General features: G+C 62.5%; 101 protein-coding genes and 1 pseudogene (2 of these 102 running past the window's edge). 43 read left to right on the forward strand and 59 right to left on the reverse strand.

Features of this window, described 5'->3' with window-relative positions; translation table 11 throughout:
- The 8 genes from BHMPCIPO_RS20225 to ocd form a co-directional block, all read right to left on the reverse strand.
- Positions 1-765, reverse strand: the 5' portion of a protein-coding gene (locus tag BHMPCIPO_RS20225; RefSeq protein WP_173518628.1) for a M20 aminoacylase family protein. Its footprint begins 387 nt before the window's first position; the window shows 765 of its 1152 coding nt (coding positions 1-765); the start codon lies at positions 763-765; its stop codon lies off the left edge, out of view.
- 10 nt (positions 766-775) lie between these two features.
- Entirely contained in the window at positions 776-1540 is a 765-nt protein-coding gene (locus tag BHMPCIPO_RS20230; RefSeq protein WP_173518629.1) for an ABC transporter ATP-binding protein, read from the reverse strand.
- Between the two features lie 39 nt (positions 1541-1579).
- A complete protein-coding gene (locus BHMPCIPO_RS20235) occupies positions 1580-2281 on the reverse strand; it encodes an ABC transporter permease (protein ID WP_173518630.1) in 702 nt (233 codons plus the stop codon).
- Positions 2281-2994 (reverse strand): ABC transporter permease, encoded by a 714-nt coding sequence (locus BHMPCIPO_RS20240; RefSeq protein ID WP_173518631.1) that lies wholly within the window; start codon positions 2992-2994, stop codon positions 2281-2283. Before BHMPCIPO_RS20240 ends, BHMPCIPO_RS20235 begins: the two co-directional genes overlap by 1 nt.
- A 274-nt stretch (positions 2995-3268) precedes the next feature.
- Entirely contained in the window at positions 3269-4069 is an 801-nt protein-coding gene (locus BHMPCIPO_RS20245; RefSeq protein WP_173518632.1) for a transporter substrate-binding domain-containing protein, read from the reverse strand.
- A 28-nt stretch (positions 4070-4097) separates the two neighbouring features.
- Positions 4098-4901: a dimethylarginine dimethylaminohydrolase family protein gene (locus BHMPCIPO_RS20250; RefSeq protein WP_173518633.1), complete on the reverse strand. Its 804-nt coding sequence runs from the start codon at positions 4899-4901 to the stop codon at positions 4098-4100.
- 31 nt (positions 4902-4932) lie between these two features.
- Positions 4933-5904, reverse strand: a complete 972-nt coding sequence (gene ctlX / locus BHMPCIPO_RS20255) for a citrulline utilization hydrolase CtlX (protein WP_173518634.1) — start codon at positions 5902-5904, stop codon at positions 4933-4935.
- Positions 5905-6978: an ornithine cyclodeaminase gene (gene ocd / locus BHMPCIPO_RS20260; RefSeq protein WP_247959732.1), complete on the reverse strand. Its 1074-nt coding sequence runs from the start codon at positions 6976-6978 to the stop codon at positions 5905-5907.
- A gap of 100 nt (positions 6979-7078) precedes the next feature.
- Between ocd and BHMPCIPO_RS20265 the strand changes: the two genes are divergently transcribed.
- From BHMPCIPO_RS20265 to BHMPCIPO_RS20280, 4 genes are all read left to right on the forward strand, one after another.
- Complete coding sequence (locus tag BHMPCIPO_RS20265; RefSeq protein ID WP_043613515.1) at positions 7079-7504, forward strand: Lrp/AsnC family transcriptional regulator; 426 nt, start codon at positions 7079-7081, stop codon at positions 7502-7504.
- Between the two features lie 54 nt (positions 7505-7558).
- Entirely contained in the window at positions 7559-8080 is a 522-nt protein-coding gene (locus BHMPCIPO_RS20270; RefSeq protein WP_173518636.1) for a carboxymuconolactone decarboxylase family protein, read from the forward strand.
- A gap of 111 nt (positions 8081-8191) precedes the next feature.
- Positions 8192-8587 (forward strand): MarR family winged helix-turn-helix transcriptional regulator, encoded by a 396-nt coding sequence (locus BHMPCIPO_RS20275; protein WP_173518637.1) that lies wholly within the window; start codon positions 8192-8194, stop codon positions 8585-8587.
- A gap of 103 nt (positions 8588-8690) precedes the next feature.
- Complete coding sequence (locus BHMPCIPO_RS20280; protein WP_173518638.1) at positions 8691-9986, forward strand: MFS transporter; 1296 nt, start codon at positions 8691-8693, stop codon at positions 9984-9986.
- A 69-nt stretch (positions 9987-10055) separates the two neighbouring features.
- Here the strand turns inward: BHMPCIPO_RS20280 and BHMPCIPO_RS20285 are convergent, their stop codons facing one another.
- From BHMPCIPO_RS20285 to BHMPCIPO_RS20295, 3 genes are all read right to left on the reverse strand, one after another.
- Positions 10056-10484, reverse strand: a complete 429-nt coding sequence (locus tag BHMPCIPO_RS20285) for an OsmC family protein (RefSeq protein ID WP_173518639.1) — start codon at positions 10482-10484, stop codon at positions 10056-10058.
- Between the two features lie 133 nt (positions 10485-10617).
- Positions 10618-12207 (reverse strand): ABC transporter substrate-binding protein, encoded by a 1590-nt coding sequence (locus tag BHMPCIPO_RS20290; protein WP_173518640.1) that lies wholly within the window; start codon positions 12205-12207, stop codon positions 10618-10620.
- 10 nt (positions 12208-12217) lie between these two features.
- Positions 12218-12898, reverse strand: coding sequence for a helix-turn-helix domain-containing protein (locus BHMPCIPO_RS20295; protein WP_247959599.1), 681 nt, complete (start codon positions 12896-12898; stop codon positions 12218-12220).
- 304 nt (positions 12899-13202) lie between these two features.
- Here BHMPCIPO_RS20295 and BHMPCIPO_RS20300 point away from each other — a divergent pair, with 304 nt between their 5' ends.
- The 5 genes from BHMPCIPO_RS20300 to BHMPCIPO_RS20320 all read left to right on the forward strand — a co-directional run bounded on the left by BHMPCIPO_RS20300 (position 13203) and on the right by BHMPCIPO_RS20320 (position 17263).
- Entirely contained in the window at positions 13203-14192 is a 990-nt protein-coding gene (locus BHMPCIPO_RS20300; RefSeq protein ID WP_173520112.1) for an ABC transporter permease, read from the forward strand.
- A 12-nt stretch (positions 14193-14204) separates the two neighbouring features.
- Complete coding sequence (locus BHMPCIPO_RS20305) at positions 14205-15110, forward strand: ABC transporter permease (RefSeq protein WP_173518641.1); 906 nt, start codon at positions 14205-14207, stop codon at positions 15108-15110.
- Positions 15110-15943, forward strand: a complete 834-nt coding sequence (locus BHMPCIPO_RS20310) for an ABC transporter ATP-binding protein (RefSeq protein ID WP_173518642.1) — start codon at positions 15110-15112, stop codon at positions 15941-15943. Before BHMPCIPO_RS20305 ends, BHMPCIPO_RS20310 begins: the two co-directional genes overlap by 1 nt.
- Entirely contained in the window at positions 15940-16680 is a 741-nt protein-coding gene (locus tag BHMPCIPO_RS20315; protein ID WP_173518643.1) for an ABC transporter ATP-binding protein, read from the forward strand. The genes BHMPCIPO_RS20310 and BHMPCIPO_RS20315 overlap by 4 nt, the downstream gene beginning before the upstream one ends.
- Positions 16681-16756: 76 nt before the next feature.
- A complete protein-coding gene (locus BHMPCIPO_RS20320) occupies positions 16757-17263 on the forward strand; it encodes a GAF domain-containing protein (RefSeq protein ID WP_173518644.1) in 507 nt (168 codons plus the stop codon).
- Positions 17264-17307: 44 nt separating this feature from the next.
- On the opposite strand, the gene BHMPCIPO_RS20325 is transcribed toward BHMPCIPO_RS20320, so the two are convergent.
- The 15 genes from BHMPCIPO_RS20325 to BHMPCIPO_RS20395 all read right to left on the reverse strand — a co-directional run bounded on the left by BHMPCIPO_RS20325 (position 17308) and on the right by BHMPCIPO_RS20395 (position 35316).
- The gene (locus BHMPCIPO_RS20325) at positions 17308-18399 is read right to left on the reverse strand and encodes an ABC transporter ATP-binding protein (RefSeq protein ID WP_173518645.1); all 1092 of its coding nucleotides are present in this window, start codon (positions 18397-18399) and stop codon (positions 17308-17310) included.
- Positions 18400-18483: 84 nt separating this feature from the next.
- Entirely contained in the window at positions 18484-19938 is a 1455-nt protein-coding gene (locus BHMPCIPO_RS20330) for an ABC transporter substrate-binding protein (RefSeq protein ID WP_173518646.1), read from the reverse strand.
- Positions 19939-19978: 40 nt separating this feature from the next.
- Positions 19979-21007, reverse strand: coding sequence for a carbohydrate ABC transporter permease (locus BHMPCIPO_RS20335; protein ID WP_173518647.1), 1029 nt, complete (start codon positions 21005-21007; stop codon positions 19979-19981).
- Positions 21004-21879: a carbohydrate ABC transporter permease gene (locus tag BHMPCIPO_RS20340; RefSeq protein ID WP_173518648.1), complete on the reverse strand. Its 876-nt coding sequence runs from the start codon at positions 21877-21879 to the stop codon at positions 21004-21006. Before BHMPCIPO_RS20340 ends, BHMPCIPO_RS20335 begins: the two co-directional genes overlap by 4 nt.
- A complete protein-coding gene (rbsK, locus tag BHMPCIPO_RS20345; RefSeq protein WP_173518649.1) occupies positions 21876-22808 on the reverse strand; it encodes a ribokinase in 933 nt (310 codons plus the stop codon). The genes BHMPCIPO_RS20340 and rbsK overlap by 4 nt, the downstream gene beginning before the upstream one ends.
- Positions 22809-22913: 105 nt before the next feature.
- Positions 22914-23369, reverse strand: coding sequence for an RbsD/FucU family protein (locus BHMPCIPO_RS20350; protein WP_173518650.1), 456 nt, complete (start codon positions 23367-23369; stop codon positions 22914-22916).
- A 133-nt stretch (positions 23370-23502) separates the two neighbouring features.
- Positions 23503-25887 (reverse strand): aldehyde dehydrogenase family protein, encoded by a 2385-nt coding sequence (locus BHMPCIPO_RS20355; RefSeq protein WP_173518651.1) that lies wholly within the window; start codon positions 25885-25887, stop codon positions 23503-23505.
- Positions 25888-25892: 5 nt separating this feature from the next.
- Positions 25893-26906 (reverse strand): deoxyribose-phosphate aldolase, encoded by a 1014-nt coding sequence (gene deoC, locus BHMPCIPO_RS20360; protein WP_173518652.1) that lies wholly within the window; start codon positions 26904-26906, stop codon positions 25893-25895.
- A gap of 169 nt (positions 26907-27075) precedes the next feature.
- Entirely contained in the window at positions 27076-27807 is a 732-nt protein-coding gene (locus BHMPCIPO_RS20365; protein WP_173518653.1) for a DeoR family transcriptional regulator, read from the reverse strand.
- Positions 27808-28008: 201 nt separating this feature from the next.
- On the reverse strand, positions 28009-29811 hold the full coding sequence (locus BHMPCIPO_RS20370; RefSeq protein ID WP_173518654.1) for an aminopeptidase P family protein: 1803 nt from the start codon (positions 29809-29811) through the stop codon (positions 28009-28011).
- Between the two features lie 25 nt (positions 29812-29836).
- Positions 29837-30856, reverse strand: a complete 1020-nt coding sequence (locus BHMPCIPO_RS20375; RefSeq protein ID WP_246304491.1) for an ABC transporter ATP-binding protein — start codon at positions 30854-30856, stop codon at positions 29837-29839.
- Positions 30853-31866, reverse strand: a complete 1014-nt coding sequence (locus tag BHMPCIPO_RS20380; RefSeq protein WP_173518655.1) for an ABC transporter ATP-binding protein — start codon at positions 31864-31866, stop codon at positions 30853-30855. The genes BHMPCIPO_RS20375 and BHMPCIPO_RS20380 overlap by 4 nt, the downstream gene beginning before the upstream one ends.
- 1 nt (position 31867) lies before the next feature.
- Positions 31868-32737: an ABC transporter permease gene (locus BHMPCIPO_RS20385; RefSeq protein ID WP_173518656.1), complete on the reverse strand. Its 870-nt coding sequence runs from the start codon at positions 32735-32737 to the stop codon at positions 31868-31870.
- Positions 32734-33675, reverse strand: coding sequence for an ABC transporter permease (locus BHMPCIPO_RS20390; RefSeq protein WP_173518657.1), 942 nt, complete (start codon positions 33673-33675; stop codon positions 32734-32736). The genes BHMPCIPO_RS20385 and BHMPCIPO_RS20390 overlap by 4 nt, the downstream gene beginning before the upstream one ends.
- A 63-nt stretch (positions 33676-33738) precedes the next feature.
- Positions 33739-35316 carry an ABC transporter substrate-binding protein gene (locus tag BHMPCIPO_RS20395; RefSeq protein WP_173518658.1) on the reverse strand — a complete coding sequence of 526 codons (1578 nt, stop codon included), beginning with the start codon at positions 35314-35316 and terminating at the stop codon, positions 33739-33741.
- 227 nt (positions 35317-35543) lie between these two features.
- Here BHMPCIPO_RS20395 and BHMPCIPO_RS20400 point away from each other — a divergent pair, with 227 nt between their 5' ends.
- The gene (locus tag BHMPCIPO_RS20400) at positions 35544-36164 is read left to right on the forward strand and encodes a helix-turn-helix domain-containing protein (protein ID WP_173518659.1); all 621 of its coding nucleotides are present in this window, start codon (positions 35544-35546) and stop codon (positions 36162-36164) included.
- 56 nt (positions 36165-36220) lie between these two features.
- Here BHMPCIPO_RS20400 and BHMPCIPO_RS20405 read toward each other — a convergent pair whose 3' ends face one another.
- From BHMPCIPO_RS20405 to BHMPCIPO_RS20430, 6 genes and pseudogenes are all read right to left on the reverse strand, one after another.
- The gene (locus BHMPCIPO_RS20405) at positions 36221-37252 is read right to left on the reverse strand and encodes a trans-3-hydroxy-L-proline dehydratase (RefSeq protein WP_173518660.1); all 1032 of its coding nucleotides are present in this window, start codon (positions 37250-37252) and stop codon (positions 36221-36223) included.
- A gap of 253 nt (positions 37253-37505) precedes the next feature.
- On the reverse strand, positions 37506-38132 hold the full coding sequence (locus BHMPCIPO_RS20410) for a hypothetical protein (protein ID WP_210266616.1): 627 nt from the start codon (positions 38130-38132) through the stop codon (positions 37506-37508).
- 152 nt (positions 38133-38284) lie between these two features.
- Positions 38285-38434 (reverse strand): annotated as a pseudogene (locus tag BHMPCIPO_RS33855) (Imm8 family immunity protein); the annotation flags it as partial.
- Between the two features lie 361 nt (positions 38435-38795).
- On the reverse strand, positions 38796-41012 hold the full coding sequence (locus BHMPCIPO_RS20420; protein ID WP_246304492.1) for a xanthine dehydrogenase family protein molybdopterin-binding subunit: 2217 nt from the start codon (positions 41010-41012) through the stop codon (positions 38796-38798).
- A 4-nt stretch (positions 41013-41016) separates the two neighbouring features.
- Entirely contained in the window at positions 41017-41475 is a 459-nt protein-coding gene (locus BHMPCIPO_RS20425) for a (2Fe-2S)-binding protein (RefSeq protein ID WP_173518664.1), read from the reverse strand.
- Between the two features lie 235 nt (positions 41476-41710).
- Complete coding sequence (locus tag BHMPCIPO_RS20430) at positions 41711-42673, reverse strand: AraC family transcriptional regulator (RefSeq protein WP_173518665.1); 963 nt, start codon at positions 42671-42673, stop codon at positions 41711-41713.
- A gap of 593 nt (positions 42674-43266) precedes the next feature.
- On the opposite strand from BHMPCIPO_RS20430, the gene BHMPCIPO_RS20435 reads away from it, so the two are divergent.
- From BHMPCIPO_RS20435 to hpaH, 4 genes are all read left to right on the forward strand, one after another.
- Complete coding sequence (locus tag BHMPCIPO_RS20435) at positions 43267-43932, forward strand: GntR family transcriptional regulator (protein WP_173518666.1); 666 nt, start codon at positions 43267-43269, stop codon at positions 43930-43932.
- A 202-nt stretch (positions 43933-44134) separates the two neighbouring features.
- On the forward strand, positions 44135-49591 hold the full coding sequence (locus BHMPCIPO_RS20440) for an alpha-2-macroglobulin family protein (RefSeq protein ID WP_210266617.1): 5457 nt from the start codon (positions 44135-44137) through the stop codon (positions 49589-49591).
- A gap of 8 nt (positions 49592-49599) precedes the next feature.
- Positions 49600-51681: a penicillin-binding protein 1C gene (gene pbpC, locus BHMPCIPO_RS20445; protein WP_173518667.1), complete on the forward strand. Its 2082-nt coding sequence runs from the start codon at positions 49600-49602 to the stop codon at positions 51679-51681.
- Positions 51682-51872: 191 nt separating this feature from the next.
- Positions 51873-52676, forward strand: a complete 804-nt coding sequence (gene hpaH, locus BHMPCIPO_RS20450; RefSeq protein ID WP_173518668.1) for a 2-oxo-hept-4-ene-1,7-dioate hydratase — start codon at positions 51873-51875, stop codon at positions 52674-52676.
- A 41-nt stretch (positions 52677-52717) separates the two neighbouring features.
- Here the strand turns inward: hpaH and BHMPCIPO_RS20455 are convergent, their stop codons facing one another.
- The 4 genes from BHMPCIPO_RS20455 to gcl form a co-directional block, all read right to left on the reverse strand.
- Positions 52718-53986, reverse strand: a complete 1269-nt coding sequence (locus BHMPCIPO_RS20455; RefSeq protein ID WP_173518669.1) for a glycerate kinase type-2 family protein — start codon at positions 53984-53986, stop codon at positions 52718-52720.
- Between the two features lie 308 nt (positions 53987-54294).
- Positions 54295-55179 (reverse strand): 2-hydroxy-3-oxopropionate reductase, encoded by an 885-nt coding sequence (locus BHMPCIPO_RS20460; RefSeq protein WP_173518670.1) that lies wholly within the window; start codon positions 55177-55179, stop codon positions 54295-54297.
- Positions 55180-55184: 5 nt separating this feature from the next.
- On the reverse strand, positions 55185-56000 hold the full coding sequence (hyi, locus tag BHMPCIPO_RS20465; protein ID WP_173518671.1) for a hydroxypyruvate isomerase: 816 nt from the start codon (positions 55998-56000) through the stop codon (positions 55185-55187).
- A gap of 65 nt (positions 56001-56065) precedes the next feature.
- The gene (gene gcl, locus BHMPCIPO_RS20470) at positions 56066-57850 is read right to left on the reverse strand and encodes a glyoxylate carboligase (RefSeq protein WP_173518672.1); all 1785 of its coding nucleotides are present in this window, start codon (positions 57848-57850) and stop codon (positions 56066-56068) included.
- Between the two features lie 171 nt (positions 57851-58021).
- On the opposite strand from gcl, the gene BHMPCIPO_RS20475 reads away from it, so the two are divergent.
- Complete coding sequence (locus BHMPCIPO_RS20475) at positions 58022-58843, forward strand: IclR family transcriptional regulator (RefSeq protein WP_173518673.1); 822 nt, start codon at positions 58022-58024, stop codon at positions 58841-58843.
- Between the two features lie 75 nt (positions 58844-58918).
- Here BHMPCIPO_RS20475 and guaD read toward each other — a convergent pair whose 3' ends face one another.
- Both guaD and BHMPCIPO_RS20485 read right to left on the reverse strand, forming a co-directional pair.
- The gene (gene guaD, locus BHMPCIPO_RS20480) at positions 58919-60271 is read right to left on the reverse strand and encodes a guanine deaminase (protein WP_173518674.1); all 1353 of its coding nucleotides are present in this window, start codon (positions 60269-60271) and stop codon (positions 58919-58921) included.
- Positions 60268-61506: a urate hydroxylase PuuD gene (locus BHMPCIPO_RS20485; RefSeq protein ID WP_173518675.1), complete on the reverse strand. Its 1239-nt coding sequence runs from the start codon at positions 61504-61506 to the stop codon at positions 60268-60270. The genes guaD and BHMPCIPO_RS20485 overlap by 4 nt, the downstream gene beginning before the upstream one ends.
- Positions 61507-61653: 147 nt before the next feature.
- Here BHMPCIPO_RS20485 and BHMPCIPO_RS20490 point away from each other — a divergent pair, with 147 nt between their 5' ends.
- Complete coding sequence (locus tag BHMPCIPO_RS20490; protein ID WP_173518676.1) at positions 61654-62568, forward strand: LysR family transcriptional regulator; 915 nt, start codon at positions 61654-61656, stop codon at positions 62566-62568.
- 18 nt (positions 62569-62586) lie between these two features.
- On the opposite strand, the gene BHMPCIPO_RS20495 is transcribed toward BHMPCIPO_RS20490, so the two are convergent.
- Positions 62587-63513, reverse strand: a complete 927-nt coding sequence (locus BHMPCIPO_RS20495; protein WP_173518677.1) for a LysR family transcriptional regulator — start codon at positions 63511-63513, stop codon at positions 62587-62589.
- A gap of 94 nt (positions 63514-63607) precedes the next feature.
- Here BHMPCIPO_RS20495 and BHMPCIPO_RS20500 point away from each other — a divergent pair, with 94 nt between their 5' ends.
- Entirely contained in the window at positions 63608-64399 is a 792-nt protein-coding gene (locus BHMPCIPO_RS20500) for an NAD(P)H-dependent oxidoreductase (RefSeq protein WP_173518678.1), read from the forward strand.
- A gap of 32 nt (positions 64400-64431) precedes the next feature.
- Here BHMPCIPO_RS20500 and xdhC read toward each other — a convergent pair whose 3' ends face one another.
- From xdhC to uraH, 4 genes are read right to left on the reverse strand one after another with little or no spacing between them, the layout of a single operon-like run.
- Positions 64432-65301 (reverse strand): xanthine dehydrogenase accessory protein XdhC, encoded by an 870-nt coding sequence (gene xdhC / locus BHMPCIPO_RS20505; RefSeq protein WP_173518679.1) that lies wholly within the window; start codon positions 65299-65301, stop codon positions 64432-64434.
- Between the two features lie 17 nt (positions 65302-65318).
- Positions 65319-67658, reverse strand: a complete 2340-nt coding sequence (xdhB, locus tag BHMPCIPO_RS20510) for a xanthine dehydrogenase molybdopterin binding subunit (protein ID WP_173518680.1) — start codon at positions 67656-67658, stop codon at positions 65319-65321.
- An 11-nt stretch (positions 67659-67669) separates the two neighbouring features.
- Positions 67670-69148, reverse strand: coding sequence for a xanthine dehydrogenase small subunit (gene xdhA, locus BHMPCIPO_RS20515; protein WP_173518681.1), 1479 nt, complete (start codon positions 69146-69148; stop codon positions 67670-67672).
- 3 nt (positions 69149-69151) lie between these two features.
- Positions 69152-69523, reverse strand: coding sequence for a hydroxyisourate hydrolase (gene uraH, locus BHMPCIPO_RS20520; protein WP_173518682.1), 372 nt, complete (start codon positions 69521-69523; stop codon positions 69152-69154).
- A 173-nt stretch (positions 69524-69696) separates the two neighbouring features.
- Here uraH and puuE point away from each other — a divergent pair, with 173 nt between their 5' ends.
- From puuE to BHMPCIPO_RS20535, 3 genes are all read left to right on the forward strand, one after another.
- Positions 69697-71112: an allantoinase PuuE gene (gene puuE / locus BHMPCIPO_RS20525; protein WP_210266618.1), complete on the forward strand. Its 1416-nt coding sequence runs from the start codon at positions 69697-69699 to the stop codon at positions 71110-71112.
- A gap of 10 nt (positions 71113-71122) precedes the next feature.
- Complete coding sequence (gene alc, locus BHMPCIPO_RS20530) at positions 71123-72145, forward strand: allantoicase (protein ID WP_173518215.1); 1023 nt, start codon at positions 71123-71125, stop codon at positions 72143-72145.
- Positions 72146-72250: 105 nt separating this feature from the next.
- Positions 72251-72736 (forward strand): ureidoglycolate lyase, encoded by a 486-nt coding sequence (locus BHMPCIPO_RS20535; protein ID WP_173518684.1) that lies wholly within the window; start codon positions 72251-72253, stop codon positions 72734-72736.
- Positions 72737-72828: 92 nt separating this feature from the next.
- Here BHMPCIPO_RS20535 and BHMPCIPO_RS20540 read toward each other — a convergent pair whose 3' ends face one another.
- A complete protein-coding gene (locus tag BHMPCIPO_RS20540) occupies positions 72829-73677 on the reverse strand; it encodes a helix-turn-helix transcriptional regulator (RefSeq protein ID WP_173518685.1) in 849 nt (282 codons plus the stop codon).
- Between the two features lie 112 nt (positions 73678-73789).
- On the opposite strand from BHMPCIPO_RS20540, the gene BHMPCIPO_RS20545 reads away from it, so the two are divergent.
- The gene (locus BHMPCIPO_RS20545; protein ID WP_173518686.1) at positions 73790-75043 is read left to right on the forward strand and encodes a cytochrome P450; all 1254 of its coding nucleotides are present in this window, start codon (positions 73790-73792) and stop codon (positions 75041-75043) included.
- Positions 75044-75083: 40 nt separating this feature from the next.
- The gene (locus BHMPCIPO_RS20550; RefSeq protein ID WP_173518687.1) at positions 75084-75404 is read left to right on the forward strand and encodes a 2Fe-2S iron-sulfur cluster-binding protein; all 321 of its coding nucleotides are present in this window, start codon (positions 75084-75086) and stop codon (positions 75402-75404) included.
- Positions 75405-75559: 155 nt separating this feature from the next.
- Here the strand turns inward: BHMPCIPO_RS20550 and BHMPCIPO_RS20555 are convergent, their stop codons facing one another.
- A complete protein-coding gene (locus tag BHMPCIPO_RS20555) occupies positions 75560-76852 on the reverse strand; it encodes an NCS2 family permease (protein ID WP_173518688.1) in 1293 nt (430 codons plus the stop codon).
- Between the two features lie 430 nt (positions 76853-77282).
- Between BHMPCIPO_RS20555 and BHMPCIPO_RS20560 the strand changes: the two genes are divergently transcribed.
- The 10 genes from BHMPCIPO_RS20560 to BHMPCIPO_RS20605 all read left to right on the forward strand — a co-directional run bounded on the left by BHMPCIPO_RS20560 (position 77283) and on the right by BHMPCIPO_RS20605 (position 86003).
- Positions 77283-77480, forward strand: coding sequence for a heavy-metal-associated domain-containing protein (locus BHMPCIPO_RS20560; RefSeq protein WP_173518689.1), 198 nt, complete (start codon positions 77283-77285; stop codon positions 77478-77480).
- Positions 77481-77855: 375 nt separating this feature from the next.
- On the forward strand, positions 77856-80288 hold the full coding sequence (locus BHMPCIPO_RS20565; RefSeq protein ID WP_246304613.1) for a heavy metal translocating P-type ATPase: 2433 nt from the start codon (positions 77856-77858) through the stop codon (positions 80286-80288).
- Between the two features lie 116 nt (positions 80289-80404).
- On the forward strand, positions 80405-80875 hold the full coding sequence (gene cueR, locus BHMPCIPO_RS20570; protein WP_173518691.1) for a Cu(I)-responsive transcriptional regulator: 471 nt from the start codon (positions 80405-80407) through the stop codon (positions 80873-80875).
- Positions 80876-80967: 92 nt separating this feature from the next.
- Positions 80968-81357 carry a hypothetical protein gene (locus BHMPCIPO_RS20575; protein WP_173518692.1) on the forward strand — a complete coding sequence of 130 codons (390 nt, stop codon included), beginning with the start codon at positions 80968-80970 and terminating at the stop codon, positions 81355-81357.
- 202 nt (positions 81358-81559) lie between these two features.
- Positions 81560-81790, forward strand: a complete 231-nt coding sequence (locus tag BHMPCIPO_RS20580; protein ID WP_173518693.1) for a hypothetical protein — start codon at positions 81560-81562, stop codon at positions 81788-81790.
- Positions 81787-83250 carry a TolC family protein gene (locus tag BHMPCIPO_RS20585; protein ID WP_173518694.1) on the forward strand — a complete coding sequence of 488 codons (1464 nt, stop codon included), beginning with the start codon at positions 81787-81789 and terminating at the stop codon, positions 83248-83250. Before BHMPCIPO_RS20580 ends, BHMPCIPO_RS20585 begins: the two co-directional genes overlap by 4 nt.
- Before the next feature lie 13 nt (positions 83251-83263).
- Positions 83264-84601: a multicopper oxidase family protein gene (locus BHMPCIPO_RS20590; protein ID WP_173520115.1), complete on the forward strand. Its 1338-nt coding sequence runs from the start codon at positions 83264-83266 to the stop codon at positions 84599-84601.
- Between the two features lie 50 nt (positions 84602-84651).
- Positions 84652-85137, forward strand: a complete 486-nt coding sequence (locus BHMPCIPO_RS20595) for a cupredoxin domain-containing protein (protein WP_173518695.1) — start codon at positions 84652-84654, stop codon at positions 85135-85137.
- Between the two features lie 27 nt (positions 85138-85164).
- Positions 85165-85455 (forward strand): copper-binding protein, encoded by a 291-nt coding sequence (locus BHMPCIPO_RS20600; protein ID WP_173518696.1) that lies wholly within the window; start codon positions 85165-85167, stop codon positions 85453-85455.
- A gap of 83 nt (positions 85456-85538) precedes the next feature.
- Complete coding sequence (locus tag BHMPCIPO_RS20605; protein WP_173518697.1) at positions 85539-86003, forward strand: DUF411 domain-containing protein; 465 nt, start codon at positions 85539-85541, stop codon at positions 86001-86003.
- A gap of 305 nt (positions 86004-86308) precedes the next feature.
- On the opposite strand, the gene BHMPCIPO_RS20610 is transcribed toward BHMPCIPO_RS20605, so the two are convergent.
- The gene (locus BHMPCIPO_RS20610; RefSeq protein ID WP_173518698.1) at positions 86309-87337 is read right to left on the reverse strand and encodes a LacI family DNA-binding transcriptional regulator; all 1029 of its coding nucleotides are present in this window, start codon (positions 87335-87337) and stop codon (positions 86309-86311) included.
- 170 nt (positions 87338-87507) lie between these two features.
- Here BHMPCIPO_RS20610 and BHMPCIPO_RS20615 point away from each other — a divergent pair, with 170 nt between their 5' ends.
- From BHMPCIPO_RS20615 to BHMPCIPO_RS20655, 9 genes are all read left to right on the forward strand, one after another.
- Entirely contained in the window at positions 87508-88767 is a 1260-nt protein-coding gene (locus BHMPCIPO_RS20615; protein ID WP_173518699.1) for an ABC transporter substrate-binding protein, read from the forward strand.
- Between the two features lie 68 nt (positions 88768-88835).
- A complete protein-coding gene (locus tag BHMPCIPO_RS20620) occupies positions 88836-89717 on the forward strand; it encodes a carbohydrate ABC transporter permease (RefSeq protein ID WP_173518700.1) in 882 nt (293 codons plus the stop codon).
- Positions 89710-90546, forward strand: coding sequence for a carbohydrate ABC transporter permease (locus tag BHMPCIPO_RS20625; protein WP_173518701.1), 837 nt, complete (start codon positions 89710-89712; stop codon positions 90544-90546). Before BHMPCIPO_RS20620 ends, BHMPCIPO_RS20625 begins: the two co-directional genes overlap by 8 nt.
- A gap of 13 nt (positions 90547-90559) precedes the next feature.
- Complete coding sequence (locus BHMPCIPO_RS20630; RefSeq protein ID WP_173518702.1) at positions 90560-91702, forward strand: ABC transporter ATP-binding protein; 1143 nt, start codon at positions 90560-90562, stop codon at positions 91700-91702.
- Between the two features lie 120 nt (positions 91703-91822).
- Positions 91823-93178, forward strand: a complete 1356-nt coding sequence (locus BHMPCIPO_RS20635; RefSeq protein WP_173520116.1) for a NosD domain-containing protein — start codon at positions 91823-91825, stop codon at positions 93176-93178.
- A 112-nt stretch (positions 93179-93290) separates the two neighbouring features.
- Positions 93291-94958, forward strand: coding sequence for a GH32 C-terminal domain-containing protein (locus tag BHMPCIPO_RS20640; RefSeq protein WP_173518703.1), 1668 nt, complete (start codon positions 93291-93293; stop codon positions 94956-94958).
- A 341-nt stretch (positions 94959-95299) separates the two neighbouring features.
- Complete coding sequence (locus BHMPCIPO_RS20645) at positions 95300-95833, forward strand: Spy/CpxP family protein refolding chaperone (protein WP_173520117.1); 534 nt, start codon at positions 95300-95302, stop codon at positions 95831-95833.
- Positions 95834-95965: 132 nt separating this feature from the next.
- On the forward strand, positions 95966-96664 hold the full coding sequence (locus tag BHMPCIPO_RS20650; RefSeq protein WP_173518704.1) for a response regulator: 699 nt from the start codon (positions 95966-95968) through the stop codon (positions 96662-96664).
- A gap of 3 nt (positions 96665-96667) precedes the next feature.
- On the forward strand, positions 96668-97912 hold the full coding sequence (locus BHMPCIPO_RS20655; RefSeq protein WP_173518705.1) for a sensor histidine kinase: 1245 nt from the start codon (positions 96668-96670) through the stop codon (positions 97910-97912).
- Between the two features lies 1 nt (position 97913).
- On the opposite strand, the gene BHMPCIPO_RS20660 is transcribed toward BHMPCIPO_RS20655, so the two are convergent.
- Complete coding sequence (locus tag BHMPCIPO_RS20660) at positions 97914-98615, reverse strand: phosphoribosyltransferase (RefSeq protein ID WP_282439088.1); 702 nt, start codon at positions 98613-98615, stop codon at positions 97914-97916.
- Positions 98616-98787: 172 nt separating this feature from the next.
- Here BHMPCIPO_RS20660 and BHMPCIPO_RS20665 point away from each other — a divergent pair, with 172 nt between their 5' ends.
- The gene (locus BHMPCIPO_RS20665; protein WP_173518707.1) at positions 98788-99963 is read left to right on the forward strand and encodes a M20 aminoacylase family protein; all 1176 of its coding nucleotides are present in this window, start codon (positions 98788-98790) and stop codon (positions 99961-99963) included.
- A gap of 144 nt (positions 99964-100107) precedes the next feature.
- Here BHMPCIPO_RS20665 and BHMPCIPO_RS20670 read toward each other — a convergent pair whose 3' ends face one another.
- The 7 genes from BHMPCIPO_RS20670 to BHMPCIPO_RS20700 form a co-directional block, all read right to left on the reverse strand.
- On the reverse strand, positions 100108-101895 hold the full coding sequence (locus BHMPCIPO_RS20670; RefSeq protein WP_173518708.1) for an adenine deaminase: 1788 nt from the start codon (positions 101893-101895) through the stop codon (positions 100108-100110).
- Positions 101892-102812 carry a nucleoside hydrolase gene (locus tag BHMPCIPO_RS20675; RefSeq protein ID WP_173520118.1) on the reverse strand — a complete coding sequence of 307 codons (921 nt, stop codon included), beginning with the start codon at positions 102810-102812 and terminating at the stop codon, positions 101892-101894. Before BHMPCIPO_RS20675 ends, BHMPCIPO_RS20670 begins: the two co-directional genes overlap by 4 nt.
- A gap of 5 nt (positions 102813-102817) precedes the next feature.
- A complete protein-coding gene (locus tag BHMPCIPO_RS20680) occupies positions 102818-103846 on the reverse strand; it encodes an ABC transporter ATP-binding protein (RefSeq protein WP_173518709.1) in 1029 nt (342 codons plus the stop codon).
- Positions 103839-104618: an ABC transporter permease gene (locus tag BHMPCIPO_RS20685; protein WP_173518710.1), complete on the reverse strand. Its 780-nt coding sequence runs from the start codon at positions 104616-104618 to the stop codon at positions 103839-103841. The genes BHMPCIPO_RS20680 and BHMPCIPO_RS20685 overlap by 8 nt, the downstream gene beginning before the upstream one ends.
- Positions 104615-105442 (reverse strand): ABC transporter permease, encoded by an 828-nt coding sequence (locus BHMPCIPO_RS20690; RefSeq protein ID WP_173518711.1) that lies wholly within the window; start codon positions 105440-105442, stop codon positions 104615-104617. The genes BHMPCIPO_RS20685 and BHMPCIPO_RS20690 overlap by 4 nt, the downstream gene beginning before the upstream one ends.
- Positions 105443-105547: 105 nt before the next feature.
- Positions 105548-106570 (reverse strand): ABC transporter substrate-binding protein, encoded by a 1023-nt coding sequence (locus tag BHMPCIPO_RS20695; RefSeq protein ID WP_173518712.1) that lies wholly within the window; start codon positions 106568-106570, stop codon positions 105548-105550.
- A complete protein-coding gene (locus BHMPCIPO_RS20700; protein WP_173518713.1) occupies positions 106567-107640 on the reverse strand; it encodes a LacI family DNA-binding transcriptional regulator in 1074 nt (357 codons plus the stop codon). Before BHMPCIPO_RS20700 ends, BHMPCIPO_RS20695 begins: the two co-directional genes overlap by 4 nt.
- A 342-nt stretch (positions 107641-107982) precedes the next feature.
- On the opposite strand from BHMPCIPO_RS20700, the gene BHMPCIPO_RS20705 reads away from it, so the two are divergent.
- Complete coding sequence (locus BHMPCIPO_RS20705) at positions 107983-108690, forward strand: OmpW/AlkL family protein (RefSeq protein WP_173518714.1); 708 nt, start codon at positions 107983-107985, stop codon at positions 108688-108690.
- Between the two features lie 69 nt (positions 108691-108759).
- Here the strand turns inward: BHMPCIPO_RS20705 and BHMPCIPO_RS20710 are convergent, their stop codons facing one another.
- The 5 genes from BHMPCIPO_RS20710 to BHMPCIPO_RS20730 form a co-directional block, all read right to left on the reverse strand.
- Positions 108760-109179, reverse strand: coding sequence for a CBS domain-containing protein (locus BHMPCIPO_RS20710; RefSeq protein ID WP_173518715.1), 420 nt, complete (start codon positions 109177-109179; stop codon positions 108760-108762).
- Between the two features lie 79 nt (positions 109180-109258).
- On the reverse strand, positions 109259-111394 hold the full coding sequence (locus tag BHMPCIPO_RS20715; protein ID WP_173520119.1) for a glycoside hydrolase: 2136 nt from the start codon (positions 111392-111394) through the stop codon (positions 109259-109261).
- A 29-nt stretch (positions 111395-111423) separates the two neighbouring features.
- Entirely contained in the window at positions 111424-112422 is a 999-nt protein-coding gene (locus BHMPCIPO_RS20720) for a glycosyltransferase family 2 protein (RefSeq protein ID WP_173518716.1), read from the reverse strand.
- A 54-nt stretch (positions 112423-112476) separates the two neighbouring features.
- On the reverse strand, positions 112477-112866 hold the full coding sequence (locus BHMPCIPO_RS20725; protein ID WP_173518717.1) for a VanZ family protein: 390 nt from the start codon (positions 112864-112866) through the stop codon (positions 112477-112479).
- A gap of 135 nt (positions 112867-113001) precedes the next feature.
- Positions 113002-113834, reverse strand: the 3' portion of a protein-coding gene (locus BHMPCIPO_RS20730; protein WP_246304615.1) for a glycosyltransferase family 4 protein. It continues 331 nt past the right edge of the window; the window shows 833 of its 1164 coding nt (coding positions 332-1164); its start codon lies beyond the right edge, outside the window; its stop codon occupies positions 113002-113004.

Here is a 113834-nt window from a genome sequence, read left to right on the forward strand (position 1 = left end):
GCTGATCTCCAGCACCGCCGTATCGGGAATGATGTTCGAAGCGGAGCCCGACTGGAACGAACCGACCGTCACCACGGTCGGCTGATGCGGCGAGACGTTGCGCGAGACCAGCGTCTGCAGCGCCATCACCACGCTCGAGCCGACGACGACGGGATCGACCGTCAGTTCCGGCTGGGCGCCGTGGCCGCCCTTGCCCCGGATCGTCAGCGTCAACACGTCGATCGACGCCGCCATCGCACCTGGACGGCTTGAGAACTGGCCGACCGGCAGGCCCGGCCAGTTGTGCAGCGCATAGACCCGTTCGCAGGGGAAGCACTCGAACAGGCCGTCCTCGATCATCAGCTTGCCGCCGCCAAAGTTTTCCTCGGCCGGCTGGAAGATCAGATGGACCGTGCCGTTGAAACTCTCATCCCTCGACAGTGCCCAGGCGGCACCGAGCAACATGCTGGTGTGGCCATCGTGGCCGCAGGCGTGCATCGCGCCCGGGTGCTTGCTCTGATAGGCAAGGCCGGTTTCTTCCAGCATCGGCAGCGCATCCATGTCGGCGCGGAAGCCGATGGCGCGATTGCTGTTGCCGCGCTTCAGCGTGGCGACGATGCCTGTCGTCGCCAGGCCGCGCGTCACCTCGAAGCCCCAGGACTGCAGCAATCCTGCGACAAACTCGGAGGTCTTCACCTCGGAAAGTCCTATCTCGGGCATCTCATGCAGCCTGTGACGGATCTCGACGAGCTCGGGCAGGAACTCGGAAAACGTGGCGTCGCGCATTTCAGCCTCCTCAAGCCATCTGCAGGAACTGGCGCAGCCGCGACGATTGCGGATCGCGCATCACCTTTGATGGCGCGCCGCGTTCTTCGACCAGTCCCTTGTGCAGGAAGATCACCTCGCTTGAGATATCGCGGGCAAGGGACATCTCATGCGTGACCATCACCATGGTGCGCCCCTCTTCGGCGAGCTTCTTTATGACGAGCAACACCTCGTTGACAAGTTCCGGGTCGAGCGCAGAGGTCGGCTCGTCGAAGAGCATAACCTCCGGCTTCATCGCCAACGCCCGGGCGATCGCCGCGCGCTGCTGCTGGCCGCCCGAGAGCTGATTCGGGTAATGATCGCGCTTCGGGGTGATGCCGACTTTTTCCATCAGCAGTTCGGCCTCGCCGATCGCATCCTTGCGCGCCATGCCGAGCACGTGGATCGGCCCTTCGATGATGTTTTCGAGGATGGTCTTGTGGGACCAGAGATTGAAGCCTTGGAACACCATGCCGAGGCGCGTGCGGATATGTTCGAGCTGTCGCTTGTCGGCGGCGACGAACTTCCCATCCTTGCCCTTGACGGTGCGGACCACCTCGCCAGACACCGAAATCTCGCCCTCGTCGGGCGTTTCCAGATAGTTGATGCAGCGCAGCAACGTGCTCTTGCCGGAGCCGCTGCTGCCGATCAGCGAGATGACATCGCCGGAATTCGCCTCGAAGGAGACGCCCTTGAGCACCTCGACGGAGCCGAAGCTCTTGTGAATGTTCTTCACGGAAAGCGCTGTTGCAGCCATGTTCGTTCCTCTCGTCGCGTCTTTGCGCGCGCCTCCTCGTTATGCCCACGCCGTGCGGTAGCGGGTAAGCCTCTTCTCGATGACGTGCATGACGCGCGTCAGGATGAAGACGACGGTGAAATAGATGATGCCGGCGGCGATCAGCGGTTCGAAGATCAACAGCGACTGGCGCTGCAGCATGCGGGCAGTGCCCATCACCTCGAGGATCGTGATCGTCGAGGCGAGCGACGTCGTCTTCAACAGGATGATCAGATCGCCCGTCAGCACCGGCAGGCAGGAGCGGAACGCCTGCGGCAGGGTGATGCGGCGGAGGATCATCGACGAGCGCATGCCGATCGATTTTGCCGCTTCGATCTGTCCGCGCGGGACCGCCTTGATAGCGCCGCCGATGACCTCGGCATTGTAGGAAGCCTGGTTGAGGCTCAGCGCGAAGATCGCATACCACAGGCCGTCACGCAGATAGGGCCAGAGGAAGCTGTGGCGCACCCAGGTGCCGGGCAGCACCTGCCCCAGGCCGTAATAGATCAGATAGATTTGCACCAAGAGCGGCGTGCCGCGGAAGGCGAAGGTGAACACATAGGCCGGAACCGAAAGCACGCGGCGGCCGGAAAGCCGGGCAAGTGCCGCGAGCGTACCGATGACCAGTCCGAAGACGCCGGCGACCGCAGTCAAAAGCAGTGTCAGCGGGGTTGCCTTGATCAACGCCGGCAGGAAACCGATGACGTTGGAGATCGTTTCCATCAGTGGTGCCCCCGGTTGAGGCGGCGCTCGATCTCAGCGATCGCCAGGACGGAAACGAGCGTGATCGCAAGGAACAGGATGGCCGTCAGCCCGTAGAAGAAGATGTACTGCTTGGTGCCGGCCGCGGCTCGGTACCCGGTGTAAAGCAGTTCGCTGAACGAGCCGAGCACGCTGATGATGGCGCTTTCCTTGGTGATCGACAGCCAGAGATTGCCCATGCCGGGCACGGCGTAGCGCATCATTTGCGGAAAGATGATGCGGGTGAAAACCTTGCGTCTCGGCATGCCGATCGAGACCGCTGCCTCGATCTGGCCAGGCGGCACGGAAAGAAAGGCGGAGCGCAGCACCTCGGTCATGAAGGCACCGGAGACGAAGGCGAGCGCAATGATGGCCGCCCAGAAGGAACTGAACTGGAAGGTCTCGGCGACGAGGCCGAAGTGTTTCAACAGCCGCTCGGCGCCGCTGGCGACCGAGAAATAGAGAAGCAGGATGACCAGCAGTTCCGGAAGCGAGCGGACGACGGTCGTGTAGATTTCGGCAAGGACGCGCGGGACGCGGTGCTTCGACAATTTGCCGGCAGCCCCCAGGAAGCCGAAGAGAACCGCAACCGCATAGGCGACCACGGAAACCTGCAAGGTCATCAGCAGGCCCCAGGCGAAATCGTCGCCCCAGCCCTCCCCGCCCCAGGCAAGCAATTGCCAGTAATAGTCCATCCGTCGTTACCTGTTCCCGATTTTCGTCAGCCCTACTGCATGTCTCCTTAAATCGACCTCGATTTAAGGACAAAGACATGCAGCAAATCAAAGTGCTACAGCGACCTTTGCGCGTCTCATAAGACGCGCGGCGCTGTAGAACGCCGCCCGTCCAGTCACGGCGGGCAAAGGTCGTCGTCGCGGTGGCTGCACGGGTGCCCCGGCGCTGCGGCCGGTTTGGCGAGCAAGGGCGGCGGCGGCCCGAGGCCGGAGCGCCGCCCTCAAGAACGTGCGTTTACTTCTTGCCGAAGATCCACTTGTCGACGAGCTTCTGCGTCGTGCCGTCCTTTTCGAGAACGGCAAGCGCGGCATTGACCTTGTCGAGGGTCGCAGCGTCACCCTTGCGCACGGCATAGGCGACGCCTTCGCCGAGCGTGACGTTCTTCGGCACCTCGACCTTGACCTCGTAGTCGGTGCCTTCCGGCGTCTTCAGGAAGGTCTGGATGTAGAGGTCGGGGATCAGCACGTAGTCGACGCGGCCGGCGATCAGGTCGGCAACCGAGTTGTCTGCCGTGTCGTAGCTCTTGGCTTCGGCACCGGTCAGGTACTTGGCAACGTAAGCCGCCTGCACGCTCGACGTCTGCACGCCGATGATCTTGCCCTCGACATTAGCCGGATCGATGATCTTGCCGGAACCGTCCGCTGCATCGACCGTCTTGATCTCGCTCGTGTCAGCCTTGGCGCCGACGAAGGACGTGCCTTCAGTGTAATAGGGCGTCGAGAAGTCGACGACCTGGCGGCGCTCGTCGGTGATCGAGAAGGCGCCGATGATGAAGTCGACCTTGTTTTCCTTCAGCGACGGGATCAGTCCGTCCCAGGCCATCTGGTTGATGTCGCACTTCACCGCCATCTTCTCGCACAGCGCGCGGGAAAGGTCGGCTTCCAGGCCCTCCCATTCGCCGCCGGCGTTCACCTGGGTGAAGGGCATGTAGGGCTCCGGCGTCATGCCGAGCCGCAGCGTATCCTCGGCAAATGCGCTGCCGGCAGCCATGGAAAGGGCGATCCCTGCGAACAGGGCGGTCTTCAACGTCTTCATAATGTTCCTCCTCGGGGATTGCGTCGGATCAGAGCGTGTTGCTGAACCAGCGCAGCGACATGCAGGAGAGACCTGCATCGATCTTGCCGATCTCCGTCGTCTTCATGGGCACGACCTTGTAGCCGAGCTTGTCGAGCATCTCGATCGTGCGCGGGAAATCGGAGCCGACCATGACGACGTCGTTAACGCGCAGCGCGTTGGCAGCAGGCTCTTCGCCTTCCGGAATGATCACCTGCTTGAAGCGCTCGAAGACGCCGGACTTGGCGAGACGCGCAGTCGAAAGCACGGTCTCGTCGTCGAGCAGCGAGCAATCGGTCTTGAAGTGCAGTACGCCTTCCGGCGTCGCGACGATCTCGCTCTTGCGGCCGAGCTTGGCAAGGCAAGCCTGGAGGGCCTCGGCGCCAACCTTGTTGGTGCGGGCCGACAGGCCGATCATCACGCTTTCCCGGGTCGTCAGCACGTCGCCGCCATCAGCAAAGCCGTCACCCGGCAGGTCGAGCACCGTCTCGAACATTGCACGCAGCGTCGGTTCGATCTCCGGCGTTTCCTTGACGCGCGTTACGGCACCCGGGCGCAGGAGGATTGCGCCTTCGGTGAAGACCAGCGCCGGATCTTCGACGAAGATCGAATCCGGGAAGGCTTCGAGCGCCGGCAGAACCGTCACCTTCACGCCCGCGTCCTTCATCGCCGCGATGTAGGCATCGTGCTCGGCCTTCACACCTTCGAAGGTGGGGTTGCCGCGATCATCGGCGCGCAGGCCGTTGACGACCGACTTCGACGGGGTGCGGACGATGATGTTGTTGAACTGGTAGACGGGGCGGGATTGCGACATTTGTAGTACCTTTGGCTTGGATGAGGTGCTTCTAGCGATCGGACATGGCGACGTAAAGCGGTTGCTTGTTCACGTTTTCCCGACGGGACAAGTGAACCCCTGCAAGCATGCAGCGGACGGATCCGCCGGCTAGCTCGATGGTCGGCACGTCGAAGGCGAGAACACGGGCGGATGCTTCTAGCGCCTTGATCTGATCGGTGCGGAGAGAGGCGAGCGCGCGCGCCGACATGACGACGACGCGGCCGTCCGCGCCGTCGAGCTCGATGGCATTGCCGGCGAAATTCTCGATCTGGTCGATCGTGAGATCGATTACCTGGCGCCCGGTTTCCTCGAGGCGGGCACAGATTTCCTGGCGACGGGCGACATCCGGGATCATCCCCGTGCCGATCAGGGCAAATTCCGTGCCGATGCACATCAAAACATTGGTGTGGTAGATCGAATTGCCGTGGCGATCGACCGCGCCGAAGATCATCGGCTCGAAATTGAAGTGGGTGCAGAAGCGTTCCAGCGCCACTTCATTGGTGCGGTTGGAGCGGGCGGCGTAGGCAACGCGACCGATATGGTCGAGAACCATGGCGCCGGTGCCTTCGAGATAGACGCCGTCCTTTTCGAGACCGGAATAGTCGATCACGTCCTGAACGCGATACTCGTTCTTCAGCATCTCGATGATGTCGGAGCGGCGTTCGCTCTGACGGCTTTCCGAATACATCGGATAGATCGCGACGTGACCGCCGGAGTGGGTCGAGAACCAGTTGTTCGGAAAGACGGAATCGGGCCGCGTCGTCGTCTCATCTTCGAAGAGATGAACGGCAACGCCGGCACCGGCGAGCCCATCAGCCATGCGGCTGACTTCATCGTAAGCTGACTTGGCAATCGCCGAGGGCTGACGCTTCGCATCGGTTGCCTGGAAGGCGTTATCTTCCGCGGTCATCGGGTTCGGGCCGAAATGATGCGGACGGATCATCACGACGCCCTTCGGCGCCTGTACGGACGGTCTCTTCATTCAGGCAACGCTCCGCTCGGCAAAAGCGGCCGGCTGCTGCTTGAACAGGCCGTAGAGATCGCGCGGATGCTCCGGCTGCGTCGTTAGGTCGAGCTCGGTGTAGAAGGCAGTGCCCTGGATCTTGTCGCGCAGGAAGCGCAGCGCCGAAAAGTCTTCCGTCGCGAAACCGACGGAATCGAAGATGGTGATCTGGCCGTTGCTGCGGCGACCTTCGGCCTCGCCGGCGATGACCTGCCAGAGTTCGGTGACCGGGAAATCCGGCGCCATCTGCTGGATCTCGCCCTCGATGCGCGTCTGCTCCGGATATTCGACGAAGACGTCGGCACGGCGCAGGATATCGCCCTGCAGTTCGGTCTTGCCGGGGCAGTCGCCGCCAACCGCGTTGATATGCACGCCGGCGCCGACCATGTTGTCGGAAAGGATCGTGGCGTTGCGCTTGTCGGCCGTGACCGTCGTGATGATGTCGGCACCGGCAACCGCCTCCTCCGCGGTCGCCGCAACGACGATGTCGAAATCCATATCAGCGAGGTTGTTGCAGAACTTGTCAGCCGCTTCGGCATCGATGTCGAAGACCTGGAGACGCTTGACGCCAAGCAAAGCGCGGAAGGCCAACGCCTGGAACTCGGACTGGGCGCCGAGACCGATGATCGCCATCGAGCGGGCGTCGGGACGAGCAAGATACTTTGCAGCAAGTGCTGAGGTCGCGGCGGTCCTCAGGCCCGTCATGATGGTCATCTCGGAGACCAGGCAGGGATAACCGGTGCTGACGTCGGAAAGGACGCCGAAGGCGGTGACCGTCTGCAGACCGACATTCGGGTTCTTCGGGTGGCCGTTGACGTATTTGAAGCCGTAGTGCTCGCCATCCGAAGTCGGCATCAATTCGATGACGCCGGTCTTGGAATGGCTTGCGAGCCTCGGGGTTTTCTCGAATGCGTTCCATCGGCGGAAATCATTTTCGATATATTCCGCAAGCCCCAAAAGGAACGTCTCGATGCCGATCGATTTGACCAGCTCGATTACGTTGCCGACACCGACATACTGAACCACGTTACCACTCCATCGGAGAAATTCGATGAGGTCAGCCTAGGCAGGCAAGAAGTGAGTTGAAATTTTAAACTTGCCCAAAATTGAGGAGCATATTGAGCAATTTGCACAATCGTAATATGCAACATTCATGCATATCTTCGACGACCTCGATCACCAGCTCATCTCCCTGTTGCGCGAAGATGGCCGTGCGCCCTACTCCAAGATCGCGGCGGTGCTCGGCATCTCCAGGGCGACGGTGCAGACGCGGATCGACCGTCTGCTCGAAAGCGGCGCCGTGCTCGGCTTCACGCTGCGCGTGCGGCAGGATTATGACGATCGCGCCATCCGTGCGATCATGATGATCGAGGTCAGCGGCCGCAACACCACCAAGGTCATCAAATACCTGCGCGGCCTGCCCGAGCTTTACGCACTCCATACGACCAATGGCGGCTGGGATCTGGTCGCCGAAATCCGCGCCAACAGCCTCAGCGACTTCGACCGCATCCTGCGCGAAGTACGCGACGTCGACGGCGTGTCGAACAGCGAAACGAGCATTCTGCTCAGCACCGTCTGATTCCTCACCATCACAAGCGCACCAAGAATGCGTCCTTCATAGACAGGCAAGCCCGTGAGCCACATCCCCCAGATCGACTACGAAACCGCTTCCGACGAGATCCGCGCCGCCCATGACGAAGAGGTACGCGTGCGCGGACGCATGACCAACATGAAGCGCACGCTGCTGCATTCGCCGGTTGCGCACCGGATCTATGCAGAATGGTTCACTTTACGCGAGGAACTGCGTCCAGCGCTTGACGATCGGGCGATCTGGTTTCTCTCGCACGCGATTTCCGAGGCCATGCGCTCGCCGATCGCCATGGGCTTCTTCCGCCGCGCCTTCGCCGATGCCGGTATCGATTTCCATACCGTTGTACCCACGCAAGACGAGCAGCGGTTGATCGCCTTCGGACGCGCGATCGTTGCCGATTCCAATGCGGTCCCGGAGGAGATCTGGGCCGGGCTCAAGGCGCGCTACGATGCCAAGGCGCTGGTCGATCTCGTCGCCTTCTCCGGCATCATGGTGGCAACTGCGCTCTTCAACAATGTTGTCGAGGTGGAGTTCGACAAGGAGCTCGAACCCTTCGTCGATTGAGCGCCGCGGCCTGAACGGGCTCCGGGATCATCTCATTGCCTGCCACGCAATCGCGCCCGCCTCGGCTCCGGGGCGCTTGACTCCATTGAGTTGCGTGTATATACACACATTATGTCTCGTTGCTACTGTGCCCTGTTACGCAAAGCCACTCGGAGAGTGACGTCGCTCTATGACGATGCACTTCAGCCGATCGGCATCAACCTCGCCCAATTCAGTTTGCTTCGGCACATTGAGCGCGATGAACCGATCTCGATGACCGAACTTGGCCGCAAGATCGAACTCGAGCGCTCGACGGTCAGCCGCAACGTCAAGGTGCTGGAGGGAATGGGGCTGGTCGAAACCGGGAGCGGCAAGGATCAGAGGGAGGCCGTCGTCGAGCTCACCGAAAACGGCCGACGGATCCTCGAAGACGGTGCGCCGCTTTGGCAGGGCGCACAGGACCGGATCGAGGCGCGACTGGGGACGGACGCCGCCGCGCAACTGAAGGAACTGCTGCAAACGCTTTAGGCCCCCTCCGTCAGCTGACAACCATTCAATTTGCGAAACGCGCTCGGTAAGCCCGCGCGGCGCTCTCGCACATCTCAAAATCACGGACATAAGGAAATCGACGATGCTCGGTCCAGCGCTTGCGCGTTACCTTGTCAAACGCAATATCCACTACGGCTGGGCCATGGCCGCCGTCACCTTCCTGGTCATGCTGTCGACCGCAGGCGCCATGGGCTCGGCCGGCGTGCTGATCAAACCGCTTGAGACCGAATTCGGCTGGTCCAACGCGCAGATTTCGATGGCGCTGGCGATCCGCCTCTGCCTCTTCGGCCTGCTTGGCCCCTTCGCCGCTTCGTTCATGAATCACTTCGGCGTCCGCCAGGTCGTCTCCGCGGCACTGGTCCTGATCCTCTCGGGCATCGCCGCCTCCTTCTACATGACCGAACTCTGGCACCTCGTCGCGCTCTGGGGCGTGGTTCTGGGTATCGGCACCGGTATGACCGCCCTGGTTCTCGGCGCCACAGTCGCGACACGCTGGTTCGACAAGCGACGCGGCCTCGTCGTCGGACTGATGACCGCGAGCAATGCCACCGGCCAACTCGTGTTCCTGCCCCTGCTCGCATCGCTGACCGAAGCGATCGGCTGGCGGTCGGCCTTGACGCTCGTCATCATCGTTCTCGCCGTTGCCTTCATTCTCGTGCTTTTGCTCATGCAAGACCGGCCAAGCGATCTTGGTCTTGCGCCCTTTGGCGCCAAGCAGGTCGTCCCGGCCCCGCCCAAGGCAAAAAGCTTCGGCGCCTTGCTGACGGCGCCGATCAGGGCGCTCGCCGATGCCGCGAAGACCAACACCTTCTGGGTGCTGTTCGCCACCTTCTTCGTCTGTGGTTTCAGTACCAATGGGCTCATCCAGACCCATTGGGTTTCGATCTGCGGCGATGTGGGCATTGCCGCCGTCGCCGCTGCCGGCTTGCTTGCGCTGATCGGCGTGTTCGATCTCATCGGCACTGTCGGCTCCGGCTGGCTTTCCGACCGCTACGACAATCGCTGGCTGCTGTTCTGGTTCTATGGCCTGCGTGGCCTGTCGCTGATGTTCCTGCCGTTCAGCGGCTTCAACATTTACACGTTGTCGATCTTCGCGGTCTTCTACGGCCTGGACTGGGTCGCCACGGTCCCACCGACCGTGAAACTCGCGGCTGAACGCTTCGGCCCGGAACGGGCGGCGCTGGTCTTCGGCTGGATCTTCGCCGGTCACCAACTCGGCGCCGCCAGTGCGACCTTCGTCGCCGGAGCAAGCCGGACGTCGCTCGAAACCTATACCCCGGCCTTGCTCGCCGCCGGGATGCTCTGCGTGGTTGCGGCCCTGCTGGTGCTGACCATCGGCCGGCGCCAGACGGAAGCACTGGCGCCGCAGCCTGCTTAGGCCGCACTTAGGCCACTTATCTGCGGCCGGCTTTCGATGGCAGCCGGCCATAGGCGCGAATAGCTCGCCTCAAGAACTGAAGCGCGTCACGAATTCCGGATTGCCGCGGATCGTGTTGCTGACGGTGCAGATCTCGTTTTCGGCCGCCTCCGCGATCGCATGGCGGACCGCATCATCGAAATCGCCCTTGATGTCGAAGACGATGTTGAATGTTGCGACGCGCGAAGGCTCGTCATGCGCTTTTTCGCCGGTCACCTTGGCGCTCACTTCCGTCAACCGGTCGAGCACGCCGTAGCGGCTGGCGGCGATGCGGGCGCTGAGCACCAGGCAGCTCGCAAGCGACGCGTAGAGCAGATCGAGCGGACCGTAGCCGGGCTGCGACGGGCCGGTGACGATATCGAGCTCACCCCCGGTCACCGAGGTCACATGCGGAAAGCCGGTCCTGCCGACGACGGCCGTCGCACCGGTTTCACGCGTTCTCACCTTCACATCCGCCATCGCTACTGACCTTCCCTCTGCTTCCTATTCGACCGGCGCTTACCGGTGCCGAAAAACATGTCGCCCCGGGCCGTTTCCGGTCCAGGGCGTTGATATGTGCGCCTTTGAAGATCGGCGCAAGAGCGGCGTCGGCTCAGTTCTTCTTCACCAGGCGGTAGAAGACGAAGTCCGAGATGGCGCCGTTGACGTAGCCTTCGACCTTGTCCTTCATCGCGATCTGGGTCGCGGCCTGGAACATGATCACGATCGGCGACTTTTCCTGCACCTTGTGCTGCAGGTCGACATAGAGCGCATCACGCTTGGCCGGATCGGCTTCCTTGAGCGCTGCCTTGGTCGCTTCGTTGAGTTCCGCCGGCACGGCCCAGCCGTTACGCCAGGTGGTCGTCGACTGATACTTGTCGTCGGCGTTGTCCTCGTTATAGGCGAAGGCCTTGGCGTTCGAATGCGGGTCCATGAAGTCCGGGCCCCAGTAAAGCAGCATGGCTTCGTGGGTGCGTGCACGGTACTTGGTGATCACCTGGCTGCCGGTGCCCGGGATGATTTCGAAGTTGATGCCGGCTTCGGCGAAGGACGCCTGCAACGACTGCGCCATGTCAGTGAACGGCGTCGAGTTGATGACGTCGAGCGTCACCTTGATCGGGGTCTTGATGCCGGCGTCGGCGAGGATCTTCTTCGCCTTTTCAACGTCGTAGCTGTAGGGCGTCTCATCGAGCGAGCCGGGGAAGCCCTTCGGCCAGAAGGCCTGGTGCACTTCCATCTGGCCCTTGAGGAAGCTGTCGGTCATGCCCTTGTAGTCGACGAGGTAGCGCGCGGCTTCCCAGACGGCTTCCGGCTGCAGTGCCGCGTTCTTCTGGTTGAACGACAGGAAGTGAACGGCCGCCTGCGGATAGGATTCGACCTTCGTGCCGCCCTTGCCCTGAAGGCCCGATACCTGGTCCGGCGTCAGGTTCTTCGCCATGTCGACGTCGCCGGTCTCAAGCAGAAGCTGCTGGGTGGCGGCTTCGGCCACGTGGCGGATGATGACGCCCTTGATTGCCGGAGCGCCGCCGAAATAGCTCGGGTTGGCCTGGAGGTTCAGAAGTTCGCCGGCGCGGAACGCCTTCAGCACAAACGGACCGGTACCGGCCGAATTGGCCTTCAGCCAGGCATTGCCGAAGTCGCCATTGGCTTCGTTGGCCTTGACGGTTTCCGCGTCGACGACCGAGGCCGGGCGGGCGGCGAGCACGTTGAGAACGAAGGCCGAGGAGAAGTCGCCTTCGTACTTGATCGTGACCTTGTTGCCGTCGGCGGTCACCATCTTGTCGATATTGTCAGGCGTCCAGCCGAGCTGCGTGAGGATGAAGGCCGGGGCCTTGTTGAGAACGACGACGCGCTTGAAGGAATAGACGACGTCTTCGCCGCGCAGCGGATTGCCGGAGGAGAAGGTAACGCCATCGCGCAGCGTGAAGGTGATCGTCTTGGCGGCATCGTCGGCGGTCCATTCCGAAGCAAGGCCCGGCGCCAGCTTCTTCACGTCGGGCGCATCGTACTGCACCAGGCGGTCATAGGTCTGGGTGACGTATTCGCCTGAGGAAAACTCATAGGCCTCGGCCGGGTCGATGCTGACGATGTCGTCGATATTCTGGGCAACGACCAGCACTTCCGCCGGCGTTTCGGCGAGCGCCGCCGGCGCCACGCTCAGCATCAGGGACGCCGCGAAGACCGCGGCCTTGAACATTCTCATCATCATTCTCCTATTTTCGATGAGGCTTGGTTTTTGTCATTGCCGGCTTCAGCGCCGATTTCGGCGCGCCGGTCTCGTTGGATTGGGATGCGCGCGCGCGGAAGAGCGGCAAGGTGCCGGTCCAGATCAGCCGCACGGGCGTGTTGGTCCTGTTCCACCAGTAGTGAGGCTGGATGCCGCGGAAATGCAGGCCGTCGCCGACCGAAAGCGTCGTCTCGTCGCCATCGAGTCCGAACAGGATTTCCCCTTCGAGCATGTAGACGAGCTCCTCGCCCTCATGGCTGAAGACCTCGGAGCGATGCCCGGGCGGTATCGTGATAACGAAGCTCGAAAGCTGGTTTCCGGCAAAGTCCGCGCCGATCCGCTCATAGGAGACCGGCGAACCGCCGACGGAAAACACCATGCGCCCCTCGGCGCGCGAGAGGCCGGTATCGATCGCGGGCGCCAGGATGAAGTGGTTGAGTTCGGCGCCGAGCCCTTGCGCGATCTGGGCGAGCGTGCCGAGCGAGGGCATGGCGAGATCGCGTTCGATCTGGCTGAGATAGCCGACGGAAACGCCCGCCGCATCGCTCAGTTCCTGCAGCGTCATATGCATCTGTCGCCGACGCGCGCGCACCAGCGCGCCGATCTTCGGTTGTCCTGCCCCGGCACTTTTCCCGGACGTGGCTTCGTCATCCGACGGACCGCTCACGTTTCCCTCCCTGTTGCGATGACTGGGTCGGATCGACCCAGCCGTAAACGCGCTCGCCTCTTATGCGCTGGAGCGACGCGGGCGGAGACCAACACACACTTTTCCCCATAGTCGCCCCAGTAAAATTTTTTTGATTTAAGCAAACTTATTTATATACTCCAAGCGATTTTTTGCGCTATCGGCAAGTGAGACCGCAAGCGAAGAGGGATGGAATCGCCACGTGGCAAACGACAGCACGACACCAGCAGCGCCTGTACGCCGCGCCGCCCGGCCAAGCCGAGCACGGCAGCGCCTATTCTCGTTGATGGGCTTCCTGATCACGCTCGCGATAACCTTTCTCGGCCTGCTCGCGATCACCTTCTTCATCGGCCGGATCGTGCCGATCGACCCGGTTCTCGCCGTCGTTGGCGACCGCGCGCCGGTCGCCGTCTATGAACGTGTCCGCCAGGAAATGGGGCTCGATCAGCCGTTGACCGTCCAGTTCGTCAGCTATGTCGGCGACGTCCTGTCAGGCAATTTCGGCACCTCGGTTTCGACCGGCAAGCTGGTCATCGAGGATCTCGCCCGCGTCTTCCCGGCGACGCTCGAAATGGCGACACTCGGCATCATTCTCGGCGTTCTGATCGGCGTGCCGCTCGGGGTTTTTGCCGCCGCCCACCGCGGCTCGTGGCTCGACCAGGGCATTCGCGTCGTCGGCCTGCTCGGCTATTCCGTCCCCGCCTTCTGGCTCGGCCTTGTCGGTCTTGCCGTGTTCTATGCGCGGCTGAAATGGGTCGGCGGTCCGGGCCGCGTCGATATCTTCTATGACGGCATGGTTACGCCGGTGACCGGTCTGATCCTCGTCGACAGCATCATCGCCGGCGAATGGGAGATCTTCCGCAATGCCGTCTGGCACCTGATCCTTCCGGCGTCCTGCCTCGGCTTCTTCTCCCTCGCCTATATCGCCCGCATGACGCGCTCCTTCATGCTCGACCAGTTGAGCCAGGAATATGTCACCACCGCACGGGTCAAGGGCGTGCCGGAGCGCCTCGTCATCTGGCGTCACGCCTTCCGGCCGATCCGTGTGCCGCTGATCACCGTCATCGGCCTGTCCTATGCCGGCCTGCTCGAGGGCTCGGTCATGATCGAGACGATCTTCTCCTGGCCGGGCATCGGCAACTACCTGACCGTCGCCCTGCTCAATGCCGATATGTCGGCCGTGCTCGGCTCGACCCTCGTCATCGGCGCGGTCTTCATCGGCATCAACAAGATTTCGGACGTGCTCTACCGCGTGCTCGATCCGCGTGCACGCTAAGAGGAGGCGGACATGACCACACTTCGCGACTGGCTGATCGACGACAGCCCCGCCTCGCCGATGCAGGCACGCCTCGGCCGCTTCTACCGCATCTTCGGCGCGCTCATGCGCAATCCGCTGGCCGTCGTCGGCGCAATCATCATCGCGGCACTGGTGCTGACGGCCCTCTTCGCCCCCTGGTTGGCGACACATGACCCGCTGCGCCAGTCGCTCGGCGAGCGCCTGCTGCCGCCGAGCGCTGCCCACTGGATGGGAACCGACGAACTCGGCCGCGACATCTGGTCCCGCGTCGTCTACGGCGCGCGCATCACGCTCGCCATCGTTACGCTGGTTGCCGTGCTCGCAGCACCAGCCGGTCTCGTGATCGGCGTTGTCGCCGGTTACTTCGGCGGCTGGGTCGATCGTATCCTGATGGGTATTACCGATATTTTCCTGTCGCTGCCGAAGCTCATCCTGGCGCTCGCCTTCGTCGCCGCATTGGGTCCAGGGATCGAAAACGCGATCATCGCCATCGCCATCACCTCCTGGCCGGGCTATGCCCGCGTCGCCCGCGCCGAAACGCTCACCTTCAAGAACTCCGAGTTCATCTCGGCGGTCCGCCTGCTCGGCGCGTCAAGCCTGCGTGTCAATCTCGGCCACGTGCTGCCGCTCTGCACCTCGTCGATGATCATCCGCGTCACGCTCGACATGGCCGGCATCATCCTGACGGCCGCCGGCCTCGGCTTCATCGGCCTCGGCGCCCAGCCGCCGCTTCCCGAATGGGGCGCGATGATCTCGCGTGGCCGCTCGTTCATTCTTGATCAGTGGTGGGTTGCGACCATGCCCGGCTTTGCCATCATTCTCGTCAGCCTCGGCTTCTGCTTCCTGGGTGACGGACTGCGCGACGTGCTGGATCCGAAGAGCGGGGAGCAGCGCTGATGAAGAAACTTCTCGAAATCGAAAACCTGCGTGTCACCTTCCCGACGCCGCGTGGCGACCTCGAAGTCGTGCGCGGCATCTCCTTCACGCTTGGCCGCGAGCGCCTCGGCATCGTCGGCGAGAGTGGTTCCGGCAAGTCGATGACCGGCCGCTCGATCCTGCAGCTCATCCGGGCTCCCGGCCGGGTCACCGCCGACAAGCTCGTTTTCGACGGCATCGACCTGCTGAAACAGTCCGAGCGACAGATGCGCGCCATCCGCGGCGCCCGCATCTCGATGGTGATGCAGGACCCGAAGTTCTCGCTGAACCCGGTCATGACCATCGGCGAACAAATCGCCGAGGCGCTGCTGACGCACCAGAAGCTGCCGCGCCGCGAGGTCAACAGCCGCATGCTCGCCATGCTGGAATCGGTGCGTATCGCCGATCCGGAGCGTGTCGCCCGCCTCTACCCGCACGAAGTCTCCGGCGGCATGGGCCAGCGCGTGATGATCGCGATGATGCTGATCCCCGAGCCGGACCTTTTGATTGCCGACGAGCCGACTTCGGCGCTCGACGTCTCGGTCCAGGCCCAGGTGCTCGACATCATCGACGAACTGGTGAAGCGCAAGGGCATGGGGCTGATCTTCATCAGCCACGACCTGAACCTCGTCTCCAGCTATTGCGATCGCATCCTGGTCATGAACACCGGCGAGGTGGTCGAGGAATGCAGGGCCGGCGAGCTGATGGCGGCAAAGCATCCCTATACGCGCGGGCTGATCGCCTCGATCCCGCGCCTCGATGAAACACGGGACGAGCTGCCGGTGCTCGACCGCAGTGCATGGGCCAAGGCATGACCGCGCTCTCTCTCAAGAACCTCGACATCTCCTATGGTGACGTGCAGATCACCCACGACGTCAATCTCGACATCGCCGACGGCGAGAGCTTTGCGCTCGTCGGCGAAAGCGGCTCGGGAAAATCGACGGTGCTGAAGGCGATCGCTGGTCTCGCACCGGAATGGACGGGCGAGATCACCGTGCTTGGCTCGCCGCGCGGCCACGGCATCGACCGCGCCTTCTCGCGCCAGTGCCAGATGGTGTTCCAGGATCCCTACGGCTCGCTGCATCCGCGCAAGACGGTGGACGCGACACTCGGTGAAGCGCTGACGATCCATGGCATCGGCGACCGCAGCGCGCGGATCGAGGAAGTCATGACTTCGGTCGGTCTCGATCGCAAGTTCCGTTTCCGCTTTCCCCACCAGCTTTCGGGCGGCCAGCGCCAGCGCGTGGCGATCGCCCGCGCGCTGATGCTCAAACCGAAGGTGCTGTTGCTCGACGAGCCGACCTCGGCGCTGGACGTTTCGGTCCAGGCGGAAGTCCTCAACCTGCTGAAGCGACTCAGGCGCGAGCAGAACCTCACCTTCCTGATGGTCACCCACAACCTGGCAGTCGTCTCATTCCTCTGCGATCGCCTCGCCGTCATGCGCCAGGGCCGCATCGTCGAAGTGGCCGACGTCGCCGATCTCAAGCGCGGCGACCTCAAGGATCCCTATTCGCGTGAACTGATGCAGATCAGCGCCGCGCATGCCACCTAGAGCGGGACAAGGAAAGCGCGTGCGGCTCTCCGCCGGCGTCCCGCTCTAAAATATCGAGTAACCCCAAGGACATAGCATGAACAGTGAACAGATCGCTGCCGCGCTGGCGGAATTCGACGCGGCCATCGCCAAGACCACCGATGCCGATGCGGTATGGACCGCATTGCAGACGCTTTGCCGCCAGGTGATCGGTGCCAAGCTCTTCACCATCATGACGGTCGACATGATCAACGAAGTCGCCCGCCGCGCCTACACCTCGCACCCGCAAGAATACCCGACCTCCGGCACCAAGCCGATCCGCTACGACAGCTGGTTCGACATCGTGCACAAGGCGCACCAGACCTTTGTCGCCAACACCATCGTCGACATTTCCAAGGTCTTCGGCGACCACGAAACCATCTGGTCGCTCGGCTGCGGTTCGGTCGCCAACATCCCGGTTGTCGTCGGCGGCGAACTGCTCGGCACGGTCAACTGTCTCGACGTCGAGCACCACTATACGCCAGAGCGTGTGGTGCTTTCCAAGCATCTGGAAATGCCGGCGAAACTCGCCTTCCTCGCCGCTGCGCGCGCCGAAAAGCAATAATACGGCAGGCCGGAGGCGTCATCGCCTTCGGCCCCGCCCGCCGGTCAGCGGCCGATAGCCACGCCGGTTTCCTTCAGGAAAAAGTGCATCTTCTCAGACTCAATCGGCACCTCGATCTCGTCATCCGGGCCGATGCGCGAGGCGGCGTAAACCTGCGCCGTGAAGGCCGCCGGCCCTATTCTGCCGAGCGCGAGCGTATGGGGGCCGAGCGGTTCGATGTCACGCACCGTCAACCTGACCGTCGGCGCACTTGGATCCGCCGCCATTGTATGTTCCGGCCGAATACCGAGCACGACGGTTTGACCGACAAAGGCGCCAAGCTTCTCAGCGCGGCTTTCCGCAATTTTGATCGCCACCCCGCCATCGGCCCTGAACTGCAGCCCGCCGTCACCACGCTCGAGCTGCCCCTCGACGAAGTTCATGCTGGGCGCGCCGATGAAGGCGGCGACGAAGAGGTTGGCCGGCGCTTCGTAGAGCGTGATCGGATCGGCCGCCTGCTCGATGCGGCCCTGATTCATGACGACGACGCGATCGGCCATGGTCATCGCCTCCACCTGGTCGTGGGTGACGTAGACGGCAGTCGTCTGAAGGCGGCGATGCAACAGCTTGATTTCTGTACGCATTTCGATGCGAAGCTTGGCGTCGAGGTTCGAGAGAGGCTCGTCGAAAAGGAAGACATCCGGCTGGCGCACGATTGCACGACCGATCGCCACGCGCTGGCGCTGGCCGCCGGAAAGCGCGCTCGGCTTGCGATTGAGGTAGGCGCCGAGATTTAAGATGCGGGCGGCATCCGCCACCGCCTTGTCGATCTCCGCTTTCGGCGTGCCGCGCACTTTCATGCCGTAGCCGATGTTTTCGGCGACCGTCATATGCGGGTAGAGCGCGTAGTTCTGAAACACCATCGAGCAATTGCGCGAGCCTGGCCGCAGGTCGGTTACGTCGCGCTCGCCGATCCGGATCGATCCCGATGACGCGGTTTCGAGACCGGCGATCATCCGCAGCGTCGTCGTCTTGCCGCAGCCGGAAGGCCCGACGAGCACGACGAATTCGCGGTCGGCAATGTCAAGGTCGAGCGGCGGAATGACGGTGACGTTCCCGAAGGACTTGGTGATCTGCTGCAATCGGACCTGTGACATGCTGTAGCCTCTGCTGCTGGCGACGCCCGGTGTAGCCGGGATGCGGGAGCCCGCCCCGACGCGATCGGGACGGGCGTGGTCTCATTATTCCTGGGGAAGGCCCATCGAGGCGCGATAGGCGGCAAGCTGCTTGTCGCGGCCGAATTCGTCGGTCAGCTTGTTCCACTGCTCGGCGACGCTATCGAGCGCCTGCTGTGGCGTCACTTCGCCGGCAAGCGCCTTGGAGAGTTCGATTTCCAGCACTTCCGTATAGGAGAAGTAGCCAGGCAGACGCATGTCGAGTGCAATATTCTTGGCGGTGACCGCCTCCTTCTGGGCGCCGAGATACTCCTTCGCCTCACGCTCGGAGAAGATCTTGGACCAAAGGTCGAGATTGGTCGTGTGCGAGATACGATAGGGGTTGACCCCGGTGCCGCCGGTGATCGCCGCCTGGCCGGAAACTGCCGGGCTCGTCAGGTACTGGATATAGTTCCAGGCTGCTTCCTGCTTGGTCGAGGAAGCGGGCACTGCCGCCTGCCAGCCGCCGAAGGCCATGAAGGAGGTCTGGACGACATGGTCGAACTTGTCCCACTTCTTGGTCTTGTAGTTCCAGATCTCGTCCGAACCGGGCAGCGGCGCCGAGCCGACATTGCCGGCCACCTTCGACTGCTTCGGGTCGGCTCCGATGACGCCGGTGTCACCCCAGCCGATCGATTCCGCCACCTGGCCGCCGGCAAAGGCGGCGTTCACTTCACCGAAGGAGAAGTTCAGCGCGTTCGGCGGCGCGAGCTTGGAGGCGCGGATATATTCTTCGAGACCGCGCACCCAGCCTGGATTGTTGACCTGCGCGTCCATCGTTTCCGGATTGAAGAACATGGCGCCTGGATTGTCTGGATGGCTGGTGTAGCCGGCGACATGGCTGAACAGGAACCAGAACTGCTGGCCACCACGGCGGAAGGCTTCCGCCGTGCCCCAGAGGTTGTTGGCCGGCTGGTTGAAGTATTCAGCGATGTCCAGATACTGCTTCCAGGTCTTCGGCGGAGCCAGGTCGTAGCCGTACTTGGCCTTGAAAGCCTTCTGGTTGTCGGCGTTTTCGAAGAGATCGATGCGGTAGCTGTAGGTGTGGGCGTCACCATCCATCGTCTGCGACAGGACCTTGCCGTTCCAGACCATAAGCTGTTCGCGGTAGACAGGCGCGATGTCTTCCCAATCGGCGCCCTTGCGCATGTCGGCCGGCATTTCCGACAGGAAGTCGGTGAAGTCAGGCGCCCAGGCAGGGGCGAAGGCGATGACATCGAAAGCGTCTTCGCCCGAGGTCAGCGACGTCACGATCTTCGGATAAAGTTCAGACCACGGAAACTCGACAACCTTGACCTTGCCGCAGGTCTTCTCCTCCCAGCCCTTGGCCGCGAGTTGCAGCGCCGAGGCGATATAGGGGCCGGTCTGTGTCGTCGCCGTCAGTTCGACGCCGGTATAATCCGGGTCGCAGGCAAGCGCCGTTCCCGCGCTCCCCATCGCGAGAGCTGCGAGAGAGCCAGATGCCAGTAGCAATTTCCTCATTCTATCCTCCTATGAATGAATGCATGCCAAAGCGGGTTGGTTACTTGATCGCTCCGAGAAGCAGGCCGGAGCGCATGAGCCGGCTCAAAAGCCCGGCCATAACCATCATCGGAATGATGGCAACGAGAGCGGCAGCCGAGATCGCCCACCATTCGTCGCCGCGCTGGCTGTTCTGGCCGGCGACGAGGATCGGTAGGGTCTGCCATTTGGAATTGGTCAGGAACAGCGCGAACAGGAACTCGTTCCAGACGAAGGCGAGCGTGATCATGAAGGTGGCGATCAGTCCCGGTTTCGACATGGGCAGCACGATGCCGAAGAAGATCCGCCAGGACGGCACGTTGTCGACCATCGCCGCCTCCTCCACTTCGACCGGCAACGCCTCGAAGAAGTCACGCATCAGCCAGATGACGATCGGCAGCGAAAAGGCGATATAGGCGAAGGTGAGCCCGATGTAGCTGTCGACCAGCTTGAAGCCGAGTTTGCCCATCTCCGTGTACATCAGGTAGAGCGCGAAGGCGGCGACGATCGGCGGAAACATGCGCTGGCTGACGAACCAGAAGACGATGTCGTTGTTGCCGAGTTCCGGCCCCGGAAGGGGGAAACGGCTCGAGATCACTGCAAGCACGAGCGCGGCGACAAAAGCGTAGATCAGCGAGATTCCCTGGCCGAATCCAAACACATGGCGGCCAAGCAGGAAGCCGCCGAAGGCGATCGCCACGAAGATCAACGCCGACAGAAGGCGGAAACGGAAGGTAAAACGCACGAGCGCATAGGCCGCCATGGCGCCGATGCCGGTGGCCGCAACCGCTGCCGACAGCCCGATGATCGTCGAGGCAAGGAACGTGTTGAAGAACTCGCCGCGCTGGCCCGACAAGAGCTCGCTCCAGGCCGTCAAGCTTGGCTCGAAGTCCACGAAGGGCAGATAGGTTGGACCGCCGACGACGGCGATCGGCGTCTTGAACGAGGTGATCAGCACCCAGTAGAGCGGAAAGAAGGTGAAAGCGAGCCAGATGAGGCAGCCGCCAAGTGCCAGCCAGCGCCGCTTTCCCTTGAGAGTACGCACGCTCATTTGTGCTTCTCCAGATAGGGCTTGAGGACCGCGAGATAGACGAGGCCGATCACCGTGATGACGATCAGGAACAGGAAGGAAAGCGCCGAAGTGTAACCGAGGTTGAACTTCTTGAAGCCCTCCTGATAGGCAAAGAGGGTCAGCGTCTCGGTCGAGATCCCCGGCCCGCCGCCAGTCATGACGAAGACCGTGTCGATGATCTTGTAGCTCTCGATCAGCCGGATGAAGACAACGGCGACCGAGATCGGCAGGAGCATCGGAAAGGTGATGTCGCGGAACTGCTGCCAGGGCGTGGCATTTTCCAGCGCGGCTGCCTCGTAGACATCGTCCGGCAGGGTCTGAAGGCCGGCAAGCAGCATGAGGATGACGAAGGGCGTCCATTGCCAGACCTCGACCGCTATGATCGAGCCGAGCGCCCAGCTCGTCTGGGTGAGGAAAGGCAGATTGGCAAAGCCGAGCGCCGTCATCAGTTCGTTGAGCGGCCCCATTGTCGGGTTGAGCACCTGGCGAGCGATCAGAGCGACCGCGACCGGCGCGACCAGCATCGGCAATAGGAAGCTGACGCGAAAGATGCCCTCACCCGGTACCCGCGAGTTCAGCGCCAACGCCACCGAGAGACCGATCACATATTGCAGCCCGACGGAGATGAAGGCGATCAGCGTCGTCGTGCCCGCCACGTGCCAGAAGCGTGGGTTCTGAAGCAGGTCGAGATAGTTGCCGAAGCCGACGAAGCGGGACGGCGTCGGCGGCACGAGCCGCATGCTCATGAAGCTCGTCGTCAGCGAGTAGACGAGCGGGAAGATCGAGATCAGCAGGACGATGATGAGGGCGGGCCAGATGAAGAAGTGCTTGATCGGGTCGTTGCGCGTCATGCGGACACCCCTCGTGCCAGCAGCGCCTCGATCTCGGCGAGCGTCGGCATGGCCGGTGCGGTGCCGCGGCGGGTGACCGCGATGCCAGCGGTCGCGCAACCAAAGCGAACGGCTTCGATCGGAGCGAGTCCGCGCGCCAACGCCGCTGAGAAGCCGCCGACGAAGGCGTCGCCTGCCCCGGTCGTATCGATCACCGGTCCGCTTGCAATCGCGGGCACCAGCACCGACTGCTCGTGGTTGTGATAGAGCACTCCCCGTTCCCCGAGGGTGATGAGCGCGGTCTTCGCGCCCTTCTTCAGGATCGCATCGCCGGCGCGACGGATGTCATCCTGCGAAGAAAGTGCGAAACCGACGATGGCCGCGGCCTCCGTCTCGTTCGGCACGAGGTAGTCGCTAAGCGGATAGATCGCATCCGGGAAGGCTTCGGCGGGCGCCGGATTGAAAACCGTAGTGACGCCGGCCGCATGGGCGATCTCGAGCGCGCGCTGCGCGGCGGCGACCGGCTGCTCCAATTGGGTCACGAAGATGCGTGAAGTTTCAATCGTCTCACGCGCCGCTTCGACGTCGTCGACGCCGATCGAGCCCGCCGCCCCGGGATAGACGATGATCGCATTCTCGCCGTTCTGGTCGTTGACGTAGATAAAGGCCGCGCCCGTCGGCAGGTCGTCCATCTGTACGATCTTCGACGTCACGCCCGCTTCCGCATAAGTGCGCAATGCCATCTCCCCGAAGGTATCGCGACCAAGCTTGGAGATGAAGGAGACCGGACTGCCGGCACGTGCTGCTGCAACCGCCTGGTTGGAGCCCTTGCCGCCGGGACCGACCGAGAACCCACTGCCGGTAATCGTTTCACCGATGACCGGCATGCGCGGCGCCAGATAGGCCGTGTCGGCCACGAAGATTCCAAGGATCGAAACACCAACCTTCATTCATGCCTCCCCCTGCGACCGCACCGCAGCAAACGGTGTGCCCAGGCAATCTCTCGCGATTTCATCTGTAGTCAGGCGCTGCGCGGTGACCGCGCAGGCGGTCGATCAGGCGGTCTTGGGCGGGATGACGCCCTTGGTGAACAGGAAGCAGCCGTAGAAGCGGGTCTCGCCCGTGGTGATGACGCAATAGGCTTTTTTGGCTTCCTCGTAGAAAGCGAAGCGCTCGATGCCGTACATCGGCGCCGATTTGCCCTCGGCACGGTCGATCACCGCCTGCACTTCCTGCTGCACCGGCAGGACCTCATCGGGCGCGCCCATGACCTCCATGCGACCGGCGGAAGGCTGCAGCGGCGTGTCGAGCGGCAGCACCGAAAGCACGGCCTCGACCGCGCGCGCGGCCGATACGTTGTCGATGCGCAGCAGCGTACCGAGCGTCGTCTTTCGCGCAATCGCATCGGACGGAAAGTTGGTGTCGGAAATGACCAGCGTGTCGCCGTGTCCCATGGACCGCAGCGCGTGCAGCACGTCGGCGTTCAGCGCCGGATCGATATTCTTCAGCATTACAGTCCTCCTCCTGCGCGCGACGAGTGCCATCGCGCTCTCTGCGCTGCCCTTCGCGGGCGAACGCGTCTCCCTCACTGTTCATTTCCTCCATCGCGCTGACCGGCTCCCCCCACCCGCGCAATAGCTGCCCCTACTCGCCGTAGGGGATCCAGATGTTTTTGACGTCCGTTGCGCGGCGCAGATAGGCCGGACCTTCTGCCGCCTCGCGATCGAGCCAGTTCGTCGCCTTGCCGTAGTCGACGAAAGTGCGCTTGAGGTTGCCGGCTGAGAGCTTCTCGACCAGCGTCGAAAGCTCGGGCGTGCCGAAGGCCCAGAGCGCATCCACATCGTTGTGGCTTGCAAGAGTCTTTGCCAGCTCGATCGCCGAACCGGTAACGATGTTGACGACGCCGGCCGGAACGTCTGAAGTTTCCAGAACCGTATAGAAATCGGTGGCAGCCAGCGGATGCGGCTCGCTCGGCACCACGACGACGCGGTTGCCGGTGGCAATCAGCGGCGCGACGAGGCTGATCATGCCGAGAAGCGGCGCTTCGGGCGGGCAGACCACGCCGACGACGCCAAGCGCCTCAGGCATGGCGAGCGCGACACCGCGAAGCGGCGGCTGGTGAATGGCCCCCTCGTACTTGTCCGCCCAGGCACCATAGGTGAAGAGGCGCGCGATCGAGGCCTCGACCTCGGCCTTGGCGTTCGCCGCAGACGCGCCGGTCATGGCCGCGATGCGATCGGCGAACTCGTCGGCGCGACCGCTCAGGTTTTCGGCGATGTAATAGAGGATCTGTGCGCGGTTATGCGTGGTTGCCGAAGACCAGGCGGAGGCGGCTTGCGCCGCGACGACGGCGTTGCGGATATCCTTGCGATTGCCCTCGCCGACCTCGCCGAGCACCTTGCCCTTGGGCGAAAGTACGTTGCGGTTATAATTTCCATCCGGCCGCGCCTGCTTGCCGCCGATGAAGAGCTTGGCGGTGCGATCGACCGACGGCATGGCGAAATCACCAACGACGGGTTTCAGCGCCGGTTCGGCGACGGCCGCCCTGAGCTTGCGGCCAAGCCAAGCCTTCGGCTTCAGATATTCGTAACAACCTTCGCGACCACCTTCTCGGCCGAAGCCGGACTCGCGCTTGCCACCGAAACCGGCGGAGGCATCGAAGAGATTGGTGGCATTGACCCAGACGACGCCGGCGGCGAGCTTGGCCGCGACATTAAGTGCGAGGCCGATGGTCTCGCTCCAGACGCTGGCGGCAAGGCCGTAACGCGTGTGGTTGGCAAGCTGGATCGCCTCTTCCGGGGTGCGGAAGGTCATCGATACCGCGACGGGTCCGAAGATCTCCTCGGTCGCAACGATCGAGGTCGGCTGCACGCCGGTCAGCAGCGTCGGCGGATAGAAGCTGCCGCCCTTCGGCAGTTCGATCGTCGGCTGGTGCAAAGCAGCACCCTCGGCAACACCCTTGGCAACAAGGTTTTCGATCCGCTGCAACTGCACGGGAGCAACGATTGCCGCCATGTCGATCGCCTTGTCGAGCGGATGGCCGACGCGCAGCGTCTGCATGCGGCGCTTCAGACGCTCGTAGAAGAGTGGCGCCACGCCTTCCTGCACGAGGATGCGCGAGCCGGCGCAGCAGACCTGACCCTGGTTGAACCAGATGGCGTCCACCACGCCTTCGACGGCGCCGTCGATGTCGGCATCGTCAAAGACGATAAAGGGCGACTTGCCGCCGAGCTCGAGCGTCAGAGACTTGCCGGTGCCGGCGGTCCGCTCGCGAATGAGACGACCGACCTCGGTCGAGCCGGTAAAGGCGATCTTGTCGATATCCGCATGCTCGACGATCAGCGCGCCGGTTTCGCCTTCGCCGGTCACGACATTGAGCACACCGGCCGGCAGTCCAGCGGCGGAAGCGAGTTCTGCGAAGAGCAGCGCCGTCAGCGGCGTGAACTCCGCGGGCTTGAGGATGACGGTGTTGCCGAGTGCCAGCGCCGGCGCAACCTTCCAAGCGAGCATCAGGAACGGAAAGTTCCAGGGAATGACCTGACCGACGACGCCGACCGGTACCTGATCGGCAAACTCGGTTTCCTGAAGCTGCGCCCAGCCGGCATGGTGATAGAAGTGGCGAGCGGCGAGCGGAACATCGATGTCGCGCGTTTCGCGGATCGGCTTGCCATTGTCGATCGCCTCGACCACGGCGATCAGGCGGGCGTGGCGCTGGATCATACGGGCGAGCGCATAGAGATGGCGCGCGCGGGCATGGCCCGGCAGCTTCGCCCACGGGCCCTGAGCCTTGCGGGCGGCCGCAACGGCGTCGTCCACGTCCTTGGCGCCGCCGAGCGCGATCTTTGCCAACAGCTTGCCGGTCGCCGGCTCATTCGTCTCGAAAGTCTTGCCCGAGGCGGAAGCAACAAAGGCGCCGTTGATGAAGTGGCCGAACTCGCCCTTGTGACGCGCCAGCCACTGGCGGGCTTCCGTGTCGGCTTCGGGCGCGGGACCATAGGACATTTCGTCAAAATACCTTGCGACAGTCATCGGGATCATCCAATCGGGTGTCGGTTGAGGGCCGAATAGGCGCCGGTCACGTGATGTTCGAGCTGGCGCTCGATGTCGGCGAGCAGGCTCGATGCGCCGATGCGGAAAAGATCCGGCTCGAGCCATTCGCGACCGAGTTCGTCCTTCATCAGGAACTGGTAGTTCAGGATGTCCTTGGCCGCGGAAATACCGCCGGCCGGCTTGTAGCCAACCTTGAGGCCGGTCCGCTCCTGATAGGCGCGGATCATGCGCAGCATGACGAGCGTCACCAGAAGGGTGGCGTTGACGCCCTCCTTGCCGGTCGAGGTCTTGATGAAATCGGCGCCCGCCATCATGCAAACGAGCGAGGCACGCGCGACGTTGCGCAGCGTCTTCAGGTCGCCGGTCGCCAGGATTGCCTTTACATGGGCATCGCCGCAGGCGGTGCGGAAGTCGCGCATCTCGTCGTAGAGTGCCTGCCAGTTGCCGGTCAGCACGTGCTCGCGGGTGATGACGATGTCGATTTCCTTGGCGCCGTCGGCAACCGATGCCTCGATCTCCCGCAGTTTCACATCATGGGGGATGAGGCCGGCCGGGAAGCCGGTGGAGACGGCAGCGACCGGGATGCCGGATCCGTCCAGCGCCTCGACAGCCGTCGAAACGAAGCGGTGATAGACGCAAACCGCACCGGTCGTGATGCCGCGACCGCCCATGCCCATCGCGTCGAGCAGATCCTGGCGCACCGGCTGGCGCGCCTTGGCGCAGAGCCGCTTAACGCGCTCCGTCGTGTCGTCACCGTTAAGGGTGGTGAGATCGATGCAGGTGACGGCCTTCAGCAACCAGGCAGCCTGCGCATCCTTCTTAACGGTGCGGCGACCAGGCAGCGTCGCGACGCGGCGCTCAGCAGCAGACAGGTTGACGCGCTGATCCAGCACCCAGCCGAAATCGAGATCGATGCCGTTGTTGCGCGGCCAGTTATGGCCCGCCGCCGGCGACTGCGCGACTTTCGACGCGCCGGTTTTCACAGCTAGGTCTTCCAAGCGATGGCTCCTTGAACTCCCTGTCGCAGCCAGCCGCACGCGGGCACGGCCGCCGAGATCTCGATTTTGTTATTTTTCTATCGAATTTTTGTGACTATTTCATCAAAAACTGAGAGTGTCAAGCGAACCTCTCATGCTTTGACGAATTTGTAATATTTTTGCGCTGCCGCTACAGGCCCGACAACTGCGTCTCGCCCTCTTCCGTAATGATAGAGCGAAAAACACCGATTGACGCGAAAAAAGCCGGCTTCAATTTGCCGATCTTGCTGAGATCGACAACGAGATGGCTTTCGCGCGCAAGCGAAATGACCTTCTGCTTCACCGAGACTTCGTGAAAATGGACGCAGGTGGCGCCCCGGCCCGGATCGACACCGGCCGCCGACAGAAACGCGACGTTGATGCCGAGCGAATCGAGCGTCTCGAGTCCGGAATTGCCGGAAAAAGACGCCGAGGACGGATGATAGACACCGCCCAGCATGACAATCCGCACATTTGGCTTGTGCGTCAGCTTTTCAGCCACGTTCAGCGAATAACATACTGCCGTAATTGAATAATTTTCCGGAATGAGATCAACGAGATATTCGAGCGTCGTGCCGCAATCGATGAAGATCGTCTCATCCGGACGAATGTGGCGGGCCGCATGGACGCAGGCCTCGCGCTTGGCGGCGGCATGGCTGTCGGCTTCGCGCGCCAGTTCGTAGGGTGCGTCGCCCTCGATCTCCGCCGCCGGAACGATATGCCCACCGAGAAAGGCGAACTGGCCCGGGTTGTCGGCGACATCGCGGCGAACCGTCATTTCCGAAACGCCGAGCAATGCAGCGGCGTCGCGCAGATGCAGCACCCTTCGCCCGGAAAGCGCGTCGGCGAGTTGAATGATGCGAGCGGTTTTACGACTGACCATGCCCTTGTCCGTGTTCGAGCCAGTTCGTGGCCTCGGCGACCACGAACAATATTTGTGAAAATTATCACAAATTCTGCCTGACGAGCAAGAGGACTCACACGGCGTGTAAGACGCTGCAACCGTTCGGGTCGTCCGTAAAGAGGTTGCGGCGGGCCGATTGGCCCGCCGTCCGGTGGTCAAGGCTCAAGCATAGGTGTCGCTTCAGGCGTCGATCGGAGCGGTTCTCTCCGAGAGCCAGCGCAATGTCTCGGCATCGAGCAGGCCATCCATCTCGCGCGCAACGCGGCTGTGGTAGGCGTCGATCCATCGCCGTTCCGCTTGGGTCAGGAGACCGATGTCGGCGAGCCGCAGATCGATCGGTACGAGTGTCAGGCTGCGGAAGCTCCGGAAGCCGTCGCCATCATCCACGACCTCGACCTGGTTCTCGATGCGGATGCCATAGGCGCCGGCCTTGTAATAGCCAGGCTCGATGGTCGTGACCATGCCGGGTTTCAGCTCGATCTCATTGACGCGACGGTCGAAGCGCTGGGGCTGCTCGTGGACCGAAAGAAAATGCCCGACGCCGTGGCCGGTGCCGTGATCATAATCGAGCCCCAGATCCCAGAGCGGACGCCGGGCAAAGGCGTCAAGCTGGTGACCGAAGGTACCCCTCGGGAACTTCAGCGACACCATCGAAATCAGCCCTTTGAGAACGGCGGTATAAGCGCGCCGGATCTCGTCGTCGACCGCACCGATCGCCGTCGTCCGCGTGGCATCGGTGGTGCCCGTCAGATACTGTCCACCGGAATCGAGCAGGTAGACGCCGCCCTTGCGGATCAAGCCGTTGCCCTTCCCGGTGGCCGCATAGTGGCACATCGCGGCGTGGCCGCCGGCTGCCGAGATCGAGCGGAAACTCGGCTCGACGAAGCTCTCGGCCATCGAGCGATAGGCGAGGATCCGTTCTTCCGCCTCGAGCTCGGTGACCGGCTTACCGCTCGCATCTCGTTCGGCGGCGTGGCGATCGAGCCAGGCGAAGAAGCGTATCCATGCGGCACCGTCGAGACGGTGGCAGTCACGAAATCCCGCAAGCTCCGTGGCGTTCTTGTGCATCTTGGCAAGCGTGATCGGGCTTTTTGCAAGTTTTACGGTCCCACCAGCAGCACGCGTGGCATGGGCGGCCGCCGACGGGGCGAAACCCGGATCGATCAGCGCCGTTCGCCCGGCCGCCAGTGTCCGAACGCGCTCAAGCAATTGGGCCGGCTCGGCCAGCGCGACCCCGTCGAGTTCGAAATCGGAAAGATCGTTCGGGAGCTTCCGATGGTCGACCAGCCATTCCGTTTGCCCGGTGCGGTCGAAGACCAGGAAAGATTGCGGCATCGGGTTGAACGCGACGTCGCGTCCACGAACATTCAGGAACCAGGCGATATTGTCCGGCTGCGCCTCGATCAGAAGGTCTGCCCCCTGTTCCGCCAGCATTTGGGCGATGCGGCGTTTCTTTCCGGCAACGCTTTCGCCGGAATGGGCCACAGGGAAAGCCATGATCTTGCCGAGCGGCTTTTCCGGCTGGTCGGTCCAGATCGCATCGACGAGGTCTTCGTCGACAGGAGTCCAAAGGCCACCTGCCTCTTCCACCGAACGGCCGCAATCGGCGTCCCAGGTCGAGGGCAGCAGCATGGCGTTGAAGCCCACGCGCTCGCCCTTGCGCAGGTTGTTCTTCAGCCAGTCCTTCAGCGGCGCATCGTAGAAATGCTCGATCGCGAAAGTGCCGAGATCCACTTCGTCGCGCACTTGCACCTGGTAGCGACCATCGACGAAGATCGCGGCACGGTCGCGCATGATGATCGCCACCCCGGCCGAGCCGGTGAAACCGGTGACGAAAGCCAGGCGGTTGTCATGTGGCGCGCAGTATTCGCCCTGATGCTCGTCGAAGCGCGGCACGACGTAGCCGTCGAGCCCGGTTTCGGCAAGCTTGCGCCGCAAGGCGCCGATGCGGCCGGAGATATCCGGCCTTGCTGTCGTATCCATAATGTCTTTCCTATCGAGTGGAGCTTCAGGCGTCGCCGATCGTCTCGGCGAAGTGGCAGGCGGTCATGCCGGCACCGACTGGACGCAACGCCGGCTTTTCGCGGCGGCAGCGTTCGGTCGCGTGCGGGCAGCGCACGTGGAAGGGGCAGCCGGGCGGAATGGCGAGCGGGCTCGGCAACTCGCCGACGAGTGCCGGCGCACGCCGTCTGGCGCTGGGATCGAGCGACGGTGCTGCGGCAAGAAGCCCCTTCGAATAGGGATGCATCGGCTTTGAAAACAGCGCTTCGGAGGGTCCGATCTCGACGATCGCGCCGAGATAGATGACGGCGACACGGTGCGAAACGTGACGTACGAGCCTAAGGTCATGCGCCACGAACAGCACCGTCAGGCCCAGCTCGTCCTGAAGCTCGATCAAGAGATTGACGACCTGCGCCTGGATCGAGACGTCAAGCGCCGAGACCAGCTCATCCGCGACAAGACACGTCGGCTCCAGCGAGAGCGCACGCGCAATGCCGATGCGCTGGCGCTGCCCGCCCGAGAATTCGTGCGGATACTTGTCGGCCGCCCCTTCCGGCAGCCGGACAAGGTCCAGCAATTCATCGACCCGCCGGTCGATCGCAGCACCGTCGCGCATGCGATGCACGGTGATCGCCTCCCGCAGCGTATCGCGCACGGTCATGCGCGGATTGAGCGAGGTATAGGGGTCCTGGAACATCATCTGGACCCGCCTGTTGTAGGCGCGTCGCCGTGCACCCTTGAGACCGACGACACTTTTCCCCTCGAATAGGATGTCGCCGGCGGTCGGCCGGTGAAGCCCGGCAATCAGGCGCGCCAGTGTGGACTTGCCGCAGCCGGATTCGCCGACGATCCCGAGTGTCTCGCCGGGCATCACATCGAGGTCGACGTCATTGACCGCCGAAACGACCTGTTGCGGGCGCCGGGCCAGCGTATCGGAGAGCGAACGTCGTTTCTCGAAGCGCATTGAAAGCGCGCATAGCGACAGCAACGGGATCGGGCCTGCTTGCATGGGCATGGGCATGGTCATTGCGCCGCCTCCCGCGGACCGAAATGCGCAAGCGCATCCTGAAGATGATGACAGGCAACCTGCCTGAGTGCGCCGGCGCCCTGGAGCCGTGGCCGAACATCGGCACAGTCGCCACCGGCAACGGGACACCGCGCGCTGAAGGCACAGCCGGGCGGAAGCGCGTTCAGCGCCGGCGGTGCGCCAGGGATGGAGTAAAGCGGCGTTCGCGGCGCGACATCGCGCGGGATCGAGCGCAGCAACCCCAGCGAATAGGGATGGCGCGCATCGGCGATCACCTCCGTCGTCGTCCCGATCTCGCAGAGCCGTCCGCCATACATGACCGCGACGCGGTCGCAGGTTTCGGCAACGACGCCCATGTCGTGGGTGACGAGGATCACCGCCATGCCGAGATCGCGGCTCAGCGACTGGATCAGTCGCAAGATCTGGTCCTGAATCGTCACGTCGAGCGCGGTGGTCGGCTCATCCGCGAGCAGCAGCTTTGGGTTGGAGGCAAGCGCGATGGCAATCATCACCCGCTGCCGCATGCCGCCGGAGAACTCGTGCGGGAAATCGTCGAGGCGGCTGCGCGCAGCGGGGATGCCGACGAGATCGAGCAGTTCGATCGCGCGCGCCTTCCTTGCCCTGGCGTCGAGATCCGTGTGCGCGACGAGGTTCTCCGAAATCTGCAGGCCGACGGTCAGCAGAGGATTGAGTGACGACATCGGCTCCTGGAAGATCATCGCGATCTCACGGCCGCGGATGCGTCTGAGCCGCGCCTCATCCAGCGGAACGAGGTCCTGTCCGTTCCAGAGGATCTCGCCGGCGACGCGGCCGCGCGGCCGGATGATGCCGAGGATCGAGCGCAGCGTGATGCTCTTGCCCGAGCCGGACTCGCCAACAAGGCCAAGGATCTCGCCTTCCGCCACCTGGAACGAAACGTCGTCGACAGCGACCAACGGCCGTTCTTGCGTGCCGAACTCGGTGCGAAGGTGCCTGACGTCAAGAACAACAGTTTTCTTCTGTACTCTCATGTCAACGCCCCTTCGGTCGAAGCAGGTCGGCAAGCGCGTCGCCGACGAGGCTGAAGCCGAGCCCGGTCAGAACGATGGCGATGCCTGGCATCAGGCTCATCCACCAGGCCGTCAGCAGGAAGTTGCGGCCCTCGGCGATCAATACACCCCATTCGGCAGCCGGCGGCTGGGCTCCAAGGCCGAGATAGCCGAGTGACGAGCCGAGCAGGATCGCGAGCGCCATGTCGGTCATCCAGTAGACCAGAATCGGCGAGATCGCGTTCGGCAAGAGATGGCGGAAGATGATGCGGCGATCGGAATAGCCGAGTACGCGGCCGGCGGCGGCATAGTCGTTGGCCTTCTGCGCCATGATTTCGGCGCGTGTCAGCCGGGCGTAGTAGACCCAGTTCACAGCGGTGATCGCCACATACATATTGATGAGGCCGGGGCCAAGCACCGCGACGATCGCGATCACCAAGACCAGGAACGGAAAGGTGATGATCGCATCGACGCAACGGCCAAAGATCGCATCGGCTATGCCGCCATAGTAGCCGACGAAGGCGCCGACGGCGAGGCCGATCAGCAGCGCGAAGATCGTCGCGAAGAAGGCCATCTGCATATCGACCCGATAGGCCCAGATGACGCGCGAGAGTACGTCGCGCCCGAAATTGTCGCTGCCGAAGGGGTGCGCAAGGCTCGGCCCCTGCTGGATCGCCTGGAGGTCGAAGGCCAGCGGATCGTAGGGCGCAAAGACTTGCGGGAACAGCGCAAGCGCAAGCGACAGGCCGAGGATGGCGATGCCGACGACGAAGGACGGGCGGGTAAAGGCGCGGACGAGAAAGGTCTGCAGACGTCCCCGCGTCCGCGCATGGGATTGCGTCAAGACGGTCATGATTGGCGAAGCCTCGGATCGAGCCAGGATTGCACGACGTCCGTCAGCAGGAAGACGACGGAGACGAGCACGGCGAAGGTGAGCGTCAGGCCCTGGATCAGCGGATAGTCGCGGGCGAAGATCGCCTCCAGCATCAGCCGGCCGACGCCGGGAATAGCAAAGACCGTCTCGGTCACCAGCGTGCCACTCATCAGGTTGCCGATCGACAGGCCGAGCAGCGTTACGGTGGAGACCATCGCATTGCGCAACACATGCCGGGTCATGATGATGCGCGGTGAAAGCCCCTTGGCCCGGGCGAACTGCACATAATCGGCATCGAGCACCTCGATCAGCGAGGCCCGGAGATTGCGCAGGATGATCGCGGACGTGTAGAGCGCGACGCTCAAGGCCGGCAGGATGAGATGATAGAGGTTCGCGAGAAAGGTCTTGCCGTAGCCACCGACCGGGAACCAGCGCAGTTGCGCCGCCAATACGGTCAGCAACAGGAGCCCGATATAGAAGACGGGCATGGAAAGGCCGACCTGAAAGACACCGCGGATCGCGACATCGACCGAACTGTTGACACGCGACGCCGCGAGGAAGGCGAGTGGCCCGGCGAGAAAGACGGCAAGCACGATCGAATAGAGCGCTAGGAAGATCGTCGTCGGCAGCCGATCGAGAATGATCTCCGTCACCGGCGCTTTCAGCATGATCGAGCGACCGAGGTCACCAGTCAGCGTGTTTTTGACGAAGACGAGGAACTGAACCGGCAGCGGCTGGTCCAGGCCGAGATTGTGCCGGATCTGTTCGAGTTGGGCATCGGTCGCCTTGGCCTCTGCCATGGCGATCGCCGGGTCACCGGGCAAGAGGCGTACGAGTAGGAAGATGAAGATCATCACCAAAAGAAAGGTGGGGATGATCTGCAGCAGCCGTGCCACGAGATAGGAAAGTGAGGGCATGAATCCAACCTTCAACGGAAAACCGGGCGGCCTGCCGCCCGGCTCTCGCAGATCGTTTCGCTATCAGTCGGCGCGCCAGGCTTCCGAGAAGTCGTTGGCGCCGAGTGGCGTCTGTACGTAGCCTTCGATCGACTTGGATACCGCGACGGCGAATGGCGTCTCGAACAGGAAGAGCAGCGGCGCTTCCGCCGCGTAGATCTCCTGCATGCGCTTGTATTCGTCCTTGCGCTTGGCCGGGTCGGGTTCGACGTTGGAGGCCTCGAACAGCGTGTTGAATTCCTGGTTGTTCCAGCCGGTGCCGACGGCCTGGCGCTGCTTGTAGTAGCCGAGCCAGCCGGTCACCTGCGCCGGATCGTTGACATCGTTCGCCCAGCCATAGGTATGGATGTCGAAATCACCGGAGCGGTTCTTTTCGCCGCGAGTCGGATTGTCGACCTGCTCGACCTTGAGGTTGACGCCAAGCGGCGCCCACATCTGCTGAAGGGCTGTAAACAGCGTCGCGTCGTCGGCGCTGCCGGCAAGTGTCGTGAACTTCACGTCGAAACCGCTGCCGAGGCCGGCTTCAGATAGCAACTGCTTGGCCTTTTCCGGATCGTAGGGATAGAGCGGCGCAGGGCCATAGTGAAGCTGCGTCGCCGCCGACATCAGCGAGGTCATCGGCTTGCCGGTGTCGAAGGTGACGAGCTTGATCAGCACGTTCTTGTCGGTCGCGTAGTTCAGCGCCTGACGCACCTTGATATCGGCAAGCGGGTTCTTCGAGCCGTCTTTCTTCGTTTCGCGCGTATTGATCGGCGCGTAGACGATACGGGTCGAGGGGAAAAGCTCCATCTTCAGGTTCGGATCGGCGCTGAGCTCACCGACGCGAGCGAAGGGGATGAACTCGGCGGCGTCGACTTCGCCGGCCTGGAGCTTGAGGATACGGGTGGCGTCATCGGGAATGACGACGAACTCCACCTGGTCGAGATAGGGCAGCGGCTTGCCGTCTTCACCCTGACGCCAGTAGTGCGGGTTGCGGACGAAGGTCATGCTGGTGCCCTGCACGTGGCTTTTCATGACGAAGGGGCCGGACGTTACCGGGCCGGCTGCAAAGAAGGCGCGCGCCTTCTCCTGATCCGTTGCACCGGCTGCTTTTTCGAAAGCTGCCTTCGGCACGATGCCGGTATTGAAGGTTGCAAGGATCGAAATGATCGTCGGGTCGGGGTTCTTGAGCGATACGGTGATCTTGTTGCCGTCTGCGGTGACCTTGTCGACAGCGCCGAGCAGTCCTGCCCAGGGACCAAGATCCGGGTTGCGCGCACGATCGAGCGAGAAGACGACGTCGGCGCCGGTCAGTTCCGAGCCGTCGGAAAATTTCAGACCACTTCTCAGCGTCAAAGTGATGGTCTTGCCATCAGCCGAAACCTCGTGCGCCTCGGCAAGCCCCGGCACGATCGAGCCGTCAGGGCCGTTGCGCAGCAGCGTTTCATAGAGGCCGTTCACCATCCAGAGGTCCGGATTGCGGTCCGCGTAAACAGGGTCGATGACGGTCGAGCCGTCGTAGCGCGCGAAGGTCATCGCACCGCCGCGCTCGATCGCAAATGCCGAAGTGGCCGCAAGCAGCCCGAGCGTCGCGCCGAGCAGAATAGGCAATATACGTTTCATCTCACTCCTCCTTTTGACCGCAGACAGCATCGATCGCGCGCCGAACACGTTAATTGGATATTGGATCCAATTTTTCTTGGTGTTTTTTGTCGCCGACGGATTGCCGCGAAGACGTTCTTGTAGTTCCCCTTTTTAAGAAGGCCGGCATCCGATCTGATCGGCTTGCCGAACCAACTTTAGCTGAACTAAAGTACATCGATAGACGCAAGTCAAGCGGAAAGAAAATCATGCCCCTGAAGATCGAAGAGGCGCCTGACGCTGCCGAAAGCGCCTCCCTCCCGGAAACCGCGACGCCCGCCTCGCTCGGGCAAATGCTCAGGGCGCGCCGCAAGGAAATCGGCAAGACGATGAAGGACGTGGCACGCGAAGCCGGTCTGACGGAAGGCTTCATCAGCCAGATCGAGCGCGGCATTTCCACGCCGTCGCTGATCTCGCTCTACAACGTCGCCAACGCGCTCGGCACCAGCGTCGATACCTTCCTGTCGCAGCCGCCGCAGCATGGGCATTCGATGCTCTCGCGCGCCGGCGAACGCCCCGGCTACAATGTCGAGACCAAGGAGCGCGTCTACGAACTGATCGAGCGCGGCTTTCCGGGCGCGACGCTCAATGGCTGCATCACGCACATGCCTAAGGGCTACGCCTCCGAACTGACGAGCCACGAGGGTGAGGACTTCCTTTATCTGATCGAAGGCGAAATGCTCTACGAGATTGACGGCAAGGAATATCTGTTGAAGGCCGGCGATACGCTGCACTTCCCCGCCTCGCTGCCGCATCGCGCCCGCAATGTCGGCGCGGGGCCGGCCCGCGAACTCTGGGTCGGCACCACCCGGATCATAAAGGAAGACTGAGCCAGCAGGATGAAAGGCGGTGTGCGGGCCGCACGAGGCAACCCGCACGCGGCGCCTTACTGCTTGCGCGGCCAGGTGTCAGCAAGACGATAGCCGGCCGGCCACGGATCCGCCGGGTCGAGCATCACCTGGTGCGTGCCGGTGATCCAGGCGCGGCCAGAAATCTCAGGAACGATTGCCGGGCGGCCGCCGACCGTCGTTTCGCCGACGATACGGCAATTGAACGTCGAATCGATGATGGAATGGCCGCTGAAGCGCTGGCCGATCTTCATCACGCCGCGAGCATGGAGCACCGCCATGCGCGCCGAGCAACCGGTCCCAGTCGGAGAACGGTCGAGCTTGGCCGGCTGAATGACGACCGTGTTGCGGCCGTGCAGCACGCCGTCCTTCTCCTCGACCGGCAGCGTCAGCTGGCAGAAGGAGATATGGTCCCATTCCGGGTTTTCCGGATGGGAGAAGCCGAGCTGCTCGTTGGCTGCGCGAGTGATCTTGATGCCGGTTTCGGCCAGTTCCCGCGCCTCGTCTGGCGTCACCGAGAAACCGAGCGCGCGTGCGTCGGTGATGACGAAGCTGTCGCCGCCATAGGCCGTATCGACTGTCAGCGTGCCCAGGCCCTCGACCTCGAGCTTGGCATCAAGCTTGTCGGCAAAAGACGGCACGTTGGTAACGGTGATGCGCTCGGCCTTGCCGCTACGGCACTCGGCAACGACGTTCACCAGGCCGCCGGGCGCCTCGAGCACCATGCGGGTCTCCGGCTCCTGCATCGGCACGATGCCGCTGTCGAGCAGCACGGTGGAGACGCAGATCGAGTTGGAGCCGGACATCGGCGGCGTATCCTCCGGTTCCATGATGATGAAGCCCATCGTCGCGCGCGGGTTCTTCGGCGGCACAAGCAGGTTGATGTGGCGGAAAACGCCGCCGCGCGGCTCGTTGAGCACGAAATTGCGCAGCGTCTGGTCCTCCGCAATGAAACGGCGCTGCTCCCAAAGGGTATTGCCCGGCGGCGGCGCGACGCCGCCGACGATCACGTCGCCGACTTCCCCCTCCGCGTGGCAGGAAACGATGTGGACGACCTTGTTGCTGCGCATGCCCCTTCTCCTTCCGTGCTGGTGGACGGGCGCCACCCGGGCGCGCCGATGCCCTGTGCATCAGCCGCGCTCCCCCGTTTCGCCGGATGATGGAGCAACCGCGCTCGCCACCGGCAAAGAGAATCATAGAAATATTGGATCCAATATACAATCTAGAAAATTCGAACTGCTGCGACTACCGAAGGAAGGCGTCTGTTTGTAAAAAGTAACCTGAATTGCCCACGGCAAGCTGCAGCTTCCGCAAAAGTAAGGCTCAAACTTCCCAGCGCTGAAAACCGCGATTTTTCACTGGGTTAGGCAAGCGCGCCGATACCATTCCAAATAGGATGGCTTGCGAGTTCAAATTCTTGCCCGTCCGATGCATCGAGGCGCCAAGTGTCCAATCTGATGTCATGGCCGCGACTCCCCCGCCAACGGCAAGAGTACCGCCACCGAGCGCGTCACCAGCCATCATTTCACCCACGGCAATGGCCGCCTCGTTGCGGCAGACCAGATTGGCCATGCAAGCGGCAACTGCTGGTGATACTTCGGCAATCGGTCCTGCAGCGAGAACGAGCGCCGTTGTAATCCGCGCCCGCTCTACCGCGTTTCCGACGTCCTTCGCGTGGTTTTCGGCGTAGACATTCAGGGAATTGATCAGTGCGATGCGGTCGTCGAGGCTGAGGTTGGCGCTCGCGAGCGTAATTGCCGCCTTGATGCCATTGGCATTACCACCGCCGATGCTGTTGATACCGGTCATTCCCGTCTGGAATAGGGCTTTTGCCAAGTTGCCTGCAGTACTTTCGATGATTTGCGCTCGCTGTGCTGCCGGCAATACCAGGTGGCGGGCTGACGGCCGCAAATTGAGCGCGGTTGACGCGACGGGGAGGTTCAGATTCAAAACTGCGATGACTCGAACCGGCGAACCTGATGTTGCAGAGTTGAAGGCGCAGTTGGCGGCACATGATGTCGCCCTGCCGGAGACGGGGTTAGTCGGCGGCGATGCATCCAGTCGATCATGAACAGGATCCGCTCGACGCGACCGACTTGAGCTTACGCTTCGTAGTCCTCAAACTCCCAGAACATGAACCTACCAAGCTTATTGGCAATCTCCGTCCAGGTTTCGCCTTGGGCGGAGGAGACGGTGTCGCGTATAAGCTGCGTTAACGCAACGAAATCGTACTCTTTCATAAAAATCCAGTGCCGAGCAAATTGCCTTGCGAGGAACTTCTTTGCTCGAAATTTGCCTGCTCGCGATTAAGTTGAGGCTTATAACTCGGTGGGCGAAACTGTCGCAAACCGTCTGCACTTTCGTAATACCCCCGAGACGTGATGCGATACCCTGGCCCCACCCACGCTTCGCCCATGGCCATGGTCTCGGCTCTGGTGAAAGCCCCCATACCAAAGTTAATCTTACCTTTCCGGCTAGAGCAGCATTGGCGGCGTTTGAAGCGTCTTTCAACGCGCCTCTTAGGCTGGTGGACGGCGACCACGCGGTTTATGTGACCGGCAGAAGGTCTGGCCCCATGCCCGGCCGGCCGTGCGGCCGGCCGGGCATGCGAGATCACGTGTTGAGCGATTTCACGAATGGCATCACGCGAATCCGCTTGCCGAGCGCCCTGTAGGCAGCATTGGCGACTGCCGGGCCGATGGGCGGAACGCCGGGCTCGCCGATGCCGGAGGGCGGATTGGCGGAGGCGACGATGTGAACTTCGACCTTTGGCATCGCATCGATCCTGAGCGGCGTGTAAAGGTCGAAATTGCTCTGGTCGATGCTGCCGTCCGTCAGCGTGATCTCCTCGCCGAGTATCGCCCCCAATCCAAAGCCGATCCCGCCCTCCACCTGGGCGCGGACCTGGTCCGGATTGATCGCCAGACCGCAATCGACAGCGGCGACGACGCGCTCGACCCGGATCTGGCCTTTTCCGTCGGTCGAAACCTCGGCGATCTCGGCGACAACCGAGCCGAAGCTCTCGGCGATGGCAACCCCTCGGAAGCGCCCCTCGGGCAAGGGCTTGTGCCATTCGGCCTTTTCCGCCGCCAGCTTGAGGACGGTCGCGTGACGCGACTGCGGCTCAAGCATAGAAAGACGGAATTCTACCGGATCTCGTCCTGCCGCCTCGGCCACCTCGTCCAGGAAGGTTTCGGCTGCGAAGGCGGTGTGGGTCGAGCCGACCGAGCGCCACCATAGAACCGGAACGCCGACCTCAGTTGTGGTCAAGCCCACCGTCTGGTTCGGAATGGCATAAGGCAGATTGTTGGCCCCTTCGACCGAGGTCGGGTCGACCCCATTTTTGACCATTCCGTCGAACGCAGTCTTCGCCATGATGGATTGGCCGACGATGTGGTCGCTCCACGCAACGAGCTTTCCGTTCGCATCGATGCCAGCCTTGAGGCTATGCACATAGGCGGGTCGATAGCGACCGGCCCGCATGTCATCCTCCCGAGTCCATTGCACCTTTACCGGCGCTCGGAAACCGAGGGCCTTGGCCACATGCACCGCCTCGACGACGACGTCACCGTCGAATACGGCCCGCCGGCCAAAACTGCCGCCGGTCTTCATCACATTGAGGCGTACCCTTTCGGGGGCAATCCCGGCCACCTGGCCGGCAAGCATCTGGTATACGTCAGGGAACTGATGTCCACCCCAGACCTCGAGCGTGCCGTCCTCGTTCATGCGCGCCACGGCATTCAGCGGCTCCATCGCGGCATGCGCGAGATAGGGGAACTCGAAATTTGCCTCGATTACCTTGGTTGCGCCGGCGAAGGCTGTTTCGGCGTCACCCTCGTTGCGCGCAAGCGCGGCCGGCGCCTTCTTCGCAAGGTCCCGATACGCAGACATCAGCTCAGCCGTGCCGCGCCTCTCCGCCGCCGTTTCGTCCCAATTGACAGTGACCGCCTCGCGGCCCTTAATCGCCGCCCACATGTTCTCGCCGACCACGGCAATGCCCCGAGGCGTTTCGACGATGTCGACCACCCCCTTGACGGTGCGCGCGGATGAGGCGTCGAAGGACTTTACCTTTGCTCCGAACAGCGGCGGATGAATCATCACGGCGGTCAGCATGCCGGGAAGCTTGATGTCGATCGTGTACTGCTCCGTTCCGTTTGCCTTGCCGGCGCTGTCGAAACGCTTCAGCCCGGCATTGCCGATCAGCTTCCAGTCGCTCCGCTGCTTGAGTGCCACGTCCGTGGGCACCGGCATTGTCGCCGCCTTTGCGGCGAAGACGCCGAAGCCGCCGCTCTTGCCGGATGGATGGGCAAGAGTGCCGTTCTCGACGGTGATCTCTGCCGCGGAAACACCCCATTCGGAGGCAGCGGCGGCGACCAGCATGGAGCGGGCCGCGGCACCCGCCTTGCGATAGCGCTCCCACGAGGACGCCATCGACGTGGATCCGCCGGTGCCCTGGAAGGCGCCGCCAAAGGCGAGGTTGCCATAGGCCTTCACGTCGCCGGCGGCCCCCTTCACTTCGATCGTGGACCAGTCGGCATCGAGTTCTTCCGCCACCAGTGTGGCAATGCCGTTATAAGAGCCCTGGCCCATCTCAAACTGTGACGAAAGGACGGTCACTTTTCCATCGCCGTCGATCGTGACGTAGGGGGAAAAGGCATGTGACGCGCTGGTCGTCGCTGTCTCGCCCGCTACCGCTGGGGACGCGGACAGAAGGCGAAAGCCGATGGCTATACCAGTCCCTGCAGCAAGGGCACCAATGAGGAACTGTCGCCGCGATGCCTGCGCTTTCGCGGCCGGAAGGAAAACCGATTGCATGAGTTTGGGCAGCATGGCTTTAACCCTCCAGACGCTTAGCGGCTTCGTGAATGCCGGCTCGGATTCGGTGATAGGTGGCGCAACGACAAAGATTACCCGACATGGCCGTGTCGATGTCCTCATCGCTCGGCTTCGGATTGTTCGTCAGGAGGTCCGTCGCCGACATGATCTGTCCCGACTGGCAGTAGCCGCACTGCGGCACGTCGAGATCGGTCCAGACGGCCTGAACCGTTTCCGCGACCTTTCCCTTGAGGCCCTCGATGGTCGTCACTTTTGCGCCTTCGATGTCACCGACGAAGGTCTGACAAGACCGAACCGGCGAACCATCGACATAGACCGTGCAGGCACCGCACTGCGCCATGCCACAGCCAAATTTCGTCCCTGTTAGTCCAACCAGGTCGCGGATCACCCAAAGAAGCGGCATATCCGCCTCGGCCTCGACCGTGTGTTCGACGCCGTTGATCGTTACAATTGCCATGATGCTCTCCTCGCGTTCGGGCGCGTGGTCTCGGGATGCTCATCCGGAAACCCCGCTTCACGCGCCGCAGCCATTCGCCAGACCGCGGCGGCAGCTTAGAAGACCATCCTGCACGTTGGTAGGTTCGATCCTGTCAGATTATTGCCTATTCCTCTTGGCTTGACGAAATTGTGATCATAGCAAGAGTTGCGCCAATGCGCCCGACGGCCACGCTCCGCCCGCGCTTAGCTGTTGCTCAACCGATGGAGTCGCGTCTTTTTGAATCGCTGGCGCTGAGGATTGCCTTGACGTCTCTAAGCGGCGGATGACCGAAGGCGCGCCGATATTCCCTGTTGAACTGTGTCTGGCTTTCATAGCCGACCCGCAGCGCAGCTGTTGCGGCGTCGAGCGATTCCGAAAGCATCAGTTCCCGCGCATGATGCAGGCGCAGGTGTTTCTGGAACTGCAGCGGGCTCATGGCTGTCATGGCGCGGAAATGGTGGTGCAACGTCGATACCCCCATGTTCGCAATCTCGGCGAGTTCTTCGACCCGAAGCGGACGGGCATAGTTTTCTTTCAGCCACGCGACGGCCTTTGCTACCCGGTTACTGTTCGTGCCAGCGAGCGCGAAACGCCGCAGCCGCGCGCCTTGTTCGCCGGTGAGCAGCCGATAGAGAATCTCGCTCTGGATTTGACTGGCCAGGAACGGGATGTCCGCTGGCGTGTTCGCGAGCGAAATCAGTCGCAATAAGGCGTCGAACAGTTCCGGTGTGGCAGCGCCAACCGCAACGCCGAGATCGCGTTCGGGTGCATCCGGCGGCTGTATGTCGTAATCGGAGATGATTCGACGCAGCTTTTCGAGATCGAGGCGAAGCGTAGCGGCCACATAGGGCTCACTCTCGCTCGCCTCGCAGATCTGGCCGGTCATCGGCAGGCCGATGGCGGTCATGAAGAAGCAGGATTCATCGTAAACGAGCATTTCGTTTCCGACATGGATACGCTTGCTTCCCTTGATGATGAGCGCCACGCTTGGTTCGGAGACGCTGGAAAACGGGCCGGCTGGCGCGATGATGCGATAGAGCGAAAGCCCCGGAATAGGGTGGCCGTAGCGAACGCCGTCCCATGGCAGATGCGTGAGCATGTCGAGAATTCGCGCCCGAAGGGGCGCGGTTTCCTCGCGCAGGTCGCGCTGCTGCATCATTGTCTCGCTCGTTGCCATGCCCTGACCCATCCTCCGACCCGCCCGTCAAATTGGCTTCTCATCATATTACTTTATATTACTTTGATCTCGACAGGATTAGGCAACCACAATGCCGGAGCGCGAGGCGAAGCAGCCGCGCCAGAAGGTCATCATCCAGCAGATCTGCGATCGTGCCGCAGAAGGATGCCCGCCCGGCGCCGATCAACCACGGTGGCCGTCACCCTGCGCCACCGCCAGAAAGTGGCGCAATGGCAGAAATCATTTCTTCTTTCCAACGCCTAGTCATCGCCATTCAATAAAACGATCTTAGAAATCGTTATTGGAGAGCTTTGCCATCCGTGCGCGATCGACCGGTAGCTCCAGGCGATACTTTATGTGATCTTTTGATCGCTTGGCGTGGGCAACTTGAGGTTCCTTTTGGGAATCGAGGTTTACTCTTGGACTTTCCAAGCCAATGATATCAATGGGTTGCGCAGGAGGTTGGGCAACTTGAGCTTATTTTCGACACTGTTGCCCGACGCCTGAATTGGACCTATGACCATTGACCAAGAGCGCGAAAACGCTTCCAAATTCGCCGAGCCACATGGTTCGGCCAGCAGGGTTTGAACACGATGAAACTCGATGCCGTCGATGTCAGGCAAGTGGCCTCAGCCGCCGATATCGTCTATGAAGCCTTGCGCAAGGCGATCATCGAAGGCGACCTCGCCGAAGGCGAGAACCTGCGCCAGGACCACATCGCCCAGATGTTCAACACCAGCCGCATTCCGGTGCGCGAGGCGCTTTCGCGCCTTGAGCAGCATGGGTTGATCACCACAGAGCGCTACAAAGGCGCGGTCGTCGCCGGGCTTTCGATCGAGGAAATCGAGGAGATTTTCGAGTTCCGCGCGCTGATCGAAGCCGAAGTCATCCGCCTCGCCGTGCCCAATCTCGATCGCCGCACGCTCGAACTTGCACGCCAGCATTGCGAGGAGTTCGAGCGCGAGGAAAATTCCGACCGGTGGGGCGAGATCAATCGCAACTTCCACTATAGCCTCTATGAGGCAGCGCGCCGCCCCTACTACCTGCAGATCGTGCGCGCCTCGCTCGACCGCATCGATCGCTACCTCAGAGCGCAGCTGACGCTGACGTCAGGCGTTGCCCGGGCGCGCCGCGAGCACAAGGCGATCTTGGACGCCTGTATCGCGCGCGACGCCGGACGCGCCAGCGAGCTCACACGCGACCATATCCTCGACGCGGGCCGCTCGCTGACGATCTTCCTCAGGGAACAAAGAGGTTAGCCTCGTCGCTTCGTCGTTCGATGTCATAATAGTTTGATTTACATATCGTTTTATCCTGTTTCATTCCGGATCGACGCTTGACCCTTCACACCAGGATACCCGTGGAAATTGCGCTGAGCCTTGAGCTCTCCTCAGTTGACAAGCGGCCCGGAAGCCTGAAAAGTGAAGCCCCTATCGAGACCGGCAGCGTTGGGAGGACTTGATGTCTGTGCGCGCGTTTTTCGGCCTTTTCACCCTCCTTTTGTCTCTTCTGACCATCGGAAGTCTCGCCATCGCGCAGGAGACCGGCCGCCAGGTCGAGATAACGCGGGATGGCGACTATTTCGGCTTCGACCTCCGCACCGAGCAGAACGTCTCGCTCGATGAGTGCCAGCAGACCTGTATCGCGGATCAGTCCTGCCGCGCCTTCACCTACAATCCCAAGGTGAAGTGGTGCTTTCTCAAGTCCGACTACAACCAGCTGAATTCCTTCCCGGGCGCGATCGCCGGCAAGATCGTGCAGCCGCAGGCCGCCGAAGCCGATATCGGCGCACCGCCGCGCCTCAAATTCCTGTCGGACCAGATCCTGCAGGACGCCCGCAACACCAAGGCCAATCTCGCGCTGGCCGACGACCAGCAGGGCTTGGGCGTCAATACGCTCATCGACATGGCCCGCGGCCAGGCCGGTATGGGCAATATCGAAAACGCGCTGAAGGCCTTCCAGGGAGCCCTGGCGATCACACCCGATGACGCCGAGCTTTGGCTGGAAGCGGCGCGCACCGCAAACCGCATCACCAACAACTCGGCCGTTTCGATGCAAGCGGCGATCGCCGCGATCAACGGCTACGAGCTGACTCGCACCACCGAGAGCCGGGCGCATGCGCTTGCCGTCATGGCGAAATCGCTCGAAGGCGCTGAAAACTATCGTGCCGCATTGGACGCTTACAAGGCGAGCCTGGAACTGGTGAAGGCGAAATCGGTCGAGGCCGCCTATCTCGATCTCAAGCAGCGCAAGGGTTTCCGTGTCGTCGAACATACGATCGATTCCGACGCGGCCACACCGCGTGCCTGCGTGCAGTTCTCCGAACAGCTTTTGAAGAGCGGCGGTGACTACGCCTCCTTCGTCACCGTCAACGGCGCGGCGCCGAAGGCGCTCGAAGCCAAGGGCGACCAGATCTGCATCGAAGGCCTTTCGCATGGTGAACGTTACAAGCTGACGCTCCGCACCGGCCTGCCCTCCACCGTCGACGAGGTGCTGGAAGCGCCCGTTACTCTCGACATCTATGTTGCGGACCGTGCCCAGATGGTTCGCTTCACCGGCGACAGCTTCGTGCTGCCATCGACCGCGCGCCGCGGCATCCCGATCGTCTCCGTCAACACCGACAGCGCCAAGCTGAAACTCTACCGCGTTGGCGACCGCAGCATCGCACAGGTGCTGCAAAGCTCGCAGTTCCTCACCCAGCTCGACGGCTACAGCGCCCAGCGCATCGAAGACGAGAGCGGCGAGCTCGTCTGGCAGGGCACAATCGACATCGAGCGCAACGTCAACAAGGAAGTCGTCACCAGTTTCCCGGTCGATGAGGCGCTGCCCGAGCGCAAGCCCGGCGTCTATGTCCTGACCGCGGCGCCGACCACCGGCGTCAGCCAGGAGTGGGACGCGCGCGCGACGCAGTGGTTCGTCGTTTCCGATATCGGCATCTCCACCTACGCCGGCACCGACGGTTTGAACGTCTTCGTGCGCTCGCTTGCCACCGCCGAGCCGATTGAAGGCGTCGAACTGCAGCTCGTCGCCAAGAATAACGAGATCCTCGGCACCGCGACCAGCGATGGCGACGGCCGCGTCACCTTCACGGCGGGCCTGATCCGCGGCACGGCGGGTCTGACGCCGGCGGTCATCACCGCGAAGAAGGGTGAGGACGACTACGTCTTCCTCGACATGAGCCGCGCCGGCTTCGACCTCTCCGATCGTGGCGTCACTGGCCGTGCGGCCCCCGGCGCCATCGATATTCTCGCCTGGACCGAGCGTGGCATCTACCGCGCCGGCGAGACGGTGCATGCCGCAGCGCTTGCCCGCGATGTCGACGGCATTGCGATCGAGAATCTGCCGCTGACCTTCGTGTTCCTCCGGCCAGATGGCGTCGAATATCGGCGCATGACCAGCGCCGGCGGCAAGCTCGGCGGCCATACGCTCGACCTCGACACCCAGGCAAACGCCATGCGCGGCACCTGGACGATGCAGATCTTCACCGACCCGAAGTCCCCGGCGATCGGCGAGAAGCAGTTTCTGGTCGATGACTTCGTGCCGGATCGCACCGAGTTCGAGCTGACGAGCGACGCCAAGGAAATCGCCGTCGGCGAAACGGCAAGTGTGGCGGTCGACGGGCGCTATCTCTATGGCGCGCCGGCAGCCGGTCTCGAGCTCGAAGGCGAAGTGACGATCAAGCCGACGCGAGAAAGCGCTGCCTTCAAGGGCTACTCCTTCGGTCTCGCCGATGAAGAGGCAAGCGAAGACACGCGCCTTCCGCTTGAGGAACTCTCGCCGCTCGACGAGGAAGGCAAATCCAGCTTCGACGTCCTGCTCGACGAAGTGCCCTCGACCACGCAGTTGCTCGACGCCACCGTCACCGTCCGCATGCGTGAAGCCGGCGGCCGTGCCGTTGAGCGCTCGTTGAAGCTGCCCGTGCGGGCCGAAGGCCCGATGCTCGGCATCAAGCCGGAATTCGAGGGCGAACTCGCCGAGAACTCCGTCGGCAAGTTCCGCGTGATCGCCGTCGATCCCTCGGGCGCCAAGGTCGCGATGCCCGGGCTACTCTGGAAGCTGATCAGCGTCGAACGGGACTATCACTGGTACCGCGACGGCAGCGCCTGGAAATACGAACCTGTCGTCACCACCAAGCAGGTGGCTAACGGCAGCGTCGACTTGACCGAAGACGGCGGTGAGATCGCCGTTCCTGTTGGTTGGGGACGCTATCGCCTGGAAGTCGAGACAGCCTCGATCGATGGTCCGACCTCGAGCATCGAATTCGACGCCGGCTGGTATGTCGCGGCCACTTCGACAGAAACGCCCGACGGCCTGGAGATCGCGCTCGACAAGGAGAAATATGCGGTCGGCGACACGGCCAAGCTCAAGGTCTCGCCGCGCTTTGCCGGCGAATTGCTGGTAACCGTCGGCACCGAGAACCTGATCACGACCCAGACCGCATCGATCGCCGCGGAAGGCGGCGAGGTCGAGCTGCCGGTTACCGAAGCCTGGGGCGCCGGCGCCTATGTCACGGCGACGCTTTACCGCCCGGGCGATGCCCAGGAGAGCCGCATGCCGATGCGTGCCATCGGCATCAAATGGCTGTCGGTCGATCCGGCCGAACGCAAGCTCGCCGTCACCCTCGATGCGCCGGAGAAGATGGAGCCCCGCAAACCGCTCGACATCAGCCTTCAGGTCGCCGGTGCCGGCGCCGACGAGGAAGCCTATGTGACGGTGGCCGCCGTCGACGTCGGCATTCTCAACCTCACCCGCTACGAGGCACCGGATCCGGAAGCCTGGTACTTCGGCCAGAGGCAGCTCGGTCTCGAAATCCGCGACCTCTACGGCCGCCTCATCGACGGCTCGCTTGGCGCCACCGGAAAACTGCGCACCGGCGGCGACGGCGGCCAGGTCGCGCTCCAGGGCAGTCCGCCCACGGAAAAGCTGGTCGCCTTCTTCGAAGGGCCTGTGCAGCTCGACGGCGACGGCAAGGCGACCGTCAGCTTCGATGTCCCTCAGTTCAACGGCACGGCGCGGCTGATGGCCGTCGCCTGGACGAAATCCGGTGTCGGCCACGCCACCCGCGACGTGGTGATCCGCGATCCGGTTGTCGTCACCGCCAGCCTGCCGAAGTTCCTGGCGCCTGGAGACCGGTCCGAGCTGAGGCTCGACATCGCCAATACCGACGCGCCGGCCGGTGAATACCAGATCCAGGTTACGACCAGCGGTCCGGCGACCGTCGAACAACCGGGCACAGGCAACACGGTAACCCTGGATCAGGGTGGCCGCTCGGCGGTAACCTTGCCGGTGGTGGGACAATATCCCGGCAATGGCGTCGTCACCGTGACGCTCACCGGCTCCAACGGCCTTTCGCTCGAACAGTCGCTCGATCTGCTCGTGCGTCCGGCGACCTTGCCGGTTACTCAGCGCCAAGTGGTCGCGATCGCGCCCGGAAGCAGCCTGACGGTCGACGGGCAGTTGCTCGCCGACAGCATCCTGCAGGGCGCCTCGGTCAACCTTAGCGTCACCCGTTCCGCGGCCTTCGACATGCCGGCGCTGCTGATGACGCTCGACCGCTACCCCTATGGCTGCGCCGAGCAGACGACCAGCCGCGCGCTGCCGCTGCTCTATCTCAGCGAGCTCGCGAAACAGTCCGGCCTCGCCGATGACGAAGGCGTGACGAAACGGGTGCAGGAGGCCATCTATCGCGTTCTCTCCTACCAGTCCTCGTCGGGCAGCTTCGGTCTCTGGGGTCCGGGCTACGGCGACCTCTGGCTCGATGCCTATGTCACCGACTTCCTCACCCGCGCCCGCGAGCAGAAATACGACGTGCCCGAGGCCGCGATGGTCCAGGCGCTCGAAAACCTGCAGAACGGCGTCAGCTACGACACCAACGCCAAGGATCGCGGCAACGAGATCGCCTATGCGCTCTATGTGCTCGCCCGTAATCGCAAGGCGGCGATCAACGATCTGCGTTACTACGCCAACACGCTGATCGATGACTTCCCGACACCGCTTGCGAAGGCGCATATCGCCGCCGCGCTGGCGCTCTATGGCGACGCTCAAGGGTCCCAGGACACATTCGCCAAGGCGGCGAACATGTCGACGGGCCTCGTCAATGTCAGCCTCTCGCGCTCCGACTACGGCTCGTCGCTGCGTGACAACGCGGCCGTGTTGGCGCTCGCGGCTGAAAGCCGCCCGGTCCCGCCGATCGTTCCTGAGCTGTCGAAGACAGTCGCGCGCGAATGGGAGCAGAAGACCTATACCAGCACCCAGGAACAGGCCTGGATGCTGCTTGCCGCCCGCGCCATCCAGAATGGCGACGAGGACATGGCGCTTGACGTCAACGGCGCATCGAAGACCGGCAGCTATGCGGCCCAGATGACCGGCGATGCGCTGGCGACCCATCCGGTCGTGATCCGCAATCAGGGTGCCGATCCGGTCTCGGCCGTGGTCACCACGGTCGCCGCGCCCGCCCAGCCGCTCTCGGCCGGCGGCGACGGTTTCACCATCGAGCGCACCTACTACACGCTCGACGGTGCGGAAGCTAACGTCATGGAAGCACGGCAGAACGAGCGCTACGTCGTCGTGCTCAAGATGACGGAGACCAACGACTGGCCGTCGCGGGTGCTCGTCACCGATCTTCTGCCGGCCGGCTTCCAGATCGATAATCCGAGCCTCGTCGATAGCGCCCAGCTCAGCAACTTCGAATGGCTCGGCGAAATTACCGCGACCCACACGGAGTTCCGCAACGACCGCTTCGTCGCGGCGATCGACCGGAGCACCGGATCCGCGCGTGATGTCACGCTCGCCTATGTGGTGCGCGCGGTGACCCCGGGTGTCTACGACCATCCGGCAGCCACCGTCGAGGATATGTACCGGCCGCAGCTCTCGGCCCGCACCGCGACCGGGCGCATGGAGGTACTCGCGGCGCAATAGGCCAGATCATGTCAATTGGGCGCAAACTGCTGATTGCCTTGCCTGTCTGCCTGCTGCTGACGGGGCTGACGGGCTTTGCAATAGAGAAGGCCGACCAAGCCTTCCCGCCCCCCCTCGACGAGGTCGATGTCGTCTCGCGCGAGGTGGACGATGCCAATGGGCAACTGCTGCGCGCCTTCGCAACGCATCAGGGTCTCTGGCGGCTGAAGACGACGGTGGACGATGTCGATCCGCAGTTCCTGAAGATGCTGATCGCCTACGAAGACCGGCGCTTCCGGGAGCATTCGGGTGTCGACCTGCTGGCACTCGGCCGAGCCGCGCTTCAGTTCGTCAGCAATGGCCGGATCGTCTCGGGCGCCTCGACGCTGTCGATGCAGGTCGCACGGTTGATCGAGCCGCGGCAGCAGCGTTCCGTCACGGCAAAGCTCTTGCAGATCGCCCGCGCCATCCAGATCGAAAGGCGCCTCTCGAAGGACCAGATCCTCAACCTTTACCTGACCCACGCCCCCTATGGCGGCAACATCGAGGGCGTGCGTGCCGCGAGCCTTGCCTGGCTCGGCAAGGAGCCGAAGCGGCTGACGGCCGGCGAAGCGGCCCTGCTCGTCGCCCTGCCGCAATTGCCGGAAAAGCGTCGGCCGGATCGCAATAACGCCGCAGCGGTTGCCGCCCGCGAGCGTGTGCTGAAGCGTCTCGCCGTCGCTGACGTCATTGGAGACGGCGAGGCCGAACGCGCAATCGCGACATCTGTCCCCTCGCGCCGCCTGCAACTTCCGTCCTATGCCGCCCATCTCGCCGAGCGGGCGTTGCGCAAAAATCCGCAGGCGATCCGGCATCAGACGACCTTGCGCCTTGCCGTTCAGCGCAGCCTCGAAGCCGTTGCACGCGACAGTGCCGCCAGGCTCGGACCGAAGGTTTCGGTCGCCATGGTGATGGCCGATGCCAAAACCGGCGAGATCGTCGCCTCAGTCGGGTCGGCCGACTATTTCGATGCCAGCCGTTCAGGCTGGATCGACATGACCCGTATCACGCGCTCGCCGGGTTCCACCCTCAAGCCCTTTATTTATGGCCTGGCCTTCGAAGGAGGACTGGTCAGCCAGGAGACGATCATCGAGGACCGTCCTGCGGATTTCTTCGGCTATCGACCCCGCAATTTCGACATGAGTTATCACGGCGATGTCAGCGTGCGCGAGGCGCTGCAATTGTCTTTGAACGTTCCGGCGATCCGGCTTCTCGACGCGGTCGGCCCGGCCGAACTGATGATGCGCTTCCGCCGCGGCGAAGTGAAGCCGGCCCTGCCTCCCGGCGAAGCGCCGGGCCTTGCGATCGGCCTTGGCGGTGTTGGGCTTTCGCTGCGCGATCTCGTGCAGCTCTATGCCGCACTTGCCAATCGCGGCTTCCCTCTCCGGCTCGGCGACGGCGTCGATGGCAAGGCCGGCCTGATCGAAGCGGAGCCGCTGCTTTCTCCTGTTGCCGTCTGGAACGTCTCCGATGCGCTTTCGAGCGTATTGCCGCCGACGGGCAGCCGCCAGCGCGGTATCGCCTACAAGACCGGCACCAGCTACGGCTACCGCGACGCCTGGTCGGTGGGCTACGACGGGCGCCATGTGCTCGGCGTCTGGGTTGGCCGTCCGGACAATGGCGCCGTGCCGGGCCTCACCGGCTATGGCAGCGCCGCACCGATTCTCTTCGAAGGCTTCGCCAAGTCCGGCTTCGGCATCACGCCGCTGCCGGATGCGCCGGCGGGCGCGGTCCGCATTTCGCAAGCCGAATTGCCGATCAGCCAGCGCCGCTTCTCGCTGACCGCAAGCGGCCTCGTCAACGCCTCGGCGCGCGAGCCGGCACCGCAGATCGTATTTCCGCCCGAGGGGGCGCGTGTCGAACTCGGGATGGATCACCAGGCGATTTCGCCGCTGACGCTCAAGCTGCAAGGCGGCCGAGCGCCATTTCGCTGGCTCGCCAATGGCCGGCCGCTGCCGGAGCTGACACGCCGGCGGATTACTCAATGGCAGCCCGACGGGATCGGCTATTCGACGCTCACCGTCATCGACGCGGTCGGCCGTGCCGCCAGCGTACGTGTCTTTATCGAGTAGCGGCGCTCGGTTCGCGGACACGATCGTCGGGCTTTGCGGCGCGGGCACACTCTGTGCCGCGCGTGCTGGTCGATCCTCATCGGCCTCGTCCCGATGCCAGTAAGCCAGCCGATCTGAACGCAAAAGACGGCCCGTGCCGGACCGGCGACCTTGGTGTATCGTTAGACACGCTTAAGTGGAGGGGCCGGACCATGCTCAATGCGACAGAGATTGCCAAAGCCGCTGAAAGCCTGCATGAGGCAGAACGCGACCGAAAACAGATCGGGCTCCTGTCGCACAAACATCCTGACATGACCATCGACGACGCCTACGCGATCCAGGCCGCCTGGGTCAGACGCAAGCGCGACGACGGCCATCGCATCATCGGCTGGAAGATCGGCCTGACCTCCAACGCCATGCAACAGGCGCTTGGCATCGACACGCCGGATTCCGGTGTGCTCTTCGACAATATGCTGTTCGACGACGGCGCGAACATTCCGGCCGATCGCTTCATCCAGCCGCGGGTCGAAGCGGAGATCGCCTTTGTCATGAAGGCCGGGCTGAAGGGGCCGCGCGTCAACCTCGTTCAGGTGCTGAACGCCACCGATTACGTAATGCCGGCACTGGAAATCCTCGACAGCCGCATCGTTCAGACGGATCCGAAAACCAGGAAGGCGCGCACCCTCGTCGATGCGATATCCGACAATGCCGCCAATGGCGGCCTCATCCTTGGTGGACGCGCCGTGCGTCCCGACACGGTCGACATGCGCTGGATGGGCGCGATCGTTTCGCGCAATGCGGTGATCGAGGAGACCGGGCTTGCGGCAGGCGTGCTCAATCATCCGGCCCGCGGCATTGCCTGGCTTGCCAACCGGCTTGCCCAATGCGGCGACGCAATCGAGCCCGGCCAGATCGTGCTCTCCGGCTCCTTCATCCGCACGCTCGAGGCCAAGAGCGGCGATACGATCGTCGCGGATTTCGGCGCCTACGGTTCGGTGAGCTGTCACTTCGCGTGACGCGGACAATGACGGGCGAGCTCTCGCCCGCCGCGCCGGTTTCACTGCACCAGAATGGCGCGGAAATCGTTCACATTGGTGCCGGTCGGACCCGGTTTGAAGAGATCGCCGAGCGCATCGAACGCCGACCAGCTATCATTCTTCTGCAGCAAAGCTGCGGCGTCGAGGCGTCGTGCGACGAGCCTTGCAATGGTCGTGTCATCGGCAAAGGCGCCGGCATTGTCCTCGGAGCCATCGATGCCGTCGGTATCGGCGGCAAGCGCCGAGACGCCCTTGGCGCCGTCGATGCCCAGCGCCAGCGCCAGCAGGAATTCGCTGTTGCGTCCGCCCTTGCCCTTGCCGCGAATGGTCACCGTCGTCTCTCCGCCCGAGAGAACGACGACCGGCTTGCGGAACGGCCGGCCGCGGCCGGCAACTTCACGGGCGATCGCCGCGTGCACGCCACCGACGTCGCGCGCCTCGCCCTCGATCGCATCGGAAAGGATGACGGCCTCGATGCCGGCGGCACGCGCCTTGGCAGCCGCAGCCTCGAGCGAAACGGACGCCGACGCGATGAGCCGGACTTCGTTTCGGGCAAAGCGCGGATCGCTTGGCGAAGGAGCAGCACTTTCAGGATTCTTGAGCCAGTCCATGACCTTGGCCGGGAGCTGAAGGCCATAACGCTCGACGAGCCTCAGAGCGTCTTCGCGAGTGCTGGCGTCCGGCAGCGTCGGGCCCGACGCAACCAGTGCCGGGTCGTCGCCTGGAATATCGGAGACGATCAGCGAGACGACCTTCGCCGGATAGGCGGCGGCGGCAAGCCTGCCGCCCTTGATCAGCGAGACGTGCTTGCGCACGGCATTCATGGCGCTGATCGGCGCGCCGGAGGCGAGCAGCGCCCGGTTGACTGCAATCTCGTCTTCCAGCGTCAGGCCGGGCGGCGGCGCGGGCAGCAGCGCCGAGCCGCCACCGCAGACGAGCGCCACGACGAGGTCGTTCTCCGTCAGGCCGTTGACTTCCGCAAGCAGCCGCTTCGAGGCCTGCAGACCGTTTTCGTCCGGAAGCGGATGCGACGCTTCCAGCACCTCGATATTCTTGCACGGGGCCGCGTAGCCATAGCGGGTGACAACCACACCGGAGAGCGGACCATCCCAATGGCGCTCAAAGGCTGCCGCCATCTGTGCGGCGCCCTTGCCCGCGCCGACGACCACCGTGCGCCCCCTTGGCCGTTCCGGCAGATTAGCCGCAATCACCTTCTCCGGATCGGCCGCGGCAACCGCAGAGGCGAACAGTGTTTCCAGGAAGCTGCGTGGGTCGGTGATAGCTGGCATTCGTCTCCCCCTACTGCATGTTTCCTTTAATCGTACCCGATTAAAGGACAAAAACATGCAGCAATTCAAAATGCTACAGCGACCTTTGCGCGTCTGATAAGACGCGCGGCGCTGTAGGAGCATGTCGTATCGCTTCTATGCTCCATCCATATGTGCAATTCCACACCCAAAAGTCTCTAGACTCTTTTGCTGGACTTGCGTTCAGAACCGTCTCGGGCGGCGGTTCCTCCAACCGCCGCCCGGACACATGACCGGCCCGGCACAATGGGACGCCGAACGGATCATGCGCATTTTTGCGTTGTCTGCGATCAGGCGACCTGGTGGTTCGCCATGCGCTCCAGCGCCCGGACGAGGCCGGAGTGGTCGAGACCACTGTCGCCATTGGCGGCGCAGTTGTTGAAGAGCTCCTGCGTTGCGGCCGTGTTCGGCAGCGAGATGCCGAGCGACTTCGCCCCCTGAAGGGCCAGGTTGAGGTCCTTCTGGTGCAGCGAGATGCGGAAGCCCGGATCGAAGGTGCGCTTGATCATGCGCTCGCCGTGAACCTCGAGGATCCGCGAGGAAGCAAAGCCGCCCATCAGCGCTTCGCGCACGCGCGCCGGGTCGGCACCGGCCTTCGACGCAAAGACGAGGGCTTCCGAAACCGCCTCGATCGTCAGCGCGACGATAATCTGGTTGGCAACCTTGGTGACCTGGCCATCGCCGCAGTCGCCGACGAGCGTGATGTTCTTGCCCATCAGCTTGAGGAGCGGCAGAGCGCGATCGAAGCTCTCCTGGCTGCCACCCGCCATGATCGAGAGCGACGCGTTCTTGGCGCCCACTTCGCCGCCGGAGACCGGAGCGTCGATGTATTCGGCGCCGGTTTCGCGGACCTTCTTGGCGAATTCCTTCGTCTCGATCGGCGAGATCGAGCTCATGTCGATGACGAGCTTGCCCTTGGAGAGGCCGTAGGCGACACCGTTCTCGCCGAAGAGAACGTCCTTGACCTCAGGCGTGTCCGGCAGCATCAGGATGATCGTGTCGACGGTCTCGGCCAGCGCCTTCGGCGTGTCGACGAACTTGAGGCCGTTGTCGAGCAGTTCCTGGCGCGGCGGGATGACGAATTTCGAGGTGATGACGGTGTGGCCGGCATCCTGCAGGTGGCGCGCCATCGGCGTGCCCATGATGCCCAGTCCAATGAAACCGATTGTTGCCATGGTGCTTAGCTCCTGATCTTGATGATATTTGCGGATTGGGTGCGCTGGCGCTCGGTGCCGAGCCAGCCAAGGCCATCGGCCGTCGTGGTGCGCGGCTTGTATTCGCAGCCGATCCAGCCGTCGTAGCCGGCCTCCTCCAGCGCGTCGAAGACGAACGGATAGTTGATCTCGCCGGTGCCCGGCTCGTTGCGGCCCGGATTGTCGGCAAGCTGAACGTGGGCGATGCGATTGGCATGGCGCTTGTAGGTGCCGACCAGTTCACCCTCGGTGCGCTGCTGATGGTAGAGATCGTACTGGATGAAGAGGTTGTCGCTGCCGACGTCCTCGATGATCGAGGCAGCCTGACCCACGGTGTTCAGGTAGAAGCCCGGAATGTCGAAGCGGTTGATCGGCTCGATCAGCAGGCGGATGCCGTGCTTGCCGAGTTCGCTTGCTGCGAGCTTCAGGTTGGCGACCAGCGTCTTGCGCAGGATGCTGTCGGAAACGCCGTCCGGCGCGATGCCGACCAGGCAGTTGACCTGCTTGCAATCGAGCGCCGTCGCATAGTCGATCGCGCTCGCCACACCCTGGCGGAATTCGTCGACCCGATCGGGCAGGATGGCGATGCCGCGCTCGCCGCGTCCCCAGTCGCCGGCCGGCAGGTTGTGCAGGACCTGGGTCAGGCCGTGGCGCTGAAGTTCGGCGCGCAGGCTCACCTTCTCGAATTCGTAGGGAAACAGATATTCCACGCCTTCGAAGCCGGTCTTGGCAGCAAGGGCGAAACGATCGAGGAACGGCACCTCGTTGAACAGCATTGTCAGGTTCGCAGCGAACTTCGCCATGCGATGCTTCCTCCTTGTGTTTGTCTTTGGAGCGGGATGCGGGCGGAGAACCGCCCACACTTTCCTCAGTCGAGCAGAGCGGTGATCGCCGTCGGCACGTCTTCGCCGCGGGTCGCCAGTTCCTCGAACTCGACGACGGCATTGATGTCGGCGCCCATCGAGATGTTGGTGACGCGCTCCAGGATGAACTCGATGACGACGGGAACCTGGTGCTCGTCCATCAGTGCGCGGGCCCGGTCGAAGGCCTCCTGGAATTCGTTCGGGCTGCGCACCCGGATCGCTTTGCAGCCGAGGCCCTCGGCAACTGCGACGTGGTCGACGCCGTAGCCCTTTTCCGCATCACCCGACGCATTGATGTTGTCGAAGGCGAGGCTGACCTCGAAGTCCATGTTGAAGCCGCGCTGTGCCTGGCGGATGAGGCCGAGGTAGGAATTGTTCACGACGACATGCAGGTAGGGCAGCTTGTGCTGGGCGCCGACGGCGAGCTCCTCGATCAGGAACTGGAAATCGTAATCGCCGGAAAGTGCTACGATCGGCCGGTCCGGATCCGCGGCGCGAACACCGAGGGCGGCAGGCAGGGTCCAGCCGAGCGGGCCGGCCTGGCCGCAGTTGATCCAGTTGCGCGGCTTGTAGACGTGCAGGAACTGGGCACCCGCGATCTGGCTGAGACCGATGGTCGAAACGTAGCAGGTATCGCGGCCGAAGGCCTTGTTCATCTCTTCATAGACGCGCTGGGGTTTCAGCGGCGTCTGGTCGAAGTGCGTCTTGCGCAGCATGGTGCGCTTGCGCTCGCGGCACTCTTCCGCCCAGGCGGACCAGTCGCGCAGTTTGCCGGCCGTCTTCCACTCCGTTGCGACATCGAGGAAAAGTTTAAGGGCAGCGCCCGCATCCGAGACGATACCGAAATCAGGCGCAAAGACGCGGCCGATCTGGGTCGGCTCGATGTCGACGTGAACGAACTTGCGGCCTTCCGTATAGGTCGGAACGTTGCCGGTGTGGCGGTTGGCCCAGCGGTTGCCGACGCCGAGAACGAAATCGGAGGCCAGCAAGGTGGCGTTGCCGTAGCGGTGCGACGTCTGCAGGCCGCACATGCCGGCCATCAGCGGATGATCGTCCGGGATCGTGCCCCAACCCATCAGCGTCGGGATGACAGGAACGCCGGTGATCTCGGCGAATTCGGTCAGGAGATCGGAGGCGTCGGCATTGATGATGCCGCCGCCGGCAACGATCAGCGGACGCTCCGCTTCGTTCAGCATCGCCAAAGCCTTTTCGGCCTGGGCGCGCGTCGCCTTCGGCTTGTAGGGTTCAAGCGGCTGATAGGTGTCCGGATCGAACTCGATTTCCGCCAGCTGGACGTCGACCGGCAGGTCGATCAGCACCGGGCCCGGACGGCCGGAGCGCATGATGTGGAATGCCTTCTGGAAGACGAAGGGAACGAGTGCCGGCTCCATGACCGTGACCGCCCATTTGGTGACGGGTGCAGCGATCTTGGCGATATCGACCGCCTGGAAGTCTTCCTTGTCGAGACGGGCGCGCGGCGCCTGGCCGGTGATGCAGAGGATCGGGATCGAATCCGCCGAGGCCGAATAGAGGCCGGTGATCATGTCGGTACCGGCCGGGCCGGATGTGCCGATGCAGACGCCGATATTGCCGTGCTTGGCGCGGGTGTAGCCCTCGGCCATATGCGATGCGCCCTCAACGTGACGAGCCAGGATGTGGCGGATCGAACCGCGCGCCTTCAGCGCGGAGTAGAACGGGTTGATGGCAGCGCCGGGCACGCCGAAAGCGCAGTCGATACCTTCCTTCTCCAGAACATAAACAGCCGCGTCGACGGCACGCATCTTAGCCATGAGATTTCCTCCTATTTCATGGAACCATAATCCATTAATTTCAAACGGCAACACATAAATGGAAATCATTTCCATCATACGGAAATAAAGATTTTCAACAAATCGGAGAAAATCCCTCAGGGTCCTGATAGAGGATGATGGGCGAGAGACGTGATTTGCAGAGAGGCTTCGATGGACGGCAACGGCAGAGGAAAACGCGGACGCAAGGCGGGCGAGAATGCGGCACCGTCATCCGTCCAGGTGCTCGATCGCAGCCTTGCTCTTCTGACGGTCGTCGCCCAGGAGGACGGCTCGACCTTGACCCAGCTTGCCGACGAGACCGGTATGGCGCCGTCCACGGTCCACCGCTTGCTGACGACGCTGGCCGGCCACGGCATGGTAATGAACGACCCCGACACCGGCGCCTGGACCGTCGGCCTCAGGGCATTCGAGATCGGCAATGCCTATCTGCGCTTCCGCAAGCTCGGAACGATCAGCCGCCCCTTCCTCAAGGGTCTCATGGAAGAAAGCGGCGAGACGGCCAACATCGGCATCGAGGAAGGCGGCGACGTCGTCTTCATTTCGCAGGTCGAAAGCCACGCGCCGATGCGCGCCTTCTTCCGTCCCGGGCGCCGCGGTCCGGTTCATGCCTCCGGCATCGGCAAGGCGATCCTTTCGACCTGGTCGGACAAGGAGATCGCCCAGCTTCTCGGCGGCCGCGAGCTCGCGCATTTCACCGACAAGACCCGCGACACGCTCCCGGCCCTCTTGAAGGATATCCAGGAGATCCGCCACCGCGGCTGGTCCGTCGATGACGAGGAGCACACGCTCGGCATGCGCTGCGTCGCAGCCCCCATCTTCAACGAGTACGGCGAAACGATCGCCGGTATCTCGATCTCCGGCCCATCGGTTCGCGTCAATGACGAGAAACTGTCAACCCTCGGCCCCATCGTGCGTGAGCGCGCCGATGCGCTCACCAAGGCGATGGGCGGCAAGCGGCCGGAAGAACTGTAGCTGCCAAGAAGAAGCAGACGCCGCGCATCGATCAGACGCGCGGCGCTTCACGTTTGAGAGAAAACTTCGTTTCGCTCAGGCCGTTTCAAGGCTTCGGGCAGCCGCTGCCGCCGTATCCTTCACAGCAATCGCAGGGTGTTTCATCGGCTTGCCGGCGACGTAGGTCTCGGCCACGCAGCGGTCGTCGCCCATCGTCTGCAGGATGAAGAGTTCCTCCGCCAGCGAACCGGCGACCCGCATGCGCAGCTCCATCGATGGCTTGGCGCGGCTGTCGAGCACGACGATATCGGCGTCGGCGCCGACATGCAGCGAGCCGATACGGTCGTCGAGGTCGAGCGCGCGGGCATTGCCAAGCGTCATGCGGTAGAAGGAGTTGAACGGCGTCAGGCGCTGGCCCTGCAGGTGCAGCACCTTATAGGCTTCGTCCATCGTCTCCAGCATCGAGAAGCTGGTGCCGGCGCCGACGTCGGTTGCGACCGACCATCGGGCGCCGAGCTTGTCGAAACGGTCACGGTCGAAGAGACCGGAGCCGAGGAAGAGGTTCGAGGTCGGGCAGAAGGTGCCGACGGCCCCGGTCTCGGCAAGAACCGAAATCTCGCGATCACTCAGATAAATGCAGTGACCGAGCAAGGTCTTGCGCGTCAGAAGATCATAACGCGCATAGATGTCGGTATAGTCCTTGGCCTCCGGGTAGAGCGAGGTCGCAAAGGCGATCTCGTCCCTGTTCTCGGAGAGGTGCGTCTGGACATAACATTCCGGGTGCTCGGCGACGAGCGTGCGGCTCGCCTCCATCTGCTCCGGCGTCGACGTGATGGCGAAGCGCGGGCTGATGGCGTAATGCGCACGGCCGCGGCCATGCCACTTGGCGATCAGCGCCTTCGTCTCGTCATAGCCCTGCTGCGGGGTGTCGCGCAGCGCGTCCGGCGCGTTGCGGTCCATCATCACCTTGCCGCCGATCATCAGCATGCCACGCGCTTCCGCCGCGCTGAAATAGGCGTCGACGCTCTCCGGATGCACCGAGCAATAGGCGACTGCCGTGGTCGTGCCGTTCGACAGGAGTTCGTCCATGAAGCGGCCGGCGATGAAGTCGGCATGTTCCGGCTTCCGGAACTTCTGCTCCTCAACGAAGATGTAGGTGTTCAGCCATTCGAGAAGCTGGGCGCCATAAGAGGCGATCGCCTGCGTCTGCGGGAAGTGCAGATGCGTGTCGATGAGCCCTGGCAGCACCAGATTGGGGCGATGGTCGGCGACCTTAACGCTCGCGCCGGCGCGGCGGGCAACATCGATATGCTCGCCGATATCGGCAATCTTGCCGCCTCGCACCAGCACGGCGCCGTCTTCGAAGTAGCGATAGGACGCCGCATCGTTGATGCCCTTCGGTTCCTCGACAAAGGTCAGCACGCGGCCGCGGATCAGCAATTCGGTCATTGGGTCTTTCCTCCATTCACGACGGACTCGTACCAGGCGACGAGCAGTTGCCGCTCCTCGTCGGATACGCCGGTGACGTTGGCGGGCGGCATCGCGTGGCTGCGGCCGGCCTGCAGGTAGATTTCACGCGCGTGGTTGGCGATCTCGGTGTCGGTTTCGAGCGTCACGCCCTTCGGTGGCACGATCAGGCCTTCCCAGCCCGGCTCCTTGGCATGGCACATGGAACAGCGGCCAAGCACCGTGTCGCGCACCTTCGGAAAGGCTTCCGCGGTCACGAAGGGCTGCTGTGCGGCGGAGATCTTCTCCTCCCCGCCGCCGGCGAGCACCTTCGGCACGGTCGAGAGCCACATGATCGCAACGAAGAGCAGCGCGGTGACGAGCCAGGTCCAGGTCGGGTTGCCCTTGTCCGCATGGCGGGTGTTGAAATAGTGGCGGATGGTGACGCCCATCAGGAAGACCAGCGAGGCGATGATCCAGTTGTACTGGGTACCGAAGGCCAGCGGATAGTGGTTCGACAGCATCAAGAACAGAACCGGCAGCGTCAGGTAGTTGTTATGGGTCGAACGCTGCTTGGCGATCACGCCGTACTTCGCGTCCGGCGTGCGGCCGGCAATGAGATCGCCGACGACGATTTTCTGGTTCGGAATGATGATGAAGAAGACGTTCGCCGACATGATCGTGGCGGTGAAGGCGCCGAGATGCAGGAAGGCGGCGCGGCCGGTGAAGAGCTGCGTATAGCCCCAGGCCATGCCGACCAGGATGAAGTACAGAAGCACCATCAGCTTGGTATTGTCGCGGCCGAAGGGCGACTTGCAGATCGTATCATAGGCAAGCCAGCCGAAGCCGATCGAGCCGAGCGAGATGGCGATTGCCACCGGCTTCGAAACGTCGAGCACGTTCGGATCGATCAGAAAGAGGTCGGCACCGGCGTAGTAGACCAGGCACAGCATGCCGAAGCCGGAAAGCCAGGTAACGTAGGATTCCCATTTGAACCAGATCAGGTGATCCGGCATGTTGGACGGTGCGACCAGGTATTTCTGGATGTGATAAAAGCCGCCGCCGTGCACCTGCCATTCTTCGCCATAGGCGCCAACAGGCAGGTCTGGCCTCTTCTTCAGACCGAGGTCGAGTGCGACGAAATAGAACGACGAACCGATCCAGGCGATGGCGGTGATCACGTGCAGCCATCGCACGGCAAAGGTCAGCCAATCCCAGGCTATGGCATACTCGTACATGCAATTCTCCCATTTCTCCTCGGCGCATTATGTGTCATTGCTGGAGGTCGCGGGAACGTCGCTGCTTCACCAACACTTTCAAAAAAATCTATAAAATGGCGACGGAATGGATAGGCTAGAGAGAGGCCGGAGGAGTGGGACGGAGGCATGTCATATCTGGACAATGTGCGCGTCTTCGTGCGCGTCGTAGAGCTTGGAACCCTGTCGGCAGCCGGTCGCGACCAGCGCGTGACGCCGGCGGTTGCAAGTAATAGAATCAAAGAGTTGGAGCGCCATATGGGCGTTCGCCTGTTCAATCGGACGACGCGCAAGCTGACCCCGACGGAGCACGGCCGCGTCTTTTACGACGGGGCGGTGAAGATCCTCGAAGCGGTCAACGAAGCGGAAAACGCGATCGCCGATCTCTCGCGCAATCCGAAGGGTGCGCTGAAGATTACCGCTCCCTTGGGGATAGGTCGGCGCCTGATTGCGTCGGGCATTCCGGAGTTCCACGACAAATATCCCGACATCGAAGTGCGGCTTCGCCTGTCGGACCACAATGTCGACATCCTCTCCGAAGGCGTCGACGTCGCCTTCAAGCTCGGCATCCTCGAAGATTCGAACCTGCGCATGCGCGGCATCATGAATTGCGAACGCGTGGTCTGCGGAGCGCCCGCCTATTTCGAAAAACGTGGCATACCCCAGACGCCCGACGCGCTGATCGCCGACAAGCACGACTGTCTGTTGCTGCGTTATCCCGGCTCGAAGGAATATTTCTGGACGCTGCAGACCATGGAGGGCGTGCGCAAGCTCGAGGTGACCGGCCCTTATGATTCGGACGACGGTGACGTGCTCACCCAATGGGCGCTCGACGGCCGCGGCATAATCAACAAGCCGCTCTTCGAGGTGAAAAGCCACATCAATTCCGGTGCGCTGGTGCCGATCCTCGCCGACACGCCACCACTCAGCGTGCAACTTGCGGCGATCTATCCGCACAAGCGCTTCCAGGATCCGAAGGTCCGGCTGATGATCGACTACATGGCCGAGCGCTGTCAACGGCTTATCGGCAAGGCGCTGGAATAGGCTGGCTGATCGCAGATCCTACGGCTTGGCCTTCTCGATCCCAGGAATGCCGCGGATTTGCTCAACGAGAAAGTCGACCAGCAAGCGAACACGGGCGATGCCCGCGCGCTCAGGCACGATCAGCATGCTAAGCGGTACGGACGGCAGCGCGTAATCCGGAAGGAGCGGCACGAGCCGGCCGCTCGCCAGCAGATCATCGACCAGCCATTGATGGGTGGGGGCGATCCCACGCCCGGCGATGAGGGCCTCTCGCGCGGCAAGCCCATGATCGACGCGAAAACGCCCGGCAAAGGGTACCGAATGGCTGCGGCCGTCCGGTCCCTCCAGAATGAGCATGTCGCTGCCCGCCACGTTCGACATGCGGATCCCCTCATGACCGGAGAGGTCCCGCGCAGAAACGGGAGTGCCACGCGCTGCCAGATAGGCGGGTGCCGCAACAAGCAGACGCCGGCTTTCGCCCAACGGCCGTAGTTTCATCGAACTGTCGGTGAGCGGCCCGAGACGCAGTGCGATATCGACGCCTTCGCGCACCAGATCGATGCGCTCGTCGGTCAGGCTTAGGTCGACCGCGATCTCCGGATATTTGTCCTGAAAGGCGAAGATCAGCCGGCTGGCGTGCAAGACGCCAAAGGCCGCCGTGCAGGATATACGAATGGTGCCGGCGGCAGCACCGCGCGTGCCGCGGGCCTCGTCGCCGGCCTGCTCCACCAGGCGCAGGATCTGGATGCTGTCGGCATAATAGCGGCTGCCTTCGTCGGTCAGGGTGACGCGTCGGGTGGTGCGGCTGAGCAGCGGCACGCCGACCGCCTCCTCAAGCTCCCGCAATTGCCGGGTGATCGTGGACTGGCCAACACCGAGCTCACGGGCAATCGCCGACAGGTTGCCACGCTCGGCGACGCGCACGAAGGTACGCATCCGTTCGAGCGTAACGTCTGATCTATCCATTTTTCGGCACAATCCTATGCATTCCGGATGTCTAGCGCATAGGGTCGCCGCGGTCTACCTAGGTTCTCAGTTGATGACACAGGGAACACCGACCATGAAAGTTCTGCTCGTCTATGCCCACCCCGAACCCCGCTCGCTCAACAGCGCACTGCGCGATACCGCCATCAAGGCGCTTGAGGCCGAGGGCCACGAGGTCCGCGTGACAGACCTCTATGCCGAAGGCTGGAAATCCGAAATCGACCGCGCCGACTTCCCGACCCTTCCCTCGGACACGCGTTTCAAACCGAGCCGGGCATCGAAGCAGGCCTTCGCCACCGATACGCTGACCGCCGACGTCAAGACCGAACAGGAAAAGCTGCTATGGGCCGATGCCCTGATCCTGCAGTTTCCGCTGTGGTGGTATTCGATGCCGGCGATCCTCAAGGGCTGGGTCGATCGTGTCTATGCCTATGGTTTCGCCTATGGCGTCGGCGAGCACAGTGACAAATACTGGGGCAAGCGTTTTGGTGAGGGCACGCTTGCCGGAAAACGCGCCATGCTGGTGGTGACGACGGGGGGCTGGGAGGAGCACTATTCGCCGCGTGGGGTCAACGGGCCGATCGACGACCTGCTGTTCCCGATCAACCACGGAATCCTCTTTTACCCTGGTTACGACGTACTGCCGCCCTTCGTCGCCTACCGGGTCGACAGCCTCGACGACGCCGGCTTCGAAGCGACGGCCGAGCGCCTGCGGCAGAGGATGCGCACACTGGCGACGACCGCGCCCATTCCCTATCGCCGGCAGAATGGTGGGGATTATGTGATCCCGACACTGGAGCTTCGCCCGGAGGTCGGAGCCCCGGATGCGCGCAGTTTTGCGCTTCACCTGAACGGCGAGACACAATAGCGCGACCCTAGGCCCGTTGTCGGGCGACAGCGTCAGCGGACAATTTTGGCCGCAGCCGACCGACGCGAGGCATCGGCTTGTACCGGTTGGCGGAAATTGAGCGCCGCCGCCATCACCTCGGCGGCGGCGAGCGCAGCGATGACCGCCGGTCGTTTGTCCTTCACCGTCGTGCCGCCGATCGGGCAGACGAGCCGGTCGAAAAGCTCCGGCCGGCCGATTTCACGCGACAGCCAGTTCTTGAAGGTCGCGCGCTTCGTCTTCGACCCGATCATCCCGACATAGGATGCATCGTCGCGGCGAAGCGCTTCCGCCGCGATCAGGAAGTCGAGTGCATGGTCGTGGGTGAGGATGACGAAGGCGCTGCCGGGCGGGGCATCGCGCACCACAGCTTCCGGCATCGCCGTCAGGCAGGTTTCGATGCCGGGAATGTCGGCAACGGCCGAAAGCTCGTTCTCGCGGGTATCGACGAGAACGGTGCGCACCGGCACTAAAGAGAGCGCCATAGCCAGCGCATCGCCGACATGGCCGGCGCCGAAGACATAGACATGCGGCCGGCCGGCGATCTCCAGGTCGCTGCGTTCAATCAGCATGGCGGCTTTCTCCCGATCGATGCGTGTGAAGGCGAGCGCCACGCGCCCGCCGCAACACTGGCCGATCTCAGGGCCGAGCGGGATTGTCAGCGTATCGGGCGCATCACCACGCTTCAGTGCCCGCTGGCCATGATCGATCGCCATGTATTCCAACTGACCGCCGCCGATCGTGCCGAAGAGGCTTTCGGGGGCGACGAGCATCCAGGCATCGGTGTCGCGCGGTGTCGAACCCGCAGCATCCGTCACTTCCACGAGCAAGCAGTCCTGCTCGCGTCTGAGAAAGTCCCTGATATCCTCGCGGCTCGCTACCATGACCGATCAACCCTTCTTCACCCTTTCTGCCGTGCGGCCGCCCGGAGCCGCTCGATCGCCATCAGCACCCGTTCCGGCGTTGCTGGCGCATCGAGGCGCGGAGCTATACGATACTCCGCAACGCTGGCCGCCGCCATCGAAAGGGCTTCGAGGACCGAAATGCCGAGCATGAACGGTGGTTCCCCCACCGCCTTCGAACGGCGGATCGTCTCCTCGCGGTTGACCGACCATTCGGCAAGGCGGGTGTTGAAGACACGCGGGCGATCGGAAGCAAGCGGGATCTTGTAGGTCGACGGCGCATGCGTGCGCAGCCGGCCCTTGGCGTCCCACCACAGTTCCTCCGTCGTCAGCCAGCCCATGCCCTGAATGAAGGCGCCTTCCACCTGACCGAGATCGAGCGCCGGGTTCAGCGACCGGCCGACATCGTGCAGGATATCGGTGCGGTCGACCTGGTATTCGCCGGTCAGCGTATCGACACTGACCTCGGAGCAGGACGCACCGTAAGCGTAGTAGAAGAACGGCCGCCCACGGCCTTCGGCGCGGTTCCAGTGGATCTTCGGCGTCTTGTAGAATCCGGCCGCCGAAAGCTGGATGCGGGCGCCATAGGCGATCTTGATGAACTCGTTGAAGCTCAGGCGATCGACGCCGATCCGCACCGTGTTCGGCTCGAAGGCGACATCCGTTTCGCTGACGTTCCAGCGCTCGGCGGCAAACTTGACCAGCCGTGCCTTGATCTGCTGTGCCGCATTGGCCGCGGCCATGCCGTTGAGATCGGAGCCGGACGACGCCGCGGTCGCCGAGGTGTTCGGCACCTTGCCGGTCGTCGTTGCCGTCACCTTGATCCGGTCGAGATCGACCTGGAACTCGTCGGCCACCACCTGGGCGACCTTGGTGTAGAGCCCCTGCCCCATCTCGGTGCCGCCATGGTTCAGATGGATCGAACCATCCGTATAGACGTGCACGAGAGCGCCGGCCTGGTTGTACTCCGTCTTGGTGAAGGAGATGCCGAACTTCACCGGCGTCAGCGCGATGCCACGCTTGACCACGTTGTTCTCACGGTTGAAAGCGATCACCGCCTCGCGGCGCTTGGCGTAGTCGGCCGAGGTTTCCAGCTCCTCGATGATCCGGCCGATGATGTTGTCTTCCACGGTCTGGTGGTAGGGCGTCAGGTTTCGCCCCTCGCCGCCGTAGAAGTTCAGCTTGCGGATTTCGAGCGGATCCTTGCCGACGGCATAGGCGATCTCCTCGATCATGCGCTCGCCCCCGACCATGCCCTGCGGACCGCCGAAACCGCGGAACGCCGTGTTGGAGACGGTGTTCGTCTTCAGCGGACGCGAGCGCAGCCGCACATTCGGATAGAAATAGCAATTGTCGGCGTGAAACAGCGCGCGGTCGGTAACCGGTCCGGAGAGATCGGCCGAGTAGCCGCAGCGCGCCGAAAAGACGGCATCAACGGCTTCGATACGCCCCTCGTCGTCGAAGCCGAGCTTGTAGTCCACATGGAAGTCGTGGCGCTTGCCGGTCGCGCTCATGTCGTCATCGCGGTCGGGCCTGACCTTGACCGGGCAGCGGTACTTCTTGGCGGCGACAGCCGCAACGGCCGCGAAGATGTTGGCCTGGGTTTCCTTGCCGCCGAAGCCGCCGCCCATGCGGCGCACGTTGACGGTGACCGCATTCGACGGCACGCCGAGCACGGTCGCGACCATGTGCTGCGTCTCGCTCGGATGCTGGGTCGAGGAATAGACGAGGACCTCGTCGTCCTCGCCGGGAATAGCGAAGGAGATCTGCCCTTCCAGGTAGAAGTGATCCTGGCCGCCGATCCGCATCTCGCCTTCAAGGATGTTCTTCGCCTTGGCGAAGCCGGCCTCGATGTCGCCGCGCTCGAGCTTCAGCGGATCGATCACCAATGGATAATTGGCAGCGGCCGCTTCCAGCACGTCGGTCACATGCGGCAGGTCGCGATATTCGATCTTGACCTTGGCGGCGGCACGGCGGGCCGCCTCCCGTGACGTTGCGACGACCGCGAAGATCGGCTGGCCGTGGAACTCCACCTTGTCGGTGACGAAGATCGGCTCGTCGTGCTTGTGCGCCGGGCTGATGTCGTTTTCGCCGGGGATGTCGGCCGCCGTCAGGACGCCAATCACGCCTTCGCTGCTCGACACGGCTTCGAAGTCGATCGACAGGATCTCCGCATGCGCGCGCTGCGACAGGCCGAGATAACCGTGCAGAGTGCCCTGGGGCTCCGGAATGTCGTCGATATATTCGGCGGTACCCGATACGTGCTTGTGGCCGGACTCGTGCCGTTCCTTTTCATGTACGCCGCCGCGGATGCGGTCGATGGGCTGCATCACATTCATGGCTTCCTCCCTTAAACCGCGACAGCAATCGTGCGATCGAGGCGGATCTGGCCGCTCGACTGCGTTTCGAGATAGAAGCGGCGAAGCAGGTTCTTCGCCACCAGCTGGCGGTACTCCGCCGAGGCGCGCCAGTCGGTGAGCGGTGTGAAATCCTGGTCAAAGGCCGTAACCGCGCGCTCGATCGTCTCCTCGGTCCACTCCGCCCCCTTGAGGGCAGCCTCGACATTGGAGGCGCGCTTCGGCGTGCCGGCCATGCCGCCGAAGGCGATGACTGCGTCAGTCACCCGGCCGGCATCGAAGGCGATACGGAAGGCGCCGCAGACGGCGGTGATGTCTTCGTCCAGGCGCTTCGTTACCTTGTAGACGGCGACACGGGCATCATCCGAGACGAAGGGGATGCGCACGGATTCCACGAACTCGCCGGGCTCACGGTCCTGCTTGCCATAGGCGATGAAGAAGTCCTCGAGCGCCACCGTGCGACGGCGATCGCCTTTCCGCAGCGTGATCGATGCGCCGAGCGCGATCAGTGCCGGCGGCGTGTCGCCGATCGGCGAGCCGTTGGCGATGTTGCCGCCGACGGTGCCCATGTTGCGTACCTGCTGGCCGCCGATGCGATCCCAAAGCTCCGTCAGTTCCGGGAAGTGCTCGACGATGACCGGATAGGCCTCGGCATAGCTGACACCGGCGCCGAGGGTCACGCCCTCCGCATCGACGCTGATCCGGCGCAGTTCTTCGAGATGGGTCAGGTGGATGACCGGCGAGATGTCGCGCATGAACTTCGTCACCCAGAGACCGACATCGGTCGAACCGGCAACGATCGTCGCCTTCGGGTTGGCTTCGAGAACGGCGGCGAAATCGTCGACCGAGCCCGGAAGAATGAAACGCTCCGTCTCCGAGCCGATTTCCACCCGGCGACCATCCTGCAGCGTAGCCAATTCCCTGGCGATCCGATCACGTTCGACCACCAGCGGATCCTTGCCGACATCGCCGATCGCCGAGATCGCTTCTGCCGCACGGATGATAGCGGCATAGCCGGTGCAGCGGCAGAGGTTGCCCTGCAGCGCCTTTTCAATCCCGGCGATCGACGGCTTGGCGTTTTCCATCCAGAGGCCATAGAGCGACATCACGAAGCCCGGCGTACAGAAACCGCACTGCGAGGCATGGGTGTCGACCATCGCCTGCTGCACCGGATGCAAGGGCCCCGCCGGCTGCGCCAGCGAATCCACCGTCACGATATGACAGCCGTCGAGCGAGCCGACGAAGCGGATGCAGGCGTTGACGGATTCGTATTTGAGCTTGCCGTCGAGCAGTCGGCCGACGAGCACCGTGCAAGCGCCGCAGTCGCCCTCGGCGCAGCCTTCCTTGGTGCCCTTGAGATTGCGGTCGATGCGCAGGAAATCGAGCAAGGTCTGAACCGGCGACACGTCGGCAAGCTCGACTAGGCGATGGTTCAGGATGAAGCGGATGGTGTTGCGGATCTGGATGGTCATGCCTCAGCTCCCGCGGTAGGTGGAGTAGCCATAAGGCGAGAGAAGCAGCGGCACATGGTAGTGCGCGCCCTGGTTCTCGATGCCGAAGCGGATCGGGATCACGTCGAGGAACGGATTCTCGCCGCGCTGGCTCGCACCGCCGAGATAGTCGCCGGCATGGAAATGCAGCTCGTAGGTGCCCGTCTGCATCCGTTCGCCGCTCAAGAGCGGTTCGTCGCAGCGGCCATCGTCATTGGTCTTGACCGATTTGATGTGCGTCTGGCGCTCGCCATCGACCCGGTAGAGCTCGATGCGCAGCCCCTCGGCCGGCTTGCCGCTTGCCGTATCCAGCACATGCGTCGTCAGGCGACCGGCGTTTCCACCATGAGATTGCATTCTGTTCGCTCCTCCCGAAGTCAGCTTTCCACCTCGCAGTATTCCGGCATTCCGGCCCGGTTGATAGCGAGCGGATCATTCGAGACTTTCAAATTTTTTGGGGGGAATGGGTCAGCGGAAATGCCGTTAGAAATCTTGGCGCAGAGACGAAAATGTCTGGAGGAGCTGCTTTGATGAGATACCCCCGCGATCTTCACGGCCACGGCCCGAACTTCAAGATCACATGGCCCGACGGCGCGCGGATCGCCGTGCAATTCGTCATCAACTACGAGGAAGGCGGCGAGAACTGCGTGCTGCATGGCGACGCAGCATCCGAAGCATTCCTGTCGGAAATCGTCGGCGCGCAACCTTGGCAGGGCCAGCGCCACTGGAACATGGAATCGATCTACGAGTATGGCGCCCGCGCCGGCTTCTGGCGGCTGCACCGCATGTTCACGGAGCGTGGCGTGCCGGCAACCGTCTATGGTGTGGCAACCGCGCTGAAGCGTTCGCCGGAACAGGTCGCGGCCATGCAGGATGCCGGCTGGGAAATCGCCTCGCACGGACTCAAGTGGATCGAGCACAAGGACTTTTCAGCCGAGCGCGAGCGCCAGGAGATCGCCGAGGCGATCCGCCTGCACACCATCGTCACCGGAGAGCGCCCGCGCGGCTGGTACACGGGGCGCTGCTCCGACAACACGCTCGACCTCGTCACCCAGGCGGGCGGCTTCGACTATGTTTCCGACGCCTATGCCGACGACCTGCCCTATTGGCATGAACACGCCGGGCGCCATCAGCTCGTCATCCCCTATACGCTCGACAGCAACGACATGCGCTTCGCGACGCCGCAGGGCTTCAACAGCGGCGACCAGTTCTTCAGCTACCTCAAGGACAGCTTCGACGTCCTCTACGCCGAAGGTACCGCCGGCGCGCCAAAGATGCTGAGCATCGGGCTGCACTGCCGCCTCGTCGGCCGGCCCGGCCGCGCGGCAGCCTTGGCCCGCTTCCTCGATTACGTGCAAAGCCATGAAAAGGTCTGGCTCGCAAAGCGCATCGACATCGCCCACTACTGGACCGAGAATTATCCGTACAAGGCCTGGGACGATCGTCCGTCACGAGTTGGCGAAGAGGCCTTCGTCGCCAAGTTCGGCGGCGTCTTCGAACATTCGAAGTGGATCGCCAAGCGCGCCTTCCAGGGTGAGCTTTCGCCCGCCAACGACACGGCGATCGGCCTTGCCGCAGTGCTGTCCGCCGTCTTCCGCGAAGCCTCGGTCGAGGAACGGCTTGCCGTTTTGATCGCCCACCCGGATCTCGCCGGCAAGCTGGCGCAGGCGAAACGGCTTACCGAAAGCTCGACCAACGAGCAGGCGTCCGCCGGGCTCGACGCGCTGACCGACGCTGAACGCGAACGCTTCACCACGCTCAACACTGCCTATGTCGAGAAGTTCAAGTTCCCGTTCATCATGGCGGTCAAGGGGCGCACCAAGGGTGAAATCCTTGCGGCCTTCGAGAGCCGGATCAACAACGACCGTGAAACGGAGTTCGAGACCGCGTGCCGGCAGGTGGAACGGATCGCCTATCTGCGCCTCAAGGACATGCTGCCGAGCTGAGGGCCTCGCGATGACGACCGACGGCGTGAGCCCGCCCGAATTCGCGCTGAACGCGATCAACCTCGCCTCCGCCGGTCTCGGCGCAAGGCCGGTCTTCGCGACCGACGAGTTCTTCGCACCGCTCGAGCGTTTGCTCCAGGACGCGCCGCCGGTCTATCATCCCGGTGTCTACGACGAAAACGGCAAGTGGATGGACGGCTGGGAGACGCGGCGACGCCGCGGGCCCGGCAACGATCACGCCATTATCGCGCTGGCCGCGAATGGCCGTATCCAAGGCTTCGAGGTCGATACCGCGCATTTCACCGGCAACTATCCGAGCGCCTGCGCCATCGACGCCTGCCTAGCTCCGGGAGAGCCGAACGAAGAGACTGTCTGGACGGAACTGGTGTGCCCACGGCCGCTCGGCCCGAACGCGCTGCATCACTTCGAGGCGAAATCGGATGCGGTCTGGAGCCATGTCCGCCTGCGCATCTATCCCGATGGCGGCATTGCCCGCCTCAAAGTTTACGGCACGCCTGCTCTCGATCCGACGGTGATCGGCGACACGGTGGTCGACCTCGCCTCATCGCTGCTCGGCGGGCGCATCATTATCTATTCGAACGGGCACTACGGCCACCAGCGGCTGCTTGCACCCGGCCGCGGCATCAACATGGGCGACGGCTGGGAAACCCGCCGGCGGCGCGAGCCCGGAAACGACTGGATCGTCGTCAAACTTGCCGCACGCGGCGAAGTCGAGCGGATCGTGGTCGACACCGCCCATTTCAAGGGCAATTATCCCGACGCCTGTTCGCTGCAGGCGGCCGACCTCGGAGCCGCCAACTGCGACTTGGCGGCGTCCGTCACGGCATCGTCGATGTTCTGGCGCGAGGTTCTGCCACCGCAGAAGCTTCAGGCCGACAGCATCCATACCTATGAAGCCCACGATCTCGCCGCCGTTGGGCCAGTGACCCATGTGCGTTTCAACATCTTCCCCGACGGCGGCGTCAGCCGGCTGCGTGTCTTCGGGCGTATTGCGAAAGCCGGCACCCCTTAGATCGTCTCGCTGAGGAAACGAAATGATCGGACCTGAAGCGCAGCTCCCAGGAATACCGAACCTGGAATTGCTGCCATCGATCAACATTGGACGGAGGAGCGTCGCATGAAGGAAATCGTCATACAACCACTGACCCGGGAGGCCTTTGCGCCCTTCGGCGACGTGATCGAAACGGAGAATGCCCACAACTTCCCCATCAACGGCGGCAAATGCACCCGCTATCACGACCTCGCCAAGATCGAGACCACGGGCGAGAAGGCCCGGCCGATGATCAGCCTGGTGCGCGGCGAGCCCTATCCGCTGCCACTGAAACTCACCATGGTCGAGCGCCATCCGCTCGGCAGCCAGGCCTTCATCCCCTTGAGCGACAATCCGTTTCTCGTGGTCGTATCCCGGGAAACCGACGAAGGCCCGGGTGAACCGATCGCCTTCAAGACCACGCCGGGCCAGGGCGTCAACATCGCCCGCAATGTCTGGCACGGCATCCTGACGCCGCTTGATGACGTCTCGGATTTCGCAGTGGTCGACCGCGGCGGCGAGGGCGTCAACCTGGAGGAACACTTCTTCAAGGAGCCGTTCCTGATCGTGTGATCGAACGAATGGCCCGGTCGGCCGGCCGGGTCATCGGTGCGCCAGGGCCTCGCTGGCGCGGCCGAAACTGTGCGAATGATACGATTGCCCCATCAATAACCGCCATCCCGACGAAACTTCGTCGGCGTGTATCCCGTCAATCGCCGGAAATCGCGCGAGAAGTGATAGGGATCCGGGTAGCCGCAGACCGCCGCCACCGCCGCGACCTTGGCGTCGGGGCCGACCAGCAGGCGCTTCGCCTGGTTGATGCGCTCGTGGCGCAGCCAATCCATCGGCGTGGTCCCCACCATGTCGCGAAAGCGGCGAAAGAACTGCGACTGGCTGAGTCGCGCTAGGCTCGCGAGATCATCGATCGTCCAGGCGCGGGCGAGATCCTCACGCATCGCTGAAAGAACCGCCTGCAAACGATCCTCGTCCGGAGCATCCTCGCCCGGCTCACGACCGGTCAGACGCGGCCCGATCATGTCCGCAATCAGCCCGGAGATGGCCGCACTCGCCAAGGCATCGGTCGCCGGCGAGCGTTCGGCAAGATATCCGCTCACGGCCTCAAAGGCGGCGCGTGCCGTCTGTGGATCCCTAGGCATGAACAGCGGCGACTGCTGCACGCCGAGGAATTGATAGAGCGCATCAAGCCCGTGTCCCTCGATCCCCATCCAGAGATAGGACCAGTTTTCACTGTCGGGCGCGCAGCTATGCGCATAGGCCTGGGCGGTATCGAGCCAGGCGACACTCCCCGTTTCGGCGAGGAAGCGTTGTCCGCGCACCTCGATCAGCCCGCAGCCACCTGTCGTGTAGACGAAGACATGCTGATGGAACCGCTTGCGGATCGGCGGCTCCTCCCGACGGGCCGTTCGGCTTCCGGCGACCAGCGCCAGATACGGGAACGCATCGGCAAATTTCGCCGGCGTATGGAAGTGGATCTCTTCGTTTTCAGACAGCATCTACGCTTTCTGTCAGCCGATGCGAGTTTTGTCCATCATCTTGCGATGGACCACCATTCCCAGCAAGACGGTGTTGACGCTATCATGCAGCTTTATGCACGGAGTGTTGCCCATGACCGAAGCCGCGTCGACCGGCGAAGCAGCGAGTTTGACCTTCGCGCCGCTGTCCCCGGATTTTGCCCGCGATCCCTATCCGACCTATCGCGCCTTGCGCGAAATGGAGGGACTGCACTACTTCGCGGACTTCGACATTTGGCTGGCGTCGCGCTTCGAGGACGTCTCGGCAATCGTCATGGACAAGCGCATGGTGCGCTCGCTGGAGGACATCGCGACGGCGGAAGAGCTGGCGAAACTGCAACGTGCCGGCAACTGGCATGACATGCCGCACCACGAGCGCTTCGTGCAGTTCAGCCTGCTCGATAGCGACGGCGCGGTGCACGACCGGCTGCGCAAGCAGGTGTTCAAGCTGTTCACGCCGGCCATGATCGCCAAGCTTCGCGACCAGATCCAGGCCTATGTCGACCGCCTAATCGACAGCCTTGCCAATCGCGGCGAGATCGATTTCGTCGAAGACCTCGCCGCCCACGTTCCCGGCCATATCATCGGCCGCCTGCTCGGCGTTCCGGACGAAGACTGTCCCCAGCTTCGCATCTGGTCGGAGAACATCGTGCAATTCTTCGACGTCGACCGCTCCGACGCCCGCAAGAAGATCGCCGAAGACAACACGACCGAATTCTACGAATATCTGACGGCGCTGAAGGCCGAACGCGAGCGGGCGCCGAAGGATGACCTCATCTCGGTGCTGATCGAAGCGGAACGCTCCGGCGCAATGAACTTCGACGAGTTCATCTCGACCTGCATGCTGATCCTGATGGCCGGCCACGGCTCGACGATCGACGTACTCGGCAGCGGCATGCATGCGCTCCTGCGTTTCCCCGAACAGATGGCGCGGCTGCGCAACGAGCCTGGCCTGATCCAGACCGGCGTGCAGGAGATGTTCCGCTACGAGTCGCCGCTTCCATTCTTCCATCGCCATTGCGTCGAGGACGTCGAGATCTGCGGCCGGCGCTTCGAGCGGGGCACCAAGTTCGGCCTGCTCTACGGTGCTGCCAACCGCGATCCGAAGCAGTTCGAGAATGCCGATACCTTCGACATCGGCCGCACGCCCAACCGGCACCTCGCCTTCGGTGGCGGCGTGCATTTCTGCCTCGGCAACCATCTCGCGCGTCTCGACATGGATATCATCTTCAGCACGCTGCTGCGCCGCTTCCCCACCATCGACCTCGTCGACCGGGAACCGGAATACAAGTGCGGGCTCTCGGTCCGCGGCCCCAAGCGGCTGAAGATCGCCATCCGCCCGGCTTAACCCGAACCGACACCAACATTTTCAGAACCGGAGAATATCCATGCCCAAGATCGTCTTCATCGACGCGGACGGCACGACGAAGGAAGTGCAGGCGGAGGTCGGTCAATCGCTGATGTCCGCCGCCGTGCAGAACGGCATCGATGCCATCGCCGCCGAGTGCGGCGGCTCCTGCGCCTGCGGCACCTGTCACTGTTACATCGACGGAGAATGGGCCGAGCGATTGCCGGCGCCCGAATTCCAGGAGCAGGACATGATCGAGTGCGTCGTCAACCCGAACGAGAGAAGCCGCCTGAGCTGTCAGATCACGGTCTCGGCCGAGCTCGATGGCCTGGTGGTGCACCTGCCGGCCGGGCAATACTGAGCAAATCCAGGAAAAGTGTGACGCGTTCATCCGTCCGGATTTGCGTACTTCAAAACCAAGTCGACACAAAAAGGCCGGAGCGACTTTTGTAGCTCCGGCCAGCACTTACGGGGAAGTTCTGATTGGCCGAGGCGGCATGCCTCGGCCAATTTGCGTTATCCTGCAAAGAACGCGAAGCGGACGATGAAGAGTGCCGCAACGATCTGGGTGGCCGGGTGGATGACGCTCCATTTGCCGGTGCAGACCTTGAGCACGACGTAGCTGACGAAACCGAACGCAAGACCATTGGCGATCGAGTAGGTGAAGGGCATGGCGAGCGCGGTGAGCGCAGCCGGTGCCGCTTCCGTCAGGTCGTCCCACTCGACTTCGGTCAGCTCGCGCATCATCAGGCCAGCGACATAGAGCAGAGCCGGAGCCGTCGCATAGGACGGAACGGCGGCTGCCAGCGGCGAGAAGAACAGCGCTGCCAGGAACAGCACGCAGACGGTGAGCGCGGTGAGACCCGTGCGACCGCCGGCCTGAACGCCCGAGGCGCTTTCGACATAGGCAGTGGTGCTGCTGGTACCGATCAGCGAGCCAGCGACGATCGCCGTGCTGTCGGCGAGAAGGGCGCGGCCGAGACGGCTCGGCTTGCCTTCTTCGACCAGCCTGGCGCGCTTGGCGACACCGATCAGCGTGCCGGTGGCGTCGAAGACTTCGACGAGGACGAAGACGAGGATGACGTGCAGCAGGCCGCCATGCAGCGCCCCCATGATATCGAGTTGCAGGAAGGTTGGCGCGATGCTTGGCGGTACCGAGACGACCCCCTTGAACTCACTGACGCCGAGGATCATCGACAGAATCGTGACGACCAGGATGCCGATCAGGATCGAGCCGCGAACCTTCAGCGCGTCGAGCACGGCGATGACGAAGAAGCCGAGGATGGCGAGCATCGGTCCGGTCTGCTTGAGATCGCCGAGGCCGACCAGCGTTGCCGGATTGTCGACGACGATGCCGGCATTCTTCAAGGCGATGATGCCGAGGAAGAGGCCGATACCGGTGGCGATCGCGCTTCTGAGCGAATGCGGGATGCCGGCAATCAGCCAGCTACGGACACCGGTCACGGTGAGAATCAGGAAGATCACGCCCGAGATGAAGACAGCACCGAGCGCCTGTTGCCAGGTGAAGCCGAGGGCGGCAACGACGGTGAAGGCGAAGAAGGCGTTGAGACCCATGCCGGGCGCCATGCCGATCGGCCAGTTGGCGACGAGTGCCATGACGGCGGAACCGAGTGCTGCGGCAATACAGGTCGCAACGAAGACGGCATCCCTATCCATGCCCGTGCTCGACAGAATGTCGGGGTTGACGAAGATGATGTAGGACATCGTCAGGAATGTCGTGATGCCGGCGATCACCTCGGTGCGCGCGGTCGTCTGATGCTCTTTCAGCTTGAATAGTCGTTCAAACATATTTCCTCCCTTGGCGGCGTCACCACGACGCAGCCGAACGACAGAGATCGGGAAACCGTCTCCTCCAGTTCCCGGTCAGTGCATTTCGAAACGCCCGGGGGTTTCCGGGTCGATCGCTTCACGAACCGCCTCGCGGTCCGTGCCGGCCGGCGATCGTCCGCCCTCTTTCAGACGACGCGAATGCCTTTTGCACAGCCTTCGGATTGTGCGTGTTCCGGCGCCGGATCGCTAGCCGTCCATTCCCGGGCTCTAAAATGAAAGACTTTCAAATTTTTCGGAGCATTTGTCGCCGTCGAAACGGCGGTTTGCAGCGCCTCGCTACCCCGAGAGGCGATCCCGGATCCCCAGGAAAACAAGTTGAAGAGGCCTATTGACCTTCCAACGGTGGGAAGCGCCAAGTTTCTCTCACAACGAAACAAAGGAGACAAGCATGCAGACCTATAAGATCGACAACATGACCTGCGGCCACTGCGCCGGCGCCGTCCAGAAGGCGATCCTGAGCGTCGACCCGCAGGCGACGATCAAGGTCGATCTCGGCAACAGGGAGGTCAGCGTCGACACCGCTGCCGGCCCCGATGCAATCGGCGACGCTCTGAAGGCTTCCGGCTACGAGAGCCGCGCGCTCTGAACGATGCTCCGTGCGGATAACTTCCGACCAAACGTCCCGGCCATGTCGGGGCGTTTTTCTTTGGTTCGGTAGCTCGCCAAAAGCGCTTTCCTTCCAGGAGAAGAAATTTAAGGCCCTGCTCTTGACCTTCCAACGGTGGGAACCTCTACCTTCCCGTCATAGGAAGCTTTGAGACCTACCAAACGCACTGAAGTTCATCTCTCATTTCGTCGCACGGAAGTTCGGCGGCACCCTTGACCTTCCCATCGCTGGAAGGCCCAGATTGCGATAAAAGACTGTGAAAGGAGCTCGATCATGGGATCGGTGACCCCCATTAGAAATAACGACGTCGAAGCGATTTCCGCTGCCTTCAGCGCCAGCATTCCCGTCGAGGGCATGACCTGTGCCTCCTGCGTTGCGCGCGTCGAAAAGGCGATTCGCGCCGTCCCGGGTGTGACTGCGGCCTCGGTCAACCTTGCGACCGAGCGCGCCGACGTTCGCTTCGATGCCGGCACCAAATCGGCCGATATCGTCAAGGCGATCGAAAATGCCGGCTATGGCGCTGCCGAAGACACGATCGAGTTCACCATCGAAGGCATGACCTGCGCCTCCTGCGTCGCCCGCATCGAAAAGGCATTAAAGACGGTGCCGGGTGTCACTGAAGCCAACGTCAATCTGGCGACCGAGCGCGCTTCGGTCCGCGTGACGACGGGGATCGCAACGGCCGCGGCGCTCGAAGAAGCGGTTCGTGTTGCCGGCTACGCAGCCAAGCGCATCACCGGCGACGAAAGCGTCGATCGCGAAGGCGAAAAGCGCGAACAGGAGACCCGGAAGCTTGCCCGCTCGCTGTTGCTGGCAGGCGCCCTGACACTGCCGATCTTCGTGCTCGAAATGGGCTCGCACTTCGTCCCGGCCGTGCATGATTTCGTCATGACCAATATCGGCATGCAGGAAAGCTGGTACCTGCAGTTCGTGCTGACGACGCTGGTGCTCTTCGGCCCGGGCTTGCGCTTCTATCAGAAGGGTGTGCCTGCCCTCCTCCGCCTGGCTCCGGACATGAACTCGCTGGTCGCGATCGGCACGTCCGCCGCCTGGATCTATTCGGTCGTCGCAACCTTTGCGCCGGATTTCCTGCCTGACGGTACCGCCAACGTCTATTACGAGGCGGCGGCCGTCATCGTCACGCTGATCCTGCTCGGCCGTTTCCTCGAAGCGCGCGCCAAGGGCCGGACCTCCGAGGCGATCAAGCATCTGATGGGCCTGCAGGCCAAGACCGCCCGCGTCGTTCGCGACGGCGAGACGATCGAGGTCCCGCTCTCCGATGTCCACACCGGCGACACCGTACTCGTGCGCCCCGGCGACCGGGTGCCGGTGGATGGCAGCGTCATCGACGGCAACTCCTATGTCGACGAATCGATGATTACGGGCGAACCGGTTCCGGTCGAAAAGATCGCGGGCAGTGAAGTCGTCGGCGGCACCATCAACAAAACCGGCTCCTTCACCTTCCGTGCGACCAAGGTCGGCGCCGACACGGTGCTGGCGCAGATCATCAAGATGGTCGAACAGGCCCAGGGCGCCAAGCTGCCGATCCAGTCGCTGGTCGACCGTGTCACCGCCTGGTTCGTGCCCGCGGTCATCACCGTTGCGCTCGTCACCTTCGGCATCTGGCTGGTCTTCGGCCCCGATCCGGCCCTGACTTTCGCGCTGGTCAACGGCGTTGCGGTGCTGATCATCGCCTGCCCCTGCGCCATGGGCCTTGCCACTCCGACGTCGATCATGGTCGGCACCGGCCGCGCCGCCGAAATGGGCGTTCTCCTCCGCAAGGGCGAGGCACTGCAGACGCTGCGCAATGCCACCGTCATCGCCGTCGACAAGACCGGCACCTTGACCAAGGGCCGGCCGGAACTCACCGACCTCGAAACTGCCGAGGGCTTTGAACGTGACGCCGTGCTGGCACTGGTCGCCGCCGTCGAGACCCGCTCCGAGCACCCGATTGCCGAGGCGATCGTCGAGGCGGCCAAGGCAAGGGGTCTGGCAATCGCTGAGTCCGCCAGGTTCGAAGCCATTCCCGGTTTCGGCGCCAGCGCCGAGGTCGCGGGCCGCACCATCCATGTCGGCGCGGACCGGCTGATGGCGCAACTGAAGCTCGATGTCTCCGCCTTTGCCGAGCAGGCGGCCCGTCTTGGCTCGGAAGGCAAGAGCCCGCTCTATGCGGCAGTCGACGGCAAATTGGCGGCGATCATCGCCGTTGCCGACCCGATCAAGGAAACCACGCCACAGGCGATCCGCATGCTGCACGATCTCGGCCTGAAGGTCGCGATGATCACCGGCGACAACCGTCGCACGGCGGAAGCCATCGCCGCCAAGCTCGGCATCGATGAGGTCATCGCGGAAGTCCTGCCGGACGGCAAGGTCGCGGCACTCAAGACCCTGAAGGAAGGCGGACGCGCGGTTGCCTTCGTCGGCGACGGCATCAACGATGCCCCGGCGCTGGCCGAAGCCGATGTCGGGCTTGCGATCGGCACCGGCACGGATGTCGCCATCGAAAGCGCCGATCTGGTGCTGATGTCCGGCGATCTCCTGGGTGTCCCGAATGCCATCGCACTGTCCAAGGCGACAATCCGCAACATCAAGGAGAACCTCTTCTGGGCCTTCGCCTACAATGCGGTGCTGATCCCGGTTGCCGCCGGGGCGCTCTATCCGGCCTATGAGCTCCTGCTGTCGCCGATCTTCGCAGCCGGCGCCATGGCGCTCTCCAGCGTCTTCGTGCTCGGCAACGCCTTGCGCCTCAGGGCATTTCGCCCGGTGGTCGCAGCACGCGCAGCATAAAAAGACATTCTCCCCGGTCTCCTGCCGCCGCGTGGCGGGAGCCGGGGAGAGCCCCTATATTCGAAGGGCCCTATATTCGAAGGGAATGGCCGCAAGGCGGTAGCAAGGATGAAATCATGAATATCGGTGAAGCCTCACGCGCCTCTGGCGTTTCGACGAAAATGATCCGCTATTACGAGACGATCGGTCTTATTCCACCGGCCGACCGCAGCGAGGCCGGCTACCGCAACTATGGCGAAAACGACATCCATACGCTGCGCTTCATCCGCCGCTCGCGGGATCTCGGCTTCACCGTCGAGCAGATGGCCGACCTTCTGGCGCTTTGGCGCGACCGGTCGCGCGCCAGCGGCGAGGTCAAGAAGATTGCGCTCGAACATGTGGAGATCCTGGAGCGCAAGGCAGAGGAACTGAAGGCGATGAGCCGGACGCTGAAATATCTGGCCGCCCATTGCAACGGCGACGGACGCCCGGAATGTCCCATTCTCGATGACCTCGCCGACGCCGGAAATACGCCGGGCAAGGCGACGGAGCCCGCCCGCTTCGGCACGGCCGGCATCGATCCGGTTCGCAACCGGCGGCATGGATGACACGGATACATCTGGCCGGGTCTCACGCATTCGTGACGCGGCTGAGCGCCAGCAGCATTGACAGGAATCAACTGCGTTTCTACGGATCGATCATGGAAAAGGTGCGAATCATATATCTGCGTTTGCGGATTGCGCTGAAGCTGGCGATCGCTTTGTCGCTGGCCCTGCTGCCCTTTTCCACCGCTTCCGGCATGATGCATGTGGCCACGCATGGCTCGATGCAGATCGAGGCGTTCGCCAATCCGGCGCAAGTTGCCACCGAGCACTGCCCGAGCCTCGACAAGGGCAAGGTGAAGCCGAGCCAGGAAAACGGCAAGGCCGACAAGAAGGATTGCTGCAAGACCTTCTGCGCCGCCGTGGCGGTGCTTGGCGATGCTGACGAGAGCCATCCCGCCTTCCCACGCTCGGTCCGCAATTTCGGGCCGCACCCGCAGCTCACTCCGGGTGAGCTCGACGACCTTCATCGCCCCCCAAGAGCCTGACTTCGCGAATCCGTGACCGCGACTGCACGTTTCCCTTGATCCTGGCGGATTTAAGGGGCTGAACCTGCAGTAATTCAAAGTGTTACAGCGACCTTTGCGTGCCGAGCGAGGTGCACGGAGCTGTAGCGCGGTCCGCGACGAGGCCCGCCCGGTCTGCTTCCGGTCGTCGCCGATCTCTGCCCTTCACATTTCAGGTTTGACCATGAAACGTTTGTTTTCCATGGCGCTCCTGCCCATCATCCTGGGCGGATGCGCTGCCACTTTGCCTGCCGAGGTCTCAAGCCTTGGCGATCCTGCTGACAGCTCCAGCGGCATTCGAAGCACGCAGTATCGTAGCCCCATTTCGGGCTACACCCACCGCGAACCGACCGGCCCCAAGGCCTGGGGTCCGCTCAACGACGCGCAGTCGACCGCCAAGGGAGACGCGTCATGAGGCTCCGTCGTTTCAATCTCGCGGCAGCGATCGGACTGCCGCTCGTGCTTGCCGGCTGCGCCACCAATGCCGAGTATTCGGCGAAGGATGCCGGCTTTGCGACCGTGGATGCCAAGGTCTCCACAGCGGCAACCAAGAAAAGCGTCTGGATCCAGAACCGCGAGCAGGCCGACAAGGTCAATGCCGAGGTCAAGGCGCTCCTGAAGCGCAAGACGGTCGACGCCGACACCGCCGTTCAGATCGCTCTACTCAACAACAAGGGGCTGCAGGCGGCCTATGCCGACTTGGGCGATGCCTCAGCGGATGCCTGGCAGGCGACGCTCTTCCTCAACCCCACCGTCTCGATCGGTACCACCGGCATCGGCACACCGGAGCTCCAAGCCTACGAAGCTATCGAGGGTCTCGTCACCACCAACATCCTGGCACTCCTGACCCGCGACAAGAATATCGCCGTCGCCGATGCGCGCTTTCGCCAGGCACAGCTCACCGCGGCACTCAGCACCTTGCAGCTTGCCGCCGAAACGCGCCGCGCCTGGATCGAAACAGTCGCCGCATGGGAAACCGTCGGGCAACTCAGCCAAGCACAGGCTGCGGCGGACGCCTCTTCCGAACTGGCGGCGAAACTCGGCGAGACCGGCGCCATGGGCAAGGGCAATCAGGCGCGTGAGCACGTCTTCAACGCGGAACTCGCCGGCCAGGCGGCCGAAGCCCGGCTTGCGGCGCGTCTTGCCAAGGAAAACCTCACACGACTGATGGGCCTCTGGGGCGCCGACGTTGACTACCAGGTCCCGAACCGCTTGCCGAACCTGCCGAAGACGCTCGCCCGCAGGGACAGCATCGAGGCGGAAGCGCTGAAGCGCCGTGTCGACCTGCAGATCGCGCGGCTCGATCTCGAAGCCGTGGCGAAGTCCTACCAGCTGACCGAAGCGACCCGCTACGTGACCGACCTTGAATTGGTCGCCGGCGCCGAAACCGAACGGGAGCGCGAGGATCACGACACCAAGGTTGAGACAACGGGACAATTCGAGCTCGAATTCGTCATCCCGATCTTCGACACCGGAAGCGCGCGCATGCGCAAGGCGGAGCTCGCTCATATGCGGGCGGCGAACTTGCTTGCGGAAAAGGCGGTCAACATCCGCTCCGAGGCGCGCTCGGCCTATGGGGCCTATCGCTCGCGCTACGAGATTGCCCGGCACTATCGCAACAATGTCGTGCCGCTGCGAACGAAGATCGAGGAGGAAGCAACGCTCAGCTACAACGGCATGATCACCAGCACCTTCGAACTGCTTGCCGACGTCAGGGCCAAGGTCAATTCGACGGTGCTCGCCGTCAACGCGAAGCGCGATTTCTGGCTGGCCGATGCCGATCTGATGACGGCCATCCACGGCGGCGGATCAGGCGGATCGGCTGGAGCAGCAGCGGCGCCGGCAGCAGCCGAAGCCGGCGGCGCAGGACATTAAGAAGGATCGCATGATGTTCAACAGAAGGCACTTCCTCGGCGCCGGCGCGGCTCTCGTTTCGACCGCCGCCTGGGCGCAGACCTCCAACTCCGGCCTGCCGGAAGCGGCAAGCATGGACAATGCCACGACCCAGAAACCTCTCGTTCCGACGAGCGGACCCGACTATCAGCCGGTCGTCACCCTCAACGGCTGGACGCTGCCGCACCGCATGAACAACGGCGTCAAGGAGTTCCACCTCGTTGCCGAGCCGGTCGAGCGGGAAATGGCGGATGGCATGACCGCCTATCTCTGGGGCTATAACGGCCAGTCGCCGGGTCCGACGATCGAGGCGGTCGAAGGCGACCGCGTCAGGATCTTCGTCACCAACAAGCTGCCGGAGCACACCACTGTCCATTGGCACGGCATGATCCTGCCGTCGGGCATGGATGGCGTCGGCGGCCTGTCGCAGCCGCATATTCCGGCCGGCAAGACCTATGTCTACGAGTTCGACCTCGTGAAGTCCGGCACCTTCATGTACCACCCGCATGCCGACGAGATGGTCCAGATGGCCATGGGCATGATGGGCTTCTTCGTGGTGCACCCAAAGGATCCGCACTTCATGCGCGTCGACCGCGACTTCGTGTTCCTGCTCAACGCCTATGACATTGACCCCGGCACCTATGTTCCGCGCATCATGGAAATGACCGACTTCAACATGTGGTGCTGGAACAGCCGCATTTTCCCGGACATCGATCCGCTGGTCGTTTCCAAGAACGACCGGGTGCGCGTGCGGGTCGGAAACCTCACCATGACCAACCATCCGATCCACATGCACGGCTACGATTTCGAGGTGACCTGCACCGACGGCGGCTGGGTGCGGCCGGAAGCTCGCTGGCCGGAAGTGACGATCGACATTCCCGTCGGCGCCATGCGCGCCTACGAGTTCGACGCCAAGTACGAGGGCGACTGGGCGATCCACTGCCACAAGTCGCACCACACGATGAATGCGATGGGACACGACATCCCGACCTTCATCGGCGCCGACAAGAAATCCGTCGCGGCCAAGATCCGCAAGGTCAAGCCCGACTACATGCCCATGGGTACGGCCGGCATGGCCGATATGGGCGAAATGGAAATGCCGCTCCCCGACAACACGATCCCGATGATGACCGGCTGGGGTCCGCACGGCGCGCTGGAGATGGGCGGCATGTTCTCGGTGGTGAAGGTGCGCGAGGGCATCTCCGCCGGCGATTACAGCGACCCCGGCTGGTACGAAAACCCGCCGGGAACGCAGGCCTTCGAGTGGACCGGCGAACTGCCGGAAGCAACGCGGGCCAAGGATGCCAAGACCGTGATCACGCCGAAACCATGACGGAACGGCAGATCGCAACGAACTATCTCAAATCCACCAGGAAACATACGATGAAGAAGACAGCAACCGCTCTGGCATTCATTGCCGCCTCCGCCCTTTCCTCCCAGGCACTTGCCAGCGGCAGCCATGCCGGCGGCCACGGCGAGGTGTCCATCGGCGAAGCCGGCGACAAGAAAAAGGCGACCCAGACGATCCGCATCACCATGAAGGAAACCGACGACGGCAAGATGATTTTCACCCCGGCCACCATCAAGGTCCGACAGGGTCAGACGGTCCACTTCGCGATCAAGAACGCAGGCGAACTCGCTCACGAATTCGTCCTCGATGACAAGGCGACGATCCAGGAACACAAGGCCACCATGGAGAAGTTTCCCGACATGGAGCACGACGACCCGAACGCCATTCGCCTCGAGCCCGGCAAGTCCGGCGATATCTACTGGACCTTCGCCAATGACGGCACCTTCGAGTTCGCCTGCCTGGTGCCCGGCCACTACGACGCCGGCATGCACGGTCCGCTCGATGTCGTGAAGAAGTAACCAAGAGCAAAAGGAAAGGATGAAACCATGAAATCAGTAGGCACCCTCGTCGCAGCGTTCGCGCTCGCTGTCTCCGCAACGTTTGCCCTCCCCGCCCAGGCGGCGGAGTTCACCAAGGGCGTCGTCAAGAAGATCGACACCAAGACCAAGAAGGTGACGATCGACCACGAGGACCTGAAGAACCTCGACATGCCGGCCATGACCATGGTGTTCCGCGTCGGCGACGATGCCTTGCTGGCAAAACTCAAGGAAGGTGCTGCGATCGAATTCGTGGCCGACCGGGTCAACGGCAAGCTGACCGTGACCGAAATCAAGTAACTGCGACAATGAGCCCGGGTCGACTTCGCGCGGCCCGGGCGCCACAATCCTCTCATCAGGCAGAAACGGGAAAGGAGCGTCCGATGGATGTGTTACGCAGACATTTCGTGGCAGGCACGATTGCGGGCATCACCCTCTTTGCGACAGGCGCCGCGGCGGCAACCGGCACCATGGCCATCTACAAGGATCCGCAATGCGGCTGTTGCGAGCAATGGGCCGAAGCGATGGAGGCCGCCGGCTACAAGGTCGACATCCACGACGAAGCCGATATGTCGGTCATCAAGACGCGCTTCGCAGTGCCGGCCGACATGGAAGGTTGCCACACCGCCGTCATCGACGGCTATATCATCGAGGGGCACGTGCCGCTGGAAGCAGTCCGCAAGCTCCTGTCTGAGCGGCCCGATATCGCCGGGCTCGCCGTCCCCGGCATGCCCTCAGGCTCGCTCGGCATGGGCAACGACCCGCAGGCCACCTACGACGTCTATACGATTGCCAAGGCGGAGGGCGCGCAATCGACGGTCTACTATCAGGTAAGACCGGCGAAATAGGGCGTTGCCGCAGGGCGGCTGCCCAATACAGCATCCGAGGCGCTTGCGCGATGGTGGAGGCGCCTTGGACTTCAAACTGAACTCATTACTTCAATCTGAACTTCATTACATTGTACGCTTGGCCCCTCCATGGGAAATTGGGCAGTGGCAAGTGCGACTGGCCGACCGACGGGTTTCGAGCGAGGCGGAGCGGCTTCGCTGCACCGACGGGATTGCGAGCAAGACCGTTGCGAGCGCACTTGGCGTGCATGAACATAGGCCGCCGACATCAAGAAGCTCAGCGAGAACCACCAAAGGATAATTTATCAAGAACACGCGGGCGGGCTGACAGATCCGCGTTCTATGAGCTTGCAGGGCAACACCCATTGAGGTCGGTCACTTTTGTTACCCTGTAAAAGCGTGTTCAAGCGTTCCGCACCCGTCAACCCGAGGTCATAGTATGGTAGTGCAGCCGTCGTCAGTTCAGGTTTCAAGGCCATCGAAACGGTCCGGAAATCGTCGAAGCCCACAATGCTGATATCTTCTGGGATCCGCAGCCCCAGAGACAAAGCTGCGATGTAAATTTGGATCGCCATTTCGTCGTTGCCGCTCATTATCGCGGTAGGACGGTCCTTCTGCATGAGCATTTCAGTCGCTGCCGCAAAGACGTAGTTGTTTTCTGACCCGACGGGCCCTTCCATGCCAAGTTTGATAGCGAGGTCGCCCTCGGTGAGACCGAATTCCCTGGTTGTTTTGAGGAATGCTTCCAGGCGCAGTTCCGCCCCCTGAAGAATTGGATTGAGCCGGATGTAGCCGATCTTTCGATGACCCTTGTCAAGCAGATAGCGGGTAAGATCTTGCGCACCCTGGTAGTCATCAGGCTCGATCGACGGTAACAGTTCGTTCGTCTGAGACCTGCAGTTGATCATCACCGTCGGAATCTGGACATCGCCTGCCTCAGGATCCACGGTGCGACGGTACATTGTGACATAAAGGACCCCATCAATCCGATGGGACTGAAACATTTTCCAGACTTCAGCCTCTCTCTCGATAGAGCCGCCTGTATTTGCCATGAGGATGGTCTTCCCGTTGGCATTTGCCCAATCCTGTATTCCCCGCACAATGTCGACCGAATAGGGTGTGGTAGACACATAGTCTGTGATGATGCCGAAGGTGTTGGAGCGGCTCGAACGAATGAGGCGCGCCGCCATGTTCGGAATATAGCCCAGGTCCCGGATAGCCTTTTCCACACGCTCCCGGGTTTCCTCAGTCACATAAGGCTCACCGTTGATAACTCGTGAAACTGTTTTGTTGGAAACCCCGGCCGCTTTCGCGACGCTGATAATGCTGACCATGTCCCACCAATCTCCTTGCTGGGCACCGTTTTAAACCAGCGACATGACAACGTCGACATATTTTTCTGACAACGTCGACAACGCGCGTTGACAACGTCGTCATAAGGCGACTATGTTCCGACAAAGCAAGGGCACTAACACAAGCGCCCAGGCAAGCGAGGGAGGAATCGATGAAGAGACTGGTTGGTGCTAGCGCGCTCGCGCTTGTTCTCATGGCGGCCTCTGCCAAAGCCGAGACCATCAATATCTTGGTGGAAGGCGGCGGCGAGATGCTGCAGAAGGCTGTCGCCGAAAAGTTCACCGCCGAGACCGGAATAGAGGTGAACTTCACCGTCGTTCCCTACCAGGGCGTCTTTGATAAGTTCTCAGCCGAAATCGCCTCCGGCTCTTCTGCGTTCGATGTCATTACTATCGATGTCGTTTGGAATGCGAAATTCGCCAGCCACGTCGAAGACATTTCATCTCTTTTTACCGATGCAATTCGAGCGGACTTGCCGCCAGCCTTGCTGGCAGACGCGAAGGTCGGTGACAAAGTGATTGGCATGCCTGCTTGGGCAAATGCCGAGATCGTCTTCTATCGCAAAGATCTCTTCGATAAGCCGGAGGAGAAGGAAGCGTTTCAGGCGAAGTATGGCTACCCCCTCGCTCCTCCCAAGACATGGCAGCAGTGGCGTGAGATCGCGAAATTCTTCACGCGCGACACCGATGGCGATGGCAAGATTGACTTCTGGGGTACCGACACCATCGGCACCTTCTCTGAGGAGTGGATGGCCCATGTGCTGCAGGCGGGTTCACCCGGTGTGATTCTCGATAAGGATGGGCAGGTCATCATTGACAATGACGCGCATCAGAAGGCGCTCGAATTCTATATTGCGTCGCACTGCGTGGATCATTCGGTTCCAGAAAACGTCAACGAAATCGGCTGGGGCGAGGCACAGAACCTGTTCTACCAGGGCAAGACGGCCATGACGAAGTTCTGGGCACACGCCTATAAGATGACGCCTGCAGATTCAAAGGTCAGCGGCAAAGTCGGCGTCGTGCCGATGTTGGCCGGCGACGCCGGAATCGCCGCTATTCCTGGCCCTTGGTACAACGTTGTCCCCTCGACTTCCCAGCACAAGGACGCGGCGAAGAAATTCATCGCTTTCGCGATCGCCAACAATGCGTTGGGCATTGAGGCGCCGCTCGGCCTTGCCGCAACGAATTCCGCCTATCGCAGCTATTCGGGAAAATCGGGGTATGAACACTTCGCCCCACTTCTCGAGACGCTGAGCGCGCCCGCGACACAAGGCCGGCCGATCAACGAGAAATATCAGGAAATCGTCGACGAAGCTGTCTTGCCCGCTGTCCAGGAGGCACTGACTTGCAAGGCGGATGTCGCAGAAGTGCTGAAGGAAGCCAAGGAGACGATTGAGGACATCCTCAATTAATCCGACGTTTACCTCAATGTCGCGGGCGGATGAGATGCCGCCCGCAATATCATCTCTTGGAGACGGACATGTCGGGTGAAGACCGATTTGTGCTCTGCATGCTTGCGCCTGCGGTAGCGATCCTCGGATTGCTGGTCGCTTACCCGGTCGGGCTCCTGATATTCGATTCCTTTTTCAAGGTCGATACGATCACACCGAACATACGCGAGTGGGTCGGGCTGCAGAACTATGTCGACGCGTTAACGTCGAAACGCGTTGCGGAGAGCGCGCTGAGGACCGTTCAGTATTCGGTCTTTGCGTTGTTCTTTGAATTCACTTTCGGTTTCTGTGCTGCGTTATTGTTTTCGGCCATGGCTGGGGAGTCGCGTTGGCACCGTACGATCTTCGCTCTGCCGTTGATGGTCCCACCCATCGTCGCGGGCCTGCTGTGGCGGTTTCTCCTCGTCGGCAATATCGGCATCCTCAACTACGGGCTCGTTCGCTTGGGTCTGATCGACGATCCCAATGAAATTGCCTGGCTCTCCAGCGAGGACATTGTCATCTATTCTGTCTCCTTTGCCGACATCTGGTTGACGACCTCCTTTGTCGCTCTTGTGTCCTATGCCGGGTTGACGAATATCCCAAAGGACCTGCTGGAAGCAGCCCGGATCGACGGGGCGAATGCGCTCAAGCGCTTCTGGCACGTAACCCTGCCGCTCATGCGGCCGGTGATCGCAGTCGTCGTCATCGTACGCGGCGTGGACGCCGCCAAGACTTTCGACCTGATCTGGATACAGACCCAAGGTGGTCCCCGCCATGCCTCGGAAGTGTTCTCGATGAACATCTACCAACGCATGGTTCGTTTCGGCGACCTCGGGGAAGCATCCGCATCCGGTGCCCTCTTCCTTATCGTCATGATGCTCTTGGCTGCCCTCGCCTATTGGAAGATCTGGAGGCCGGTCCATGCATAAGGCTCGCCACCTCAATGTCAGTGGGATATTGATAAACGGGGCGGCTCTCGTGCTCGTGTTGTCGTACGCGCTGCCCTACATGTATCTGCTCATGACCTCCATCAAGCCGGCGGCCGATGTCCAGCAGATCCCGCCGAGCTTCTTTCCGGCCGTTCTATCGTTCGAAAATTTTCGCGAAGTCCTGCGATCGTCGACGCTACCGAAAGCCTTCGTCAACTCTCTCACTGTGGCGGTGCTGACAACCGCGCTTTCGCTGGCAGTGGCCGTTCCCGCTGCCTACGTCGCCACACAGTACCGGCGCAGGATCACGACCCTCTTCCTGCTCTTTGCGCTGGTCACGCGCATGGTGCCGTCGGTGTCCTTGGGTGTGCCACTGTTCCAGCTTTTGAAGTCTCTGGGCTTACTCGATACGGTCCCGGGCCTTGTTCTCGCCCACACCTCGGCCGCCGTGCCGCTGGCGCTATTGCTCATGTCCGCCTTCTTCGAAGGCATGCCGAGGGAGCTCGAAGAAGCAGCTCGCATGGATGGCTGCACGCGTTTCCAGGCCTTTCGGAAGATCGTCCTTCCGGTCATGACGGGTGGGATCGCAGTCACCGCGCTCTTCACCTTCATCACGAGCTGGAACGAGTTCCTCTACGCGTTGCTGCTGACATCAGAGGCTACGAAAACAGCACCAATCGTCATCGCCGAATACAACTCGGTCTACGGGCTTGCCTGGGGCGCGATGACCGCGGCCGCGGTGCTCTACTCGCTTCCGGTCATCGTCGTAACGCTAGCACTTCAAAAGCAGATCGTCGGCGGCCTGACATTCGGCGCTGTAAAGGGATGAGGGAGACAGAAGCATGGCCGGCATAGAGCTGCGCAATATCAACAAGGTCTACGGCAACCGCTTTCACGCCCTTCACGACCTCAACTTCGATATCAGAGACGGCGAGTTCATGGTGTTTGTGGGCCCGTCGGGGTGTGGGAAGTCGACCGCGCTGCGTATGATCGCCGGCCTGGAGAGTATTTCCAGCGGCGAACTCAGGATCGGCGACAGGGTTGTCAACCATATCGATCCCAAGGATCGCGACATCGCAATGGTGTTCCAGTCCTACGCGCTTTATCCCCATAAGACGGTCCGCGAAAACATAGCCTTTCCTCTGCAGATGGCGAGACTGCCGACGACCGAAATCGACAGTCGCGTTAACGAGGCTGCACGCATTCTCGAGCTGACTGCTTTACTGGACCGCAAACCGGCGCTCCTTTCGGGCGGCCAGCGCCAGCGGGTCGCCATGGGACGGGCGATCGTTCGCAAGCCGGCAGCATTTCTGATGGACGAACCGCTTTCCAATCTCGATGCCAAGCTGCGCGTGCAGATGCGCGGCGAGATCGCCAGCCTGCAACGAAAACTGAATGTCACTACGATTTATGTGACCCACGATCAGGTCGAGGCGATGACGATGGGCGACCGCGTAGCTGTCATGAAAGGCGGCGTGCTCCAGCAAGTCGACACACCGCAAAACCTTTACAATCGCCCAGAAAATGTCTTTGTCGCCGCCTTTATCGGATCGCCCTCGATGAACTTGTACGAGGCCGTTCTGAATGGAAGGACGCTGACTCTGGGCAGCAATAGTTTCGAAATCCCAGACCGGGTTTTCGAATACCGCCCCTCCCTCAACGGTGCGTCTAACCGTCAGGTCATTGTTGGTTTCCGGCCCGAGCACATGAACGACGCTGCGATCCGACCTTCTTCGGCCGAGATCTCGGCCCCGGTCACTCTTGTCGAGGCGCTAGGCTCTGAATCCCTGGTGCATCTGAATATCGACGCAGCGTGGGTGGATGCTGGCGACCCGGATGCCGTCGCCGACATCGGCGACGAAAGAGCTGCTGTAGCCCGCTTTTCTCCGAAGAGCACAGTACGCGCAGGTGATATCGCGCGCATCGCCGTCGATGCCGAAGAACTTCACTTCTTTGAACCGGACACCCGCACCAGCATCTGGTGACGCGGAGAAAACCAAGAGTGACTAGCCCGGCTGTCAACACCAATCGCCTGCAACGATTGCGAGCAACAAGCCAATCGAAAACGCGCTGTGGAGCAAGAGATGTCCGCGCAGACATTAAAAATGGTTAGCGAAAACTGTTACGATGTAACGAAGTATCCCGTCGGTAATCCCCATGAGGATATCGGAGCGGTCATCAATAGTATCATTGAGGATATTAAAAGCAGGCAACCGGTTTCCGATCTAAATGATGGCGGAAAACCTGGGGCAGTGATCTATATACCGCCAGGCGATTATCGTCTTGTCACTCAAGTCGTTATAGACGTGAGTTATTTGAAAATCGTGGGCTCTGGACATGGTTTTACGTCTTCGAGCATCCGCTTCAACATACCCGCAAACGAACTGGCGCACTGGCACGAAGTGTGGCCGGGCGGAAGTCGCATACTCGTGGACACTTCTCCAGAGGCCGCCGACGGCGAGGCTGCTGGAGCCGCGTTTTATGTTAAGCGCACCGGAAATCCTCGTATAAGCTCTGTGGAGTTTGCCGATTTTTGCATCGATGGCCTGCACTTCGTTGACGATAGCTCGGGGAAAAATGATGCAGAAAATACATACAAGAATGGCAAAACGGGAATCTATGTAGGCAGCCCGAATGACTCATTCCGAATAACGGGGATGGGTCTCATCTATCTGGAGCATGGAGTTACTGTTCATGATGCAGATGCGCTCGCGATAGATAACAATTTCATCGCAGAGTGCGGCAACTGCATCGAATTGAAAGGTATGGGACAGGCCTCAAGGATAGCGAATAACTTTGTCGGGGCCGGATATAATGGACATTCCATTTACGCTGAAAACTATGGGGGCATTCTAGTATCCTCAAACAACGTATTCCCTCGGGGAGCTAGCAGTGTCTATTTTTCCGGCGTGGTGCGTTCCTCGATCACAGGAAATAGATTTCATTCCTTTTATCCCGGCATGTTGGTTTTTGCCGCCAATTGTTGCGAGAACTTGGTCTCCTCAAATCACTTCTTGCGAGACCGCGAGCCATGGGCGCCCATGCAGAAGTACGATAACGGATTGGATGATCTGTTCGGGCTTTTGCGGATCGACGGCAGCAACAATTCAATCATCGCCAACCACATTTCGCAAACAATAGATACACAATATATCAAGCCAGCCTCAGCAAAGCCTGTGATAATTAATGTAGTTTCCGGTAACGGCAATTACATAGCCAATAATCACATTGTGGCCACAACCGAAATATCACAAATCAACGACGCACCAAACAGCGCCTGTTTTTCAACACAAGTGGGCGCGTTGCTTTCAACTGATAACTTGAAGGCGCTCGAAGTAACGGCAGTACGGGTGCAAAAAGAGGCGGCCCGGAATACTGTCCTAGATTCAGGCAATGACGAACAGGTTGAGATGGACAGAACGCTGAATGCATTCAGGGGCACTCCAGTTCCTGGGCAATAGTGGCCCGCGCGGCACTGGCCCGAACGTGGGCTTTCGAACAGCTAAACCTCCTCCTGGAAGTAACCGAGGTCGGTTTCAGGCCGGCCCCTTTCTCTAAATTGCGTGTCGATATATGGCTAAAGAGACTGTTTTCTTCGCCTCAGGCGAACGTCTGGAATTCTGGGCCTCCGGACCCGGTGCCGTTACAATCTCGCAGGATGACCAGATTCTGTGGCAAGCGTCAGCTCTTGAATCTCACCCAGCCTATTATTCCTATCACCATCGGGAAGCTGGCACGGTCATCGTCGAATGGGACAGACCAGAGTCGTTCCTCTGGGCCTATTCCTACGACCCGGCGAAGGTCGCTGAGGAAGGCATAAGGCTCTGGGAGTTCAGCGCTGACAAAATATCGCTCCGCGTCGGCAAAGATATCGACACGTGGCTGGAGAGCGATCCCGATCGCCCGCAAATCCATTTTTCTCCCTGCCGACATTGGATGAATGACCCCGTTGGTCTCTGCAAAGTCGGCGAGCTATGGCACCTGTTTTATCAATTCCATCCCATCGGCAGCGACTGGGGACCGATGCATTGGGGACATGCGACCAGCCACGACCTGATCAATTGGCTCCACATGCCGGTCTTTCTGCATCCAGAACAGAACTTATGGCGCCTCGGAGCCACCGGAGGCGCCTTCTCCGGCAACGCATTTCGCGATCGAGATGGAACCTTGATGTTCTTCTACACGGAGCGCCTTCCCGCCTATGACCTCTTCAAAGGCTATCGGGAAGTTCAGAAAATCGCTCGCCCAGATCGTCGGATCATCAAAGCAGAAAGCATCGTGACAGTCCTGGAGGAGCGTCCCAAGGCAGTGGAGCACGATTTTCGCGATCCCAAAGTTTGGTGGGATGAAGTCAACGGCGCCTATCGTATGGTACTCGGCGCCTCCATACACGGCGACCCGGCGGTTCTGCTTTATGGATCCGATAACTTGGTCGACTGGAGCTATTTGGGACCGCTTTTCCGCGCACCTCCATCTTTCCGTCTCGAGGGAGCAAGGGCAGTCGAATGCCCGGACTTCTTCACCGTCGGTGGCAAATGGGTACTGATTATGGGTTTTGTGGGCCATCGCGATCCTGAAAGCGGCCGGCACAACCTCCTTTACGGGCTTGTTGGAGATTTTTTCGACGATCGCTTTGTTCCTCACTCGGACACGCTTCAACTCCTCGACTTCGGGACGGACTTCTATGCAATGCAAAGCTTCTCGGCATCTGGTAGGCAGATAGCACTCGCGTGGCTGTTCAACTGGGAGTTCCGAAAACCAGATGGGTCACCCTATTCGGGGGAGATGTCCGTCCCTCGGGAGCTGTACTTAGATGAACTTAACCGCATATGTATGAGGCCCGCCTCTGAGTTTGATGGCAAAGTTGACCGCATCGCTGTACAGCCCATTGAGCCGTTGCTTTTCCCCTTGCCCGATGCGCCGATCGAGGTTCGCCTTGACGGCCCTCTGGAGGGCACCTCAATTTCGGCTACTCAACAAGGTCGGCCTTCTTTCACAATTTGTGTGAAAGATGGAACCATATCTGTGAGCCTGCCCCAGGATGACGGTTCGATCCGATACGAGGGCACATTGCCTCAGGCGTCGGATTTGCGCGTCATCTACGACAGAGGGATTGTGGAGATTTTCGCAGACCACGGAGTGATCTGTGGCACGCGGCGCAGCTATTTGGATTCACAACCTGATAGGCTGGCTATCCGGTCAGGATCATGCGTTAGTGTATGCCGCCTAGCCTCAACCTAGTGCTGGCCCGAAACGCTTTGAAGCAAAGCTGGCGGCAAACTACAGGGCACCCAGCCCACACGGGGGAAGTGATTTCGATCAAAGCAATTCGAGGCGCAGAGATATTTGAGCTCAATCCAGCCCGAGGAAATCGGGCCGCCACCGGCTCGTAGCAGCAACAGGCAGCTGCGACTCGTTTGAGCAAAACCAGTGGCAGCCGGGGCGTCTCATGCCCAGTGCGAGGGTTGGGCGGGCATGCGGCTGGCTTTACATTTCTTTACATTCGCGCGGAACGCTCGAAACGTTCGCCCGCTAGATTTCCCTCACCGCAGCAACTGCTGCGGACTGAAAGGAGACTGGCAATGGAAAATGAGGACAAGACGCTGGCGACCCCGGCCGCGGGTGGACCCGCCCCGAAGCAATGGGGGCGACGCCTCCTGATCGGCGGCCTCGCAGCCGCCGCGGTTATCGGCGGGATCGGTTTTGCGGCCGCGCGCAGCGATTTCGGCTTCAGAATGGGCGGCCACATGATGCACGCATACATGGGAGGCGGCGGCTTTATGGAACACCGGATCGGTTCCGTGCTCGATGAACTTGATGCCACATCCGAGCAGGAAGACAAGCTTTGGAACATCATCGACACGGCGCGCGCTGAGATACGCCCGACTTTCCGAGACTTCCGCGAGACGCGTGACCAGGTTATCGAACTTCTCGGATCGCCGACGATCGACCGCACCGCGGCTGAAAAACTGCGCAGTGAGCGCATAGCAGCCATCGACGCGGCCTCGCGCAAGATGACGACCGCGCTCATCGACGCCGCGGAAGTGCTGACACCTGAACAGCGCGCCAAGCTCGCCGAGCATTTGAAGGAGCGCGGAGGCCACGGTCGGTGGTAAGACCGGCTCGGCTGCTGCATCTTTCCTTGGAGCTGATTTAGGGACAAGAACATGCAGCGATTTGAAGTGTTACGGCGTCTCCGCGCCTCTCATGAGGCGCGCGCCTGAAGGCTACGAACGGAGCGAGAAGAGATGGTGGAACGGGTCCTGATCGTTGACGACGATACGCGCCTTTCCGCCATGCTCGCCGACTATCTTTCCGGAAACGGCTATACCGTGCACACGGTGGCGACCGCCACGGCTGCCCTTGCCGACCTCGCCCGCTGTGCACCGGACGTCGTCATTCTCGATGTCATGCTGCCGGACCTTGACGGCTTCGAGGCCTGTCGGCGCATTCGTTCGGTCTCTGACGTGCCTATCCTGATGCTCACCGCCAAAGGCGAAGAGACAGACCGTATCGTTGGGCTGGAGCTCGGCGCCGATGATTATCTGCCCAAGCCCTTCAACCCGCGCGAATTGCTGGCGCGGCTGAAGGCGATCCTGCGTCGCCGCCACGGTCGTGCAGCCACTTCGCGGGCCTTTCGCTTCGGACGGCTGGAGATCGATCCGGGGTCCCGCTCGGTCAGGGTCAATGGCCGCGAATGTACGTTGACCAGCTACCAGTTCGACTTGCTCGTGGCGCTTGCCGAGAATGCCGGCCGCATTCTGTCGCGCGAGCAATTGATGGACATGGTCAAAGGCGAGGAGCTCGATGCATTCGACCGCTCGATCGACGTCCATGTGTCGCGCATCAGGGCGGCCATCGAGACCGATCACAAGCATCCAAGGCGCATCATCACGGTGCGCGGCGCCGGTTATGTTTTCGCCCGCTTCCAGGACGATGAGAGATAGGCGATGCGCAGCCGGCTGTTCCTGAAGATCTACCTGACACTGCTGGCGAGCCTTGCGGCGGTCGCCATCGCCAGTGCCGCGTTCGTGTGGCTGGGGCAGGACGAGGATGACTCCAGTTGGCAGAGCCAGCGCGCCCGTTTCGTCGCGACGCTTATCCCGCCCGACATGGACCGGCAGTCGGTCGAGGAGACGCTGGAGCGTTTTTCAAAGGGCTTAGGCGCCGACATCGCCGTCTATGATCCGCAAGGCAAGCTGATCGCTAATGCCGGCCGGCCGCTACCACCTGGCGCGGTAAACGGATCGTGGCCTCATGGCAGGGGCCGGTTCCATACCATGGTGACCGCGTTGCCCGACGGACGCACGGTGGCCGTGCGCATGGCGCCGCCTTTCCGCCCGTCCGGCCGCAATCCGCTCGCCTATCTGGCCTTGATTGCCGGCGTCATCGGGCTTGCAGCCTATCCGGTCGTGCGCCACCTGACCCGTCGGCTGGAGCGGCTGCGCGCAGGCGTGGATGCCTGGGGCACCGGCGATTTCGTGGCGCGCGTGCCCGACGATGGCAGCGACGAGGTTGCGGCGGTGGCGAAGAGCTTCAACAAGGCCGCCGATCATGTCGAGCGGCTGATCAAGTCACACCGCGCACTTCTCGCCAATGCCAGCCACGAACTGCGCTCACCGCTCGCGCGCCTGCGGATGGCGATCGACCTCTATGAACAGGCCCCGGACGACAACCGCAAGGAGGAGATCGTCCGCAACCTTGCAGAGCTCGACACCCTGGTCGAGGAGATCCTGCTGGCAAGCCGGCTTGACCACATAGAGAGGCTCGACGCGCTCGAACCCATCGATCTTCTGGCGTTGGTCTCGGAAGAAGGCGCGCGCAACGGCGTCGACGTCACCGGCGCCGCCGCGATCGTCAGAGGCGATGCGCGCTTACTCGGCAGGCTCGTGCGCAATCTCATGCAGAACGCGCTGCGCCACGGTCGTCCTCCTGTCACGGCCACCGTTTCGCGGGCAGGCGGCACGGTTGAACTCAGGGTTCGCGATCACGGCCCGGGCGTGCCGGAGAACGAGAGCACTCGTGTTTTCGAGCCCTTCTACCGCCCCTCGGGACGCGGCGAGGCCTCAGGCGGCTGGGGATTGGGGCTGGCCTTGGTGCGCCAGATCGCCGAGCGCCACGGCGGCGCGGTCCGCTATCAGGCTCCGTCGGACGGGGGCGCCTGCTTCGTCGTATCGCTTCCGGCGCATCAATAACTTAAACGGGACGCCAGATGCCATTCTCGTCGCGCTGAAGCATCGGCGTGTGGAACACTCCGACAACACGCTGAAGCCAATGGGGTGCAAGCTCGGCGAGCGGTTGGCGCCAGCGCTCGGTCTGCAGCATGGCAGCGCCGATCGCAACCGGTGCGATACCGCAGGCGTCCATCAGCGTGAGTCCTGCAACGATCGACGTGCCGCTGGAGATTACATCGTCGATCAGCGCCACGCGTTTCCCCTTCAGCAGCGGCAGCATGCGCGGATCGACATAGAGCCGCTTCTTCTGGTCGGGCGTGGTGATCGAAGACAGCGGCACCGACAGGTCATCCACGTACCAGAACTTCCGGGACGTCCCGAGCGGCACGTAGCGGCTATGGCCGAGCTTGCGTGCAACGGCGGAGGCAAGCGTCAGACCGAGCGTCGGCAGGCCGGCAACGACGTCAGGCTCGAAGGCGGTAAGCTTCGCCGCGAGTTCCGTTGCCAGAGCATCCTCGACGGCAAAACTGGCCTGATTGACGATCAGCGAAGCGAGCGCGTGCTTGCCGTCGCCGAGCGGCCGGATCGGCAACAGGATTTGGCTGTTATCACCAAGTGTCGCCGGGAAGAAATCCCGATATCCCGCCTGAATGTCGAAGCTTTTCGGCGGATAGATATCCTGCCAGAAGTCGTGGGGCTGCATCGGTTTCGTCCTCGTCTGCATGCTTTCGCCCGGAATGAAGGCGATCAAAAAGGCCCGGCTTGCTGTTCTGGTCCCGGCGGTTTTCGTCTATACCGTTTGCGACTTCGATCAAACCGAAAGGGCACCGCAGGCCGAGCAAAGCGTGCGGAATTCACAAGCCCCTTCACCGGATGAAACATGGGAATGCCTGCCGATGCGCCTGCCAGACGGAATAGCCGACGACCTCACCTTCCTCACCGACCTCCGTCGCGATCTGCATGCTCATCCGGAATTGGGTTTCGAGGAGGTGCGCACCAGCGACCTCGTTGCCAAATGGCTTGAAGAGGCAGGCTTAAGGGTTCACCGGGGCCTGGGGAAAACCGGCGTCATCGGCACGCTGCAGGTGGGCAATGGAACGCGGTCGATCGGCCTTCGCGCCGACATGGACGCGCTTGCCATGCCGGAGATCGCCGATCGCCCCTACAAATCCCGGGAGCCCGGCAAGATGCATGCCTGCGGCCATGACGGCCACACGGCGATGCTGCTTGGCGCTGCCCGCCATCTCGCGAAGACCCGCAATTTCTCCGGCACCGTGCACTTTATCTTCCAGCCGGCCGAAGAGGGGCGAGGCGGCGCGAAGCGCATGGTCGAGGATGGACTCTTCGAGCTCTTCCCCTGCGATGCCGTTTACGGCCTGCACAATATGCCCGGCCTCGATCCGGATGAAATGGCCGTCGTCGCGGGCCCCCAGCTTGCCTCATCGGATAGCTGGCGGCTCACCTTCCGCGGCGTCGGCACCCACGGCGCCAAGCCGCATCTCGGTCGCGATCCGGTAACGGCATCAGGCACCTTCCTCGCCTCGCTGCAATCGATCGTCGGCCGTGTCGTCGATCCGCTGCAGCCGGCCGTCGTCAGCGCCTGTTCCGTGCGCGCCGGCGACCCGAAGGCGCTGAACGTCATTCCCGATGTGGTGGAGATCGGCGGTACCGCGCGTGCCTACACGCCCGAAGTCCGCGACCAGCTCGAAACGGAGATCGGCCGGCTCGCACGCGGCACGGCCGAAATGTACGGGATTTCCGTCGACTATGAATTCGAGCGCCGCATTCCGCCTGTCGTCAACGACGCCGATGCCAGTGCGCGGGCGTTGAAGGCGGCCCAGACGATCTTCGGTGCGAAGACCCGCACGGCGTTCCCGCCCTCGACGGCAGGCGACGACTTCGCCTTCTTCGGGCTCGAAGCGCCCGGCTGCTACGTCTGGCTCGGCAACGGGCCCGCCGTCGATGGCGCGCTCCACCACAACACTGCCTATGATTTCAACGATGCGGCGATCGGGCCGGGCGTTGCCTTCTGGTCGACGCTGGTCGAGCAGGAACTCGCACCGGCCGGATAGCGCGTACCAGGCGAAGAGACGGAAGGCCGTCCGGAAGCGCCCGATCCCAGACGCTTAGATCGTTTTCCTGAAGCGTGAGGCGATCTGCTGCTGCGGATTTGCTCCCCGCTTTCACGAGCCGCCCTGGCGGGCAGCTCATGCAGTTCACGCTTCAAGCACTTCCAGAACAGGGCTTTCCATCAGCTTGCCGGTGACGACATCGGCGATGCCGCGGTCGGTCTGGTGCGGTCCTGCGTTGCAAGCGAGCGTCGCACCGAAGCAGGCCTTGAAGACCAGATAAGGCGGTTGCCAGTCGACGATGCGGCCGACGGCCTCCCGGAGTTCGGCAAAGCTTGCGGCGACCTCTTCCAGTGGATCCTCCGAAACCAGTCCGGCGAGCGGCAACGGCAGGAGCGCGTCGACCTTGCCGCCGGACGCCGCGGCCATGCCGCCGCCGGCAGCGATCACCGCGTTGGCGGCGACCGCCATATCCTCGGCATTGCCACCGAAGACGGTGAGGTTATGGCTGTCATGCGAGACGGTGGTCGCAAAGGCGCCGCGCCAGTGGCCCCAGCCTGACAGGAGACCGACCCGCGGCCGGCTGTCGGCGCGCCCGTGCCGATGCGCCACCGCGATCATGGTCGTACCTTCGGGCGGAACGACGAAGCCGTCCTCGACTTCGGCAATGGCTTCGGCCCACTGGGTAAAGCGCGGGCGATCGATGATCGCGACGCGCACTTTCACGCCATCCGCGCCAATGCGGAAATCGTTCTCCGAAAGCGGGGCGATCTTCATCGTGCCGTGCAGCCTATCGGCAGCGAGACCGATCAACGGCTCGATCATCCGGCCGGCACTGGCAATCGTTTTGCCGCTTGCGACGACCGTGCGTGCACGAAATTCGACGAGATCGTCGAAGAGCACGATATCCGCCCGACGCCCTGGCGCGATCACACCGAGGTCGTTTCGGCCCAGCCGAACCGCCCCATTCAGCGTCGCCGCCCGAAGCGCCCATTCAGCGGGCAGCCCATAGCGGACCAGCCGGCGAACGACGTCGTCGAGGCCGCCGGCCTCGGCGAGATCGTCGGGGAAAACGTCGTCGGTGCAGAGCGTCACCGTTTGGGGAAGATGGCCCAAGCCGTTGAGCGTCTTGACGAATTCCGGCAGCAAGTGATCGTGCGAGCCGCGCAATTCGATCGACAGACCTGCCCTGAGCTTTTCCATCAGATCATCGCCCGAAACGAGCTCATGGTCAGAGCTGACGCCTGCCGTGACGAAAGCCTGCAAATCGGCGCCCTCAAGGCCGCGCGCATGACCGTTGACCGGCTTGCGGGCTGCGAGCCCCGCCTGGACGATCGCGCTGATCCGCGCCTCGCCGTCGATGACGCCGCGCATGTTCATCATCTCGGCGATGCCGCCGATTTCCGGCCAGCTCAGGATGTCGGCGATCACGCCGGCATCGAAATCGGCGCCGGCCCGTTCCAGCCCGGGTGCAGACGGCACGCTGGAGGGCGCCAGCAAGACCGTGCGCAGTGGCAGCCCGGCAATGGCATCCGCGGCCCAGCGCACGCCGGCGACGCCGTTGACATTGCCGAACTCGTGCGGATCCCAGACGACGGTCGTGACGCCACGCGGCAGCACCGCGTTGGCGTAATTCGCCGGCGTCACCATCGAGCTTTCGACATGCATATGCGTATCGATCAGGCCCGGGGAAACGAAGGCGCCGCTCGCGTCGATGACGGTCGCCGCATCGCCGCGCGCCCCGGGCTCATGGACGCTCGCAATCAACGCTCCGACAATGCCGATATCGGCCGGCCGAAGCTCGCCCGTCACCACGTCCACCAGCGTCCCGCCCTGTATCAGGACCTCAAACGGTTCGTCGCCGCGCGCTGCTGCCACGGCTCGAGTGCGGAGCGCTGCATCCATCAGGACTTGAGGCTGCTGTGCGGCACTCATTGCTGCGCCTCCTTCATCAGGGCGCCGAGGATCTGTGCTCGGGTCGTTTCCACATGAGCATCGACCGCGTATTCAGCATTGAAGGTCCCATGGCTTTCGCGCGTTTCGACGACGGTGCGCCCGCGCGTGAGCGAGCCGCCGAGCTCGACATCGATACGCGCACTTCGGAAGGAGACAGCCCCCGGATTGACGAAGGCGACGGCGGCGCAAGGGTCATAGATCGCCATGCCCGGCCGGCCGCGGCTGGTGCCGATCGAGATGTATCCGGCAAGCAGATCGGCGATCAGCGCCGCATTGGCGCCGCCGGCCGAACGGATCGGTGCCACGTCGGCCGGGTAGGCGAAGACCTTGCGGCAAAGATCGAGATCGACCATGCGCAGCGGCAAGCCGTGCGCGATTACGATGGCCAGTGCCTCCGGATCGGCGAAGGCGTTGAATTCGGCGGAAGCCGTATGGTTGCCGCTCGTGACACCGCCGCCCATCCAGGTGAGATCGGTGATGCGCGCGGCAAGGTCCGGGCGGGCAAGGCAGAGTGCGGCGAGATTGGTGAGTGGCCCGAGCGCAAGCACCCGCCTCGGCCCAGCCTGCTCCAGCCAGGCGCAAAGCGCTGCGAAGGCGTCGCTCGATGGCAGCACATCGGCTTGCGGCAGCGTCAGCCCGGCGGTTGGCATGCCGGCTTCGCCGAGGATGCGCTCAGCGGTTTCGAGCTTGCCGAGCACCGGCAGGGCGCGCCCTTCATGGATGGGGAAGCTCCAGCCGAAGGCGAGGGTCGCGCTCGCAGCATTGCGCTTCACCTGATCCAGCGGCGTATTGCCGAAGACGAGCGACACGCCATCGATCTCTTCACCGGCATGGAGGACGACAAGCACTGCGGCAATGTCGTCGAAGCCCATGTCCGTATCGATCCAGACACCCATGGACGTCAACCGAACTTCTTGAGGCGGGCGGCCTTGTCGACCGGCAGGTCGAAGGCGATGGCAGTGCCGGTTTCACGCGCTGCGAGCGCGGCATCCTCTTCCGCTTTGATGGCGCCGAGCGGCGTATCGAGCAGATATTCGCGCGTGCTGCCGGAGAAAGAGGCTCCGCGCACGGTGCCCTGGAAAGGACCTGAGCCCAGGGTCACCATGCGCGGACGCCACGCAAGCCCTGCCGTGTCAGGCGGCAGGGATCCGGAAAGTTCGAGTGGGCCGTTGCCGGCCTTGAGCTTGCCGCCCTCTACGGCAAAGATGTTTTCGAAACCGACGAAATCGGCGACGAAACGCGAGGTCGGGCGGTTGTAGATGTCCTCGGGCGTGCCGATCTGCTCGATCGCGCCGTTCAGCATGACGACGATGCGGTCCGCCAGCGACAGGGCCTCGCCCTGGTCATGGGTGACGAAGATCATCGTGACGCCGGTTTCCTTTTGCACACGCTGCAGTTCCGTACGCATTTCGAGGCGAAGGCGGGCATCGAGGTTCGACAGCGGCTCGTCGAGCAAGAGCACCTTCGGCTCCATCACCATCGAGCGCGCCAGCGCGACGCGCTGCTGCTGGCCGCCGGAAAGTTCGCCCGGTTTGCGGGCGGAGAATTTCGAAAGGCCGACCGATTTCAGCCCGGTCGTCACCTTGCTCTCGATCTCGTTCGCCGGCAGCTTCTTCAGCCGCAGGCCGAAGGCGACGTTCTCGAACACGGTCAGGTGCGGGAACAGCGCATAGGACTGGAAGACGAGGCCCACCGAGCGCTTGTTCGCGGAAACGCGGGTGATATCGGCGCCGTCGAGCCTGATCGCACCGGAGGCCGGCGAGAGAAGGCCTGCGATCGAGCGCATCGTCGTGGTCTTGCCGCAGCCCGAGGGGCCCAGGAATGCCACCAGCTCGCCCTTGCGGATCGAAAGGTCGAGATCCTTCACCGCAACGGTGTCGCCGTAGGCGAGCGTCAGTTTTTCAAGGCTGAGGAAGGCGGCGTCAGACATAGCGAGAGAATCCCAGGAAGCGTTCGGCAAGGAAGACGATGCCAATGGACATGAAGGCGAGCAGTGCGGAGAGGGCTGCGACCGACGGATCGTAGGTGATCTCCATATAGGAGAGCATGTCGATCGGCAGCGTGCGCACGCCCGGGCCGGAGAGGAAGAGCGACACCGGCACCTGGTTGAAGCTCGTGACGAAGCCGAGGATGAAGGCGGCGAGAATGCCGCTGCGGATATTCGGCATTACCACCCGGAAAAAGGCGCCCGCGCGAGAAGAGCCGAGCAGCACCGCCGCCTCCTCGATATCGGAGCGCAGGTTGTTGAGGCTCGCAGAGACGACACGCACAGCATAGGGCAGAACCAGCGCCGTGTGCGCCAGGAACAGCACGAGCGTGATGTTGAAGCCGAAGGGCACGACGATATAGCGCAGGAGCGCCAGGCCGACGATGATGCCGGGCACGATGATCGGCAGCGAGACGATGGTTCTGACCGTTTCGCCAAAGGGCAGCTTGTAGCGCGAAAGCGCGTAGGACGCGGGTACCCCGAGGACGAGGGCTGCGGCTGTGCCGCCGATCGCAAGCAGCATCGAGATCGCGAAGCTCTCGCGGAAGCTCTCGACCGTGAAGACCTTCGCGACCCATTGCAGCGAGAAGCCCTGCGGCGGGAAAGCGAGCGTCTCGCCGCCGGAAAGCGAGGCGGCAACGATGATGAAGAACGGCCCGATCAGGAAGCCGATCACCAGGAAGAGAACGAGAGGCGTAAAGACGCGCGGTTTCATCGCTTGTTCCTCGCGGTGGCAAGCCGTTTCAGGAGAAGATTGGCGGCAAAGCTCATGACGATCAGGATGAAGGCGATGACGCTTGCCGAGACGAAGTCATTGGCGACGGTGACGCGCTGATAGAGCAGCGTTTCGAGCATCAGCACCTTGGAGCCGCCGAGGATCGCCGGCGTGATGTAGGCGGTAAGCGAGCCGGTGAAGACGAGCGTGCCGCCGATCACGAGGCCTTCCTTGGTCAGCGGCAGGATCACCTTGAAGAACACCTGGAACCAGTTGGCGCCGAGAACACGGGCCGCCGGGATTGCATCCTTCGGCATGTTTTCGAGCGCGCTGATCAGCGACAGGATCATCAGCGGCAGGAAGAGCTGCAAGAGGCCGATGAACACGGCGGTCTCTGTAAAGAGGAAACGGATCGGCTCGTCCGAGAGACCGACGAGCTGGAGCGCCTGGTTGACGATGCCGGTGCGGCCGAGGATGACGATCCAGGCATAGGTACGGGCGACCGACGAGATCATCAGCGGCAGCACGACGAGGCCGATCATCTGTCCCTTGCTGCGCGGCGTCAGATTGACGATCGCAAAGGCCGCAGCATAGCCGATGACGGCCGAAACGGCGGTGACCACCAGGCCGAGGCGGAAGGTGCGCAGGAAGACTGTGCGGTTCAATGGATCGGAGAAGAAGTTCGTATAGGCGACAAGCGACCAGCTATCGGCATTGCGAAAGCCTTCCGCCAGCAGGATCACCACCGGTGCGAGAAAGACGATCGCCGCAAAGACCGCCGCCGGCAGAGCGAGCGCCAGGGCTTCGGCGCGGTTCTGGAACATCCTTCTTCCTTTCACGGCATTCTAGGGCGTGTATCCTTACGCCCGTCGCATGAGGTCTCGACCGGCGGTCAGTGCCCGCCGGCGGAGGTAGCATTTTGTCTGGGCTTACTGGCCGACCTGTGCGTTCCATTCCGAGAGCCACGCCTCGCGATTGTCGAGGGCGACGGCGGACGGGATGAGCTTCAGGTTCTTCACGGTCTCTTCGCCGTAAGTGAGGTTTTCAGCGATCTCGGGCGAAACCTTCACGTCCTTGTTGGCCGGGCTGTCGACCAGCTTTTCGGCAAGCGCGGTCTGGATTTCGGTCGAGAGCCAGAAGTCCATGAACTGCAGCGCGAGCTCCTGGTTCTTGCCGCCCTTGGTCAGGACCATCACGTTCATGCCGCCGGTCTGTCCTTCCTTCGGCGTTGCCCACTTGATCGGCAGATCGAGCTTGGTGAAGCCTTCCCAGGAGAAGCGGCCGATCGGTGCCGCCCAGATTTCCTCCTGCTGCATCAGTTGCACGAGCTGCGAGGACTTGACGTAGAAGGTGACGATTTCGTCCTTTTTGGCGCCGACGGCAGCGATCGCATCCTTGAGATCAGGCGTGTTCTTGCCAAGCGCTTCGCCGACCATGTAGAGCGCCGGCGGGCCCTGGTTGGTGGTGACGTTCGGGAAGGCAACGTGGCTGGCATTCTTCTCGTCGAGAAGATCAGCCCAGGAGTTCACCACCATCTTGTCCGAGCGATAGACGATCGAGGTCGCATAGAAGGTGTAGCCGACGCTCATACCGTCGCCGTTCGGGTCCTTGGCGAGGTCATAGAGCTTGTTGAAGTTCTGGAGCTTCGAGGTGTCGATCTTTTCGATCAGGCCGGCGCGGGAGGCCGAAAGCGCATCGGCCATCGAGACCACCGCCATGTCGACGACCGGGCTTGCCTTGTTGGCTTCCATCTTCGCCAGGCGCTCGACGCTGTTGCCGGTCTCGACGACGAGCTTGCAGCCGCATTTCTGTTCGAACGGCGTATAGACCAGTTCCTTGAAGGCATCCTGGGCAAAGCCATAGACGGAAATGGTCAGCGTCTTTTCCTGAGCAGACGCGGCAGGGGCGGCGACGAGCAAGAGCGCGCTCGAGGCAAGCAGAAACTTTTTCATGGCTGGTGTCCTCCTTCGGTGACGGATGGGGCTGCGGTGGCAGTGGCTTGGATCAGTTGAGGTGGTGCGGCAGCCGATTGTCGGATGACAAGGTGCATCGGCACCTTGGCCTTCTCGGCAGTGACCGGCGCGCCGATTTCAGGATCGGACGGGTCGCGCTCGCGGATCGCCTTGACGAGCGCTGCGACGGCGATGGCCGCGATCTCGGTCATGTCCATGCGTGCAGTCGTCAGTGCCGGCGTGATGACCGGCGACCAGATGAGGTCGTCGAAGCCGGTAACGCTCGCCTTCTCCGGCACGTTGATGCCCGCACGCTGCAGTTCGGTCAGCGCCCGAAGCGCATGGAGATCGGAGATGCAGGCAAAGGCGGTGTAGCCTTCCGCCACCTTTTTGGCGAGCCCGAGCGGACAGCCCTTGCCAGCCAGTTTCTCCAGCGGCTCGATCCAGAGCGTATCGGTGTGGAACCCCTCGCCGAAGACCGATCGGATACCGCCGGCGCGGTCGTTCTGCACGTTCGAGGCGGGATTGTTGCCGATGATCAGTACGCGACGGTGCCCAAGCGCCTTCAGGTGCTCGGCAATCTGCTGGCCGCCGCCCCAATGGTCGGCGGCTACCGTGTTGCCCGGCGTCGACGGCGTATCGATGACGGCAACCGGACAACCGACATCGGCGATGCGGGTGCCCCGCCGGGGCACGATGACCAGGCCATCGACGTCGCGATCGATCAACCGCTCGATCGCCTTGGTCTGCGTCGAGACGTCACCGCGCGAGTCCGCGATCAGCACGCCGTAGCCGGAGGAGGAAGCAGCAAGTTCGATCGCCTGGGCAATCTGCGGGAAGAGCGGATTGGCGATATCGGGGAGAACGAGGCCGATGACGCCGGTGCGGCCGGTGCGCAGCGCCCTGCCCGCTTGGCTCGGCACATAACCGAGCTCGGCAGCCGTCGCGCGGATCTTTTCCACCATTTCGGCGGAGACGCGTCCCTTGCCCGAGAGCGCGTTCGAAACCGTGGCCGCGGACACGCCGAGCGTTCTGGCAATCCTCGTCAGTTTTGGTCCGGAACGCGCCAAGTCAGTGATTTCCGCCATCGCGTGATTAAACGATTAATCACGCGATATATCAGAATCCCGGGACTGTCGAATCCTTTTGTCGACTCGTTGCATTTTGCAATTTTCGAGGGAATTTCATCGTGGACGACAATCGCCTGCCCTTGTCAGGCAGGCATGCGCGGAATGCTGGCAAGCAGCCGCTGCGAATCCCCTTTCTCCCCAAGCACTTCGTGACTCGCGACTGCATTGATCCAGGACAACTCCTGAGACACCCGTCTTGAGCATAGTGCCGCCGGCCGCAGGGGTGCTGCGGCCGAACGCCCTGACCGGCGATGTTCAACTTCTTCTGGGGGTCCGGAAATCATGCCTACTCGCGCCATTTTGCCATCTGCCGTCTTCTTCGCCGCGCTTGCGGCGCCGCTCGCAATCGCGACGGCGGCAGATCTCTCCGAACCGAGCGCGGTCGCGGCACCGGAACTGCCCCTCGCCAGCGAGCCGAGCCCTTGGATGATCCGCGCCCGCGCACTGGCCGTCCTGCCGGATGACAAAGCCTCGCTCTCGCTGAACGGCACGGCACTTGACGGCGAAAAGGTCGGGGTCAGCAATTCCGTGGTGCCCGAGCTCGACATCACCTATTTCTTCACCGACAACATCGCGGCCGAACTGATCCTCGGCACGACGCCGCACACGGCGCGCGGCAGTGGCTCGATCGCCAGTCTCGGCGAAATCGGCAAGGCGTGGCTGCTGCCGCCGACCCTGACGCTGCAATACCATTTCAACGCAACGGAAACGATCAAGCCCTACATCGGCGCCGGCGTGAACTACACGGTGTTCTACAGCGAAGAGCCGCGCGGCGACTTCTCGAGCTTCAACATGAAGAACACCTTCGGCGTGGCGCTGCAGGCCGGCGTCGACATCAAGCTCGACGAACATTGGGGGCTGAACTTCGACGTCAAGAAACTGTTCCTGGAGCCCGAAGTCAACGCAACACTGCCCGGCGCAGGCGCGGTGAGCGGCAAGGTCAAGCTCGACCCCTGGCTGATCGGCACGGGCATCAGTTACCGCTTCTGATCCTCTCCGGACCGATCAAACAAATCGTTTGCGGCGCCGAGGACGGCGCCGCAGTCATTATGGCGGATCTCAGAGGTGATGGGCCGAAACTGCCCGGGCGAGTTCGCCTGTCAGCCGCCTGCTGCTCGCATGCGATATGTCGCCGAGCGACAGCATGCCGACCATGCGCTTGTTCTGATCGATCACGGGAAGGCGCCGGACCTGTTTCGCCTCCATCAGATGGACGGCGTGCTCGATCGTTTCGCTCGTACGACAATAGACGATATCCCTGGTCATGACGTCGCGCGCCGTCATCGAAGCGGGATCGCGCCCGTTGGCGAAGGCGCGCAAGGCGATGTCGCGGTCCGTGACCATGCCGATCAGGCGGTCGTTTTCGCCGACGGGCAAGGCGCCGATATCCTCATCCCTCATGATGCGCGCGATCGTCTTGAGATCGGTGTCGGGAGAGATCCAGCGAGCCCCGGGATGCATGGCTTCCGATATTCTCATTGTAACCTCCATTGCATGAAAACAGCGGAGCGTAGGCCGACATCGTGGCCATTCATTGATCCGGGGCGATGGGAAATCTCTATTGCAGCTCGAGAAGGAAATAGGTCGTCGGGCCGGAGGGAACATCGTTTGAAAGACGGAAGGTGACGGCGCCCTTCCCCTTCACGACCGGCGGATACACGGTGCCATCGAGACCGATCGGCGAAACGCTCCAGTTCTCGGCACTTCGCGCGAGCGAAAGGTCGGCGTAGCCTGCGCGGATCCGGACCGGCAATCGTCCGAAGTCCTCGATCACCTTCTCCTCGGCGTCGCGAAACGTCATATCGGTGTTCTGGGCATCGGTCGCCAGGATCACGAGGAAACGACGGCCCGCTGCCAGCGACGCGTCCGCGCCGAGCGCCGAGAGCGCGACGAGCCCGTTGCCATCCGCCCTTTCGATGCGCAGCACGCCGAGATCGATCGGCTCGCGCAGTGACGAATAGGCTGCGGCTTCGGTTGCCGCCGTTACCACGCGCAATTGTCCGGCAAAACGGTTCAAGAGGATCTCGCCGGTGCTGCTCTGGTAGATGCCGGCATCGATGTTCGTGCCGTTGTCGCTCGCGAGCGCGCCGCGTTGGCGCAGCGTGTCGAGGAGCCCCTCGGTGCTTTGCTGGCGTGGTTGCAGCACGGCAGGCGCTTCGCCGAGGCGCTCCAGGTCTTCCAGACCGATCCGGGCGATCAGCGCGAGGTCCGTCAGGTATTCCGGTTCGCGCGCCTGCATGTCGTCGGAAAGATCCTCTTCGCCACGCATGGCAAACGGGACAGTCAGGTCCGATGTCGCAACGTCACCACGGCGGTAAAGCAGCGCCGCCAGCGTCTCGCCGGCCCGCGCGACCGGATCGAGCGCGATGGCGTAGGGAAGCATCGCCTTCTTGTGGGCGAAAGGTTCGCCATAGGCGAGAACGATCGGGCCGTGACCATGACGGCAGAGCACGTCCCAGCCTTGCAGTGCCGCGTAGGCCGGCATCGCCAGCCCCGCCTCGTAGCGGTAGCGGTTCCAGAAGAGGTGATCATACTCGCTGATCACGAAGGGCCTGCCGAGCCAGCGCGCCGCGGCGATCATCCGGATATAGTTCACCCCGTCGGCAATGGAGCTTGCCTGGGTGGTTTTGCTTCCCGGCGCGTAGCCGCTGACCCAGTCGTGATAGCTGTTCATGGTCACGGCTTCGAGGCCGCGCCGGCTGAGCGACGCCTGGATCGTCGGCCAATTGTTGTAATTGCTGATCAGACCGCGGTAGCCAAGCCCGCGCAGAACCTCGCTCATGCGCGCGGTCGCTGCCCGTTCCGTTTCGACGAAGAAGGCCTGCAGATCGCGCAGCCGCGGGTTGTGGACATAGCGATCGGCCGGGAGCGCGATCGATCTCGCCTCGATCGTCTCGTCGGAGCGAAGGTTGGGCCACGCCTTGGCCAAGGCGTCAGTGGAGCCATAGCGTTTCGCAAGCCAGTTATTGAACGGCTTCTTGAGCAGCGGATCGTAGGGCGCCTTTCCGGGCCGATCGTGAACGACTGTGTCGAACTCCATCCCGTTCTCGTTGGCGAGGATCACGACCGCCAGGGCATCGTCGCGGATTGGCGCGACGCCCGTATAGGGGTTCACACGCCCAAGGATCGTCTCCTGCATGCGCTTCCAGTGAGCGAACGCCCCGTCATCGACGAACAGTTCGAGCTTGAGGTTTCCTCCATCGTCCCAACGATCGTCAAAGCCGCCATAGGCGCCGCGCAGCGACGAGAGGCCGTCGATCATCCAGTAGATGCCGTTCTTCTTCAGCGCCGCCAGCAGATAGTGGATGCGGTCGAGCGTCTCGGGGTCGTAGTCGAAATCCTTGTCGCGGCCGGACATCAGGCTGGCATCGACGAAATGCAGGCGGGCAAGATTGTAGCCGTGCATCGCCAGTTGTCGGGCGTAGCGGTCGGCCGTGTCGTGATCGGGAAATCCGCCGGAGGCCGGGCTCCAGGCGAGCGAAGCGCAAAGCATCCTTTCGGGTTTATCGGGCGAGCGCACGAATGCGAGCCGGCCATTGGCGCCGGCGACGAGACGATGCTCGGCGTCGATCGTGGTATTCGGCAGGAAAGAGGAGAAATCGAGCGGGCTGCCTTTGCGAACCTCGAGCGAAACTTCGCGCACCGGAAGCCACTGATCGGATGCGTGTACGCACGGGCCGAATGCCAGAAGCATCGCTGCCGCGGCGAACAGGCTTCGCCCGCTCACGCCGGGGCTCCGAGCAACTTGCTCTCGATCGGCGCATCGGGCTTGCGGCGCGCCCTGAAGAAGCCGACGGGCAGCGCCGCCGCATGGAAGAACCAGGCAACGACCGTATAAAGTCCCATGCTAAGTCCCCCCTTGCGCAGGCTCATGAGCCCGACGACGCCGGCAAGGATTGCAAGGACTGCGCCGAGAGCGAGGGCCTTGCTGGGCATGACCAGCAGCAGACCAAGCGATCCTGCCCACCAGAGATAGACCAGCGCCCAGAGCTTGAGTTCCGGCAATTCCCTGATGAGCTGGAAGAAATAGGGCTGGCCGATCGAAGCGCGCAGCAACTCGCCGATGCCGAACAGATACTTGCTCTTCCAGCGCCGAACCAGCAGCCGGTAGGAATTCTCCGTATGGCCGAAATGCCGAACGAAGCGCCGGTCGAGACGATGCAGCTTCCAGCCGGCACTGCGCAACCGGATGCCGAGGTCGAACTCTTCATAGCCATGGAGATTGCGGTCGGAGAGGTAGCCCACTGCCTCGATCGCCGCGCGCCGATAGAGGCCGCCGCCGTTCATGCGGTCGATCGCGCCGATGCGGTTCTCGGGCGCATTGCGTGTGACGCGCCGGGCAAATTCGAGGTTGGACGTCAGCATCTCCTGCACATGACCGGTGACGCCTGCGACCCCGGGATCATCGGCCAGGAACGCCTCCGCCACCTCGAGAAAGTCGTCGTCCAGCAGCATGTCGCCATCGAGCAGGCAGATGTGCTCGTGACGGGAATACTGGAAGCCGAGCTGGGGACCAATGCCGCAGCTTGGCCGCGCCGGCGGACTGATCTGGGCGATCACCACCGGGTAGCGCGAGGCGATCTCGATGGTCCGGTCCGAGGAGCCGCTGTCGGCGACGATGACCTCGCCGCCAGCGGTTTCGAGCGCCTTGAGCGCGCTCTCGATGGTGGCAGCAATGCGCTTTTCTTCATTCAGCGTCTTGATGATGACGGATACTGCCAACTGATCCCCCAATATCAGCAGTGCGTTCGCAACGCGTTCAGGTTGTCGTCGATCCTAGCTGCGATATTTTGCGTTTTGGTTTATCCGCCCCAATAAAGCGAGCAGGTGCGGCCGATAGCGGACGACGAGCCACCCGGACAAGACGCCACAGGCACCGCCGAGAAGCTTGACGGCAACATCCGTCACGCGCGCGTGGCGATCCGCGGATATCATCTGCAGGAGTTCGAAGCCGATTGCGGTGGCGAGTACGAGAACCAGCACGCGCCCGATCTGTCTCGGATAGGCGATCGCGAACAACAGTCCCAGCAGGCCGAAAGCGCCGAACCGCTCGAGATGGACGAGATGCCCGATGCGCGGTCGCAATTCGAGAGGCGATATCGTCGAATAGGCGATCACGGTAAAGAGGAGCCATGCGAAAAGGCCGGCAGCGCGTTTGATGTTCATTGTCAGCTTGTCTTCCAGGCGGCGTGCAAAGCACGGCAATCATCGAACGGTCCACGACGGCGCCCACCTGCTCGTTCGAAAGGCCGGGCGCTGTCGCATTTAATTGGCAGGGATCCGGCGAACGCGAAGGTCGGCCTACTTTGCCAGCAATGCGCTATACACTGCCGCGGTCTTTTGCGCCACGTTTGTCCAACTGTAGGTAGCTTCCGCATGAGCCGCGCGCTCGCGCACGTCCTCGTCGCTGAGCGGTGCGGCAAGCTTTGCGGCGATGCTGGCTGCAAGTGCATCGATGTCGCCCAGCGGAAAATACTCGTCGGGCGCAAGGTCCAGTTCCAGGTTGGGAACGATATCGCTTGCCAGCAAGGGAAGGCCGTAGGCCATTGCCTCCAACAGCGCGATCGGCATCCCCTCATGGCTTGAAGGCAGTACGAACAGGGCGGCGTTGGCGAAGAGCTCGGCCAGCCGGTCGCCGGACTGGAAGCCCGTAAGCACCACCCCCGGCACCTCGTCGGCGAGGGTCCTCACCTCCCGGACATAGGGCGTCTCAAACTCCGCGCCGCCGGCGATAACGAGCCGGACATCCGTCAATCCACATTTGGCGAAAGCTCTGATGAGATCGAGCTGCCGCTTCTCCGGGACCAATCGTGCGGCAAGCAGGATGTAGCGCCGAGGCGTCAGGCCAAATTCGCGGAGGATGCCGGCACTGCCGGACGGCGGCGTAATCGCGACCCCATTCGGAACCAGCGCCATCGACACACGATGACGCGCACGCATCGTCTGAACGATATCCTGCGATATCGCCACCCGCCCATTCGAGAACCGCATGCCGAGGAACTCACCGAGCCTCAGCGTCCGCCTGGCGAAGGCGCCCCATTTCTGCCGGTCATAGTCGTAACCATGGTGGGTGACGACAACCTTCAGTCCGAAAATGCGCGCAAGCGGCGTCATCAAAGCCGGGCCGATGGCGT

The organism is Ensifer sesbaniae (genome assembly GCF_013283665.1).
Lineage (GTDB): Bacteria > Pseudomonadota > Alphaproteobacteria > Rhizobiales > Rhizobiaceae > Ensifer > Ensifer sesbaniae.

Coding starts and splice junctions, on each gene's coding strand:
- BHMPCIPO_RS20230 (WP_173518629.1), bottom strand. CDS start 1,540: ATGGCTGCAACAGCGCTTTCCGTGAAGAACATTCACAAGAGCTTCGGC.
- BHMPCIPO_RS20235 (WP_173518630.1), bottom strand. CDS start 2,281: ATGGAAACGATCTCCAACGTCATCGGTTTCCTGCCGGCGTTGATCAAG.
- BHMPCIPO_RS20240 (WP_173518631.1), bottom strand. CDS start 2,994: ATGGACTATTACTGGCAATTGCTTGCCTGGGGCGGGGAGGGCTGGGGC.
- BHMPCIPO_RS20245 (WP_173518632.1), bottom strand. CDS start 4,069: ATGAAGACGTTGAAGACCGCCCTGTTCGCAGGGATCGCCCTTTCCATG.
- BHMPCIPO_RS20250 (WP_173518633.1), bottom strand. CDS start 4,901: ATGTCGCAATCCCGCCCCGTCTACCAGTTCAACAACATCATCGTCCGC.
- ctlX (WP_173518634.1), bottom strand. CDS start 5,904: ATGAAGAGACCGTCCGTACAGGCGCCGAAGGGCGTCGTGATGATCCGT.
- BHMPCIPO_RS20265 (WP_043613515.1), top strand. CDS start 7,079: ATGCATATCTTCGACGACCTCGATCACCAGCTCATCTCCCTGTTGCGC.
- BHMPCIPO_RS20275 (WP_173518637.1), top strand. CDS start 8,192: ATGTCTCGTTGCTACTGTGCCCTGTTACGCAAAGCCACTCGGAGAGTG.
- BHMPCIPO_RS20280 (WP_173518638.1), top strand. CDS start 8,691: ATGCTCGGTCCAGCGCTTGCGCGTTACCTTGTCAAACGCAATATCCAC.
- BHMPCIPO_RS20285 (WP_173518639.1), bottom strand. CDS start 10,484: ATGGCGGATGTGAAGGTGAGAACGCGTGAAACCGGTGCGACGGCCGTC.
- BHMPCIPO_RS20290 (WP_173518640.1), bottom strand. CDS start 12,207: ATGAGAATGTTCAAGGCCGCGGTCTTCGCGGCGTCCCTGATGCTGAGC.
- BHMPCIPO_RS20300 (WP_173520112.1), top strand. CDS start 13,203: ATGGGCTTCCTGATCACGCTCGCGATAACCTTTCTCGGCCTGCTCGCG.
- BHMPCIPO_RS20305 (WP_173518641.1), top strand. CDS start 14,205: ATGACCACACTTCGCGACTGGCTGATCGACGACAGCCCCGCCTCGCCG.
- BHMPCIPO_RS20310 (WP_173518642.1), top strand. CDS start 15,110: ATGAAGAAACTTCTCGAAATCGAAAACCTGCGTGTCACCTTCCCGACG.
- BHMPCIPO_RS20315 (WP_173518643.1), top strand. CDS start 15,940: ATGACCGCGCTCTCTCTCAAGAACCTCGACATCTCCTATGGTGACGTG.
- BHMPCIPO_RS20320 (WP_173518644.1), top strand. CDS start 16,757: ATGAACAGTGAACAGATCGCTGCCGCGCTGGCGGAATTCGACGCGGCC.
- BHMPCIPO_RS20325 (WP_173518645.1), bottom strand. CDS start 18,399: ATGTCACAGGTCCGATTGCAGCAGATCACCAAGTCCTTCGGGAACGTC.
- BHMPCIPO_RS20330 (WP_173518646.1), bottom strand. CDS start 19,938: ATGAGGAAATTGCTACTGGCATCTGGCTCTCTCGCAGCTCTCGCGATG.
- BHMPCIPO_RS20335 (WP_173518647.1), bottom strand. CDS start 21,007: ATGAGCGTGCGTACTCTCAAGGGAAAGCGGCGCTGGCTGGCACTTGGC.
- BHMPCIPO_RS20340 (WP_173518648.1), bottom strand. CDS start 21,879: ATGACGCGCAACGACCCGATCAAGCACTTCTTCATCTGGCCCGCCCTC.
- rbsK (WP_173518649.1), bottom strand. CDS start 22,808: ATGAAGGTTGGTGTTTCGATCCTTGGAATCTTCGTGGCCGACACGGCC.
- BHMPCIPO_RS20350 (WP_173518650.1), bottom strand. CDS start 23,369: ATGCTGAAGAATATCGATCCGGCGCTGAACGCCGACGTGCTGCACGCG.
- BHMPCIPO_RS20355 (WP_173518651.1), bottom strand. CDS start 25,887: ATGACTGTCGCAAGGTATTTTGACGAAATGTCCTATGGTCCCGCGCCC.
- BHMPCIPO_RS20365 (WP_173518653.1), bottom strand. CDS start 27,807: ATGGTCAGTCGTAAAACCGCTCGCATCATTCAACTCGCCGACGCGCTT.
- BHMPCIPO_RS20370 (WP_173518654.1), bottom strand. CDS start 29,811: ATGGATACGACAGCAAGGCCGGATATCTCCGGCCGCATCGGCGCCTTG.
- BHMPCIPO_RS20375 (WP_246304491.1), bottom strand. CDS start 30,856: ATGACCATGCCCATGCCCATGCAAGCAGGCCCGATCCCGTTGCTGTCG.
- BHMPCIPO_RS20380 (WP_173518655.1), bottom strand. CDS start 31,866: ATGAGAGTACAGAAGAAAACTGTTGTTCTTGACGTCAGGCACCTTCGC.
- BHMPCIPO_RS20385 (WP_173518656.1), bottom strand. CDS start 32,737: ATGACCGTCTTGACGCAATCCCATGCGCGGACGCGGGGACGTCTGCAG.
- BHMPCIPO_RS20390 (WP_173518657.1), bottom strand. CDS start 33,675: ATGCCCTCACTTTCCTATCTCGTGGCACGGCTGCTGCAGATCATCCCC.
- BHMPCIPO_RS20395 (WP_173518658.1), bottom strand. CDS start 35,316: ATGAAACGTATATTGCCTATTCTGCTCGGCGCGACGCTCGGGCTGCTT.
- BHMPCIPO_RS20400 (WP_173518659.1), top strand. CDS start 35,544: ATGCCCCTGAAGATCGAAGAGGCGCCTGACGCTGCCGAAAGCGCCTCC.
- BHMPCIPO_RS20405 (WP_173518660.1), bottom strand. CDS start 37,252: ATGCGCAGCAACAAGGTCGTCCACATCGTTTCCTGCCACGCGGAGGGG.
- BHMPCIPO_RS20420 (WP_246304492.1), bottom strand. CDS start 41,012: ATGCTGCCCAAACTCATGCAATCGGTTTTCCTTCCGGCCGCGAAAGCG.
- BHMPCIPO_RS20425 (WP_173518664.1), bottom strand. CDS start 41,475: ATGGCAATTGTAACGATCAACGGCGTCGAACACACGGTCGAGGCCGAG.
- BHMPCIPO_RS20430 (WP_173518665.1), bottom strand. CDS start 42,673: ATGGCAACGAGCGAGACAATGATGCAGCAGCGCGACCTGCGCGAGGAA.
- BHMPCIPO_RS20435 (WP_173518666.1), top strand. CDS start 43,267: ATGAAACTCGATGCCGTCGATGTCAGGCAAGTGGCCTCAGCCGCCGAT.
- BHMPCIPO_RS20440 (WP_210266617.1), top strand. CDS start 44,135: ATGTCTGTGCGCGCGTTTTTCGGCCTTTTCACCCTCCTTTTGTCTCTT.
- pbpC (WP_173518667.1), top strand. CDS start 49,600: ATGTCAATTGGGCGCAAACTGCTGATTGCCTTGCCTGTCTGCCTGCTG.
- hpaH (WP_173518668.1), top strand. CDS start 51,873: ATGCTCAATGCGACAGAGATTGCCAAAGCCGCTGAAAGCCTGCATGAG.
- BHMPCIPO_RS20455 (WP_173518669.1), bottom strand. CDS start 53,986: ATGCCAGCTATCACCGACCCACGCAGCTTCCTGGAAACACTGTTCGCC.
- BHMPCIPO_RS20460 (WP_173518670.1), bottom strand. CDS start 55,179: ATGGCAACAATCGGTTTCATTGGACTGGGCATCATGGGCACGCCGATG.
- hyi (WP_173518671.1), bottom strand. CDS start 56,000: ATGGCGAAGTTCGCTGCGAACCTGACAATGCTGTTCAACGAGGTGCCG.
- gcl (WP_173518672.1), bottom strand. CDS start 57,850: ATGGCTAAGATGCGTGCCGTCGACGCGGCTGTTTATGTTCTGGAGAAG.
- BHMPCIPO_RS20475 (WP_173518673.1), top strand. CDS start 58,022: ATGGACGGCAACGGCAGAGGAAAACGCGGACGCAAGGCGGGCGAGAAT.
- guaD (WP_173518674.1), bottom strand. CDS start 60,271: ATGACCGAATTGCTGATCCGCGGCCGCGTGCTGACCTTTGTCGAGGAA.
- BHMPCIPO_RS20485 (WP_173518675.1), bottom strand. CDS start 61,506: ATGTACGAGTATGCCATAGCCTGGGATTGGCTGACCTTTGCCGTGCGA.
- BHMPCIPO_RS20490 (WP_173518676.1), top strand. CDS start 61,654: ATGTCATATCTGGACAATGTGCGCGTCTTCGTGCGCGTCGTAGAGCTT.
- BHMPCIPO_RS20495 (WP_173518677.1), bottom strand. CDS start 63,513: ATGGATAGATCAGACGTTACGCTCGAACGGATGCGTACCTTCGTGCGC.
- BHMPCIPO_RS20500 (WP_173518678.1), top strand. CDS start 63,608: ATGAAAGTTCTGCTCGTCTATGCCCACCCCGAACCCCGCTCGCTCAAC.
- xdhC (WP_173518679.1), bottom strand. CDS start 65,301: ATGGTAGCGAGCCGCGAGGATATCAGGGACTTTCTCAGACGCGAGCAG.
- xdhB (WP_173518680.1), bottom strand. CDS start 67,658: ATGAATGTGATGCAGCCCATCGACCGCATCCGCGGCGGCGTACATGAA.
- xdhA (WP_173518681.1), bottom strand. CDS start 69,148: ATGACCATCCAGATCCGCAACACCATCCGCTTCATCCTGAACCATCGC.
- uraH (WP_173518682.1), bottom strand. CDS start 69,523: ATGCAATCTCATGGTGGAAACGCCGGTCGCCTGACGACGCATGTGCTG.
- puuE (WP_210266618.1), top strand. CDS start 69,697: ATGAGATACCCCCGCGATCTTCACGGCCACGGCCCGAACTTCAAGATC.
- alc (WP_173518215.1), top strand. CDS start 71,123: ATGACGACCGACGGCGTGAGCCCGCCCGAATTCGCGCTGAACGCGATC.
- BHMPCIPO_RS20535 (WP_173518684.1), top strand. CDS start 72,251: ATGAAGGAAATCGTCATACAACCACTGACCCGGGAGGCCTTTGCGCCC.
- BHMPCIPO_RS20540 (WP_173518685.1), bottom strand. CDS start 73,677: ATGCTGTCTGAAAACGAAGAGATCCACTTCCATACGCCGGCGAAATTT.
- BHMPCIPO_RS20545 (WP_173518686.1), top strand. CDS start 73,790: ATGACCGAAGCCGCGTCGACCGGCGAAGCAGCGAGTTTGACCTTCGCG.
- BHMPCIPO_RS20550 (WP_173518687.1), top strand. CDS start 75,084: ATGCCCAAGATCGTCTTCATCGACGCGGACGGCACGACGAAGGAAGTG.
- BHMPCIPO_RS20555 (WP_173518688.1), bottom strand. CDS start 76,852: ATGTTTGAACGACTATTCAAGCTGAAAGAGCATCAGACGACCGCGCGC.
- BHMPCIPO_RS20560 (WP_173518689.1), top strand. CDS start 77,283: ATGCAGACCTATAAGATCGACAACATGACCTGCGGCCACTGCGCCGGC.
- BHMPCIPO_RS20565 (WP_246304613.1), top strand. CDS start 77,856: ATGACCTGTGCCTCCTGCGTTGCGCGCGTCGAAAAGGCGATTCGCGCC.
- cueR (WP_173518691.1), top strand. CDS start 80,405: ATGAATATCGGTGAAGCCTCACGCGCCTCTGGCGTTTCGACGAAAATG.
- BHMPCIPO_RS20575 (WP_173518692.1), top strand. CDS start 80,968: ATGGAAAAGGTGCGAATCATATATCTGCGTTTGCGGATTGCGCTGAAG.
- BHMPCIPO_RS20580 (WP_173518693.1), top strand. CDS start 81,560: ATGAAACGTTTGTTTTCCATGGCGCTCCTGCCCATCATCCTGGGCGGA.
- BHMPCIPO_RS20585 (WP_173518694.1), top strand. CDS start 81,787: ATGAGGCTCCGTCGTTTCAATCTCGCGGCAGCGATCGGACTGCCGCTC.
- BHMPCIPO_RS20590 (WP_173520115.1), top strand. CDS start 83,264: ATGTTCAACAGAAGGCACTTCCTCGGCGCCGGCGCGGCTCTCGTTTCG.
- BHMPCIPO_RS20595 (WP_173518695.1), top strand. CDS start 84,652: ATGAAGAAGACAGCAACCGCTCTGGCATTCATTGCCGCCTCCGCCCTT.
- BHMPCIPO_RS20600 (WP_173518696.1), top strand. CDS start 85,165: ATGAAATCAGTAGGCACCCTCGTCGCAGCGTTCGCGCTCGCTGTCTCC.
- BHMPCIPO_RS20605 (WP_173518697.1), top strand. CDS start 85,539: ATGGATGTGTTACGCAGACATTTCGTGGCAGGCACGATTGCGGGCATC.
- BHMPCIPO_RS20610 (WP_173518698.1), bottom strand. CDS start 87,337: ATGGTCAGCATTATCAGCGTCGCGAAAGCGGCCGGGGTTTCCAACAAA.
- BHMPCIPO_RS20615 (WP_173518699.1), top strand. CDS start 87,508: ATGAAGAGACTGGTTGGTGCTAGCGCGCTCGCGCTTGTTCTCATGGCG.
- BHMPCIPO_RS20620 (WP_173518700.1), top strand. CDS start 88,836: ATGTCGGGTGAAGACCGATTTGTGCTCTGCATGCTTGCGCCTGCGGTA.
- BHMPCIPO_RS20625 (WP_173518701.1), top strand. CDS start 89,710: ATGCATAAGGCTCGCCACCTCAATGTCAGTGGGATATTGATAAACGGG.
- BHMPCIPO_RS20630 (WP_173518702.1), top strand. CDS start 90,560: ATGGCCGGCATAGAGCTGCGCAATATCAACAAGGTCTACGGCAACCGC.
- BHMPCIPO_RS20635 (WP_173520116.1), top strand. CDS start 91,823: ATGGTTAGCGAAAACTGTTACGATGTAACGAAGTATCCCGTCGGTAAT.
- BHMPCIPO_RS20640 (WP_173518703.1), top strand. CDS start 93,291: ATGGCTAAAGAGACTGTTTTCTTCGCCTCAGGCGAACGTCTGGAATTC.
- BHMPCIPO_RS20645 (WP_173520117.1), top strand. CDS start 95,300: ATGGAAAATGAGGACAAGACGCTGGCGACCCCGGCCGCGGGTGGACCC.
- BHMPCIPO_RS20650 (WP_173518704.1), top strand. CDS start 95,966: ATGGTGGAACGGGTCCTGATCGTTGACGACGATACGCGCCTTTCCGCC.
- BHMPCIPO_RS20655 (WP_173518705.1), top strand. CDS start 96,668: ATGCGCAGCCGGCTGTTCCTGAAGATCTACCTGACACTGCTGGCGAGC.
- BHMPCIPO_RS20660 (WP_282439088.1), bottom strand. CDS start 98,615: ATGCAGACGAGGACGAAACCGATGCAGCCCCACGACTTCTGGCAGGAT.
- BHMPCIPO_RS20665 (WP_173518707.1), top strand. CDS start 98,788: ATGCGCCTGCCAGACGGAATAGCCGACGACCTCACCTTCCTCACCGAC.
- BHMPCIPO_RS20670 (WP_173518708.1), bottom strand. CDS start 101,895: ATGAGTGCCGCACAGCAGCCTCAAGTCCTGATGGATGCAGCGCTCCGC.
- BHMPCIPO_RS20675 (WP_173520118.1), bottom strand. CDS start 102,812: ATGGGTGTCTGGATCGATACGGACATGGGCTTCGACGACATTGCCGCA.
- BHMPCIPO_RS20680 (WP_173518709.1), bottom strand. CDS start 103,846: ATGTCTGACGCCGCCTTCCTCAGCCTTGAAAAACTGACGCTCGCCTAC.
- BHMPCIPO_RS20685 (WP_173518710.1), bottom strand. CDS start 104,618: ATGAAACCGCGCGTCTTTACGCCTCTCGTTCTCTTCCTGGTGATCGGC.
- BHMPCIPO_RS20690 (WP_173518711.1), bottom strand. CDS start 105,442: ATGTTCCAGAACCGCGCCGAAGCCCTGGCGCTCGCTCTGCCGGCGGCG.
- BHMPCIPO_RS20695 (WP_173518712.1), bottom strand. CDS start 106,570: ATGAAAAAGTTTCTGCTTGCCTCGAGCGCGCTCTTGCTCGTCGCCGCC.
- BHMPCIPO_RS20705 (WP_173518714.1), top strand. CDS start 107,983: ATGCCTACTCGCGCCATTTTGCCATCTGCCGTCTTCTTCGCCGCGCTT.
- BHMPCIPO_RS20710 (WP_173518715.1), bottom strand. CDS start 109,179: ATGAGAATATCGGAAGCCATGCATCCCGGGGCTCGCTGGATCTCTCCC.
- BHMPCIPO_RS20715 (WP_173520119.1), bottom strand. CDS start 111,394: ATGCTTCTGGCATTCGGCCCGTGCGTACACGCATCCGATCAGTGGCTT.
- BHMPCIPO_RS20725 (WP_173518717.1), bottom strand. CDS start 112,866: ATGAACATCAAACGCGCTGCCGGCCTTTTCGCATGGCTCCTCTTTACC.